General features: G+C 56.5%; 96 protein-coding genes, 1 tRNA gene, 3 pseudogenes and 1 CRISPR repeat array (2 of these 101 running past the window's edge). Of the genes and pseudogenes, 47 read left to right on the top strand and 53 right to left on the bottom strand.

Features of this window, described 5'->3' with window-relative positions:
- Together METAL_RS13815 and METAL_RS13810 are read left to right on the top strand one after the other, a co-directional pair.
- Positions 1-383, top strand: partial view of an ABC transporter substrate-binding protein gene (locus tag METAL_RS13815; RefSeq protein ID WP_005373199.1) — the 3' portion only. The gene continues 235 nt to the left of window position 1, outside the view; 383 of the gene's 618 nt are visible here — the last part of the coding sequence; its start codon lies off the left edge, out of view; the stop codon is at positions 381-383.
- Positions 384-387: 4 nt separating this feature from the next.
- Positions 388-1,470 carry an MlaA family lipoprotein gene (locus tag METAL_RS13810; protein ID WP_005373197.1) on the top strand — a complete coding sequence of 361 codons (1,083 nt, stop codon included), beginning with the start codon at positions 388-390 and terminating at the stop codon, positions 1,468-1,470.
- A gap of 57 nt (positions 1,471-1,527) precedes the next feature.
- Here the strand turns inward: METAL_RS13810 and METAL_RS13805 are convergent, their stop codons facing one another.
- The 4 genes from METAL_RS13805 to METAL_RS13790 form a co-directional block, all read right to left on the bottom strand.
- On the bottom strand, positions 1,528-2,043 hold the full coding sequence (locus METAL_RS13805) for an adenine phosphoribosyltransferase (protein WP_005373195.1): 516 nt from the start codon (positions 2,041-2,043) through the stop codon (positions 1,528-1,530).
- Positions 2,044-2,115: 72 nt separating this feature from the next.
- Positions 2,116-4,011 carry a 1-deoxy-D-xylulose-5-phosphate synthase gene (gene dxs / locus METAL_RS13800; RefSeq protein WP_005373194.1) on the bottom strand — a complete coding sequence of 632 codons (1,896 nt, stop codon included), beginning with the start codon at positions 4,009-4,011 and terminating at the stop codon, positions 2,116-2,118.
- A 130-nt stretch (positions 4,012-4,141) separates the two neighbouring features.
- A complete protein-coding gene (gene ispA, locus METAL_RS13795; RefSeq protein ID WP_005373193.1) occupies positions 4,142-5,038 on the bottom strand; it encodes a (2E,6E)-farnesyl diphosphate synthase in 897 nt (298 codons plus the stop codon).
- Entirely contained in the window at positions 5,031-5,264 is a 234-nt protein-coding gene (locus METAL_RS13790) for an exodeoxyribonuclease VII small subunit (protein WP_005373192.1), read from the bottom strand. Before METAL_RS13790 ends, ispA begins: the two co-directional genes overlap by 8 nt.
- Positions 5,265-5,467: 203 nt before the next feature.
- Here METAL_RS13790 and METAL_RS20060 point away from each other — a divergent pair, with 203 nt between their 5' ends.
- From METAL_RS20060 to METAL_RS20050, 3 genes are read left to right on the top strand one after another with little or no spacing between them, the layout of a single operon-like run.
- Entirely contained in the window at positions 5,468-5,743 is a 276-nt protein-coding gene (locus METAL_RS20060) for an inner membrane CreD family protein (RefSeq protein WP_051040397.1), read from the top strand.
- Positions 5,744-5,781: 38 nt separating this feature from the next.
- Positions 5,782-6,276 (top strand): histidine kinase dimerization/phospho-acceptor domain-containing protein, encoded by a 495-nt coding sequence (locus METAL_RS20055; RefSeq protein WP_051040395.1) that lies wholly within the window; start codon positions 5,782-5,784, stop codon positions 6,274-6,276.
- Positions 6,273-6,572: an ATP-binding protein gene (locus tag METAL_RS20050; protein ID WP_169740938.1), complete on the top strand. Its 300-nt coding sequence runs from the start codon at positions 6,273-6,275 to the stop codon at positions 6,570-6,572. Before METAL_RS20055 ends, METAL_RS20050 begins: the two co-directional genes overlap by 4 nt.
- Before the next feature lie 79 nt (positions 6,573-6,651).
- Here the strand turns inward: METAL_RS20050 and METAL_RS13780 are convergent, their stop codons facing one another.
- From METAL_RS13780 to msrA, 7 genes are all read right to left on the bottom strand, one after another.
- On the bottom strand, positions 6,652-7,320 hold the full coding sequence (locus METAL_RS13780; RefSeq protein WP_005373191.1) for a peroxiredoxin family protein: 669 nt from the start codon (positions 7,318-7,320) through the stop codon (positions 6,652-6,654).
- Positions 7,310-8,314 (bottom strand): oxygen-dependent tRNA uridine(34) hydroxylase TrhO, encoded by a 1,005-nt coding sequence (trhO, locus tag METAL_RS13775; protein ID WP_005373190.1) that lies wholly within the window; start codon positions 8,312-8,314, stop codon positions 7,310-7,312. The genes METAL_RS13780 and trhO overlap by 11 nt, the downstream gene beginning before the upstream one ends.
- A 150-nt stretch (positions 8,315-8,464) precedes the next feature.
- A complete protein-coding gene (bfr, locus tag METAL_RS13770; protein ID WP_005373189.1) occupies positions 8,465-8,929 on the bottom strand; it encodes a bacterioferritin in 465 nt (154 codons plus the stop codon).
- Between the two features lie 15 nt (positions 8,930-8,944).
- Positions 8,945-9,208: a (2Fe-2S)-binding protein gene (locus METAL_RS13765; protein ID WP_245549377.1), complete on the bottom strand. Its 264-nt coding sequence runs from the start codon at positions 9,206-9,208 to the stop codon at positions 8,945-8,947.
- 45 nt (positions 9,209-9,253) lie between these two features.
- Positions 9,254-9,787 carry a response regulator transcription factor gene (locus METAL_RS13760; protein ID WP_005373187.1) on the bottom strand — a complete coding sequence of 178 codons (534 nt, stop codon included), beginning with the start codon at positions 9,785-9,787 and terminating at the stop codon, positions 9,254-9,256.
- The gene (locus METAL_RS13755) at positions 9,780-11,171 is read right to left on the bottom strand and encodes an ATP-binding protein (protein ID WP_005373186.1); all 1,392 of its coding nucleotides are present in this window, start codon (positions 11,169-11,171) and stop codon (positions 9,780-9,782) included. Before METAL_RS13755 ends, METAL_RS13760 begins: the two co-directional genes overlap by 8 nt.
- 657 nt (positions 11,172-11,828) lie before the next feature.
- Positions 11,829-12,467 (bottom strand): peptide-methionine (S)-S-oxide reductase MsrA, encoded by a 639-nt coding sequence (msrA, locus tag METAL_RS13750; protein WP_005373185.1) that lies wholly within the window; start codon positions 12,465-12,467, stop codon positions 11,829-11,831.
- An 85-nt stretch (positions 12,468-12,552) separates the two neighbouring features.
- Between msrA and hslO the strand changes: the two genes are divergently transcribed.
- Entirely contained in the window at positions 12,553-13,425 is an 873-nt protein-coding gene (gene hslO / locus METAL_RS13745) for an Hsp33 family molecular chaperone HslO (RefSeq protein ID WP_005373184.1), read from the top strand.
- Between the two features lie 7 nt (positions 13,426-13,432).
- Here the strand turns inward: hslO and METAL_RS13740 are convergent, their stop codons facing one another.
- Both METAL_RS13740 and METAL_RS13735 read right to left on the bottom strand, forming a co-directional pair.
- The gene (locus METAL_RS13740; protein WP_005373183.1) at positions 13,433-14,308 is read right to left on the bottom strand and encodes a TraB/GumN family protein; all 876 of its coding nucleotides are present in this window, start codon (positions 14,306-14,308) and stop codon (positions 13,433-13,435) included.
- A gap of 1 nt (position 14,309) precedes the next feature.
- The gene (locus tag METAL_RS13735; protein WP_005373181.1) at positions 14,310-14,699 is read right to left on the bottom strand and encodes a cupin domain-containing protein; all 390 of its coding nucleotides are present in this window, start codon (positions 14,697-14,699) and stop codon (positions 14,310-14,312) included.
- A 312-nt stretch (positions 14,700-15,011) separates the two neighbouring features.
- Between METAL_RS13735 and METAL_RS13730 the strand changes: the two genes are divergently transcribed.
- The 3 genes from METAL_RS13730 to cmoB all read left to right on the top strand — a co-directional run bounded on the left by METAL_RS13730 (position 15,012) and on the right by cmoB (position 17,431).
- Positions 15,012-15,656 (top strand): response regulator, encoded by a 645-nt coding sequence (locus METAL_RS13730; RefSeq protein ID WP_005373179.1) that lies wholly within the window; start codon positions 15,012-15,014, stop codon positions 15,654-15,656.
- Between the two features lie 72 nt (positions 15,657-15,728).
- On the top strand, positions 15,729-16,460 hold the full coding sequence (gene cmoA / locus METAL_RS13725) for a carboxy-S-adenosyl-L-methionine synthase CmoA (protein ID WP_005373177.1): 732 nt from the start codon (positions 15,729-15,731) through the stop codon (positions 16,458-16,460).
- Positions 16,457-17,431 (top strand): tRNA 5-methoxyuridine(34)/uridine 5-oxyacetic acid(34) synthase CmoB, encoded by a 975-nt coding sequence (cmoB, locus tag METAL_RS13720; RefSeq protein ID WP_005373175.1) that lies wholly within the window; start codon positions 16,457-16,459, stop codon positions 17,429-17,431. The genes cmoA and cmoB overlap by 4 nt, the downstream gene beginning before the upstream one ends.
- A gap of 250 nt (positions 17,432-17,681) precedes the next feature.
- On the opposite strand, the gene METAL_RS13715 is transcribed toward cmoB, so the two are convergent.
- Positions 17,682-17,894, bottom strand: a complete 213-nt coding sequence (locus tag METAL_RS13715) for a type II toxin-antitoxin system HicB family antitoxin (protein WP_005373173.1) — start codon at positions 17,892-17,894, stop codon at positions 17,682-17,684.
- Between the two features lie 635 nt (positions 17,895-18,529).
- Positions 18,530-21,181, bottom strand: coding sequence for an aminopeptidase N (gene pepN / locus METAL_RS13710; RefSeq protein WP_005373171.1), 2,652 nt, complete (start codon positions 21,179-21,181; stop codon positions 18,530-18,532).
- A gap of 937 nt (positions 21,182-22,118) precedes the next feature.
- On the opposite strand from pepN, the pseudogene METAL_RS22190 reads away from it, so the two are divergent.
- From METAL_RS22190 to METAL_RS13660, 9 genes and pseudogenes are all read left to right on the top strand, one after another.
- A pseudogene (locus tag METAL_RS22190) lies at positions 22,119-22,376 on the top strand (transposase); the annotation flags it as partial.
- 324 nt (positions 22,377-22,700) lie between these two features.
- Positions 22,701-26,294, top strand: a complete 3,594-nt coding sequence (locus tag METAL_RS13695; RefSeq protein WP_005373169.1) for a site-specific DNA-methyltransferase — start codon at positions 22,701-22,703, stop codon at positions 26,292-26,294.
- Positions 26,295-26,471: 177 nt separating this feature from the next.
- Positions 26,472-26,993: an REP-associated tyrosine transposase gene (locus METAL_RS13690; RefSeq protein WP_005373168.1), complete on the top strand. Its 522-nt coding sequence runs from the start codon at positions 26,472-26,474 to the stop codon at positions 26,991-26,993.
- 93 nt (positions 26,994-27,086) lie between these two features.
- A complete protein-coding gene (locus tag METAL_RS13685; protein ID WP_245549376.1) occupies positions 27,087-30,419 on the top strand; it encodes a DEAD/DEAH box helicase family protein in 3,333 nt (1,110 codons plus the stop codon).
- A 153-nt stretch (positions 30,420-30,572) separates the two neighbouring features.
- Positions 30,573-31,982 carry a C13 family peptidase gene (locus METAL_RS20045; protein ID WP_005373164.1) on the top strand — a complete coding sequence of 470 codons (1,410 nt, stop codon included), beginning with the start codon at positions 30,573-30,575 and terminating at the stop codon, positions 31,980-31,982.
- Between the two features lie 360 nt (positions 31,983-32,342).
- Entirely contained in the window at positions 32,343-33,722 is a 1,380-nt protein-coding gene (gene pabB / locus METAL_RS13675) for an aminodeoxychorismate synthase component I (protein WP_005373162.1), read from the top strand.
- On the top strand, positions 33,719-34,276 hold the full coding sequence (locus tag METAL_RS13670) for an amino acid kinase family protein (protein WP_005373160.1): 558 nt from the start codon (positions 33,719-33,721) through the stop codon (positions 34,274-34,276). The genes pabB and METAL_RS13670 overlap by 4 nt, the downstream gene beginning before the upstream one ends.
- Positions 34,260-34,964: a DUF2959 domain-containing protein gene (locus tag METAL_RS13665; RefSeq protein WP_157203342.1), complete on the top strand. Its 705-nt coding sequence runs from the start codon at positions 34,260-34,262 to the stop codon at positions 34,962-34,964. The genes METAL_RS13670 and METAL_RS13665 overlap by 17 nt, the downstream gene beginning before the upstream one ends.
- Positions 34,965-35,265: 301 nt before the next feature.
- Positions 35,266-36,645, top strand: coding sequence for an L-serine ammonia-lyase (locus tag METAL_RS13660; RefSeq protein WP_005373157.1), 1,380 nt, complete (start codon positions 35,266-35,268; stop codon positions 36,643-36,645).
- A gap of 508 nt (positions 36,646-37,153) precedes the next feature.
- Here METAL_RS13660 and METAL_RS13655 read toward each other — a convergent pair.
- The 18 genes from METAL_RS13655 to serA form a co-directional block, all read right to left on the bottom strand.
- Positions 37,154-38,176: an ornithine cyclodeaminase gene (locus tag METAL_RS13655; RefSeq protein ID WP_005373155.1), complete on the bottom strand. Its 1,023-nt coding sequence runs from the start codon at positions 38,174-38,176 to the stop codon at positions 37,154-37,156.
- A 316-nt stretch (positions 38,177-38,492) separates the two neighbouring features.
- A complete protein-coding gene (queC, locus tag METAL_RS13650; protein WP_005373153.1) occupies positions 38,493-39,173 on the bottom strand; it encodes a 7-cyano-7-deazaguanine synthase QueC in 681 nt (226 codons plus the stop codon).
- 6 nt (positions 39,174-39,179) lie between these two features.
- Positions 39,180-39,821: a 7-carboxy-7-deazaguanine synthase QueE gene (gene queE, locus METAL_RS13645; protein WP_005373151.1), complete on the bottom strand. Its 642-nt coding sequence runs from the start codon at positions 39,819-39,821 to the stop codon at positions 39,180-39,182.
- Positions 39,818-40,663 (bottom strand): tol-pal system protein YbgF, encoded by an 846-nt coding sequence (ybgF, locus tag METAL_RS13640; RefSeq protein ID WP_213069394.1) that lies wholly within the window; start codon positions 40,661-40,663, stop codon positions 39,818-39,820. Before ybgF ends, queE begins: the two co-directional genes overlap by 4 nt.
- A gap of 6 nt (positions 40,664-40,669) precedes the next feature.
- Complete coding sequence (pal, locus tag METAL_RS13635; RefSeq protein ID WP_005373146.1) at positions 40,670-41,251, bottom strand: peptidoglycan-associated lipoprotein Pal; 582 nt, start codon at positions 41,249-41,251, stop codon at positions 40,670-40,672.
- A gap of 222 nt (positions 41,252-41,473) precedes the next feature.
- Complete coding sequence (tolB, locus tag METAL_RS13630) at positions 41,474-42,682, bottom strand: Tol-Pal system beta propeller repeat protein TolB (RefSeq protein ID WP_245549534.1); 1,209 nt, start codon at positions 42,680-42,682, stop codon at positions 41,474-41,476.
- Between the two features lie 330 nt (positions 42,683-43,012).
- Positions 43,013-44,734 carry a cell envelope integrity protein TolA gene (gene tolA / locus METAL_RS13625; RefSeq protein ID WP_005373142.1) on the bottom strand — a complete coding sequence of 574 codons (1,722 nt, stop codon included), beginning with the start codon at positions 44,732-44,734 and terminating at the stop codon, positions 43,013-43,015.
- Between the two features lie 5 nt (positions 44,735-44,739).
- Positions 44,740-45,180 (bottom strand): protein TolR, encoded by a 441-nt coding sequence (gene tolR, locus METAL_RS13620; RefSeq protein WP_005373141.1) that lies wholly within the window; start codon positions 45,178-45,180, stop codon positions 44,740-44,742.
- A complete protein-coding gene (gene tolQ, locus METAL_RS13615) occupies positions 45,177-45,854 on the bottom strand; it encodes a protein TolQ (RefSeq protein ID WP_005373139.1) in 678 nt (225 codons plus the stop codon). Before tolQ ends, tolR begins: the two co-directional genes overlap by 4 nt.
- Positions 45,851-46,270, bottom strand: coding sequence for a tol-pal system-associated acyl-CoA thioesterase (ybgC, locus tag METAL_RS13610; RefSeq protein ID WP_005373137.1), 420 nt, complete (start codon positions 46,268-46,270; stop codon positions 45,851-45,853). The genes tolQ and ybgC overlap by 4 nt, the downstream gene beginning before the upstream one ends.
- Positions 46,271-46,377: 107 nt before the next feature.
- A complete protein-coding gene (gene ruvB / locus METAL_RS13605; protein ID WP_213069535.1) occupies positions 46,378-47,409 on the bottom strand; it encodes a Holliday junction branch migration DNA helicase RuvB in 1,032 nt (343 codons plus the stop codon).
- A complete protein-coding gene (ruvA, locus tag METAL_RS13600) occupies positions 47,409-48,008 on the bottom strand; it encodes a Holliday junction branch migration protein RuvA (protein ID WP_005373133.1) in 600 nt (199 codons plus the stop codon). The genes ruvB and ruvA overlap by 1 nt, the downstream gene beginning before the upstream one ends.
- The gene (ruvC, locus tag METAL_RS13595) at positions 48,005-48,532 is read right to left on the bottom strand and encodes a crossover junction endodeoxyribonuclease RuvC (RefSeq protein ID WP_005373132.1); all 528 of its coding nucleotides are present in this window, start codon (positions 48,530-48,532) and stop codon (positions 48,005-48,007) included. The genes ruvA and ruvC overlap by 4 nt, the downstream gene beginning before the upstream one ends.
- 6 nt (positions 48,533-48,538) lie before the next feature.
- Positions 48,539-49,288, bottom strand: a complete 750-nt coding sequence (locus METAL_RS13590; protein WP_005373130.1) for a YebC/PmpR family DNA-binding transcriptional regulator — start codon at positions 49,286-49,288, stop codon at positions 48,539-48,541.
- Positions 49,289-49,424: 136 nt separating this feature from the next.
- On the bottom strand, positions 49,425-49,787 hold the full coding sequence (locus METAL_RS13585; protein WP_005373129.1) for a type II toxin-antitoxin system HicB family antitoxin: 363 nt from the start codon (positions 49,785-49,787) through the stop codon (positions 49,425-49,427).
- Positions 49,784-50,023, bottom strand: coding sequence for a type II toxin-antitoxin system HicA family toxin (locus METAL_RS13580; RefSeq protein WP_005373128.1), 240 nt, complete (start codon positions 50,021-50,023; stop codon positions 49,784-49,786). The genes METAL_RS13585 and METAL_RS13580 overlap by 4 nt, the downstream gene beginning before the upstream one ends.
- Positions 50,024-50,039: 16 nt before the next feature.
- Positions 50,040-50,681, bottom strand: a complete 642-nt coding sequence (locus tag METAL_RS13575) for an HAD-IB family phosphatase (RefSeq protein ID WP_005373127.1) — start codon at positions 50,679-50,681, stop codon at positions 50,040-50,042.
- The gene (gene serA / locus METAL_RS13570) at positions 50,678-52,261 is read right to left on the bottom strand and encodes a phosphoglycerate dehydrogenase (RefSeq protein ID WP_005373125.1); all 1,584 of its coding nucleotides are present in this window, start codon (positions 52,259-52,261) and stop codon (positions 50,678-50,680) included. The genes METAL_RS13575 and serA overlap by 4 nt, the downstream gene beginning before the upstream one ends.
- A gap of 346 nt (positions 52,262-52,607) precedes the next feature.
- Here serA and METAL_RS13565 point away from each other — a divergent pair, with 346 nt between their 5' ends.
- From METAL_RS13565 to METAL_RS13555, 3 genes are read left to right on the top strand one after another with little or no spacing between them, the layout of a single operon-like run.
- A complete protein-coding gene (locus METAL_RS13565) occupies positions 52,608-53,117 on the top strand; it encodes a TlpA family protein disulfide reductase (protein WP_245549375.1) in 510 nt (169 codons plus the stop codon).
- Positions 53,118-53,120: 3 nt separating this feature from the next.
- Positions 53,121-53,546: a protoporphyrinogen oxidase HemJ gene (gene hemJ, locus METAL_RS13560; RefSeq protein WP_005373123.1), complete on the top strand. Its 426-nt coding sequence runs from the start codon at positions 53,121-53,123 to the stop codon at positions 53,544-53,546.
- Between the two features lie 17 nt (positions 53,547-53,563).
- Entirely contained in the window at positions 53,564-54,427 is an 864-nt protein-coding gene (locus METAL_RS13555) for an AAA family ATPase (protein ID WP_005373122.1), read from the top strand.
- Between the two features lie 101 nt (positions 54,428-54,528).
- Here METAL_RS13555 and METAL_RS13550 read toward each other — a convergent pair whose 3' ends face one another.
- Positions 54,529-54,972 (bottom strand): ferritin-like domain-containing protein, encoded by a 444-nt coding sequence (locus tag METAL_RS13550; protein WP_005373121.1) that lies wholly within the window; start codon positions 54,970-54,972, stop codon positions 54,529-54,531.
- Positions 54,973-55,162: 190 nt separating this feature from the next.
- On the opposite strand from METAL_RS13550, the gene METAL_RS13545 reads away from it, so the two are divergent.
- The 3 genes from METAL_RS13545 (at position 55,163) to METAL_RS13535 (ending at position 57,671) form a co-directional block, all read left to right on the top strand.
- Positions 55,163-56,329, top strand: coding sequence for an EAL domain-containing protein (locus tag METAL_RS13545; protein ID WP_005373120.1), 1,167 nt, complete (start codon positions 55,163-55,165; stop codon positions 56,327-56,329).
- Between the two features lie 117 nt (positions 56,330-56,446).
- A complete protein-coding gene (locus METAL_RS13540; RefSeq protein ID WP_084675274.1) occupies positions 56,447-56,665 on the top strand; it encodes a LemA family protein in 219 nt (72 codons plus the stop codon).
- A 31-nt stretch (positions 56,666-56,696) separates the two neighbouring features.
- Positions 56,697-57,671 carry a DUF3137 domain-containing protein gene (locus METAL_RS13535; RefSeq protein ID WP_245549374.1) on the top strand — a complete coding sequence of 325 codons (975 nt, stop codon included), beginning with the start codon at positions 56,697-56,699 and terminating at the stop codon, positions 57,669-57,671.
- Positions 57,672-58,225: 554 nt separating this feature from the next.
- Here the strand turns inward: METAL_RS13535 and METAL_RS13530 are convergent.
- Positions 58,226-59,407, bottom strand: coding sequence for a pyridoxal phosphate-dependent aminotransferase (locus METAL_RS13530; RefSeq protein WP_005373118.1), 1,182 nt, complete (start codon positions 59,405-59,407; stop codon positions 58,226-58,228).
- 105 nt (positions 59,408-59,512) lie between these two features.
- On the opposite strand from METAL_RS13530, the gene mntA reads away from it, so the two are divergent.
- Positions 59,513-59,935 carry a type VII toxin-antitoxin system MntA family adenylyltransferase antitoxin gene (gene mntA / locus METAL_RS13525; protein ID WP_005373117.1) on the top strand — a complete coding sequence of 141 codons (423 nt, stop codon included), beginning with the start codon at positions 59,513-59,515 and terminating at the stop codon, positions 59,933-59,935.
- Between the two features lie 4 nt (positions 59,936-59,939).
- Complete coding sequence (gene uvrB / locus METAL_RS13520; protein WP_005373116.1) at positions 59,940-61,946, top strand: excinuclease ABC subunit UvrB; 2,007 nt, start codon at positions 59,940-59,942, stop codon at positions 61,944-61,946.
- 113 nt (positions 61,947-62,059) lie between these two features.
- Here the strand turns inward: uvrB and METAL_RS13515 are convergent, their stop codons facing one another.
- Genes METAL_RS13515 through METAL_RS13495 form a run of 5 tightly spaced genes read right to left on the bottom strand, consistent with a single transcriptional unit; the run spans position 62,060 to position 66,017 of the window.
- Positions 62,060-63,676 (bottom strand): PP2C family protein-serine/threonine phosphatase, encoded by a 1,617-nt coding sequence (locus METAL_RS13515; RefSeq protein ID WP_005373115.1) that lies wholly within the window; start codon positions 63,674-63,676, stop codon positions 62,060-62,062.
- Complete coding sequence (locus tag METAL_RS13510; RefSeq protein WP_005373114.1) at positions 63,673-64,290, bottom strand: SpoIIE family protein phosphatase; 618 nt, start codon at positions 64,288-64,290, stop codon at positions 63,673-63,675. Before METAL_RS13510 ends, METAL_RS13515 begins: the two co-directional genes overlap by 4 nt.
- The gene (locus tag METAL_RS13505; RefSeq protein ID WP_005373113.1) at positions 64,278-64,679 is read right to left on the bottom strand and encodes an anti-sigma regulatory factor; all 402 of its coding nucleotides are present in this window, start codon (positions 64,677-64,679) and stop codon (positions 64,278-64,280) included. The genes METAL_RS13510 and METAL_RS13505 overlap by 13 nt, the downstream gene beginning before the upstream one ends.
- Positions 64,672-65,049 carry an STAS domain-containing protein gene (locus tag METAL_RS13500; protein WP_005373112.1) on the bottom strand — a complete coding sequence of 126 codons (378 nt, stop codon included), beginning with the start codon at positions 65,047-65,049 and terminating at the stop codon, positions 64,672-64,674. Before METAL_RS13500 ends, METAL_RS13505 begins: the two co-directional genes overlap by 8 nt.
- Positions 65,046-66,017 carry a protoglobin domain-containing protein gene (locus METAL_RS13495; protein ID WP_005373111.1) on the bottom strand — a complete coding sequence of 324 codons (972 nt, stop codon included), beginning with the start codon at positions 66,015-66,017 and terminating at the stop codon, positions 65,046-65,048. The genes METAL_RS13500 and METAL_RS13495 overlap by 4 nt, the downstream gene beginning before the upstream one ends.
- Before the next feature lie 335 nt (positions 66,018-66,352).
- Between METAL_RS13495 and arcC the strand changes: the two genes are divergently transcribed.
- Positions 66,353-67,282, top strand: a complete 930-nt coding sequence (gene arcC, locus METAL_RS13490) for a carbamate kinase (protein WP_005373110.1) — start codon at positions 66,353-66,355, stop codon at positions 67,280-67,282.
- 132 nt (positions 67,283-67,414) lie between these two features.
- On the opposite strand, the gene METAL_RS13485 is transcribed toward arcC, so the two are convergent.
- Positions 67,415-67,822, bottom strand: coding sequence for a phosphate-starvation-inducible PsiE family protein (locus tag METAL_RS13485; protein ID WP_005373109.1), 408 nt, complete (start codon positions 67,820-67,822; stop codon positions 67,415-67,417).
- 229 nt (positions 67,823-68,051) lie between these two features.
- On the opposite strand from METAL_RS13485, the gene trhA reads away from it, so the two are divergent.
- Positions 68,052-68,708: a PAQR family membrane homeostasis protein TrhA gene (gene trhA, locus METAL_RS13480; protein WP_005373108.1), complete on the top strand. Its 657-nt coding sequence runs from the start codon at positions 68,052-68,054 to the stop codon at positions 68,706-68,708.
- Positions 68,709-68,727: 19 nt separating this feature from the next.
- On the opposite strand, the gene METAL_RS13475 is transcribed toward trhA, so the two are convergent.
- Together METAL_RS13475 and METAL_RS13470 are read right to left on the bottom strand one after the other, a co-directional pair.
- Positions 68,728-68,958 carry a hypothetical protein gene (locus tag METAL_RS13475; protein ID WP_005373107.1) on the bottom strand — a complete coding sequence of 77 codons (231 nt, stop codon included), beginning with the start codon at positions 68,956-68,958 and terminating at the stop codon, positions 68,728-68,730.
- Positions 68,959-69,419: 461 nt separating this feature from the next.
- Complete coding sequence (locus METAL_RS13470) at positions 69,420-70,769, bottom strand: cyclic 2,3-diphosphoglycerate synthase (protein ID WP_005373106.1); 1,350 nt, start codon at positions 70,767-70,769, stop codon at positions 69,420-69,422.
- 328 nt (positions 70,770-71,097) lie between these two features.
- On the opposite strand from METAL_RS13470, the gene METAL_RS13465 reads away from it, so the two are divergent.
- Complete coding sequence (locus METAL_RS13465; RefSeq protein ID WP_051040389.1) at positions 71,098-71,412, top strand: DUF29 domain-containing protein; 315 nt, start codon at positions 71,098-71,100, stop codon at positions 71,410-71,412.
- A gap of 77 nt (positions 71,413-71,489) precedes the next feature.
- Complete coding sequence (locus METAL_RS13460) at positions 71,490-71,909, top strand: cupin domain-containing protein (protein WP_005373104.1); 420 nt, start codon at positions 71,490-71,492, stop codon at positions 71,907-71,909.
- Between the two features lie 78 nt (positions 71,910-71,987).
- On the opposite strand, the gene METAL_RS13455 is transcribed toward METAL_RS13460, so the two are convergent.
- From METAL_RS13455 to METAL_RS13435, 4 genes are all read right to left on the bottom strand, one after another.
- Entirely contained in the window at positions 71,988-72,788 is an 801-nt protein-coding gene (locus tag METAL_RS13455) for a hypothetical protein (protein ID WP_005373103.1), read from the bottom strand.
- 524 nt (positions 72,789-73,312) lie between these two features.
- Positions 73,313-74,773, bottom strand: coding sequence for an efflux transporter outer membrane subunit (locus METAL_RS13445; protein WP_005373099.1), 1,461 nt, complete (start codon positions 74,771-74,773; stop codon positions 73,313-73,315).
- Positions 74,770-77,967: an efflux RND transporter permease subunit gene (locus tag METAL_RS13440; RefSeq protein WP_005373097.1), complete on the bottom strand. Its 3,198-nt coding sequence runs from the start codon at positions 77,965-77,967 to the stop codon at positions 74,770-74,772. The genes METAL_RS13445 and METAL_RS13440 overlap by 4 nt, the downstream gene beginning before the upstream one ends.
- 3 nt (positions 77,968-77,970) lie before the next feature.
- Positions 77,971-79,227 (bottom strand): efflux RND transporter periplasmic adaptor subunit, encoded by a 1,257-nt coding sequence (locus tag METAL_RS13435; protein ID WP_005373096.1) that lies wholly within the window; start codon positions 79,225-79,227, stop codon positions 77,971-77,973.
- A 117-nt stretch (positions 79,228-79,344) separates the two neighbouring features.
- Between METAL_RS13435 and METAL_RS13430 the strand changes: the two genes are divergently transcribed.
- The 12 genes from METAL_RS13430 (at position 79,345) to METAL_RS20030 (ending at position 104,653) form a co-directional block, all read left to right on the top strand.
- Positions 79,345-79,965, top strand: coding sequence for a TetR/AcrR family transcriptional regulator (locus METAL_RS13430; protein ID WP_005373095.1), 621 nt, complete (start codon positions 79,345-79,347; stop codon positions 79,963-79,965).
- Positions 79,966-80,062: 97 nt separating this feature from the next.
- Positions 80,063-80,829, top strand: a protein-coding gene (locus METAL_RS22185) for an IS5 family transposase (protein ID WP_157203341.1) whose coding sequence is annotated in 2 segments (ribosomal slippage) — positions 80,063-80,438 and positions 80,438-80,829 — 768 coding nt in all. Because the reading frame shifts where the segments join, the coding sequence is not laid out codon by codon here.
- A 659-nt stretch (positions 80,830-81,488) separates the two neighbouring features.
- On the top strand, positions 81,489-81,875 hold the full coding sequence (locus tag METAL_RS13415; protein WP_005373094.1) for an HTH domain-containing protein: 387 nt from the start codon (positions 81,489-81,491) through the stop codon (positions 81,873-81,875).
- A gap of 800 nt (positions 81,876-82,675) precedes the next feature.
- Positions 82,676-85,042 carry a CRISPR-associated helicase/endonuclease Cas3 gene (locus METAL_RS13410; protein WP_031429482.1) on the top strand — a complete coding sequence of 789 codons (2,367 nt, stop codon included), beginning with the start codon at positions 82,676-82,678 and terminating at the stop codon, positions 85,040-85,042.
- Positions 85,032-87,239: a type I-G CRISPR-associated protein Cas8g1/Csx17 gene (gene cas8g1, locus METAL_RS13405; protein WP_051040388.1), complete on the top strand. Its 2,208-nt coding sequence runs from the start codon at positions 85,032-85,034 to the stop codon at positions 87,237-87,239. Before METAL_RS13410 ends, cas8g1 begins: the two co-directional genes overlap by 11 nt.
- A 122-nt stretch (positions 87,240-87,361) precedes the next feature.
- Positions 87,362-88,363, top strand: a complete 1,002-nt coding sequence (gene cas7g / locus METAL_RS13400; RefSeq protein WP_005373091.1) for a type I-G CRISPR-associated RAMP protein Csb1/Cas7g — start codon at positions 87,362-87,364, stop codon at positions 88,361-88,363.
- Between the two features lie 3 nt (positions 88,364-88,366).
- Positions 88,367-89,875, top strand: coding sequence for a type I-G CRISPR-associated protein Csb2 (csb2, locus tag METAL_RS13395; protein WP_005373090.1), 1,509 nt, complete (start codon positions 88,367-88,369; stop codon positions 89,873-89,875).
- Positions 89,876-90,216: 341 nt separating this feature from the next.
- The gene (locus tag METAL_RS13390) at positions 90,217-90,840 is read left to right on the top strand and encodes a hypothetical protein (protein ID WP_169740937.1); all 624 of its coding nucleotides are present in this window, start codon (positions 90,217-90,219) and stop codon (positions 90,838-90,840) included.
- 202 nt (positions 90,841-91,042) lie between these two features.
- The gene (locus METAL_RS13385; RefSeq protein ID WP_005373084.1) at positions 91,043-92,764 is read left to right on the top strand and encodes a CRISPR-associated endonuclease Cas4/Cas1; all 1,722 of its coding nucleotides are present in this window, start codon (positions 91,043-91,045) and stop codon (positions 92,762-92,764) included.
- Positions 92,764-93,060 (top strand): CRISPR-associated endonuclease Cas2, encoded by a 297-nt coding sequence (cas2, locus tag METAL_RS13380; RefSeq protein ID WP_005373083.1) that lies wholly within the window; start codon positions 92,764-92,766, stop codon positions 93,058-93,060. Before METAL_RS13385 ends, cas2 begins: the two co-directional genes overlap by 1 nt.
- A 209-nt stretch (positions 93,061-93,269) precedes the next feature.
- Positions 93,270-103,870: a CRISPR direct-repeat array (repeat unit 36 nt; unit sequence GTTTTCCCTGGCCTCGTGCCGGGGCCTCATTGAAGC).
- A 93-nt stretch (positions 103,871-103,963) separates the two neighbouring features.
- Entirely contained in the window at positions 103,964-104,254 is a 291-nt protein-coding gene (locus tag METAL_RS20035; RefSeq protein WP_051040387.1) for a helix-turn-helix domain-containing protein, read from the top strand.
- 45 nt (positions 104,255-104,299) lie between these two features.
- The gene (locus METAL_RS20030; RefSeq protein WP_051040386.1) at positions 104,300-104,653 is read left to right on the top strand and encodes a DDE-type integrase/transposase/recombinase; all 354 of its coding nucleotides are present in this window, start codon (positions 104,300-104,302) and stop codon (positions 104,651-104,653) included.
- A 161-nt stretch (positions 104,654-104,814) separates the two neighbouring features.
- On the opposite strand, the pseudogene METAL_RS13370 reads toward METAL_RS20030, so the two are convergent.
- Positions 104,815-105,954, bottom strand: a pseudogene (locus METAL_RS13370) (IS630 family transposase).
- A 188-nt stretch (positions 105,955-106,142) separates the two neighbouring features.
- Here METAL_RS13370 and METAL_RS21055 point away from each other — a divergent pair.
- The 4 genes and pseudogenes from METAL_RS21055 to METAL_RS21045 all read left to right on the top strand — a co-directional run bounded on the left by METAL_RS21055 (position 106,143) and on the right by METAL_RS21045 (position 108,676).
- Positions 106,143-106,896 (top strand): IS1 family transposase gene (locus METAL_RS21055; RefSeq protein ID WP_425357658.1). Its coding sequence is split into 2 segments (ribosomal slippage): positions 106,143-106,405 and positions 106,404-106,896, totalling 756 coding nucleotides; the frame shifts between segments, so codons are not numbered across the junction.
- Between the two features lie 139 nt (positions 106,897-107,035).
- Positions 107,036-107,215: pseudogene (locus METAL_RS21050) on the top strand (IS3 family transposase); the annotation flags it as partial.
- 174 nt (positions 107,216-107,389) lie between these two features.
- Positions 107,390-108,358, top strand: coding sequence for a transposase (locus METAL_RS13350; RefSeq protein ID WP_245549373.1), 969 nt, complete (start codon positions 107,390-107,392; stop codon positions 108,356-108,358).
- A 111-nt stretch (positions 108,359-108,469) separates the two neighbouring features.
- The gene (locus tag METAL_RS21045; protein WP_005373079.1) at positions 108,470-108,676 is read left to right on the top strand and encodes a DUF3565 domain-containing protein; all 207 of its coding nucleotides are present in this window, start codon (positions 108,470-108,472) and stop codon (positions 108,674-108,676) included.
- A 420-nt stretch (positions 108,677-109,096) separates the two neighbouring features.
- On the opposite strand, the gene METAL_RS13345 is transcribed toward METAL_RS21045, so the two are convergent.
- The 5 genes from METAL_RS13345 to METAL_RS13330 all read right to left on the bottom strand — a co-directional run bounded on the left by METAL_RS13345 (position 109,097) and on the right by METAL_RS13330 (position 114,251).
- Complete coding sequence (locus METAL_RS13345) at positions 109,097-111,391, bottom strand: nitric-oxide reductase large subunit (RefSeq protein WP_005373078.1); 2,295 nt, start codon at positions 111,389-111,391, stop codon at positions 109,097-109,099.
- Positions 111,392-111,424: 33 nt separating this feature from the next.
- Positions 111,425-112,147, bottom strand: coding sequence for an FAD-dependent oxidoreductase (locus METAL_RS13340; RefSeq protein ID WP_005373077.1), 723 nt, complete (start codon positions 112,145-112,147; stop codon positions 111,425-111,427).
- 19 nt (positions 112,148-112,166) lie between these two features.
- Positions 112,167-112,508, bottom strand: coding sequence for a hypothetical protein (locus METAL_RS21040; RefSeq protein ID WP_157203340.1), 342 nt, complete (start codon positions 112,506-112,508; stop codon positions 112,167-112,169).
- A 109-nt stretch (positions 112,509-112,617) separates the two neighbouring features.
- On the bottom strand, positions 112,618-113,433 hold the full coding sequence (locus tag METAL_RS13335; RefSeq protein WP_005373076.1) for a DODA-type extradiol aromatic ring-opening family dioxygenase: 816 nt from the start codon (positions 113,431-113,433) through the stop codon (positions 112,618-112,620).
- Positions 113,434-114,164: 731 nt separating this feature from the next.
- Positions 114,165-114,251: transfer RNA gene (locus METAL_RS13330), tRNA-Leu, on the bottom strand.
- Positions 114,252-114,520: 269 nt separating this feature from the next.
- Here METAL_RS13330 and rnr point away from each other — a divergent pair.
- Positions 114,521-115,343: the 5' end (the start) of a ribonuclease R gene (rnr, locus tag METAL_RS13325; protein WP_005373075.1), read on the top strand. Its footprint extends 1,448 nt past the window's final position; only the first 823 of its 2,271 coding nucleotides appear in the window; it begins with the start codon at positions 114,521-114,523; its stop codon lies beyond the right edge, outside the window.

The following is a 115,343-nucleotide window of genomic DNA, read 5'->3' as shown; positions in this document are numbered from 1 at the left end:
TGGTTGGCAAGGAATGGGAAAAGCTGACCACCGAGCAGCAGGACAAGCTGGTCGATGTGTTCAGCAGATTGAGCATCGCATCTTATGCGCATAATTTCAAGGAGTATGGCGGCGAGTCGTTCGCTTTCGAATCCGAAGAGCAAACGGCGCGCGGCGGCGTTGTTGTGCATTACCTCTTCAAGGTGCCGGGCGAAAAGTCGCATAAATTCGACTACTGGCTGAAAGAAAAAGGCGATAGCTGGCGCATCATCAATATCATTGCCGATGGCGTTAGTGATCTGGCATTGAGAAGATCGGAATACACTACGATCTTGCAGCGTGAAGGTTTCGACGCTTTAATCGCGAAAATCAACGAAAAGATAGATAATTATTCAAAATTGTAATTCCATGGTCATCGATAAAGTAATTGGCGGCTTTTACTCCCGCAGACTTTTACCTGTTTTTTCCGCATTGTGTGTTTTGGGTGTCGCGCTGGCGTTGACCGGCTGCGCTTCGACCGGCGAAAAGACTCCGCCCACAGCCAGTGCTACGCCTTCCAATCCTGTCGACCCTTACGAGAATCTCAACCGCAAGGTTTTCGCCTTTAACGACAAGGTGGATAATTATGTGGCCGGACCGATTGCAAATGCTTACAAATGGGCGACTCCACAATTCATGCAGACCGGAGTGTCGAATTTTTTCACCAACCTGAAAAACATCAATGTGGTGTTGAATGACCTGATGCAGGCCAAGTTTCAACAAAGCGCGGAAGATACGGGGCGATTCCTGATCAATACGACCGCCGGCGTCGGCGGTCTGCTTGATGTTGCCCAATATGCGGGGCTCGAGCAAAACGATGAGGATTTCGAGCAAACTCTGGCTGTTTGGGGCGTGCCTCAAGGTTCCTATCTGGTGATCCCTTTTCTCGGACCGTCGACCGCGCGCGGTATTCCGGGCTCGGTATTCGATACCGCCGCGAACCCGGCTACTTATGTCGGCATGCCTGTACAACTGGTACAGATGCTGAACGCACGAGCGAATGCGGAAGGCGCATTGAAATTCATCGATGAAGCCGCGCTCGATCCTTACGTGTTCACCCGTGAGTCGTTCCTGCAATGGCGGCAGAATCTGGCGACCGACGGCAAATCCGAAATAAAGAACGATCTGGCGGATTTCGAAGACGATTTGCTTGATGATGCGGCAAAACCTGCCGATGGCGAACAGCCGCAGGCGAATGCCGCAGATGCCGAACCGGCGGTGGCTCAAGAGCCTTTTAAACCTGAGGAAAGCAGAGCCGCTGCGCCGTCAGCTGCGGCAACGGTTTCTTCACCCGTCGCGGCGGCTTCCGTCTCGGTAAATCGGGCTGCCGGCGAACAGGGTGCCGCCTATCTCGATGCGAAAAGCAAATACGAGCAGGCCCGCCTCGAGTATCAATTGGCAAAAGCCGAAGTAGCGAAGAAAAAATCGCGGAAAGCGCTTAAATCGAAGTAATCGTATACCTTTTGCTTAATCCAATGGAGGATTGAGCATCGTCCCCTACGGAACGATTCAGAAATGCAGCAGGCTATGGACCCGATAGTTTTCAAGTTTTTCCCTGCCGTTTAAAAAATCCAGCTCCACCACGAAAGCGCACGCGACGATTTCGGCGCCGAGCTTCTCGATCAGTTCGCAACTGGCTCTGGCGGTCCCGCCGGTCGCCAATAAATCGTCGATCAACAGCACCTTGTCGTCCGCTTCGAATGCGTCGATATGCGCTTCAAGCGCCGCCGATCCGTACTCCAGATCGTACGAGACGCTTTGTACGTCATAAGGCAGTTTGCCGGGTTTTCTGAGTGGAATGAAGGGCAATCCCATTTCCCAGGCCACCAGGGAGCCGAAAATAAAACCTCTTGCCTCCATGCCTGCAATCGCGGTGATCCGGCTGCCCAGAAAAGGTTCCATCAGCTGGTGGACCGCCAGTTTCAAGGTTGCCGGGTCTTTAACCAGCGGCGTGATATCCTTGAACAGGATGCCGGGTTTCGGAAAATCGGGAATATCTCGGATTTTGTTAATCAAACGGTTCATGGGTCGGGAAACTGCAGAGGTTAAAGAAAAAGTCGGGTTGCCGAGACGGCAACCTTCATCTTAGGAGTGCTTTTAGACCGCAACGTCAAGTTCTTTTCGGAACAATTCGGGGCAGAACGCTTCGATGCGGTCGGCGATGCCCTGGGCATCGAGGCCGCAGAGGGCAAGCAGTTCTTCGCGGGTACCCTGCTCGACGAAAGCATCGGGGAGGCCCAGGTTCAAGACCGGCATCAGGATGCGCTGGGCCTGCAGGCACTGGTTCACCGCACTGCCGGCCCCGCCCGCGAGCACATTCTCCTCGACCGTGACCAGGATTTCATGGCTGTCGGCGAGCTCGCGGATCAAGGCGGCATCGAGCGGCTTCACGAAGCGCATGTTGGCGACCGTGGCGCCGAAGCGTTCGGCCGCCTGCAGCGCCGGGGCGACCAGACTGCCCCAGGCCAGGATCGCGATCTTGCTGCCCTGGCGGCGGATCTCGCCCTGGCCGATCGGCAGGGCGGTCATCGTCTGCTCGACCGCCACTCCCGGCCCTTTGCCGCGCGGGTAGCGGACCGCCGCCGGGCCGTCATGGCGAAAGCCGGTATAGAGCATCTGCCGGCACTCGTTCTCGTCGGCCGGGGCCATCACCACCAGGTTCGGCACGCAGCTCAGGTAACTGAAATCGAAGCTGCCGGCATGGGTCGGGCCGTCGGGGCCGACCAGCCCGGCCCGGTCCAGCGCAAACAGCACATCCAGGTTCTGGATCGCGACATCATGAATCAGTTGGTCGTAGGCCCGCTGCAGGAAGGTCGAATAGATCGCCACCACCGGCTTGGCGCCCTGGCAGGCCTGGCCCGCGGCCAGGGTCACCGCATGCTGCTCGGCGATGGCGACATCGAAATAACGGTCCGGGAAGCGTTCGGAGAACTTGACCAGGCCCGAGCCCTCGCGCATGGCCGGGGTGATGCCCAAGAGGCGCTCGTCCTGTTCGGCCATGTCGCAGAGCCAGCGGCCGAACACTTCGGTGTAGGTGGGGTGCGGGGAGGGGGCCGACTTCGGCAACGAGTCCTGGCGGGGATCGAAGGCGGGCACGCCGTGGTAGGCCAGCGGATCCTTCTCGGCCGGGGCATAGCCCTTGCCCTTCTTGGTGACGATGTGCAAGAGGCGGGGGCCGGGCATCGCCTTCAGGTTTTCCAGGGTCGGGACCAGCACGTCCAGGTCATGGCCGTCGATCGGGCCGATGTAGTTGAAGCCGAGTTCCTCGAACAGCGTCCCCGGCACCACCATGCCTTTGAGATGTTCTTCGGTTCTCCGTGCCAACTCCCAGGCGCTGGGAATATTGCTGAGCACCTTCTTGCTTTCCTCACGAACGGAGGCATACAGGCGGCTCGACAGCATTTTGCTCAGGTAATTGCTCATCGCGCCGACGTTCGGCGAGATCGACATCTCGTTGTCGTTCAGAATCACCAACACATTCGCATCCAGGGCCCCGGCATGGTTCATCGCCTCGTAGGCCATCCCGCCGGTGATGCTGCCGTCGCCGATGATCGCCACCATCTGCTTGTGCTCGCCTTTCAGGGCGGCCGCGATCGCCATGCCCAGGGCGGCGCTGATCGAGGTGCTGGAATGGCCGACCCCGAAGGCGTCGTACTCGCTCTCGCTGCGGGACGGGAACGCGGCGATGCCGCCGAAGGTGCGGATCGTGGTCATGCGGCCTTTGCGGCCGGTCAGGATCTTGTGCGGGTAGGCCTGGTGGCCGACGTCCCAGACCAGTTGGTCCTCGGGGGTGTTGAACACGTAGTGCAGCGCCACGGTCAGCTCGACCGTGCCGAGCCCGGCCGCGAAGTGGCCGCCGGAGACGCTGACCGTGTGGGTCAGGTAGTCGCGCAGTTCCTTGGCGAGCGGCTTGAGCTGACTTTTTTTCAGTTTACGCAGATCGGCGGGAAGATCAATGGTGTCTAAAATGGGGTAGTGGCCTGAATAATTCATCTTTAACTCGATTCCTTGCGGGGTCAAAGCGCGGGCCTTATGGCAGCGCGCTGATCCGCGTGTTCCCGGAAGGAACACGAAGATGGCCTTGCGATTATCCGATTTAATTTCTTAGCGATCAAGTTGGGAATCAGTGATTCCGCTCAATGATATAAAGGGATAAATCGCGGAGTAAATCGGCTTCGCTGCCGAAAATGCTCAGATTGTCGAGCGCTTTTTCGTGCAGTTCCCGGGCTTTTTGTTTGGCGCCGGCCAGTCCCAGCAAGGCCGGATAGGTCGGTTTGCCGTTGTCCTTGTCCTTGCCCTGGGTCTTGCCGAGCGTGGCGGTATCGCTCTCTTCGTCGAGGATGTCGTCCTTGACCTGGAACGAGAGGCCGATGCATTTAGCGTACTGATCGAGCTTGGCGGCGACGGAAGGATCGATATCGGGTTTGGCCAGCGTTGCCAGATTCACGCTCGCCCGGATCAGCGCGCCGGTCTTGTGGATGTGCATGTTTTCGAGTTCGGGCAGATTCAGCCGGGTGCCGACCGAGGCGAGATCGATCGCCTGGCCGCCGACCATTCCCAGCGAGCCGCTGGCCCGAGCCAATGTGGTGATCATTTTGATCCGGTTTTCGGGGCTGGCCTGGATCGCCGGGTCGTGCGCCAGAACTTCAAACGCGAGCGCCTGCAGCGCGTCGCCGGTCAGAATCGCGGTCGCTTCGTCGAAAGCGACATGACAGGTCGGTTTGCCGCGCCGCAAGTCGTCGTCGTCCATCGCCGGCAAGTCGTCGTGGATCAGCGAATATACATGGATGAATTCGACTGCGCAAGCCGGGCCGTCGAGCACTTCAGGGGCGATTCCCAGCGTTTTGCCGGTACAATAGGCCAGCAGCGGGCGCATCCGTTTGCCGCCGTCCAATACGCAATAACGCATTGCCTGGTGCAGCTTCTGCGGCAGGATGTTTTCGCCCGGCAGGCGTGCTTCGAGCGCCCGTTCGACGCGGTTTTGGCATAAGCTAAGGTATTCTTTTAACGCATTACTCATCAGTAAAAGGCTCCAGGGTTTGCGTGCCGTTCTTTTCCAATAAAATCTGAACCTTCCGTTCGGCTTCCTGCAGAGCCTGCTGACAGGTGCGGGTTAGAAAAACGCCGCGTTCAAACGACTTCAGCGACTCTTCCAGCGAAATATCGCCCTGTTCGAGCTGGTTGACCAACGCTTCGAGCTCGGCGAGAGAATCTTCGAACAGCGTAGGACTTTTCTTTTTGGACATCGGATAAAGTGGGCAAAAATAAGTCGGTAGATAAACCTGCCATTATATACGAAAGCGGCGCCGATTCGCTTCGAACTTGCCCGTTTTTACGGTTCTGCACAAAACCTGCACAAAAAGTTGCCGAAAATGCGAATTCCTTTCACGCAATTTGCAATGCATCCCGATAAAGTTTTCGGTACGATCAACTACGGGAGCGATAGGCTATGAAAAACCATTTTTATCTGAAACTGGGCGCTATTTTCGGCTTGATTATATTGTTGCTGATTCCGCGCGCCTATATCGGCGGCATCGTCTACGAGCGGCAGGGCTGTCGGCAAAAGGCCTACGACAGCATCGGGCAAAGCTGGCCCGGCGCGCAGGCGCTGGCGGGGCCTGTGCTGGCGCTGCCTTATACGCTGATCTCTCATACCCGGGAAAAAATTCTCGACGGCAATCGGCAGGCGGGTACCGGTCTGCTGGCGATCGTGGTCATGACGTAACGCTGGCTTCCTCGGCGATCGCGCGGCCGATTCGGGAGTTGATTCTGCAGACCGAAAAAGTCAAAAGCGGAGAACAAAAAGTCATCGATCCCTTGCAGAATCCGGCCACGATCGAAATCGCCAGGCTCTCCGAGAGTTTTGCGGGCATGTCCCGCGCACTTTCGGAAAGGACCGACTATATCCGCCGCTTCGCGACCTATGTCTCGCACGAGTTCAAAACACACCTGACTTCGATTCAGGGCGCGCTGGAACTGCTGCAGGACCATGCCGACACGATGCCCGAAGAGCGCAGGCAGCGCTTTATCGCGAATCTTCTGGCCGATACGCATCGGCTCAGGCAACTGGTGAATCGCCTGCTCGAACTTGCCCATGCGGATGCGATGCGGTCGAGCCGGCAGGCGTGCGGTTTGCTGGAAGTAATCGAGCCGCTCAAGCACCGCTCTATGCCGAACGCGGCCTGCAAATCGAGCTGGATACGGCTCCGGCGCAATCCCTGGCCGTTGCGCCGGAAGTGCTCGAGGCGGTGTTCGTGAATCTGTTCGAAAACAGCCTGCAGCACGGCGCTATGCAGCTTCGGATTCGTTCGGAACGGCGGGCGGAGGCGTTGCGAATCGGCTTGCAGGACAACGACACGGGCATTTCACGGGAGAACCGCGGCAAGATTTTCACGCCTTTTTTCACGACACGCCGAAATGCCGGCGGCACCGGTTTGGGCCTGAAGATCGTGGCTTCCCTGTTGAAAACTTACGGGGCGGAGATCGAGCTTGGAGAGTGCCTGGAAGGCGCACTGTTCTGGGTGCGTCTGCCCATCAATCTACCCATTAAATAGAAAGGCAATTTTTTACCGGATGGAGGGGATTCGTCCTGTCATACGGCGGTAATGGAACGAGCTGTGCCGGTCCGACAATTTATTCCCGCAGCAGTTCGAGCAGGCGGTTTTCCAAATCGGGGAAGGCCCCGAATTCGCAGGCGCGCAGTATGCCTTGCCTGTCGACCAGTATCTGCGACGGAGTGCCTTTCAATCGAAAACGTTCGAAAGTCTCCGCGCGGTAGTGCTGCGGTTCCAGATAGCTTCGTACCTGGTCGACAACCTGCTGCCGGTAGTGATCCGGCTGGCGGTCGAAATCGGGCAGCCGGCCGTGAATGAAATCCAGAATCTCGGTTTCGGAAATTTCGCCCTGACGTTCGGTCAGCCGGTCCATCGCCAGCGGGAAGGGAATGCGGTAGGGCAAGCGGCCTTGGTCAAGCGCGCCATGCCGGCTCAATGCTTTAAACGTTTCGCCGATGACCTCGTTGCGCTCGGCTAATGCGCGCAGGTTTTCCAGCGTATTTTTATCGAAATCCTCGAACGCGGTCGCGATGCCGAGCACGGTCAAGCCGTTACCGGCGTATTTCCGGTGCAGTTCGACCGCTTCCGGCAAGGCGTACAAAAAACAGCCGGGGCAATTGACCTGGAATACTTCGACCAGCACCACGCGGTCCCGGAGTTGGTCGAAATTGACGGGCTCACCCTGTATCCACTCCGAAACGGCCAATAACGGCGCTTTTTTGCCGATCATCGCAAAATTATCGGTCATCGTGAACCTCGATGGGTTTCGGGCCGCCTTGCCGCTGGCGGCGCTGTTGTTTTGCTGTTCGCTTTGCGGCCAAGCTTTTGGCGGCGTCAGAGCCGATATGGGCTTCGCCGCGTTGCTTGGCGAGCCGGATCTGTTTTTCGCGTTCGCTGAAGCGTTTTTTCTGCTCCTCGGTCAGTTTATCGTAGCAATGCGGGCAGCTAACGCCAGCCCGATAGCGGGGATCGGCCTTGTCCGATTCAGTGATCGGCAATCGGCAGCCGTGGCATTGATCGTATTGCCCTTTCTGCAAGGCATGATCGACCGTAATCCGCTCGTCGAAAACGAAACATTCGCCCTGCCAGAGTGTGTTTTCGGCTGGCACTGCTTCCAGATATTTCAGGATGCCGCCCTGCAGATGGTAGACTTCTTCGAAGCCTTGCTCTTTCAAATAAGCGGTCGATTTTTCGCAGCGGATCCCGCCGGTGCAGAACATCGCGACTTTTTTATGCCTAGCGGGGTCGAGATGGTCCTTGACGAATTGCGGAAACTCGCGGAAGCTTTCGGTTTTCGGGTTGACCGCGTTTTTGAACGTGCCGACCCGGTATTCGTAGTCGTTGCGGGTGTCGATCAGGATCACTTCCGGATCAGAGATCAGCCGGTTCCAATCGGCGGGTTTCACGTAAGTGCCGACAACGCGCCGGGGATCGATGCCTTCGACTCCCATCGTGACGATTTCTTTTTTCAGTTTGATTTTGGTCCGATTGAAAGGTGGGCGATCGGCATGGGATTCTTTGTACTCGATATTCGCGAGTCTGGGATCGGTGCGGAGCCAGGCCAGCACCTTGTCGATCCCTTCGCGCGATCCGGCGATCGTGCCGTTGATCCCTTCCGAAGCCAGAAGCAGGGTTCCCCTGACGCCATGCTCTTCCATGATCCGGAGCAAAGGCTGCCTGAGCTGGCGATAGTTTTCCAGCGCCACGAATTTGTACAGGGCGCAAACCACGATTTGAGACATTTTTTCCTCGCTGTAAGCCGGATCGTAAATCCGGGACAAAAACGAATCATTATAGCCCGGCAGCGACCGTTCGGGCTAGGCTGTCATTTTCGAAGCGGGGAATAAGCGGTTGATCCGCAGAAAGAAAGGGGCGGAGAGAAGGCTGGAAAATCAGATTTGAGATTGCAGATAATTCTGAATGCCGATTTTCCCGATCAGCTCAAGTTGGGTTTCGAGCCAGTCGAGATGTTCTTCCTCGCTTTCGAGAATATCTTCGAAAAGGTCGCGCGAAACATAATCCTGAGTCGATTCGCAATAGGCGATCGCTTCTCTCAGGAGCGGAATCGCAGCCTGTTCGAGCTTTAGATCGCATTCGAGCATTTCTTTCGGGTTTTCGCCGATCAGCAGTTTGTCCAGGTTCTGCAGATTGGGCAGGCCTTCCAGAAACAGAATCCGCTCGATCAGCGCATCGGCATGCTTCATCTCGTCGATCGATTCGCGGTATTCTTTTTCGTTCAGCTTATGGAAGCCCCAGTTTTTGAACATCCGGGCGTGCAAAAAGTATTGATTGATCGCAGTCAGCTCGTTCGTCAATGCTTTATTCAGCAATTCAATGACCTTTTTATCGCCCTTCATAGATGCTCCCGGCCTTCAACAGGCATTATAAACAGGTTGATTCGATACCGGGTGCATTATAAATTGATTTTGCTTGTTTGCGTCAAGCAATTCCTTGACCTGTTTACTGCATTTTCCGCACTCGCCGCCGACGCCGAGGCAGTCGAAAAGCTGCCGGCGCGTACACAGGCCGCTATCGATGGCTTTCTGGATTTGCGTATCGGTGACTGCCTTGCAGACACATACGTACATGAAACGATCTCCTGTCTGGAAACGATAATTAATGATAACAATTCTCATTTAAAAATTCCAGTCAGGCGGAAATAAATTTTTGCCGATGTGCGCTCACTCCCTGACCGGCCGCTTTTCCAGCTTGCGTTGCAACGTACGCCGATGCATGTTCAAGGCTCTGGCCGCAGCGGAGATATTGCCCTCATGCTGCATCAGAATTTTTTGCAGATGTTCCCATTCCAGGCGCTTGACCGACAAAGGGTTTTCGCTGATCGAAACGGTTGTGTCGCCTTCGTTCTTGTGCAGGGCGGCCAGAATTTCGTCGGCGTTGGCGGGTTTGGTCAGATAATGGACCGCGCCGAGTTTGATTGCTTCGACCGCGGTGGCGATGCTCGCAAAACCGGTCAGCATCACGCAGGCGGTATTGGCATCGAGCGAAATCAGTTTTTTGACCAGTTCCAGGCCGGATTCATGGCCGATCCGTAAATCGATCACCGCGTATTCGGGCAGGTTTTGTTCCGCGAGCGCCATGCCGCTCTGCACGTCGTTGGCGACCAGCACTTCATAGTTCCTTTTTTCGAGCGCGGACTTCAAAACCCGGCAGTAGGTTTCATCGTCGTCAACCAGCAATAATCTCGGTTTATCCATTGTCGGTAGCCTTCTCTTCGTTGGGTTCGGCATGCAGGAGCGGCAGCGCGATGTCGACGCAGGCGCCGTGTGGCTGCGTGTTATAAAGATGGATGGTGCCGCCGAGCCGGTGGATGGCCGAATAGGTCAGGAACAGCCCGACTCCCAATCCGTGCTTTTTACTGATCAGCGGTTGTCTGCCTGCGGTCCCGACCATTTCCGGCGGGAAGCCGGGGCCATAATCGCGAATCTTGATATGCATCAGTCCGAGGTCCCAGGCCGCATGGAATTCGATGCCTTTGCGATTGTCTCCGGAAGCTTCGGCTGCGTTGTTCAGGATGTTGATCAGGGCATGGGTGAGCGTTCGTTCCGCGATGATCTCGGCTTCGTCCACATTGTCCGGATCGATGAAAAGATTCAGTTTCGCGGTCGACTTCTGGGTACGCCAAAGATTGATCACGCTATCGAGGTAGGCGGTGACCCGCATCACGCTGCCCGATTCGGCGCGGATCTCGCCGGCCGATGCGGACATCACCGACAGTGCCTTTTTACAGCGGTCCACCTGCTGCTGCACGATATCGATCTTTTCATGCAGATCGGGAAAACGGTGCAGAGGATATTCCTGCCTAAGTTCATGCGCGACGATCGCGATCGTGCCCAATGGGGTGCCCATATCGTGCGCCGCGCTGGCCGCCAGCGTGCCGAGGGCGATCACGCGTTCGTCCCGCAGCGCGTTTTCGCGCGCGATCGCCAGACTGCGTTCTTGAGTCTTCAAGGTTTTCGCGAGCTCGACTACGAAAAACGCGACCAGTCCCGCGCTGAATACGAATCCGAACCACATCCCGAACATGTGCAGGTCGTAATAATACCTGTCGCTGGCCGCGTACGCGTTCAGCAGCATCGAATAATGCGCCATGTCGTCCGGTTGCAGCCGCGCGGGGTCCGGCATGTGCGGTTCGATCGAGGGCAGGGGAATATTGTGTGCGATCAGAATCGTGTACATCGTGGTGGTTAGCGCGACCATGTACCAGGCATAGGACTGGGGCAGCATGATCGCGGTCACGATCAACGGCAACAGGAACACCCAGATGATCGGATTCGAGGCGCCCCCGGTCAGGTACATGAATGCCGCGATCGCGAGCACGTCGATCGCCAACTGCGAGAAGATTTCGAGTTCCGACACCGGATCGTCGGTCTGCAGGCGCATCGAGGTGTATACGTTGACCGAGATGATCGACACGATTACCATCCAGAGTTGTCCCTCGGGCAGCTTGATGTTCAAGCCGTAGACCGAGATGATCAGCAGCAGCGATGCGGCGACGATCAGCATGTTTCTGAGAATGAACAGCCATTTCAGGTTTTGTCTGGCGTTGAATTCCGATTTGGGCGTAACGTGAGTAAGCATTTTTAATAATCGAAAAAAAGAACTATCCGGCTTGCGGAGTTATTGTCGCTAATTTACCGGGCATCACGCACTGCGGCAATATGTCGCACGAGGCGCTTTTTCATTCTGTTGCTATGATGATCGAACCCGATTCCGAAGCTCATTTTGAGCAAAAAGGTTCCAAATTTTTACCGAATCTTTTCAATGAAAGACCCTGTTGAATCTTTTTGCATTTTATGCAGCCTTATGGTAAGACAGAAAGGAGGCAGGGTCTGTTTTTGTCGCTTTTTTGGTAATCGTTGTGATGGTGTGACAATTTGCCACATTTTAAATTGTTTTTTCTATTGCTATGATTAACCTAACTTTTGAGGCTCTTCCGAGTTCTTGAGCTGAAAGTTGCGTTGAAATCTTCCTAATAGTCTTGAGGCGGTTGAAATACCGCCTTTTTTTTACCCCGCTGCGGGTCCTATCCGCAAAAGCGAACAGGAAATGCAACAGATTGTCTCTTTTTTGCACTCTTTGTTGCCCTGCGACAATTTGCCACATTTTTATTTGCCCAAGCTGTTGCTATCATCAATCTAACTTTTCAGGCTCCTCAGAGCCCTTGAGCTGAAAGTTGCGTTAAAATCTTCCTAAATAGTTTTGAGGCGGTTTCCAAACCGCCTTTTTTTTGCCCGCTCATCCGCTTTCGTAACACACCCCCAAGCCGCCGAGTCCGCAATAGCCGCCCGGATTTTTGGCAAGATACTGCTGGTGGTAATCCTCCGCATAGTAAAATTCACCGGCCGGCAGAATCTCGGTGGTGATTTTTCCGAATCCCGATCCGGTCAATCGTTTCTGAAAAGCCTCTCGGGATGCAACGGCTTCTTCAAATTGTGCCTGATCGTAGGTATAGATCCCCGACCGGTACTGCGTGCCGAGATCATTGCCCTGGCGCATTCCTTGTGTCGGATTGTGTGATTCCCAGAACACCTTTAATAGTTCGCGGTAAGGCGTCAATTCCGGATCGTAAACCACACGAACCACCTCACTGTGTCCGGTCATGCCGGTGCAGACCTGCTCGTAGGTCGGGTTTACCGTATAACCGCCGCTATAGCCGACTGCCGTGCTGAAAATAGGCGGAAGGGTCCAGAAACGGCGTTCGGCTCCCCAAAAACAGCCGAGACCGAATAACGCCAGCTTGAGACGATCCGGAAACGGCGGCAGAATCGGATGGCCGTTCACGAAGTGCCGATTGGTCACGCGCATCGGTTCGGGATTGCCGGGCAGCGCCTCGGAAGGGGCTGGAATAGTCAATTTTTTCGAGGAGAAAAGCATGATCGGTACCTCCGGTAACGATTGGAAAGTCGGATGCTATCGGTTGCCGGTTATAATTAGGGCGTTCACTTATCCGGAAAGACCAATGGAAGAAGACATTTTACGCCGATTCATTTTCGAAGAGTGCGGAGTGCGCGGCGAATGGGTCCGATTATCGGACAGCTGGCAAAACGCAAAACTCAATCAGCACGGCAATGCGGTCGTGCAGGAAACGCTGGGTCAGGCGCTGGCGGCGGCGGTGCTGCTGTCGGCCACGATCAAGTTCGAAGGCTCCGTGATCATGCAGGCGCAGGGCGACGGCGCGTTCAGGACCTTGGTTGCGCAAGCGACGCACGATCGCAAGATCAGAGGACTGGTCCGGCATGCCGGCGAAGTGCAAAGTGGGCACCTCGAATCGATGTTCGGGGAGGGCCGGCTGGTGTTGACGATCCGGCCGGACAACGCCGACCCTTATCAGGGCATCGTGCCGCTGAAAGGCGCCAATCTGGCTGCTGCCTTGCAGACTTATTTCGTTCAGTCCGAACAGCTCGACACCCGGCTCTGGCTGTTCGCGAACGAACAGGTCGCGGCGGGCTTGCTGCTACAGGAATTGCCCGAACACAAGGATTTCAAAACCGATTGGGAGCGTATCGTGATGCTGGCCGATACGCTGACTGCTCCGGAGATGCTGAGTCTCGACTGCGAATCTCTGCTGCGCCGCCTGTTTCATGAAGAAAAAGTCCGGCTCTTCGATGCGGAACCGGTACGGTTCGAATGCACCTGTTCGAAGCAAAAAATCGAATACGCGCTACGTACGCTCGGGCAGCAGGAACTTGCGCATCTCCTCGCAGAGAAAGGCGCGGTCGAAGTCGGCTGTGAATTCTGCAACAAACAATACCATTTCGACCGGATCGACGTGCAAAAATTGCTGGCCGACAAGTTATCGATTTATCGCGCCGATACCGGCACGCAGCATTGATCCTCTTTTACTGCACCTGGACCGTGCGGAATCCCTGCCGCCTCAACAATTCGATCAGCCCCTCGGCGCCCAGTAAATGCAGGCTGCCGACCACGACCAAAGCGCTGCCTTCCCGGTTCTCCTTCAGGAAGGCGGCAATTTGCGGCAGCCAGGCGCGGTTTCTTTCGCTGTTCAGGCGGCGGTAAAATTCGGGGATTTCATTCACCGTATCCTGGCGCAGCAACTGCAGCAGGCCGTCCGCATCCCCGTTGCGCCAGTGCCGATGCAGTTCGTGCAATTGCCGCGGGTCCCGCATATCTTTTAGCGTCTGGTTCAAGAACAATTCCTGTTCCTTGGCTTCCATACGATCGAAAACACTGAATTGCTGGCTCAGGCTTTCCAGTCCGGCCGTTTCCTTGTGGGCGATCGCGGCCATTTCCATGTAATGCCTGTCCAATCCAAGATCGGGCAGATAGCCGGCTTTCACGGTTTCCAGGCTTGCTATCGTCAAGGCGGCCAGCCAGGGCTTCATCGTCCGGAACGTGTCGAGCGGCAAACCGTTCGCTTCGCAGTAGCTTTGCAGCCGTTGCCAGGTTTCAGGATGCAGGCTCTGTTCGAGCGTTCCGTCCCCGGCGATCATGCCGGTCTTCATCAGCGATTGAACCCGTGCAACGTCGTTTAGTTCGTCCGGGGACACTTCGAAGTAGACCTTGCCGGCTTCGTCGAATGCTTTATTGACCGGATCGGCCAGCGGATAATCTTCCGCCTTCAGCATGTGGAACGAGCCGAGCAAATAAATGCTATTGTCTTCGTCGCTGACCTCCCAGAGCAGGGGCGTCGGCGGCTTTGCCGAAGCCTGGGCCCAATACAACAATAACAGCAGCAGGCTCAGCCGGCGGCCCATCTCAATGACCTTTTCCCATTTCGAAAATGATCAATTCGGCCGGTTCGCCGCCGATGTTTTCCACGGTCATCGATTGGCCGGTTTCCCAGAAGACTTCACCGGCCGAATAAATGCCTGTTTTGTCGCCTTCCACTACTTGCAGCGTGCCTTTGACCACGTATCGCGGTCCCTGTCCCTCGTGCGTGTGGCGCGGCGTTTTGAACCCTACCGGAAAATTGACCCGAATCACTCTCCCGTTCACGTTGGGGCTGGGCAATGTCACCTGTTGCTGCAATAAAACCGTTCTCTGGATATCCGCATTTTCTTTCGCCAACGCCGGCCCGCCCGCTCCGATCAGCAAAAAGGCCGGAATCAGGGACGCCGCTATTCTGGATGCGATTTCGGTTGTCATCATTTTCTCCTTTTTAGTTTAGTAACACGGTTAAATGAAAAGTTCGAGAGGGATGGGGTATTCCGACTCGAAAATCTACCTCAATGAAGGCTATGATGAATGAGCGGGCTTCGATATACAAGCACTGTAAAAATCGGCCGCTGTGCCGCCGGTAAAATCATTTTGATTGTCTTAGGGTTATTTAGCCATTCCTTAAGATACAGACAAACATGGCCGTAGCCGTTATAATGGCGGCCTCATGGAATGTATTGCCGGCTTTACCGGTCCACGACAATGCTGATTGACTGATTATAAGATTAAAAATAATTGATTATGATTAGTGTGCTCCTCGTTGATGATCATCAATTGGTAAGAACAGGCATTCAGGCACTGCTGAATTCGGATAATGAAATTCAAGTCGTGGCGGTTGCCGACTCCGGCGAGCAGGCTGTGGCCATGGTAGGCGAAATGGCTCCCGACGTGATACTGATGGACGTCAGCATGCCGGGCATCGGCGGCGTGGAAGCGAGCCGGCGCATTCTGCGGCAGAATCCGGCCATCAAAATCATCGGCCTGTCGGCATATAACGACGGCCCGATCCCGCAACAGTTATTGAAGCTGGGCGTATTGGGCTTCATTTCCAAATCTTCTTCGGCGGAAGAGATGATCTGCGCAATCCGTAAGGCGATCGAGGGCAAGCGCTATCTGTGCAGCGATGTGGCGAATAATCTGGCTTTTCAAAATCTGCTCGACAACCACCAGTCGCCGTTCGGCAAATTGTCCCAGCGAGAGGCCGAAATCGTGACGCTGATCCTGCAGGGCAAAACGATACAGGAAATGGCCGAAATGCTGTCGATCAGCAGCAAGACGGTAAATACCTACCGCTACCGGGTTTATGAAAAGCTCAAGATCAAAAACGACGTGGAGTTGACCCGTCTTGCCGTCAAATTCGGCCATCTCGACACGACATTGATGTGATTCCGGATCGGTCGATCCCTTGCTGCCGAAGACATTGCCTCTATCGGCGGCCCGCATTGACTCTTTTTTCCAGTGACTCAGTCCAAAGATTCTATTTATGCCCGTCCTATAGGGGCGATCGAAGCGTTTAAATTCGACGACAAAGTCGCCGAGGTTTTCCTCGACATGATAGGGCGCTCCGTGCCGGGCTATCAGGCGATCATCGCGGCGATCGGGCTGCTGGCCGGCCGTTTCGCCCGCCCGGACAGCGTTTGTTACGATCTGGGCTGTTCGCTGGGGGCCGCGACTTTCAGCATGCTGCAACAGATCGAAGCGCCTCATTGCCGGATCGTGGCGGTCGATAATTCGGCAGCGATGGTTTCGCGTTTTCGCGAACGCCTACAAAAAGAGGTGCCCCATGCGAACGTCGAAATCCGCTGCGCGGACATTCGCGACATTGCGATCGAAAATGCGTCGGTCGTGGTGCTGAATTTTACGCTGCAATTCATTCCGCCCGAAGACCGCCGGCCTTTCCTTCGAAAAATCCAGGAGGGACTTCTGCCGGGCGGATTGTTGATTCTTTCCGAAAAACTGTGCTTCGACGATCCACGGCAGCAGGAGCTCCAGACCGAAATGCATCATGCTTTCAAACGGGCGCAGGGTTACAGCGAACTCGAGATCAGCCAGAAACGCAGCGCGCTGGAGAACGTGCTGATTCCGGAGACGTTCAAGACGCATCAAAGCCGTCTGCTCGAAGCCGGATTCGCCAGCGCGGAAGTCTGGTTCCAATATTTCAATTTCGCTTCGATCCTCGCTTTGAAATGAACGGCCATCAGGATTTATACGCCGCGCTCAGGGAAGCCGGGGCGGGGGAGTGGGCGGACAGCCTGCCTGCGCAAATCGCTGCCGCGTTGGATCCTGCCCGGCACGGCTCACTGCCGCATTGGCTGGCGCTGCTGGACCGTTTGCCCGTGTTGCCGCCTTCGCAGCGCTGCCTGACCGAAGATACCGTGCGGATCGGCTGCGCCGAAGATATCGCCGAAACGGATAGGGAGCTACTGTTGGGAATACTGCGCGAACTGATCCCCTGGCGCAAAGGGCCTTACGAGCTTTACGGCATCCGGATCGATACCGAATGGCGGTCGGACTGGAAATGGAACCGGCTCAAGGACCATATTGCCCCCCTCGCGCACCGGCTGGTGCTGGATGTCGGCTGCGGCAGCGGCTATCACTGCTGGCGGATGCTCGGGGCAGGCGCAAAAGCGGTCGTCGGAATCGATCCTCTGCTGCTGAATGTGATCCAGTTCCGGCTGGTCAAATCGCTCTACGGGCCTGCGCCGGTGGATGTGCTGCCTTTCGGGCTCGAAGCGTTGCCGGCGGGGCTGAAAGCCTTCGATACGGTATTTTCGATGGGTGTGCTGTATCATCGGCGGTCACCGATCGATCATTTGCTCGAACTGCGGGATTGCTTGAGGCCCGGAGGCGAGCTGGTGCTCGAAACGTTGATTATCGACGGCCGGCTGGGAGAGACGCTGATGCCGGAAGACCGTTATGCGAACATGCGCAACGTCTGGTTCATCCCCAGCCTTGCGACGCTGGAGAGTTGGCTCAGGCGCTGCCGCTTCGGCAATATCCGCACGGTTGACGTGACGCCTACCGGCGTTGAAGAACAGCGCAGCACCGAATGGATGCCGTTTCACTCGCTGCCGGACTTTCTCGATCCGAACGCGCCCGAATTGACGGTAGAAGGTTTGCCGGCCCCGAAACGTGCCATCTTACTGGCCAATTGCCTGTAGGAGTGACTGAATACCGTTGCGGATCGCTCTGGGGAGAGTAAAAAACAATTCGCATCGGTAAGTCAGCGGCACGCCCCTGTAACTCCTTTCATCGTTTGCTTGCCTTGTGAGACGAACTTTCGAACCAGGGCGGCAATGGCTTTAAGCGTCAGCCACCGTTTGACTCTATGCCGCAGTGCGAATCGCTACGCCTCTTCCTTGCCGATTTCCGGAAAGTTGCCGGGGAGTTTGTCGTGGCCGGCAAAAAGGGTCAGGTGGCAATATCAATGGTTTCCGCCCTGCAATAGCTTCTGGGAATATCGAGGCCTACTTCCCTCAGTTTCTCGATATGGTAGGAGATGGCTTCTTTCAGAGCGTCTTTGGCGCTTTCTTCCGTGACGCCTTTTGCGATGTATCCGGGGATATCCGGGCTATAAGCTGAAAAGCCTTTATTGGTGGGTTCTATGATGGCTACATATTTCATCGAAAACTTCCTTAGTTACGTTGATTTTCGGGAGCATCAGCATTTTGTGCGAAAGCCGAAACCAGGTCCGTCCGGTTTCAGCCGCAAAAAAATAAGCTGGCGGTCGCGTTATTGGCAGCCTGTAGTCCTATGTCCGCCGCGATCTACCCCTTTTTTCGGATACCGCCGTGCGCTGAGGGTTTCCACCATGACTTGGTCACCCTGTCAGATGATCCTATATTCTGGACTGCTTTTTTGCCTGAGATCCGTCTCGGTCAGAATAATCGGTCTTGCGGCGCCGGGGGGAGGGATATATCGCTCCGTCGCGTTACGTTTTCCGAACTTCTTCCTTATTGGTATATGAGCTTGCTTGCTCGAAGTCATCAACGCAGAATTTTCCTTTAATTTTCGCCAGCGGGGTTAGTTTATTGGGCTGGCAGAACCTTGTAAACGACTCAAAAAGGGTAATAAAAGGGTACTCAATGGATAGCTTGAATATCTATCGTCCGGAGTGAGGTAATTGATTTTCAAAGGATAACTGCGGGGTTTCTTATCGAAAAACGCGTATCTCCCGCCGTGGATGCAGGATATGGCTGGCGCGATAGAAAAGGCGGGGAGCTCCCGCCTTTTCTTGACCGGTTTCGGGAGGAGGGCGGTCAGGCCAGACTCTTTGCCGCCAATTCATAAACATCTTTCGAAATCACCTCAGTCGAGACGATTCGTTCCAGCTCCGCTTTCATCCGGTTCTGGCGGTTTTCGTCATAGCGCCGCCATGAAGTCAGGGCGCCGACCATCCTTGAGGCGACTTGCGGATTCAAGCCGTTCAATTCGATAATCCGGTCGGCCAGAAAGCGGTAACCCTGGCCGTCGGCGGCATGGAAATGCAGCGGATTCGACTGCGAAAACGCTCCGATCAATGAGCGGACCCGATTCGGATTCCTGATGTCGAAGGCCGGATGGCCGAGCAGGCCGAGCACCCTTTCGTAAGTGCCCGGCATCGGGCTCATCGCCTGGGCCGCAAACCATTTGTCGATGACCAGCGCTTCGTGCCGCCATTGACGGTAAAAGCCGTCCAGGCATTGCTGCCGGGCCGGATGCGGATGATTCACGATCACGGTCAGTGCGGCGAGCTGGTCGGTCATGTTCTTGGCGGTGTTGAACTGCTGCAGTGACCAGTGCCGAGCCCAGTCCGCGTCGAGCTGCGCGAGATAGCTGAGGCAGGTATTCTTGATGCGGCGGCGGCCGATCGCGCCGGCATCGAAGCGGCCGGACTCGTCGCGGTGGTAGCGCAGATAGAGCGTTTCGAGCGGTTCGCGCAGCTGTTCCGCCAGCGCCCTGGCGACCGCCTCCCGGGCATGATGAATCGCCTCGACGTCGACCACGCGCATCTGCTCGGTCAGGTACAGCTCCGAAGGCAGCGTCATCAGCAGCGAAAAATAGGACAAATCGTCCCACGATTGTTCCAGCACTTTGCGGTAGGCGTCGATCAACAGCGGATTAACGGCCAATTTCGCGCCGTTCCGATAATCGGCGATCAATCCCGACATCACCTGCACCGCCAACTGCTGGCCGGCATCCCAGCGGTTGAAGGTGTCCGGGTCGTGGCTCAGCAGGAACGCCAGTTCCTCGGGCGGCCGGTTCAAAGCCGGTTTGACCGGCGCGGAAAAACCGCGCAGCAGCGAAACGACCGGTTCTTCCTCCAGCCCTGAAAATACGAAGGCCTGCTTCGCCTGGGTCAATTCCAGGACGACCTGCTCGGCTGCTGCCTCGTTTTCTCCGAGACGGCAAAGCGCCGGGGAGCCGTCTCGGTTGATCAGTCCGGTGACGACCGGAATATGCAGCGGTTCCTTGGCGGTTTGCCCCGGCGTCGGCGGGCAATGCTGGGAAAGCGTCAGCGAAAGCGTCTTTTGCGCGGCATCGAAATGCTGCGCGACGCCGACCACCGGCGTGCCCGCCTGCGCATACCAGCGGCGGAACTGGCTGAGATCGACCCCGTTCGCGGTTTCCATCGCGCTGACGAAATCGTCGCAGGTGACCGCCTGGCCGTCGTGGCGTTCGAAATACAGGTCGCTGCCTTTCCGGAAGCCTGCCGCGCCGAGCAGCGTGTGCAGCATCCGCACGACTTCGGCGCCTTTTTCATAGACGGTCAGCGTGTAAAAGTTGTTGATCTCGATGTAGGCGTCGGGCCGGATCGGATGCGCCAGGGGACCCGCGTCTTCGGCGAACTGACGGGTGCGCAGCATGTTCACGTCCTCGATGCGTTTGACCGCTCGGGATGTGCGGTCGCCGGTGAATTCCTGGTCGCGGAACACCGTGAAGCCTTCCTTCAGGCTGAGCTGGAACCAGTCGCGGCAGGTGATCCGGTTGCCGGTCCAGTTATGGAAATATTCATGCCCGATTACCCCTTCGATATTTTCATAGTCCGCGTCGGTCGCGGTATCGGGGCGGGCCAGCACGAACTTGGTATTGAAAATGTTCAGCCCCTTGTTTTCCATCGCGCCCATGTTGAAATGGCCGACCGCGACGATCATGTACAGGTCCAGATCGTATTCGCGGCCATAGACCTGCTCGTCCCAGGCCATCGCATGCTTCAGCGACTGCATCGCATGATCGCATTTGTCCAGGTCGTGTTTCTCGACGAAGATCTGCAGCGCGATGTCGCGGCCGGACATCGTCGTGAAACGGTCCTCGACGCATTCGAGCCGGCCCGCGACCAGCGCGAACAGGTAGCAGGGCTTCTTGAACGGGTCCTTCCAGGAAACCCAGTGCCGGTTGTCCGGCAGGTCGCCACCGCCGACCCTGTTGCCGTTCGACAGCAGCACCGGAAAGCGGTCCTTGTCGCCGACGATCGTGGTCGTGAACGTGGCCATCACATCCGGGCGGTCCAGAAAATAGGTGATTTTGCGGAACCCTTCCGCCTCGCACTGCGTGCACAGCATTCCGTTGGACAGATACAGGCCTTCGAGCGCGGTATTGGCTTTCGGGTCGATCGTGTTTTCGATCGTCAGCACGAAACTGCGCTGCTGCGGCACTTCGTGGATGATCAGCGAATCCGGCGTTTGCAGATAGTCCTTGTCGCCCAGTTCGCTGTCTTCGTTCAACACCACCCGGACCAATTTCAGATTTTCGCCGGTCAGAGTCAGCGAGGTATCGCTCGACCGGCTGGCCGGATTCCGGCACATCGTCAGCCTCGATACGACGCGGGTGTTTTTCTCGTCCAGCGTGAAGCTCAGATCGACGTTATGAATCAGATATTCCGGTACGGTGTAGTCTTTGAGGTAAACGGTTCTGGGATTGGAATCGCGCATAATCAAACGTTCGGGAAAGAGTGGTAAATGGAGTGAGTGTATCGGAATTGCCGGTAAACGCAACTGTTGCTGTTTGCAGGGCAATCGCGCTATGTCTTATTTTCCGAAGATTCGCGTTGTGGCGCAGCGGTCCAAACGCCGGACCGGGCCGGACGGGCTATATCCCGTCCGTAACGTTTAAAGCGGGATGGACAGGAAAGATGATTTGGTGTTTGCGGAGAATTTTCAAACAGACGAACGGGGCGATAAATCCCATCCCGCTCGGTCCGGCGGAAGTTTCAACATGGCGCGATTGCCCTGTTGCCGTTTGCAAAAAGTTGACTTCTCAATATGAATTGCCTATTGTTCGCTTCAAATTTTCGTTAGGCCGGGCGCTGCAGGAAAAACCGTTTATCTTCGCGCCTAGCGGGTTAAAGAGACAGTCAGGTTACCGATGCGCGTCAGGAGGATCAAAGAAAGCCTGGCTGAGTAGCGTTTTTTAGACCGTACCGGCAAGCAATTAGAATACATTGCCTTTCAGCCTATTGTTTCGCCTTTGCCTACGGGATTCGTTACTCCGCCATCGTAAAATTTTCCTGAAACATTTAGACACTATCAAACGGCGAGTTTTGCCGCTGTGCGTGTTCAAAGCATATTTCCTGAAAGGGTTGCGATGAAATGTTCCGAGATAGTTAATTCTTGCAAGTGATCACATCATTCCATGCGAAATATTTCGCGCATGAGCTTACACGGCAGCATGCGCCCAACGGGATAGGCCGGCTATCACAATCCCTATTCGATGCCAGCGTTGATCTGAATCCGCATCAGATTGAAGCCGCTTTGTTCGCCTTAAAATCGCCGTTGTCCAAAGGCGTATTGCTTGCAGTGGAGTAAAAGCGGTGTTTGGGAAGCAGCGCTGGATCAATTGAACAGGATGCATCGAAAAAAACAGCGTCAACCCGGCCCCAGTTACGGGATTATCGACTCTCAAAGCGCGAAAACCCAGTATGACAGCGAGGAACACGGCATCGACGGCGGCAAAAAGGTGAAGGGACGCAAACGCCATATCGTGGTCGATACCCTGGGTAATCTGCTACATGTTCATCTACAGATGACGCTGCATATTTCCGTGAAAATCAAAGATGGCTTTGCCGTGTTGCCTAAACGTTGGGTGGTGGAGCGGACTTTTGCCTGGCTTGGACTGTTTCGGCGCTTAGGATTTAGCTCCAAATCACTTCCCGGCCAAAGACCTGCCAGGTTTTTAAAACCTGGCAGGTTTACCACCCATGCCAGGAAGTTAATATCGGCCAAATCCTTAGCCAAGAATTTTGAAGTCCTCACCGCCACCGCTGAAAACGGGGTACGGATTGCCAGGATCGAATTAACCCTTGCAAAATGCTTGTGATGTTTTGCAGGACAGCTTCTAAGGATGGCATTAATAAAACAAACTAACAACGCAGCAAAGTAAGCTTGTCGATTGAGCGGAAAGCTCAAGACAGGCTTGAATAGGGCTAAAACTTCAATTTTCTAAAAAATTCTAATGAGCAACACCGAAAAATACCGTATCCGCCTGATCAATCTGCTGAAAGAGTTGTTCCAACTCGACCAGCCGGAACTGGATTTTGGCTTTTACAAAATCATGCACGCCAAGAGCGTGCAGGTTACGCACTTTCTGGAAAACGACTTGCTCAAAGTCATTCAGGATGCTTTCGGCGAAGCCGATGAAAACCGGATTGCGGAAGCCAGGGCAAACTATGAAGCGGCGCTTGAACAAGCCAACAGATTCGGCGCGCCCAACCCGGAAGAAACAGACGGCGTCAAAGAAGCCAAAGCGCTTTATGAACAGGCCAAGGACGGCGGCAATGCCGAAAGCGAAGTCTACGACCATCTCTACCGTTTTTTCGAGCGCTATTACGACAACGGCGACTTCATGTCGCGCCGTTATTACGCCCGCGAAAGCGACAGCCGCGCCGCGCCTTATGCCGTGCCTTATGACGGGCGCGAGGTTTACCTGCACTGGGCGAACAAGGACCAGTATTACATCAAGAGCAGCGAATACCTGACCAACTACAGTTTCGACCTTAACGAAGCGATCCGCCTAGAAGCGCAAAAAGCCAAAGGCCAGGGCTTGGAAGCCTTTGCCGACCACGGCGGTCAGCTACCGCTGAAGGTCCACTTCCGCATCGTCGAGGCGAGCGAAGGCGAGCACGGCAACATCAAAGCCGCCAGCGAGCAGAAACGCTTTTTCTTGATCCACGCCGCGAGGCCGGTTGAATTCATCGACGGCGAACGTAGGGTGGACCAGTGTAGCGCATCCATCGATACCGACGCGCCCATGGCGGATGCGCCTAACGGCTTATCCACCCTACAAATCAACTTCGAATACCGTCCCGACGCCGAAAAAACCGGCCAGGACAATAAATGGCAGGAAACCCGGCTGCGAGAAGCGGAAGCCGCCATCGTCAAGGCATTGCAAAACCAACCGGCAGCGGCGGATTTTCTCAAAGGACTGACGTTGCCCGCGCCGACCGACAGCAAGGACAAACGCACCCTGTTGGGCAAATACCTGCAAAAATACGCCGCGCGCAACACCATGGATTACTTCATCCATAAAAACCTCGGCGGATTCCTGCGCCGCGAGCTGGATTTTTACATCAAGAATGAAATCATGCGCCTCGACGACATCGAGAACGCCGACGTGCCGCAAGTCGAACACTACCTGTCCAAAATACGCGTGTTGCGCCGGATTGCCCAGCAACTGATTGCGTTCCTGGCGCAACTCGAAGAATTCCAAAAGAAGCTTTGGCTGAAGAAAAAATTCGTCACCGAAAGCCATTATTGCATCACCCTGGACCGCATACCGGAAAGCTTTTATGCCGAAATTGCCGCCAGCGGCCGGCAGCGCGAGGAATGGGTAAAGTTGTTTGCTATCGACGAAATTGCCGCGGATCCAGCGCGCCCCGGCTACAGCAATCCGCTCACGCTGGAGTTTCTCAAAGCCAATCCATTTCTGCTGGTCGATACCGCGTTATTCGACGAAGGTTTCAAACAGCGGTTGCTGGCCAAAATTCCCGATTTGGACGCGCAATGCGACGGCGTGCTGATCCATTCCGAGAATTTTCAGGCGTTGGGGTTGATGCAGGAGAAATATCGGAAGCAGGTGAAATGTATTTACATTGATCCGCCGTATAATACCGATGGCGATGGTTTTTGTTACAAGGACAGCTATCAAAGTTCGAGTTGGTGTTCAATGATGTTTGGCCGGCTCGGTTTGAGTAAACAACTCATCCGAGAGGATGGAACCATTACTTCGGCGATTGGACGGGAAGAATTGTTGCATTTACTGGAGTTAAAAGACGAGGTTTTTGGCCTCAACAATCGCATCGCGGATTTGGTATGGGAAAAAGGCCGAAAGAACGATGCGAAATATTTTTCTCTTGGGCATGATTATATGCTGGTCTACGGAAAAAACACCGCCTTGCTCAAAGCGCAAGATACTACGTGGCGAGAGGAAAAACCTGGTTCGGATGAAATTCTCGCCGAGTATGCCCGATTAAAAAAAATACATGGTGGTGATTATGCGGCTATTCAGGCAGGAATTAGAGCGTTTTATCAAAGTCTCGATAAAGACCATCCGGCATTAAAACATCGTCGTTACAACCGAGTGGATAGAAATGGCATATGGCGTGATGGTGATATTAGCTGGCCGGGAGGCAATGGTCCAAGATACGACGTGATTCATCCTGAAACGGGAAAGCCCTGCAAAGTGCCTGATAGTGGGTGGCGCTTTTCAACTCCGGAAAAATTTCAGCTGTATCTGAATCACGATTTTATCGAGTTTCGCGCCGACCATAATGATCCGCCAGTGCTCAAACGCTACTTGAACTATGTAGCGATGGATTTTGATCCCGATGTCAAACGCCGCTCGACTGATGCGAACGAAGAGGGATCAAATGTTCAAGTGATGCCGAGCGTGTTTTACAAAGGCCAACAACCCACAGTGGTGGAGTTGCGTAACTTGATGGGAGCTGACGCATTTCGTAATCCGAAAGAACCATCCGTCATTGCCAGATTGTTCGATTACATGGGAGACATGCAAGCTATTTTTCTTGATTTCTTTGCCGGTTCGGGTACAACGGCGCATTCGGTCATCAGTCTTAACCGCAAAGATTCAGGATTACGAAAGTACGTTTTGATCGAACAGGGCGATCATTTCAATACTGTCCTAAAACCCCGCATCCAAAAAGTCGTCTATTCCAAAGACTGGAAAGACGGCAAACCTGTTTCCCGACAAGGCATCAGCCACTGCTTCAAGTACCTGCGCCTGGAAAGCTACGAAGACGTGTTGAACAACCTGGTTTTCAAAGAGGATGCCGCCCGCGATACGGCCTTGGCGAACAATCCCGAGTTGCGCCGCGATTATTTGCTCAATTATTTCTTGGACGTGGAAACTCAAGGCAGCCAAAGCCTGTTGAACATCGCCGATTTTCGCGACCCGACCGCTTACCGAATGCGGATCAAGAAGCCGGGCAGCGGCGAGCAAAACTTGCAAACCATTGATCTGGTCGAAACCTTTAACTGGCTGATCGGCTTGTGGGTGCGGCACATGGCAGCGCCGCAAACGTTTTCGGCGGAATTCGCGCGAGAAACCGATCCCGACTTGCCGCAAGATCAAAACACCCGCTTGCGCTGTACGCGGCTGAAGCCGGTGGCCTTGGATGCCGGAGAATCCGGTGGATGCGGCTCGCGCCTTATCCACCCTACGTCCACGATGGATGACAATAGTAGGGTGGATAAGGCGCGAGCCGCATCCACCAAGCATCACGACCACGATGAACCGCGTTATTGGTTTCGCCTGATCGAAGGCTATACGTTGAAAGTGCCGGGCGACAATTCGTCGAAAATCCCGACCTTGATCGTCTGGCGCAAGCTGACCGATAACCCGGAAAAAGACAATGCGGTGTTGCAAAAATACCTGCTGGATAAGCTGCAAATCTCCCCGCGCGAACACACCTATGGCGCGATTTACATCAACGGCAGCCATACCTTGCCCAATCCGGTGATCGAAGGCGAACAAATCAAAGTGCGTCTGATCGAGGAAGCATTTCATACCGCGATGTGGTCCGGGGAATAAGGCATGACTGCAAACCAAAGACGAAGATGCCCGCAGGTCGAGATCGCGTTACGCCGGCGCGGCACAAAAAGCCTGTCAGAGCATGCGGTGGATACGCCTGACGGCTTATCCACCCTACAGGCCGCAGCTTCAGGTAGGGCGGATAAACGCTAGCGCATCCACCATTGGGCAGAATCGATGAGCGAATACCGCCGCTTATTTGTCCGCGGAGGCCACTACTTTTTTACTGTGGTTACCTATCAACGCCGGCCGGTGTTTTCCGAACCGACCCATGTCGATATTTTGCGGGCCGCATTTAAACAGGTGATGGCAGTACGGCCTTTGGAGATCGAGGCGATCGTGATCTTACCCGACCATCTGCATTGCCTTTGGCGCTTACCCAGCGGAGACGCGGATTTTTCAGGGCGTTGGCGGGAAATCAAAAAATATGTTTCCAAACGTATCGGTGATTCGGGAAGACGATCGGGCGAACGCGATGTTTGGCAGCGACGGTTTTGGGAGCATGCTATTCGCGATGAGAACGACTGGCGGCGGCATGTGGATTATATTCATTTCAATCCTGTTAAACATGGCTTGGTCAGCTCTCCTGGTGAATGGCCTTATTCATCATTTAGAAAATTTGTTTCAGCCGGTTGGTATGACGTTGGCTGGGGTGCCGGCGGATTGCCGGATAACATAAAAAACATCGATTGCGAGTGATTAAGGTAGGGTGGATAAGCGAAGCGCATCCACCATGGAAGGCAAATTTGGTGGATGCGCTTCGCTTATCCACCCTACATCGAGACGATTCAAATGGCAGTAAAACCCAAAGCCGTTAAAACCGGCGGCAAGAAGACCGGACAAACATTACCGTTTGCCGACAAGCTGATACTGAACCAATGGATCATGTCTTTGCTGGGCATCGATACTTTTGCCGAACATCAAGACGGCAACCGCCGGGTGCGTCCCATGCAGTTGCTGGCGAAACAACTGCGCGATTGCCGGGAAGGATTGGATAGCGATAACCTGCATTATTTTTATCAGCAATTGAAAAACCACTGGCAACCGGGCGCCACCTTGAGCCCGGCGGCACTGCTCAACTACGAGCAAAACATCGTCGACCATACGCTATGGCTCAACGAAGGCCGGGACCGGCCGATCGAATGGAAATATTACCAATGGCTGTCGTTGTTGTTTGCGGAAATTTATCTGCACCACTACTTTGCCGACCGCGATAAACTCTTGGAGCAATTGAACGATTATGTGCGGCGCTTTAATGACCATTGGCAAGCCAAGCAGTACAGCACCGGTATCAGCGAATACAGCGCGGACGAATTAAACAAACTGTGTCTGCAAAATGCGACCGGCTCCGGCAAGACCCTGCTGATGCACATCAACTATCGCCAGTTCGCGCATTACGCCAAGGAAGCAGGCAAGCATGACGCCGTGACACGCACCTTGTTGATTACTCCGAACGAAGGCTTGAGCAACCAGCATGAACAGGAGTTGAAACAGAGCGGTATAGAAGTATCGAGATTGGTGTTGGATAACAATGACATCGGTAGCACCGCCAATATCTTTGCCAGCGGTTACGGCCATTTGAGCCGGATCGATTTTATCGAGATCACCAAGCTGGGCGATAAGGACGGCCCGAATACCATCGCTACCCGCAACCTCGGCGATCAGAACCTGATTTTGGTTGACGAAGGCCATCGCGGCATGGGCAAGGCGGAAGAGGAAGGCTGGATGAAGCAGCGCGAACGGCTGGTAGAAAAAGGCTTTGCGTTCGAATATTCGGCGACGTTCAAAGAGGCGGTCAAAGCCGCGGGCAATGCCAAAATCGAAGAGAGTTATGCCAAAGCGGTATTGTTCGATTATTCCTACCGTTATTTTTATGAAGACGGTTACGGCAAGGACTATCGCATCTTCAATATTCCCAAAGCGCAAACCGATCACGAGTTTTTATACCTATCGGCCTGTTTGCTGAGTTTTTACCAGCAGTTGCGCTTGTACCGCGAACGCAAGCCTCAGTATGCGGCTTATAACATCGAGAAGCCGCTCTGGGTGTTTGTGGGTTCGAGCGTTTCCAAAGCAACCGAAAAAAATAAGAAAGGCGAGACGGTCGTTGATGACACAGTCTCCGATATTGTGCAGGTGTTGCGTTTCATTAACCGATTTCTGGCCGAGCCGCAGCAAGCCGTCAAAACGATCGAAACCTTGTTGCATGACAACGGCACATCGACCGGTTTGGTCGATAGGAACGGCCACGATATTTTCCACGGCGCTTTTTTGTTTTTGCGCAAGCAACTGCAAAAAGGCGAGAAGGCTGCCGAGATGCACGCCGACATCCTCGGCGCGTTATTCAACAACCGCGCCGGCGGTCAATTGCATGTTCTGCGTTTGAAAGGGGATAGCGGCGAGTTGGTTTTGAAAGCCGGTCATGGGGATAAGCATTTCGGCTTGATCAATGTCGGCGATGCGTTGGGACTGGCTAAACACGTACAAGAGTCCTGCCCGAATATTGTGTTGGATGACAGCGATTTTGTAGCCGCGCAATTCGCCGGCATCAAGGAATCGTCCTCGCCGATCAATCTGCTGATCGGCGCGAAAAAGTTTGTGGAAGGCTGGGATTGCTGGCGGGTTTCTACCTTGGGTTTGATGCGTGTCGGCCGCAGCGAGGGTTCGCAAATCATTCAGCTTTTTGGCCGGGGCGTGCGTTTGAAAGGCTATGAGTGGTCGTTGAAACGTTCGTGGGCGGTGACTCCCGTTAAACAACCGGAATATATTCATTATCTGGAAACCTTGAATGTATTCGGGGTGCAGGCCGATTTTATGGAGAAATTCCGCGACTTTTTGAAAGAAGAAGGCTTGCCGGCCAATGACCGCAAGGAAGTGTTCCAGATTCCGATGAACGTCACTTACGATTTTGGCCATAAATTGAAAGTGATCCGGCCCAAGCTGAAAAAAAGCGACGGCCGCGAATACAGTTTTACCCGCGACGGAGCGATGCCCTTACTCGGCGGGGTGCCGGAGGCGATGCGCAAAAACCGCATCGAAGCGGACTGGTATCCCAAGATTCAGGCAATCGTTGCGCAAGGTGTAAAATCGGGTACCGCTGCCGTCAATGCGAATGAAGCCGTTTTCAGCGAAGAGCATATTGCCTTTCTCGACATCAACAAGCTTTATTTCGACTTGGAGCAGTACAAGGCCAGGGAAAATCTGTACAGCCTGATCATTGTGCCGCAAGCCATCCATAGCCTGTTGAAACGTCATGATTGGTATGTACTTTACGTGCCGAAAAATCTGATGGCGATGAATAACTATGCCCATGTGCGCGTCTGGAATCAAATTGCCTTGGAGTTGCTGAAAAAATACTGTAAACGGTATTACTTGTATTCCATGGACGAGTTTATTCGGCCCCGGCTTGAAGTTCGGGAGTTGGATGCAAGTGACGGCAATTTGCCAAAGCCGGATGAGTCCTATCAATTGATCGTCGATGCCAGCGAAAAACAGTTGATAGGCGACATCGAAAAATTAAAAACAGAAATCGAACAGGCCGTACACTCGAAAAAGCCCAAACTGATCGAAGCTGGACAATTAAAAGCCTGCTTATTGGCTAATCATTTATATCAGCCGTTATTGTATGCCGAGAAAGGCTGTCCGATTTCGATTGCCCCGGTTTCGCTAAACGACAGCGAGAAGAATTTCGTCGTGGATTTGATGGGGTGGCTGGGAGCCAATGAATCCAGACTGCTCGAAAACAAAACATCCATTTTTCTGTTGCGCAATAAATCGCGCGGCAGTGGCATAGGTTTTTTCGAGGCGGGCAATTTCTATCCCGATTTTATCTTATGGTCGGTTAAGGGCGAACAACAGGTCATCGCCTTTATCGAACCGCATGGCATTACCCATGAAGGGCCGGAGCATGACAAGGTGCGTTTCCATAAAACTATTAAGGAAATCGAACAGCGCCTATCCGATAAGCATATTCGGCTGGAGAGTTTTATCGTTACACCGACCCCTTATCAACTGGTCGAGGCAATGGGATATGATCGCCAGCATTGGGAAGAGCGACATGTATTGTTTATGAATACGCCGGCTTATATGGAAATCCTGATGAAAAATATCACCCTCAACGGGTTTTAGTTAAGTGCGGCGGGATAAATATCCCGTCCGGCTAGTGGCTAGAGTCCGATATACTGCCGGCCGTTTTGTAGCGATCAAAAAGCGGCCGGCAAGGGCTCGAACGGGTAAAATATCGGATACTTCCCATTTTTTCAGCGCCTGTTTCGCCTCCGAATGAATCCAATATCCAATTTATCGACGAATCTGCACAACGGCTTGCGCCTGGCGTTTTTCCGCAAGCGCGGTCCGGAAAACTTCGTTGTCGGTCTCGACCCGTTTTTGCTGCTTCTGCTTGTCGATCTGCTGCTGGAAATCGGCTCCGGTTATCTACTGTATTGGCCCGATCCGGAGTTCCAGCTTTACGCGCTGCCGGTTTATACCTTCGAGCTGGCCTGTTTCCTGATGGCGGCTTGGTTGACTTCGAAGCTTGTCCGGCGCGAAAACGCGGCGCTGCAGATCGGGGTTGTGGTTTACAGCTTGTCGCCTGCGTTGATTTTGCTGCAGACGGTGTCGCGTTATCTGAACGGACGGGAGTTCGAAAGCTGGCCCGATCTCGGCCTGTGGTTCGAGCGGCTGGCGGCGGTGTATCTGTTGATTCTGCTCGGGCGTGCCCTGTTTCTGGTTTGCGGGCGCTGGCGTTCCACGACCGCCGGCATGGCGCTGGTGCTGTTGTCGGCCGGTCCTGCCGGCGAGTGGTTCGCGGATTACCGCGATTTCTGGTATTCGCCCGAAGAACAGGAAGTACAGGACGGCGATCCGTATGCAAGGTACAAGGCGCTGGATGCCGAAAGGCTGATGTACCGGCAGCCGGTTCTGCTCGAAGAAACGTTGAGCCGGCTGCGCCCGGCGCGTAAAGGCCGCGTCGATCTGTTCTATCTCGGTTTCGCCAGCTATGCGACCGAAGACGTGTTTTCGATCGAGGCGGACTATATCAAACGGCTGTTCGACGAACGGTTCGGTACGGTCGGCCATTCGCTGAACCTGGTCAATCATCTCGACACGCTCGAAGACACGCCGCTTGCGACCGCGACCAATCTCGCCCAGGCCTTGAAACGCATCGGCCGGATTATGAACCCCGACGAAGACGTGCTGTTCCTGTACCTGACCAGCCACGGCGGCAGCGATCACAAACTGGCGGTCGAGTTTTGGCCGCTGCCGTTGAACGACCTCTCTCCTGAACAGCTGAAGGCGATGCTCGATCAGGCCGGCATCAAGTGGCGGGTGGTGGTGGTTTCCGCCTGTTATTCGGGCACGTTCGTCGATGCGTTGAAAGGTCCGCATACCCTGGTGGCGACGGCCGCGGCGCACGATCGGACCTCTTTCGGCTGCGGTTCGGAATCGGATTTCACCTATTTTGGCGAGGCGGTGTTCAAGCAACAATTGCAGAGCCGGTTTTCGTTGATCCCGGCATTCAAGGCGGCCGCGGCCTCGATTGCGGAGCGCGAGCGGTGGGAAAAACTGGAAGCCTCCCGGCCGCAATTATGGGTCGGTAAACCGATGGAGGCCCATCTTGCCGACCTGGAAAAATCGCTGACCCGTTTTCAATGCGAAGCTGGACGGAGGCAGGCGCAATGCGCCGAATGAGAGCCGGGATGGCGGTTCCGGCAAGATTCGGCGCACCGCCGGCTGAACGTTCCGAAAGCGGAGCGCCGGGATCGATGAAATGTGGGAACGGCGTCGAGCATTAAGGCAAACAATGTTACAATAGCGGCCTTCTCAATACGCCATCGTCCGCATTCATCCGTAACGGTTGCACTTTTCCGTCATTCAAGCCTCATTGCCGCCGATTTTTCTCTTTTACGACTTGCGGCAGCGTTGCAGGAAGCGCTGAACTATCGATGACTTCAAATCAGACCTCATTATTTTCAGGCCGGGCGCCATGCCGTATCATGCGCCCGCTGCCGGCTGCCTTTCGCCTTGGCTTTAACCGCGTCCGTCGCCTCGATGCTTTTTTCTGACTTGCGCAAGGATTCGCTGCCTTATTTTGAAAATACCGCCGCGTTGTTTTCATCGATGGCGGGCGAACCCTGGGCGGTTTTCCTGGACAGCGGCTATCCTGGCAATACGCGCGGACGCTACGACATCATCGCCGCCGAGCCGGTCTGCACCCTGGTCACGCACGGCGAGAAGACCCGGGTCGAGCGGGACGGGCGCTGCGAGGAATCGGGCGGCGATCCGTTCGATCTGGTCAAACGGGAACTCGGCAGCGTCGCGCGGCAGGATGGCGATTTGCCTTTCAAGGGCGGCGCGATCGGTTATTTTGCCTACGATCTGGCCCGGCGGCTGGAGCATCTGCAGGCGCTCGCGGCCGATCGGGAGCATATTCCGGAAATGGCGGTCGGGATCTACGAATGGGCGGTCGTGGTCGACCACCACGAGAAGAAAAGCTATCTGGCCGGCATCGCGCGCGATCCGGCCCGCTGGCAGCGCCTGATCGAACGCTTCGGCTGCCTGCCCGAAGCACATCCGGCAGCGCCGTTCCGGGTGCGCGGCGAGATCAGGACCAACATGGACAAGGCCGGCTATTTCCGGGCTTTCGACCGGATCAAGCATTATCTGACCGAGGGCGACTGTTACCAAGTCAATTTGTCGCAGCGTTTTTCGGCCGATTGCGAAGGCGATCCGTGGACCGCCTACCGGAAGCTGCGCGAGTTGAATGCGGCGCCGTTCAGCGCCTACCTGAACTTTCCCGAAGTACAAATCCTGAGCTCCTCGCCCGAGTGTTTTCTGAAGCTGACCGACGGCGTGGTCGAAACCAAGCCGATCAAGGGCACTCGCCCCCGCAGAGCGGACGAGCGCCAGGACCGCCGACAGATGCGGATTTTGCGGCACAGCCCGAAAGACCGCGCCGAGAATTTGATGATCGTCGACCTGCTCCGCAACGACATCGGCAAGACCTGCAAGCCGGGCACGGTCAGGGTGCCGAAAATCTTCGCGATCGAAACCTATGCGACCGTGCACCATCTGGTCAGCACGGTCACCGGCGTGCTGGCCGACGGCAAGCATGCGCTCGATTTGTTGAAACATTGTTTCCCGGGCGGTTCGATCACCGGCGCGCCGAAAATCCGCGCGATGGAAATCATCGAAGAACTCGAACCGAACCGGCGCGGCGTCTATTGCGGCTCGATCGGCTACATCGGCTTCGACGGCAACATGGACAGCAATATCGCAATCCGCACGCTGGTGCATTCGCACGGCGAGATCCGCTTCTGGGCCGGGGGCGGGATCGTGAACGATTCGGTCGCCGAAGAGGAATACCAGGAATGCTTCGATAAGGCGGCGGCCTTGCTCGATCTGCTCAGGCAGTTTGCGGATAAGCCATGATCGTGATCAAGCTCGGCGGCAGTCTCGAAGCGGCCGGTACGCTGGCCGATTGCCTCGCGGCCATCGAGCGAAAATTCGCAGACGGGGCGGTGGTGGTGCCGGGCGGGGGCCTGTTCGCGGACCGGGTCAGGGATGCGCAGCAACGCTGGCGGTTCGGTGATCCGGCCGCGCACCGGATGGCGATTTTGGCCATGCAGCAGATGGCGCTGCTGTTCAACGGCTTGAAACCGGATTGGCGGATCATTTCGCAAGTCGCCGATTTTGACCGCTTCACGGGCATGTCGATCTGGTCCCCGGATCCGGACGAGCTCGATCGGGCGGGCATTCCCGCCAATTGGAACATCACTTCCGACAGCCTCGCGGCCTGGCTGGCGGGACGGCTCTCGGCCGGGGAATTGATCCTGGTAAAATCCGTTGCGATCGACGCCGGCACAAGCCTTGCGGAACTGGCCGAGCGGCAGATTGTCGATAAGGCGTTTTGCGCGTATGCCCAAGACGCGCGTTTTAAAATAACTCTCATCAATCAAAGTACGTTGAATGGCTGCATCCAATAAACCGACGGACGGCGACTTAATGGCTTATGCCGTGTCGTTCATCCGGCGCTTATTCCTGAAACAAATCAAATCGGTCTATTACAACGCCCGGGAAACGATCGGCGGCGACCACAAGCGCGCGATCGTGGTGCATCAGGTCGAGCAGGCGTGCGTAAGCCTCAGGGAAACCCGCAACGAATTCGAGGACGCCCTGCAGCGCTTCAAGATGCTGGTGAACGTGAACGATGCGCTGCTCGAACACCGTTATCATCAGCTGAACCGGAAATACCAGTTCTGCCGAGCGAAATCCGAGGCGGTCAGCACGCGGATCCGGGCGATCGAAGAAGTCAGCGAGGCGCTGTTCGCCGAGTGGGAAAAGGAACTCGACGAATACAATAGCCGCACTCTCAGGAACCACAGCAAGCAACAACTCCGGCTGGCCCGGCAGAATTACGCCCGCCTGCTCAAGTCCCTGCGCACGGCCGAAGCGAAGATCCATCCGGTCCTGTCCGCGTTCAAGGATCAAGTCCTGTACCTGAAGCATAATCTGAACGCGCAGGCGATCGCCGCGCTGCAAAACGAATTCGTCGTGATCGGGGTCGACATCGCCCAGTTGATCCAGGCGATGGAGCAGACGATCGCCGAAGCCAGCAGTTTCGTGGCGATGCTGTCCGACCGGAAGGAAGCGCTGCCGGGTCCGCATCGTTAAGGATCGGGTCGATAATCATTTTTCGGTTACTTTGAACTCCGAGGCTTGTGTTTTGCAGGGCGGGGCATAATGGCGGCTGTGGAAACGACCAGGAAATTCTGGCTGGTCTTCAAACGTATTCTTTGGGCGATAACGCCTCCGACACTTTGATCCAGAGGCTTTCGAGCCGAGAACGGGAACGGACGCAGCCCGGTCTAATATATTAGATATTCCTTCTATTGGCATAGTCATTGCTTCTGTCTTCGTAAAGGCATAACTTCCCTTTACTGAATCTTTTCTTCGACATTTTTCGCAGGCAATCATGGCAATCAGCGTTTTCGACATTTTCAAGATCGGCATCGGCCCCTCCAGTTCGCATACGGTCGGACCGATGCGGGCGGCGATGGCGTTTGCGAACAAGTTGGAAGCGCAGGGCCTGGCGGCGAGAATCGCTAGGCTTCAGGTCGAGCTGTTCGGCTCGCTGGGCGCGACGGGCAAGGGGCACGGCACCGACAAGGCGGTGCTGCTCGGGCTGGAAGGCGAGGCGCCGGATCTGATCGATCCGTCGGTGATTCCGGGACGGCTGGCAGCAATTCGCGAAGCCGGCGCCATCCGCTTGTTAAAGCGCTATCCGGTGCGTTTTGATCAGCAGGCCGACTTGCTGTTTCACCGCAAGAGCCTGCCTTTTCATTCGAACGGGATGCGATTTGCCGTTTTCGACGAAAAGGGCGCAGAGCTTTTGCAGGCCGATTATTACTCGATCGGCGGCGGTTTCGTGGTAACCGGCAGGGAAGCGGCGGCCGACAAGCTGACCCGTCACGACGAACGTCTGCCGTATCCGTTTAAAACCGGTGCCGACTTGCTGAAGCTGTGCGCGGCGAGTCACAAGCCGATCAGCGCATTGATGATGCATAACGAACAAGCCTGGCAGGGCGAAAATCAGGTTCGGCAACAATTGCTGAACATCTGGCGGGTGATGCAGGCCTGTGTCGAACGGGGCATGCGCGAAGAAGGCATCCTGCCGGGCGGGATGAAAGTAAAGCGACGCGCGGCGAATCTTTACAAGCAGTTGATTGGCGAGATTCCGAGGCAGACGCCCGGCCTGCCGGTCGGAACGCTGGAGTGGGTGAACCTGTTCGCGCTTTCGGTCAGCGAGGAAAACGCGGCCGGGGGCCGGGTGGTGACCGCGCCGACCAACGGCGCCGCCGGCATCATTCCGGCCGTTCTGCATTATTACTGGCGGTTCTGCGAGGGCGCCGGCGAGGAAGGCGTAATCCGCTTTCTCCTGACCGCGGCCGCGATCGCGATTCTGTACAAGGAAAATGCGTCGCTGTCCGGGGCCGAAGTCGGCTGCCAGGGCGAAGTCGGCGTGGCCTGTTCGATGGCGGCCGGCGCGTTGGCGGAAGTCTTGGGCGGCACCCCGGAACAGGTCGAAAACGCGGCCGAAATCGGGATGGAGCATAATCTGGGCCTGACCTGCGATCCGGTCGGCGGTCTGGTGCAGGTGCCTTGCATCGAGCGCAATGCGATGGGCGCGGTCAAGGCGATCAATGCGGCGCGGATCGCTTTGCGCGGCGACGGCAGCCATTTCGTCTCGCTGGACAAGGTGATCAAGACGATGCGCGAAACCGGCGCCGACATGAAAACCAAATACAAGGAAACTTCACGCGGCGGGCTGGCGGTGAATCTGATCGAATGTTGACAGGTCGTTCGCGTCTTATGGATGGGATGGCTTGCGGTCGGTAATGTCCCGCTGTCCTGCGGGGTGGGTTGCCGCTGTTGTTCTTGCAATAATGGCGTCCTTAGCGCATTCTCGCTTTGGGAATATGGCCTTCGTAAGGAAAACACGTCATTCCGGCAGAGCCTGCCCCGGTCAGGGATTGCCGAAATCCGGAAATCCAGGAGGGGTAGCTCTCATACTTCCCTCTCATCTGGATCTCGGCAATCCCCCTGCGCGGGACGAGGTTGATGACCCCGTTCCCCTCATTTGAAGACCTACCGCCAGCATAAAATCATCTTCTATGTTCGCGCGATGCTAAACGTTACGGAGGGGATAAATATCCTGTTCGGCACCGGTATCTTACGGGTTTAGCCCGTAGGGTACGCTGTGCGTACCATCCATGTCGAAAGGTACGCGGCGTACCCTACGGGGCAACGGCAGGGCACCCTTCAGAAGGTGAGGCATTCCCTGCACGCGGTATGAAAATGCTCTAGCCGACGGGACTGGGGTTGAACAGCCCGGACAAATCTTTCGGATCGGCTGGTTCCGGCAGTATTTCCAGCTCCTCGCCTGCAGAATATTCGGAAGCCAGTTCGTAAACCAGACGCAGGGCCGAATAATCTTCCAGCGCGAAACCGACCGAATCGAAAAGGGTAATCTCTTCGCGGGACTCGCGGCCCGGCTTGATGCCGGCCGCGAGTTCCCACAGCTCGGCATGGACGCGATCCGCCGCGCATTGCTGCACTTCGCCTTCGGCAAGCGATTGCGGCAGGTATTCGACCACGATCTTCACGGCTTCGAGCAGTTCCGTAGGCAGTTCGGTCTTGCCGGGGCAATCGCCGCCGATTGCGTTCAGATGGGTGCCCGGTGCGAGATCCTGCAAGCCGAATAACCGCTGCCGGCCGTGCGCGGCGGTGGCGGTGATCACGATATCGGCCTGTCGGACCGCCGCCCGGACCGAGTCGGCGGGAGTCAGGAGGAAACCCGAGTTTTCAAGATTGCGCGCGAATTTGGCCATCGCCTGAGGGGCTTTGTCGTAATACCGGATTTCCTTGAGCGGGAACAGCCGTTTGAAGCCCAGAATCTGAAATTCGGCCTGTGCCCCGGTGCCGATGATCGCGAGCGTTTCGGCATCGGAGCGGGCTAGGTACTTTGCCGCTAAGGCGCTGGCGGCGGCGGTCCTGAATGCGGTCAGCAGCGTCATGTCGGCAAGCAGCAGGGGATAGCCGGTGAGGGCGTCGCTGAGCTGGCCGATGGCGATCACGCTGAGTTTGCCGAGCGCGGTATTGCCGGGGTGGCCGTTCACGTATTTGAATGCATAGTAACGGTCGTCCGCGCACGGCATCAGTTCGATCACGCCCTGGTCATAGCGGGTGGCATGGCGGGACGATTTTCGAAAGTCATGCCAGCGCCGAAAATCCTGTTCGAGCGCGGCGATCAGCCGGTTGAAAAAGCTTTCGATGCCGATCGCGGCGATCAGTTTTTGCATGTTGCGGGCGGTGATGATTTTCATGTGGAGCCTTTGGCGTGTCGAGTCCGTTAGGACGGAAGCCAGTGGGGAGCCTTTATGGAAGTGATTTTACGACAACGGTCTTTGCGGGCGGGTTCAAACCGGACAGATTCGGGGAAGTTCTCGTGGAGCTTTGAGCGAGGGCGTTCGACATTTCGGCAGGACTCGCCGGGGTCATTGCCAGGATGGCCGATTTGCATTGGCCCGAGAAGAGGGGTGCATCAGGATCGGTCTTGTAGACCCCGATCTGTTGGGCTTCCTGGCGTCAGCCCAACCTACGCGGCTGAACCGAAAGCCGGAGAGAATTGCATCGACCGGGCTAAAGGGGTGGCCGGTAACGAGTGGGATCTTCGATGCCGGCGGCGTCGAAGCCGTTTTTGCGCAAACGGCAGGCATCGCACAAACCGCAGGCACGGCCGTTCGCGTCGGCGGCATAACAGGATACGGTTTGGCTGTAATCGACGCCTAAAGCCAGCCCGGTTTTGATGATGTCGGCCTTGCTCAATGAAATCAGCGGGGTATGGATCGTAAAATGGTCGCCTTCGACGCCGGCCTTGGTCGCCAGATCGGCCAGTTTCCGGAATGCCGCGATGAACTCGGGCCGGCAGTCCGGATAACCGGAGTAATCCACCGCATTTACGCCGATGAAAATGTCGCGGGCGTTGAGTACTTCCGCCCAGCCCAGCGCGAACGCCAGAAAGATCGTATTGCGCGCCGGCACATAAGTGGCCGGAATGCCGGTTTGCGGCGTGGTCGGCACCGGGATGTGGTCGTCTGTCAACGCCGAACCGCCGATCGCGCCGAGCCCCAGCGGAATGATTTTATGTTCGGCGACCCGATAGTGTTCGGCGATGCGCCTGGCTGCCTCCAGTTCCGCATTATGTCGCTGCCCGTAGTCGAAGCTGAGCGCGTGGCAATGGTAGCCCTGGCTTTGGGCCAGCGCCAGCACGGTAATCGAATCGAGCCCGCCCGAAAGCAGAATGATCGCTTTTTTTTGCATAGGGAATCATTTGCCGCGGGCGTCGGCCCACAGCAGTTTGTGCAGTTGAATCTGGAAGCGGACCGGCAGACGGTCGGCGAGGATTTTTTCGGCCAGGTCGGTCGGGTCTTGCCGGCCCATCACCGGCGAAAACAGAATCTGGCAGCGTTCCGGCAGTTGGTATTCGTTTAGAGCGGCCTTCGACCAGGCGTAATCTTCTTCGTTGCCGATCACGAATTTGATCTGGTCTTTGCGGTCCAGAAACTGGAGGTTTTGATAAAGGTTTCGATCCAGTTCGCCCGAGCTGGGTGTTTTGAGATCCATCACCTTGACCACGCGCGGATCGACCTTCGAAATATCGAGCGCGCCGCTGGTTTCGAGCGAAACGGTGTAGCCTTTGTCGAGCAGGCGCGTCATCAGGTCGAGGCAGCCCGGCTGCGCCAGCGGCTCGCCGCCGGTAACGGTGACATACGGCGTGTCGTAAGCTTCGACCTGAGCGAGGATGTCGTCGATCGGAATCTTTTTTCCGCCGCTGAAGGCGTATTCGGTATCGCAGTAAACGCAACGGAGCGGGCAGCCGGTCAGCCGGATGAATACGGTCGGCAGTCCGACCGTATTCGACTCACCTTGCAGCGAATAGAAGATTTCGGTAATGCGGAGAGAACTCACTGGCCGGAGATCGATTGCAGTTTTTCAGTCGCCAGGCGCGCGGCTTTCGTGTTTGGGAACTCGTTTACGACCCGGTTCAAATATTCGCCGGCTTTCGGCTTGTCGTTCAGGTCGATTTCAATGTAGCCGAGCTTCAACAGCGCGTCAGGCACCTTCGGATTGTCGGGATAGCTTTCCAGTACCTTCAGCAAGGCGGCGCGGGACGAACTGAAATCCTGATTGACCCGGTAGGCTTCGCCGAGCCAGTATTGCGCATTGCCGGACAACGGTCCTGCAGGATTCTTGTCCAGGTAGGCCTTGAATTCCTCGATCGACTGCGCGGTACGGCCGTTTCTGAGGTCGTCGTAGGCCTGCTTGTATTCCAGGTCTCCCGATGCGGCGGCAGCGGATTCGCTCGGAGCGGCAGGAGCGGCCGACGGGATTTGAGCGATCCCGGCAGGCGCTTGGCCGGAAGGCGGCATGGCGTCCAAGTCGGCCGGCTGCTCGGCATCGTCGGCGTTTTCGCCGGCCGGCGCGTTGCTCGTGGCCGGCGTGCTGCCCGACGCCTTGCTTTCGAGATTTTGCATTCTTTCGTCAAAATCCGAATACATCGTGCTCAGCCGTTTTTTCAGCTCGGCGTTCTGATAAGACTGTTCCTCGACCTTGCCGGTCAGTTCGCGTACTTCGTTTTGCAGTTGATCGATGCGGCTCATCAGTTCGTACAGAGTCTTGCTCGATGCAGTCGCCTGGGGGACGGTTTGCGGTATTGGCGGCGGAACGCTTGGATCGTTGACCACAGGGGCCAACGCACAAGCATTCATCGATATGCCGCCGATAAGAGTCGCCAACAGCAGAGGACGCATGTTCATTTATTTGTAAACCAGTTCGACGCGGCGGTTGAGTTCCCAGGCCGATTCGTCGCTGCCGAACGCGGCCGGTTTTTCTTCGCCATAGCTGATCAAATCGAGCTGGCCGTCGGAGACGCCTTGCGCCCGCATCAGGTTTGCGACCGATTTGGAGCGGTTTTCGCCCAAAGCGATGTTATATTCGCGCGATCCGCGCTCGTCGGCATGGCCTTCCAGAGCCAGCCGCTGGTTCGGATGGTTGACCAGGTAGCGGGCGTGCGCCGCGATGACCGGCTCGAAATCCGGCTGGATCTGGCTGCTATCCAGCATGAAATAAATCGTCGATTTGGACAGCGGATTGTTCGGGTCGGAAAATTCGGGGCCCAAGCGGCTGTTGCCGTAGCCTCCGGCGCTTGCCGTTCCCGAACCGAATTGCGAGCCGCCAAGACCGGCTCCGCTGTTAAGGCCGCCGGTCGACGCATCGTTAATGCCGCTGGCGCCCATTTGCGAGCCGTCGGTCAGGGCTTGATCGGCTTCGTCATCGCTGCACGCGCTCAAAAACAGGGCGCTTATTGCTAAAGCTAAGAGTGTTTTATTTAATTTCATCGTTAAGATCCCGAAAAATAAGGCAATAATTGTACAAGAAAAAGGAGGGAGCGCCAATTGGTCAATTCGGCCGGACCATGTACCGGGCGGATGGAGGGGCTCACATTTATCATCGGAAAAATCACCTTGTCCGGGCATTCTTCCGGATCGTAATGAAATGACCTTTATACCCTTTAAGGCAGGCTAAGTTCCCACGCCGGAGCGTGGGAACGGCGGCAAAATCTACGGGGACCAGGCCGGCTCTCTGACCGCGTTGCTGTCGAAGACGAGTTTTTGCTGCATCTTGCCGTCGAGCGATACGGCTGCCAGATAGCCGCCGCTGCCGCGTTGCGAAGCGTATAAAATCAAGTCTCCGTTCGGCGCGAAGCTGGGCGATTCGTCGGTCGGGCCGCCGGTCAGCACGTTGATCGTGCCGCTCGCGACATCCAGCACCGCAATCCGGTAGTCGTTGCCGTTACCGTGTACCATCGCGATGTTTTTTCCATCCGGCGAGAAACTGGCGCGCGCATTGTAACTGCCGGAGAAGGTGATCCGTTTTTCGGAACCGCCTTGACTCGAAACCCGGTAAAGCTGCGGTTTGCCGCCGCGGTCCGAGGTGAAGACGATGGTGCTGCCGTCGGGCGACCACGCCGGCTCGGTATCGATGGCGGTGCTGTTGGTGATTTTGGTCAACGAATTGTTGATCAGATTCAGCACGTAAATGTCCGGGCTGCCGTCCTTCGACAGGGTCAGCGCGAGCTTGCCGCCGTCCGGCGACCAGGAAGGCGCCCCGTTGATGCCGGGGAATTCGGCGACTTTCACCCGCTGCCCGGTCGCGAGCGTTTGGACATAAATTGCCGCGGTTTTTCTTTCGAATGAGACGTAAGCCATTTTGCGGCCGTCCGGCGACCAAGATGGCGACATCAAGGGTTCGGATGAAGTCGCGATCGTTTGCGGATTGAAGCCGTCCGCGTCGGCGACCTGCAGCCGGTGCGTCGCGGATGCGCCCTGGCCGCTGCTGGTGATATAGGCGATACGGCCGCTGAACACGCCTTTTTTGCCGATCAGTTTTTCGAAGATCAGGTCGCTGATGTGATGCGCGGTCCGGCGCAAATCCTGGGCGGAAGAAGTCATCCGGTAGCCGAGCAGCTGGCTGCCGTTATTCACGTCGAACAACTGGAACTGCACATTGTATTGGTTTCCGGCCGGGATCGCCTGGCCGATCACGATGTAGTTCTGGCCGACCGATTTCCATTGTTCGAACTGGATGGCTTCGGGTGACGTCGGACGCGCCGGCATGTATTGTTCGCTCATCGGCTTGAAATAGCCGCTGTGCCCCAGGTCGTTGCTGACGACGCTGCTGATGCTGATCGGCGCGGGGCCTTGCTGCGCGAACGGTACGATGGCGATCGGCAGCGCGCTTTCGATGCCTTCGGTGATTTCGATGTCCATTTCCGCGCGCAGCAGCGGCGCGAACAGACCTAACAAGCCGATGATGACGATTTTCTTTATTCTCTTCACGCGCAGACCTCTCAAAACACTTTCAAAATATTATCATATGCAGGGTACGCTCTGCGTATCCTGCATCGACTTTCGAACTCGATTGGGCTCCAAAAAGGTACGCACAGCGTACCCTACCTGTGAGCTTTTCATCGTTCCCACGCTTCGGCGTGGGAACGCATTTGTAGGTTGGGTTAGCGATAGCGTAACCCAACATTGCCGTCTGCGATTTCGTTGGGTTACGGCTAACGCCTAACCCAACCTACGCAGAGCAGTGTTATATTAATAAGCGCCCCGGTCGGGATCGAAAGTGAACGTAAACGACCGGAAACTTTTCGCGAACACGTCCTTATCCTGAGGCACAGGCAGCGGAGACGCCTTGTTGACCGCATTCTCGGCCGAGCGGTCGAAAATTTCGTCGCCGCTGGAGGCGATGACTTCCGCATCAATCACGGTGCCGTCGGACATCAACCTGACCCGGATTTTGCATTTCAGGCCCGGCTTCATCGACATCGGCCGGATCCAACTGCGGTTGACCTTCAGCCGAATGGCCTGGATCGCCTTGGTGATCGCCTCCTGCGAGGCGGCAGCTTTAGCTTTCGCCTCCTGAGCGGCTTTCTCGGCGGCGGCCCTTTCCGCTTCGGCCTTGGCTTGGGCTTCGGCTTTCGCTTTGGCCTCGGCTGCAGCACGTTCGGCTTCCACCTTTGCTTTGGCCTCGGCCTCCGCTTTGGCCTTGGCCGCTGCCGCTCTTTCCGCTTCCGCCTTGGCTTTCGCTTCGGCTTCCACTTTGGCCTTCGCGGCGGCGGCTTTTTCGGCTGCCGCTTTTTCAGCCGCTAATTTTTTCGCTTTCTCGGCTTCAGCTTTGGCTTTCGCTTCCGCTTCGGCTTTTGCCTTGGCTGCGGCTTCCGCTTTTGCCTTGGCCGCTTTCTCGGCGGCCAGTTTTTTCGCTTTTTCGGCCGCCGCCTTCTCGGCCTCGGCTTTCGCTTTGGCGGCTTTTTCCGCCTCGGCTTTGGCCTTTGCCGCCGTCTCGGCTTTTTCCGCAGCCAGTTTTTTGGCTTTTTCCTCGGCGGCTTTTTCCGCAGCCAGTTTTTTGGCTTTTTCCTCGGCAGCTTTTTCCGTGGCCAGCTTTTTAGCTTTTTCCTCGGCGGCTTTTTCCGCGGCCAGCTTTTTAGCTTTTTCCTCGACCGCTTTTTCGGCGGCGAGCTTTCTGGCTTTCTCCGCTTCGGCCTTGGCTTTGGCGGCTTTTTCCTGTTCGGCTTTCTCGGCTGCGAGCCTTTGCGCTTTCAGGTCGGCCAGTCTTTCGGCTTCCATCTTGGCTTTCGCTTCGGCTTCCGTTTTGGCCTTCGCAGCGGCGGCCTTTTCGGCAGCCAGTTTTTGTGCTTTTTCGGCGGCGGTCTTTTCCGCCTCCGCCTTGGCGGTGGCTTCCGCTTTTTCCGCTGCGAGTTTTCTCGCTTTGGCCTCGGCCTCCGTTTTTTCGGCTGCAAGTCTCTGCGCTTTCGCTTCGGCCGCCTTTTCCGCCTCGGCTTTTTCGGCGGCCAGTCTTTTCGCTTTTTCGGCAGCGGTCTTTTCGGCCTCGGCTTTCGCTTTGGCGGCTTTTTCCGCTTCGGCCCTGGCCGCCGCCTCGGCTTTTTCCTCGGCCAGTTTCTGTGCTTTCAGCGCGGCCGCTTTTTCCTGCGCTTTTCTTTCCTCGGCGGCTTTTTCAGCCGCTTCTCTGGCCTTCGCCGCCTGAGCCTCCGCTATTGCGGCGGCTTTTTTCTGCATTTCGGCGGCCTGATCGACCTCGGGCGCCGGAGCCGGCTGTTGCTCCGGCGCGGGTTCGGGTTTTGCCTTGGCAGACGCCGGCTCGGGCGGTTGTTCGACGATCGTCGCCTGGATGATTTCCGGTTGCGGCGGCTCCGAGTTATCCGACAGCTTGAACAGCGTACTGAGGATGAACAGCAGCATGATCGAGATATGCAGCATCAGGGCCAGTACGAACGGCCAGGAGTATTTTCTCGTGTTCATCCCGCTCAGTTTTCTTCGGGCCGGGTCAGCAGGCCGACATTCGGTACACCGCTATTCTTCATGCCGGCCATCATCGTGACGACCGTACCGTAATCGACGTCTCTGTCGGCTTCGATCAGCACTTGCGTTTCGGGTTTTTCGGCGAGGACCGCCGATACTCTACCGTCGACTTCTTCGGGTTCGATAGGTTCCTGCTCTTTGTCGCAGCACATAATGAAATATTTGTAATCCCCGGCCGGCTCTTTGTGGATCGTGAGCACTAACGGCGGATCGTTCTTCGGTTCGACCACCGCCGATTCGGCTTCAGGAAGATCGACCTTGACGCCGGTCTGCAGCAGCGGCGTGGTAATCATGAAAATAATCAGTAAGACGAGGGTGACGTCGATATAAGGGACGACGTTGATTTCGCTCATCGGCTTTCTGCGCCGGCCGTTTTTTCTGTTCATTTCTGGTGCGCCTGTCTTTGCAGTAATACGACGAACTCTTCGACGAACAATTCGTAGCGCCCGATCAGGCGGTCCAGATTGGTCGAAAAGCGGTTATAGGCGATCACGGCGGGAATTGCCGCGAACAGGCCGATCGCGGTCGCGATCAGCGCTTCCGCGATGCCGGGCGCGACCTGCGCCAGCGTCGCCTGCTTGACGTTGCTCAATGAGCGGAATGAATTCATGATCCCCCAGACCGTGCCGAACAGGCCGACATAAGGGCTGGTCGACCCGACCGTGGCCAGAAAAGGCAGATGTTCGTCGAGCCGGTCGAGTTCGCGGGACAATTCGATGCGCATGGCGCGTTGCGCGCTTTCGACCTGAACGATCGGTTCGACGTTGCCTGCCTGCCGCATACGGGAGAATTCCTTGTATCCGGCCAGAAAGATTTTTTCGATCCCTTCGGGTTCGAAGCCTTTGGCGGTCAGTTTGCGGTAAAGTTCGGCGAGGGCGACACCCGACCAGAATTCGGCCTCGAATTCGTCTGTGATCGTGATCGCGCGTTTGAGTTCCTTCCGTTTGGAAAAGATGAACGTCCAGGAGGCGAGAGAGGCCGAAACCAGCAGCGCCATCACGAATTGGACGACAACGCTGGCTTCCTTGATGAGGTGGAGGATCGATAAGTCAGTGTTCATTCTTCAATGGTTTTAAACAAATGTTGAGGAATCGCTTTCGGAGTCATCGCATTCGCATCGAGGCAGGCGATGCGGAAGATGCCCTTACATAAAATATCGTCGCCGCGCGTGATCTTCTGCTCGAAGACCAGGCTGGCTTTTTTGGCTTCAGTAAGCCGGGCGCCGACGAGCAGCAGGTCGTTGAAGCGGGCCGGTTTCAGATAATCGACCTGCAACGAACGTACGACGAAAATGATGCCGTAATCGGCCCTCAGCGCGTCCTGCTCATGGCCGAACGCGCGCAACATTTCGGTTCGGGCGCGCTCGAAAAAATTCAGATAATTCGAATGAAACACGACGCCGCCGGCGTCGGTGTCTTCGTAATAGACGCGAATCGGCCAATTGAATTTTTTTATAGGTTTATCGCCTTGTATCATGATAAGGTTAAATTTTTTTGATTCAAGCGCAATTTATTCAACGAACGGTACGGCCGTTTCGAGGCAGCTGAACGGAACCGAGAGGCCCGGATTCCGGAACGGTAGAATTATTCGAATAAGTCCAGCGAAGTCCCGAGCCGATTGGGTGGCTTCAAGCCGAAATGCAGATAGGCGTTCTGGGTGACGATCCGCCCTCTCGGCGTGCGCATGATGAAGCCCTGCTGCAGCAGGTACGGCTCCAGCACGTCTTCGATCGTGCCGCGTTCCTCGCTGATTGCGGCGGACAGCGTATCCAGCCCGACCGGTCCGCCGCCGAAGTTCTCTATCATCGTCAAAAGCAATTTCCGGTCCAGCGCGTCGAAGCCGTTATGATCCACTTTCAACATGTCCAGCGCCTGAACGGAAATCTGCTCGGAGACGATGCCCGAGCCTTTGACCTCGGCGAAATCGCGCACCCGGCGCAGCAGCCGGTTGGCGATCCGCGGCGTGCCGCGTGCGCGTTTGGCGATTTCCAGCGCGCCGTTCGGTTCGATGGCGATGTTCAGAAGGGCGGCCGAACGGGTGATGATCTTGGCGAGTTCGTCGATCGTATAGAATTCGAGCCGCTGTACGATTCCGAAGCGGTCGCGCAGCGGCGAGGTCAGCAGTCCGGCCCGGGTCGTCGCGCCGACCAGGGTGAACGGCGGCAGATCCAGTTTGATCGAGCGGGCGGCCGGGCCTTCGCCGATCATGATATCGAGCTGGTAGTCTTCCATCGCCGGATAGAGAATTTCTTCGACCGCCGGGCTGAGCCGGTGGATTTCGTCGATGAACAGCACGTCGTGCGCTTCGAGATTGGTCAGCAGGGCGGCCAGATCGCCGGCCTTTTCGAGCACCGGTCCCGAGGTCTGGCGGATATTGACCGACATTTCGGCCGCGATGATGTTCGCGAGCGTGGTTTTGCCGAGGCCGGGCGGGCCGAAAATCAATACGTGGTCGAGCGCTTCCTGGCGCGCGGTGGCGGCCTTGATGAAGATTTCCATCTGAGTGCGCAGTTCTTCCTGGCCGATGTAGTCGGCCAGCTTTTTTGGGCGGATCGCGCGGTCCTGCCGCTCTTCGTCGAGCCTGCTGTGCGGCGTGATCAGGCGGTCTTTTTCGATCATCGCGCCGCACCCTGCAATGCCAGCCGGATGATGTCTTCGCAGCGTTTGTCGTCAGTCGCGACGTTCTGCACCATTTTGGCCGCATCCTGCGGCTTGTAGCCCAATGCGCACAGGGCGCTGATCGCTTCCTGTTTGGGCGAGTTACCGGCCGGACCGACCTGGATGCCGATATCGAGCGGGGCGCCCCCGCCGAATTCGGGCAGCCGGTCGCGCATTTCGATGATCAGGCGTTCGGCGGTTTTTTTGCCGACGCCGGGCAGGCGGACTAAAGCCTGCGTATCATTTTCGTGAACTGCGCGCTGGAACTGATCCGCGGTCAGCCCGGATAAGAGTGTCAACGCCAGCTTCGGGCCGACGCCGCTGATCTTGATCAAGCTTCGGAACAAGGTCCGATCGGCTTCGCTGGAAAAACCGAATAAACTATGCGCGTCTTCGCGCACGACCAGATGCGTATGCAGTTTGACTTCGCTGCCGACCGCCGGCAGATTGTAAAACGTGGTCATCGGCGCTTCGATTTCGTAGCCGACCCCGTGTACGTCGAGCAGCAGCAGGGGAGGGGCCTTGTGAGCCAGAATGCCGCGCAAGAAGCCGATCATCGCGTCGTGCTCCGGCGAATCCGCAACGCGGTCTGGCGGTGGTGCGAATGGCACAGGCACAGTCCCAGCGCGTCGCTGGCGTCGATTTGCAGTTCGCCCTGGATGCCGAGCAGAATTTTGACCATATGCTGCACCTGCGTTTTCTCCGCGTTGCCCTTGCCGACCAGCGCCTGCTTGACCTGGCGGGCCGCATATTCGAAGACCGGCAGATCGGCGGTCTGCACCGCGCAAATCGCCGCCCCGCGCGCCTGGCCGAGCTTCAGCGCCGAATCGGCGTTTTTGTGCATGAATACCTGTTCAATGGCCATTTGTTCGGGCCGGTAAACTTCAATGATTTCGAGTACCGAATCGAAAATCTGTTTCAACCGGTCCGGAAAATAATCGGCCTGAACCCGGATGCAGCCGCTGGCTATGTAGCGGCAGTCGTTCAGTCCCTGTTCGATGATGCCGTAGCCGGTGATGCGCGAGCCGGGGTCGATGCCGAGAATCCGGACGGTCTGGCTCTCTGTGTCATTGGAATTCAAGAGGGGTCAGCCTGCGAACTGGGCCATGATTTCTTCGCTGATGTCCGCGTTCGAATAGACGTTCTGCACGTCGTCGAGATCTTCCAGGCGGTCGATCAGGCGCAGCATTTTTTCCGCGTCTTCGGGACCCAGTTCGGTCTGGGTCGAGGCCTGCATGGTGACTTCCGCGTTGTCGGGGGTGAAGCCGGCCGCGATCAGCGTCTCCTTGACGGCCAGATAGTCTTCGGGCGAGGTCATCACGTCGATCGAGCCGTCGTCGTTGGTGACCACGTCATTTGCGCCGGCTTCCAGCGCGGCTTCCATTAGCGCGTCTTCATCGGCGTCTTCCGCATAACTCAGCATGCCGGTCTTGGTGAACAGATAGGCGACCGAGCCGTCGGTGCCGAGGTTGCCGCCCGCCTTCGTGAATGCATGGCGGACATCGCTGACGGTGCGGTTGCGGTTGTCGGTCAGGCACTCGACCATCACCGCGGTGCCGCCGGGGCCGTAGCCTTCGTAGCGCACTTCCTCGTAATTCACGCCTTCCTGTGCGCCTGATGCCTTTTTGATCGCATTATCGATCGTGTCGCGGCGCATGTTCGAGCCGAGCGCCTTGTCGATTGCGGTGCGCAAGGTCGGATTGCTGCCGGCGTCGGGACCGCCGGATTTGACCGCGACGGTGATTTCGCGCAGCAGCTTGGTGAAGATCTTACCGCGTTTGGCGTCCTGTCCGGCCTTGCGGTGCCGGATGTTAGCCCATTTACTGTGTCCTGCCATTGTTTTCTCTAATCATTAATCTTTAAAACTAACAAAAACTGTAGGGTACATACCGCATACCATTTTGGGTGTTTTCCGTCGCGGGGAGAGTGATTTAAGGTACGCGGTGGGTATCTTGATAAAATCTCATTGTGCATTAGGCGTGCGAATTACGTTGTCCCAAACCTTCCGCAATGAAAGTAAGTACCAGCGTATTCAGGCTAACGCCTTCCTGCTTTGCGCGGGCGGATAATTTCGCATGCAGTGACTTCGGCAATCGCTGCACGAATTTTCCGGACTCGCCGCCGCTGTTCGGCAGCGGAACAGGCCGGCCGCCTTCGGCGTGTGCCAACATCCAACACCGGAATGCATCTCTTCCTTCCAGAATCGCCTCTTCCGGGGTTTCTCCATCCGCCATGCAGCCCGGCAAATCCGGAAACGTGATCAAAAATCCGCCGCCATCTTCCGGAGATAAAGGGCGGACTTCAAAAGGATAATCGTCGAAATCGGGAATATTCATTGTTCATCTCCTGCATCGATTAATTCGATCAAACGCCGCACATAAATCGGTTTAATGGGCTTATGCGCAGGAACGCTAACTGCAAAGTCAATCCCTTGTTTTTGAAAAATCACGTGGCTGCCGCCCGGTTTGCGTATTATCAGTTGATGCTGTTTCGCCACGGACTCCAGATCTTCAATCCGCCAGTCGCGGGGATTGGCTCGCATCTTGTCGAGGGTTTTGCCGGCTTTGCTCATTTATAGACATTTTTAACTACAGAATATGTCTCAACACCGCCGCCAAACTCGGTCCGTTCACGAAATGGTCGGCCAGTTCGCGGACGATGGGCCGCGCGGCAACACCGCCGAAACCGATCACGCTGACGCCGTCCTGCTTGGCCTCCATGTCGGTCTTGCCGTCGCCGATCAGTACCAGCGGCGTTTCCGTCCGTTTGAGGTCCCGGCAGATTTGCGCCTTGCCGCCGGTCCGGGCCAAAGGCGAGGTTTGGTCGAAATCGCGGTAGCCGCCGTCGGCGTTGAAATAGATGTCGACCGCATGTACATGGCTTTCCGGCACGCCGAGAAACCCGGCCAGCGGCAGGATCGCCTGGCGCAGGCCGCCGCTGATGATGTGGAGTTCCTTGCCGTGCGCGGCGAGCGCCGAAAAAACGTCCGCCACGCCTTCGACCATTTCGGCGATGTACAGCCCGGCCAGCCAGTCGATGCTGTCCGCATCCGGCCGGATCAGCGACAGCCGCTTTTCGTAGACCGCTTCGAGCGGCACTTCGCCGTTCATCGCCGCGTCGGTCAGCCGGGCCATCGCTTCGCCGATGCCGGCGCGTCCGGCCAGCTCGTCGATGCCTTCGATCCGGCTTAATGTACTGTCGCAGTCGAAACAGACGATGCCGAAACTCATAAGTTGATCTGGGTGACCTGCTGCACCGGCGGCACGTCGTGCAGTTGTTTCAGCAGGGACTCGGGAACCGGTTCGCTGACGCTGATCACCGCCATCGCCTGCTGCTGGCTGTCGGCGGTGCCGACCTGCATTCGGGTGATGTTGATGTTCGCATTGCCGAGCACCGCGCTGATCGCGGAAATCACGCCCGGCCGGTCGTCATGCCGGGTGATCAGCAGCGTGCCTTCCGGCACCACTTCGATGTCGAAATGATTGATGCTGATCAACCGGGGATGATGCCCGCCGAGCAACACGCCCGCCGCGCTGATGTCCTGGTTCGCGCTGTGGCCGGTGACCCGGATCAGTGACACGTAGTCTTCGGTTTCTGTTGTTTTCGACTCGATCAGCGAAATGCCCTGGCGTTTGGCGATGTTTTCGGCATTGACCCGGTTGACGGGCGTCGAGAATTGATCGGCCAGCACGCCGACCAAGGCAGCGACCGAGATTGGGTGCGTTTCGACTTCGGCTGCGCGGCCGAACAGCGCGACTTCGAGTTTTTCGATCGGCTGGGTGGCCAGTCCGACCACGACCTTGCCCAGTTTGGTCGCCAGATTCATGTAGTCCTGGGATTTTTGCAGTTCTTCGGCGGACAGCCGCGGCAGGTTGATCGCATTGATCGCTTCGCCGGTCTGCAGGAAGGTGACCGCCTGGCGCGCGATTTCGACGCTGACCGCGACCTGCGCTTCGGAGGTAGAGGCGCCCAGATGCGGCGTGAAGACGATATTGTCGAGTTCGAGCAGGGGAGATCCGGCCGGCGGTTCGTTTTCGAACACGTCGAGCGCGGCGCCGGCGATTCGGCCGTTCTTCAGCGCCTCGTACAGCGCACCTTCGTCGATCAGGCCGCCGCGCGCGCAGTTGATGATCCGGGCGCTCTTTTTCATCATACCGAGCTGCTGGGCGCCGATGATGTTCTTGGTCTTTTCGATCAGCGGACAGTGCAGGGTCAGGTAATCGGCGCGGCTGACCAGCTCGTCCAGGCCGACCGGTTCGACGCCGAGATCGGCGAAGATTTCGGGCGCGACGAACGGATCGTACGCGATCACTTTCATGCGGAGCCCGTGGCCGCGCTGGGCGACGATCCGACCGATCGTGCCGAAGCCGAGGATCGCCAGGGTTTTATGCGCGACTTCCGCGCCCATCAGCTTGGAGCGTTCCCATTTGCCGGCCCGTACCGAGCTGTCGGCGGTGGGCAGCTTGCGGCTCAGCGACATCATGTGCGCGATCGCCAGTTCGGCGGTCGTGGTCGCGTTCGCATCGGGCGTATTCATCACGATCACGCCCATTTCGGTCGCGGCCGGAATGTCGACGTTGTCGACGCCGATGCCGGCGCGGCCGATCAGTTTCAGGCGCTTGGCGGCCTGCAGAACTTTTGGGGTGACCTTGGTATCGCTGCGGATCAACAGCGCATCGAAATCTCCGATAATGTTGCACAAGCCGTCTTCGTCGAGCCCGGTTTCGATGTGAACCTGGATGCCGGATTGTTCGGTCAGGTAATTGATGCCGGCTTCGGATAATTTGTCGGAGATGAGGATTCTTTTCATGTCGATGGTAGTGGCCGCAGGGATACGTACTTAAAAAGGCGCCATTCTAGCAGATTTGCCTGGCTCCCGGTATGGGCTTTGAAACAGGGGCGAAAATTGCGTCACTGGTATGTAGCGGGCGCACCAATGCCGTTAAGTTAAGAGCGTCGAGCGGGTCTCGCGTGGAGTCAAAAGCTTGCTTTGGTTGATTTAGCGATTTTTCCAAAGCAAGCTTTGGACTCCATGTTTTCTTAACTTAACGGCATTGGCGGGCGCACCCCTTCCGTATTGCTTGGGTGACTATTCGTCCGGCTTCGGGCGGGATTTGGTATAATCGGAAATTTCGAAAGGCAGGCGGGAAAGGGGTTTGCGATTGTTCAGGGCGAGAGGGTTGTTCGGTTTGCCGGTGCTGGTTCTCGCCGCATGGCTTATCGGGTTGGCGCTGTCCAGGATGGGCGGCACGGCGCCGGACGTGGTGTTCACCACGATTACCGGCAAGCAGGCCGCTTCGCATGCGTGGCGCGGCAAGCCGGCGATCGTGACCTTCTGGGCGACCGATTGTCCTTCCTGCATGCTCGAGATTCCGCATTTGATCGATCTGTACCGGCGGTTCCATCCTCAGGGGCTGGAAATCATGGCGGTGGCGATGGCTTACGATCCGCCCAGCCATGTCGTCGCAATGACACGGGATAGGCAACTGCCCTATGATGTGGCGCTGGATCTTAACTCGGCGCATGCGTTGGCGTTCGGCAATGTGCAATTCACCCCGACGACTTTTCTGATCAGTCCCGAGGGCAAGATCGCCGAAAAATCGGTCGGCGTTTTCGACTATTCCGCGTGGCAAAGCCGAATTGCCGCCATGTTGAACAAAGGATGAGCCATGCTTTGGTTGAAAGCGTTTCATTTGATATTCATGGTCACCTGGTTCGCCGGGCTGTTTTATCTGCCGCGCCTGTTCGTTTACCATGCGCTGAGTTCGGACAGCGTCAGCCGCGAGCGCTTCAAGATCATGGAACGCAAGCTGTATTACGGCATCATGACGCCGGGTATGCTGTTGACCCTGCTATTCGGCGTCTGGATGCTGGCCGATTACGCCTGGGCGCTTTACCGGAGCAGCGGCTGGCTGCATGCGAAACTGGCCTTGCTGACGCTGTTGGTCGGCTATCACGGTTTATGCGGCAAATGGCTCGCCGACTTCAAACACGGTCGTAACTCTCATAGCCACGTCTATTTCCGCTGGATGAACGAAGTGCCGGTGTTGTTCCTGTTCGGCATCGTGATTCTGGCCGTGGTCAAACCTTTTTAACCGCTATTTTTTTATCCATGAAACACATTATTACCCTGTCCGGCGACATCGGCAGCGGCAAGTCTTCGGTCGCGGCAGAACTGCAAAAACTGACCGAATTCGATATCATCGGCACCGGCAAAATTCAGCGCGCGATTGCGGAACGGCGCGGCCTGACCACGCTCGAACTGAACAAGATTTCGGAAACCGACCGCAGCGTCGACGACGAGATCGACAACTACGTGATCGAAACCGGCAAGACCCAGGACCGTTTGATCATCGACTCGCGGCTGGCCTGGCATTTCATTCCGGCGGCGTTCAAGGTGTATTTGTCAGTCGATCCCTTGATAGGCGCGGAACGGGTGTTCGGCGCGGGGCGCAGCGACGAGCACAATCCGTCGCTGGAGGCGACGTTGCAGAACAACCTGAAGCGCCAAAGCTACGAAGACCAGCGCTTCTACAAGCTGTACAACGTGCATTTCAGGCTTTACCGGAATTACGACCTGGTCGTCGATACGTCTTATACCGCGCCGGAAACGATTGCTCGAAAGATCTATGCATGCTTCGAGCAGCGGAATCAAGGGGGAAATTTTCCGGCGCTCTGGCTCGATCCGCGCAGACTGTCGCCGACGCATGCCCCGGCACCGGAGGCGGCTGGGCAGGCGAATCCGGATTTCGACTTCAGCCGGCCGATTTCGGTATTCGTCCACGATGGCCTGATCTATATCGCTAAAGGCCATAAAAAAGCGCTGGCCGCGCGCCGGGCCGGTATCGATCTTTTGCCTGCGCGCATTCTGACCGAAGAGATGGCGGATCCGAAACGCCGATTCAGTGAACTTGCCGTCGCGGTGCCGCCGTCGGTCCGGCAAGCCTGGGAAGCGGAGATGGGGATCGGCGTTTAACGCCATGCGGCTTTAACCGCAGCCGGAGCCGGCAAACGGACGTTGATGCCGTTTGCCCGCTCCGGCAACCGGAAAGGCGTTTTCATTGAACGCCTTTTCTTTTATCCGCCGGGCTTCTTCAGCATTTTCCTGACTTCGCCCAGATGCATTTCTTCCTGCGCGATCAGCCTGCGGGCATATTCCTCAAGCAGGACATGGTGGCCTGCGACCAGGTCGAGCAAGGTATTGTAGGCCGACAGCGCCAGCATCTCATGGTCGAGCGACTCGCGCAGGATGTCGCCGACGTCATGCCTGTGGGTTTCGAGCAGCGGTCCGATGCCGAGCGAGGGGTGCGCGTCCAGCAGGGTGATCAGTTCGCCCGCTTCGTTTGCATGCCGCAGCGATTCGGCCGCCTGATCCCGCATCCAGCCGACGATCGGTATGCGCCCGAAGCCGACCACCATCAATGCATAGTGGGTATAGCGTACCACGCCGGCCAGTTCGGTTTCCAGAATCTTGTTCAGCACCGTGACGACTTCGTCTTTATCGAATCCGTTATGAGTCATGTTTGCCTCCAAAAGCCATATGAGGGAAGCTTAACTATATCGGTTTTGGCGGAATTTTGCGACTTCGGCGCGTCAGCTACGGCCGGCAATCGCCGATCCGAGTTGCCGAACCGGTAAGTGGGGTTCCGCCGGCGTTGACTTGCGCGCCGGTCGTGTTATAAAACCGGAATTTTGTACGACAGGACGCCCGATGACCGACTCACGCTGTTATGTGCTCGCTGTGCAATTGAACGATCCGGCTCACTTTCTCGCGGTGTTCGGGGCGGCGGTCGTAGAAGTCGCGCATGCCGATTTGACTCGCGGCGTCGAGGAATTCTGCGGACGGTTGTTGAGCCGTTATCGGCGCTGCGGCGAGGTTGCCTCTCCCGAGTTCGGCCGCTGGTACTGTCTATTCGCCGAGAAAGCGTCGCTGATGCGGACGGACATGGAGGAGCAGCGGCCGGTATTGCGGGAAATCGGCGCGGTGATGATGCACGAACTGCTGATCGGCTGTTTCGGCCAGGCCACCGGCAGCCGCCAGGGATTCAATCTGGTCATTGCCGAGACCGATGCGGTGGATCCCGAATCGATCGAAAGCGCCGTGAATCAGGCATTGAGCGAGGAAACCGGCGCCAGCCTGATGCGGGCCGACGTCTCCGAAGATTATTTACGGCAACTGGTCAACGGCGGCGGACTGCTGAGTTATTTCCAGCCGATCGTCGAACTGCAGAACGGAACCACGGTCGGCTACGAGGCGCTCACGCGCGGGCCGGTCGATTCGGCCGTGCATCTGGCCGACGGCTTGTTCGGCGCGGCCCGGTATCACCGGTTGACCGACGTGCTGGAGCTGGCCTGCCTGCGACGGGCGATAGAGTGGCTGAAGGCGATCCCCGAACCGTTATGGATCTCGGTAAACCTGGGACCGGCGCTGCTGATATCGCCTGAATTCGGCCAGTTCGTCCGCGACCCCAAGATCGCGCCTTTGCTGCCGCGCGTGGTGTTCGAGCTCACCGAGCATGTGCCGGTCGCTTCGGTGGCGGGGCTTCATGATGCGGTCAGCGGCTTGCTGCCCTCGGGTCTGCGCCTCTCGCTCTACGATACCGGCTGCGGTTTCTTCGATTTGACTACGGTCGAGACGATGCGCCCGGAAATCGTGAAGCTCTGCATCACGGTGGTCAGCCGCATCGGCTGCAGCGCCGAAGTGGATAGCGGGATGCAGAGAACCATTCATGCCGTCAAACGACTGGGTGCCTTGATCCTGGGCGAGGGCGTGGAGAACGTCCATCAGGCCGAAGTCCTGAAACGCAGCGGCGCGGCGTATGCGCAAGGCCATTACTTCGGGCGTCCGAAGCCTGCGATCGAACTTTTTCCTTTGTAGCCTCAAACCTTGATGATTGCATGATTCCTCCTTCTGATGCGATGCCCTTCCTGTACCCTTTTTCCCTGTTGAATTATCTTCCCATGATCGCGATATTTCAAAGCCAATCAGAACTTCATCCAACTGCAGGCCGCCTGGAATGAAACCGAGGAACACGAGGAACAGGTTTCTGCGGCGCGCCGAACATACAACGCCTCGGTGATGAGCTATAACAATGCCTGCGAACAGTTTCCGACGAATCTTCCGGCCGGCATGATGAATGATTCCCTGAAGGCCTATATCGAGATTCCCGAAGAAAGGCAAAATATCGACGCCAGGGAATTGTTCGCAAGCTGAGCCCGATCCGCCTTTCCCGTAAAAATGCCCGATGCCTATGAATTCGGCCGAAGATTTTATCAAGCGTTACCGCGATAACCTGGCGCCGGTATTGCGCGATCTGGAGCCGGGACGTAAAGCGCTGCTGGCGCTGTTCTGGACCGGCGTCGTGTTTTTGCTGGCGAGTGCGCCCGGCTTCGTGTTGCTGTTCAGGACCGGCCAACCCGTTTATTTAGTGGCGGCGGCGCCGTTTGCGGTTGCCGCGCTTTATCAGTTTTATCGTTTCAGCGAAAAGAAAAAAGACTATACGGCCGAATTCAAGAATGGCGTGATTCGCGAACTGGTTGCATTGATCGACCCGCATCTCGATTATTATCCGCACCGCCATATCGGCGAAGACGATTACCGGGAATCCGATATTTTCAGAAGCCGGATCGATCGTTTCGAAGGAGACGATCTGGTCGAAGGGGGGCTCGGCGCGACCCGCCTGCGTTTCTCCGAACTTTGGCATCAGGAAAAACATGAAACGACCGATTCGAAAGGACGGCGGCAGACGCGCTGGGAGACCGTTTTTAAAGGCATTTTCTTCATTGCCGATTTCAACAAGCACTTTCTGGGCAAAACTTATGTGGTGCCCGATGCCAGAGAAAACATTTTAGGGATCGGCAGACTCTTCGAAAAATGGAGTTTCGGGCACGGCGAGCTCGTCGCACTGGAAAATCCGGAATTCGAAAAGCTGTTTACCGTGTACGGCACCGATCAGGTCGAGGCCCGCTACATTCTGTCGCCGTCGCTGATGGAACGGCTGGTCAACTTCAGGAACAAGGCCGGCACTCGGGTCCATATTGCCTTCATCCATTCGAAATTGTTCCTGGCGCTGTCGATCAATAAAAACCTGTTCGAGCCGAAGATTTTTTCGAGCGGCGCGCAGTCGGGGTATTTGCGGGAATATTTCCGCTATCTAGCGCTGGTCGCGGGGATCGTGGACGACCTGAACCTGAATCTGAGGATTTGGGGGAAGGTTTAGGAGTTGTTTGTTGTAGAGCGGATTAGACGCGCATTTTATTCGGACTCTCAGCTCTGAAGGCTTTTACCGCGCGTCGTAATCCGCCGTATGAAATCGCGCTTGGACATGGCGGATTACGACGCGCGTAGAGCTCTCCACATACCGGAGAGTTTACCGAATGGCGCGTCTAATCCGCCCTACAGCTATTACATTCCCAGGCCGGAGTATGGGAACGATTTCTAGAGCATTTTCATATCGCGTATAAGGGCGCACTACCGTTAAGTCAAGCCGTCATCTCGGCAGGGATTCATGCCAGGCTTTCCTGCCTGGCCCCCTTCGGGTCAATGCAAATCTGTTCCAGACAGATTTGTGCCGAGATCCAGACTGCAGGGATGCATTAAAGCTTGCCATCCCTGGCTTCTGGATTCGGCAACCGCTCCCTGCGTTGCTCTATCTCCTGCATCCATGCAGTCGTCCGGTAATCCCTGCCGGAATGACGAGTTTCCCCCTCACTTTGCGGCATGGCTTATGACCGTACACCCAAAACGAAAATGCTCTAGTGGGTGGAGGAGCGATCAAACCGCGTTGCGGATCCGCTCCATCGCTTTTTCCAGATTCGCCATGCTGGTCGCGATCGAAATCCGGATGTGGCCAGGCGTGCCGAAGGCGGAACCCGGCACCAGCGCGACGCCGGCCTTCTCGATCAGGTATTCCGAAAACGCCAAGTCGTCGTCGATGCCGTCCAGGCGAGCCAACAGTTTCTCGATGTTCGGAAACACGTAGAAAGTCCCGTCGGTTTCGATGCAGTCGATGCCGTCGATCTTGTTGAATTCGGCCACCACATAATCGTGGCGTTTCTTGAATTCGACGCACATGTCGTTGATGAAGCTTTGGTCGCCGGTCAGCGCCGCTTCGGCGGCGACCTGCGAAATCGAGGTCGGGTTCGAGGTGCTTTGCGACTGCACAGTGGTCATTGCCTCGATCAGGTCGGCGGGGCCCGCCGCATAGCCGATGCGCCAGCCGGTCATCGAGTAGGCCTTCGAGACGCCGTTCATCACCACGGTACGGTCGTACAGATCCGGATGCGCGTTCAGGATGTTCACGAACGTGCCTTGCTTCCAGAGGATATGTTCGTACATGTCGTCGGTTGCGATGATGATGTTCGGATAGTCTTTCAGCACGTCGCCGAGCGCTTTCAGTTCGTCGAGCGTATAGGCGATCCCGGACGGATTCGACGGGCTGTTGATGAAGATCAACCGGGTTTTCGGGGTAATCGCCTTGCGCAATTGTTCGGGAGTAATCTTGAAGCGCTGCGCCTGGGTCGTTTCGATGATCACCGGCACGCCGTCCGCGAGCAGCACCATGTCCGGATACGACACCCAGAACGGGGCAGGGATGATCACTTCGTCGCCCGGGTTCAACAGCGCCTGCGTCAGGTTGAACGAACTCTGTTTGCCGCCGCAGGACACCAGAACCTGCTTCGGCTGATAGTCGAGCCCGTTGTCCTTTTTGAACTTTTCGATGATCGCTTTCTTCAAACTCGCGATGCCGTCCACAGCGGTGTATTTGGTGAAACCTTTCGCCAGGGCTTCTACCGCGGCCGCCTTGATGTGTTCGGGCGTATCGAAATCGGGTTCGCCCGCGCCGAGGCCGACGATGTCCTTGCCGGCTGCACGCATTTGCGCGGCCCGGGCGGTAATCGCCAGGGTGGGGGAAGGTTTGACTGCCTGCACTCTATGGGATAGTTTGATGCTCATGTTCCGCCGTGTAAAATCAATGTCAATAATTGCCGCAAATTATACTCTATTGGTCTGGTAAAATGCAGATACCGATTGCAAACGCGATAGTCTCGTCGAAATCCCATGAATACTGAGCCGTTCTCCCACGCGCCCGATTCGAACCTCGAGTCGGCCGTTCTCTCCGTTCTGACCGGTCGAAAAGAGATGCAGTTGGTCATTTTATTCGGTTCGCTGGCATCCGGTAAGGCGCGCGCGGACAGCGATCTCGATTTGGCGCTGGACGCGGGGCGTCCCTTGGATGCGGAAACAAAAATGCAGCTGATCGGGGATCTGTCCGCGGCCATCGGTCGGCCTGTCGACCTGATCGACCTTCGGATGGTGGGCGAACCTTTGTTGGGGCAGATTCTCCGGCATGGCAAACGGCTCTTCGGAAGCAACACTTGTTACGCCGATTTGATCCGCAAGCATCTTTTCGAACAGGCGGATTTTTTGCCTTACCGCAACCGGATACTCGCCGAGAGAAGAAAGGCTTGGATCGGGAAATAATCAAGTGAAAAAAGAATTTAAAATCCACAGTCGCTTCCAGCCGGCCGGCGACCAGCCGAGCGCGATCACGCAACTGACCGAAGGTTTGAACGACGGCGAACTGCATCAGACCCTGCTCGGCGTGACCGGTTCGGGGAAGACCTTCACGATCGCGAATGTAATCCAGCAAGCCCAGCGCCCGGCCATGGTGATGGCGCCGAACAAAACGCTGGCCGCACAGCTCTACGGCGAGTTCAAGGAGTTCTTCCCGGAAAACAGCGTCGAATATTTCGTTTCGTATTACGACTATTACCAGCCGGAAGCCTATGTGCCGGCGTCCGATACCTATATCGACAAGGATGCTTCGCTGAACGAGCACATCGAACAGATGCGGCTGTCCGCGACGAAAGCTTTAATCGAGCGCGAGGATACGATCGTCGTTGCGACCGTGTCGGCGATCTACGGGTTGGGCGAGCCGGAGTCGTATTTCAAGATGGTATTGCACCTGGTCAAGGGCGACATGATCGACCAGCGCGCGCTCATCCGCCGCTTGACCGAGATGCAGTACACCCGCAACGATGTCGACCTCCGGCGCGCAACCTACCGGGTGCGCGGCGACGTGATCGACATCTATCCGGCCGAATCGGACTCGGAAGCGCTCCGGGTCGAACTGTTCGACGACGAAGTCGAGCGCCTGTCGCTGTTCGATCCGTTGACCGGCGAAATTCTGCGCCAGGTCGCGCGTTATACGGTGTATCCGAAGAATCACTACGTGACCCCGCGCGAACAGTTGCTGGAGGCGGTCGAGAAAATCAAGGTCGAATTGAAACAGCGTCTGGAACAACTGCGCGCGCTGAACAAGCTGGTCGAGGCGCAGCGTCTGGAGCAGCGCACGCTGTTCGATATCGAGATGATCATGGAGATGGGCTATTGCTCCGGGATCGAAAACTATTCCCGCCATCTGTCCGGCCGCGGCCCCGGCGAACCGCCGCCGACAATGTTCGATTACCTGCCCGCAAACGGGATCATCGTGATCGACGAAAGCCACGTGACGATTCCGCAGATCGGTGCGATGTACAAGGGCGACCGCTCGCGTAAGGAAACGCTGGTCGAATACGGCTTCCGGCTACCGTCCGCGCTCGACAACCGGCCGCTGACCTTCGACGAGTTCGAGCAGAAATCGCCGCAGCGTATTTATGTCTCGGCGACGCCGGGCCCATACGAAAAGGCGCATTCGGGCGTATTCGTCGATCAGGTGGTCCGGCCGACCGGCCTGCTCGATCCCGAGGTCGAGGTACGGCCGGCGACGACGCAGGTGGACGACCTGTTGTCCGAAATCAACAAGCGGATCGATCTCCAGGAACGAGTGCTGGTCACCACCTTGACGAAACGGATGGCGGAAGACCTGACCGAATACCTGACCGACCATGGCATCCGCGTGCGTTATCTGCACTCCGATGTCGAAACGGTTGAGCGCGTCGAAATCATCCGCGACTTACGCCTCGGCCAGTTCGACGTGCTGGTCGGCATCAACCTGCTGCGCGAAGGGCTGGATATTCCGGAAGTGTCGCTGGTCGCGATTCTCGACGCGGACAAGGAAGGTTTTCTGCGTTCGACCGTATCGCTGGTGCAGACGATCGGCCGCGTCGCCCGCAATGTGCACGGCAGGGCGATTCTGTATGCCGACCGGATCACCAAATCGATGCAGCAGGCGATGGAGGAAACCGAGCGCCGGCGCGAAAAGCAGCACCGCTTCAACGAGGTGCACAACATTACACCGGCGACCGTGTACAAGTCGGTCACCGATATTCTGCAGACCGCGATTCCCGGTGCGGGGCTTGCGATCCCCGGCAATCAGAAACGTGTTGCCGAACCGGCCGCGCCTTATAAACCGCTGACCCAAAAACAGCTGGCGAAGAAGATCAAACAGCTTGAGGAAGCGATGTACCAGCATGCGAAGGATCTGGAGTTCGAACAGGCGGCGAAAATCCGGGACGAGCTCAAGCTGTTGCAGGAGCAGGTGCTGGTCTAGCAGGCTGCGGCCTTTTATCCGGCAGTTTGCCCGTGCCGCGTTTATGCCGTGTGTGCTGCGTCGCTACCGAAGCAGCGTAGGATGTGTTGAACGAAGTGAAGCGCATCAAATGCCTACAGAACCTTGAGAACGACCATCGAAACATCGTCAGCAAAGGAACTGCTCTCGGCAAAGGTTTGCAACTCTTTTGCGATCGTATTGATGATCTCCTGCGGCTTTTTGGCTCCCTGGGTCGAGAAAATCCGGGTCAGGCGTTCGGTGCCGAAAAACTCCCCCTTCGGATTTTGCGCTTCGGTAATGCCATCGGTATAGAGCAGCACCAAGTCTCCCGGATTCAATAGGGTGCTTTTTTCTTCGAACTGGATTTCCTTGGTGACTCCGAAGATGATCCCATCCGCATCCAGCTCACAACAGACCGTTTTGCCGGCCGGCAACAGCAGCGGCCGGTTATGGCCGGCGTTCGCGTAGCTCAGCTTCCGGGTGGCCGGATTGTATTTCATGTAGAACATCGTGATGAAAAGCTCGGCCTTGCTGAGATCTTCGTAAAGAAGCGCGTTCAGGATGCGCAGGATGTCGCCGGTTCCGGCGTCTTTTTCGAGCATCCCCGATTCGGGATGCACATGCAGGGTACGCAGGGCTTCCGCTTTTAAGGTGCTGCGCGTTTCGGCCATGATCAGCGCGGCGCCCATCGAATGTCCCGAGACGTCCGCGATCACGATGTCGATCGCATCCTGGCCGTAAAAATAGTCGAAATAGTCGCCGCCCACATGCGTTGCGGGCAGGCAATAGCCCGCGATCACCACGCCTTCGACATGCAGCGGCGAATGGGGTAGCAGCGATAACTGAATCTGTTTGGCGAGTTCCAGTTCATGGCGTTCTTCTTCCGCCCGCCGCAGTTGCGTGACGTCGGTCTGAACGCCGATCCAGTGCGTCAGATTGCCCCGGCTGTCGTACACCGGCGAGATGAACAGCTCGTTCCAGAAAATCGTGCCGTTTTTGCGGTGGTTCTTTAAGGTGGTCAGGCAGGGCTTGCCTTCCCGTATCGCCTGGCGTATCGTCTCGATCGCTTCCGGATCGGTTTCCGGGCCCTGCAAAATGCGCGGATTCAGCCCGATCAGTTCTTCCCGGCTGTAGCCGGTCATCTGCGAGAATGCGGGATTCGCGTAGATGATCGGATGATTTTTACGCTTTGCATCGGTGATGATGATGCCCGCGCTGGAGGCTTCGATCGCGCGGTCGCGCAGCAGCAGCCGCTCTTCATAGCGTTTGCGCTCGTCGATTTCCGCCTGCAGGTTGATGTTGACTTCTGCCAGTTCGGCGGTGCGCTGTTGAACCCGCTGTTCCAGTTCGTCATGCGCTTTCTGCAGCGCCGCTTCGGCGCGCTTGCGTTCGCCGATTTCGTTTGTCAGCCTTTGGTTGAGCTGGCGCAGTTCATGATTGGCCTCCCGGTAGCCGCGATGCGTCATCTCGAACGGCGCGAGGCTTTCCGCCCAGAATTCCGACGCTATTTCGACCGTGCGCAGGATTTCGGCAGGGCTCGACAAACGCTGCAGGACCGATTCGAGCGCTTCGCGAAAAATCATTTCCATGTCCAGCACGCCCAGGCCGGATTCGACGGCCCGGCGGCCGATCTCATAGGCGCGCTCGAGGCGGGCCTCGCCGCCTTCGGCCAGATAGGCACGCAATTCTTCCGTGTAAATTTGGATGATTTCGTTAACCCTGTCTATCATGGCATTGAGTCCCGGTATCGAATGACGAGGACCACCGCATCGTCGGTCGTTTTACCGAAACGGGTCAGGATGCGATCGGCGATGTCTTGCACCGGCTGGTGGCGCAACAGCGGGTCGGCGGCGGGAAAATACTTCCCGTAGCCGCTGTTGATGCCGTCCGTCGTGAAAATCAGCAGATCGCCGGCAGTCAAGGAAAGCTGATAGGCGCGCAGCGGCGGCAGTTGATAACCGACCACGCCGCCGCGGGTCGACAGCGTTTCCCGGCTGGGCGGCGTGCCGAAAATGCGCAGCAGCCGAGCGTCGACATTGCCCACGCCCAGCCAGGTCATCACCCCGTGCGCCCTGATCGATGCCAGGCTCATCGCCGCGCCTCGCGTGCCCTTGAGGGCCGCGTGGCAGCGCCCTACCAGCGCAACCGGCTCTTCCCCGGCATGCCGTTCCAGGGTGTCCGCCGCAAGCCCTGCGGCGGCCTGCGCGGCTTCGCCGTGGCCCAGGCCGTCGATCGCGGCGGCCAGTACGCCGTCCGCAAAAGGCTTGACCAACGCCTGATCGCCGGATACGCGTTCTCCCGGCAGAGTCCGTGCGGCAATGCCGTGTTCGATCAACGTACCCATTTGGTCGCCTTTATAGTTGTGCCTTGCCCTTCGGCGGAGGTGATCTCGAACTCGTCCATCAGGCGTTTGGCTCCCGGCAGTCCCAACCCCAGTCCTTTTCCGGTCGAGTAGCCGTCTTGCATCGCCCGTTCGATGTCGGCGATGCCGGGCCCATGGTCGCGGGCGACGATCGTAATGCCAAGTTGTCTGCCTTGCCGGATCTGGCTCAACACGATTTCTCCCTGCCGGGCATATTCGACGATGTTGCGCGCGAGTTCGGACAGCGCGGTCGCGATCAAGGTCAGGTCCGAGCCCGAAAATCCCAGCTCCCTGGCCAGCAGGCGCGCCTGCTGGCGTACCAGCACGATATCGGCATCGCAGCGGATTGCGATCCGGATTACGTCAGTCACGGCACATCCCTTCCTGGCAACGGCGGTTCAGGATAGCGAGCGCTTCTTCCAGATCCAGGGCGGTTCGCACGCCGGACAGGCGCGCGTCCAGTCCCAGCTGCACCATCGCAAACGCGATTTCGGGCCGAATGCCGACGATGACCGTTTCGGCGCCGCGCAGGCTGACGGCCTGGGCGATGTTGCGCAGGGTGCGCGTGGCGAAGGAATCCATCACGTCGAGCAGGGTGACGTCCAGAATCAAGCCGCGCGAGCGGAACCGGCCCACCTGTTCCACCAGGATGTCCTGCAACTGCAGCAAGTCCGTATCGGACTGTTCGGGCTGCAGGGAGGCGATCAGGTAATGGCCTTGCTTCAGGATCGGCGTACTCATGGATGCGCTTGATCGGAACGGGGCTTATCGCTTGCGGGAACCAGCCGGTAACCCAGCAAACGTTCGGCCTCTTCCAGGCCGCTCTGCAGGTCAACCGTGGTTTTGACCTGGCTCAGGTCCACCCCGATCGCGACCAGCGCCTGCGCGATTTGCGGAGACAGGCCGGTCAGGATCACGGCCGCTCCCATCAGCCGGGCCGCGCTGACCGTCTGCAGGAGATGGTTGGCGACCCTGGAATCCACGAGCGGCACGCCGGTAATATCGACGATCGCGACCTTGGCGCGGGTCGCGCCGATGCTTTCGAGCAATTGCTCGGTCAACTGGTGGGCGCGATACGATTCGAGCACCCCGACGACCGGCAGTATCAGCAGCCGTTCGCGGACCCGCAGCACCGGCGTCGGCAGCTCGCGCATCGCTTCCTGCTGTTTGCCGATCAGTTGTTCGCGGCGGTTGATGTAGGTATCGATCGCCAGTCCCATATCCAGGAAAACCACCTTCAACAGCGAGAGAAAGGCACGAAGCGCTTTTCCCTGCTCGTCTTCATGAGCTTCGAAAAGGCGGTGCGCGACATTCCTCAAGTAAAAGCTGTACATGCCCAGATACGCTTTCATGGGCAGGCCGATGCGTTCGTGCACCGCGCCGATTTTGAGGCGGTCTTCGATATAGTCCTTGTCGTAACCCCCCTGTGTGAGCCTTGCGAAATACCGCTTCTGAGCGCGCTTGACCCGTTCCAGCACTTGCGGGTCTTGAAAGAAGACCCGGGTTTCCTCGAAAGCGAGGAGATGCTTGTAAAAATCTTCGATGACCGGGTCCGCATACGCCTGGGCAGCCGGGTCGATGCTCAGCAGTTCTTTTTCGTCTGCCTCGCCTAATTCCAGGAATGCCCGGCGATTGGCGATTTCCCGGTCGGTAATGCCTATTTCCTCCATGAGCGACTTTTCTGAATCCTGATTCGTATATTCAGCCATCGGGTATTCCTCCTGCTCTGGATGCCGGCCGTCGCCGGCATGAGGTCATGGTGGGACAGGTCGTCAATAGTGGATCCTCTTCTCGATTTTTACCGCCTTATTCCCTGTTCGTCGAGCAAAGACTCGGGCGCGGGGCCGCCGCATTTCAGAAGCTTATTTAAATATAGATCACGGCCCTTCGGAATTGTTCGATTTGTCCGTTGACGCTCCGGTTCAGTTGTTCTGCGGCAGAGGGAGCCGCTACAATGGGTACGGAAGCTCCGGCAGGCTTCCTCGTTGGTATTCCGTTGCCTTTGTTTTGGAAAATACGGTGAGTTTCCGCATCCAAATAAACTATGAGATTGATCATCGCATTGGGCGGCAATGCGCTTTTGCGCCGCCACGAAAGACTAACACCCGAAAACCAGCGCCGCAACATTAAAATGGCGGCGGAGGCGCTGGCGCCGCTGGCGCATGGGCATGAGCTGGTGGTCACGCACGGCAACGGCCCGCAGGTCGGCCTGCTGGCGCTGCAAAGCGCCGCCTATGCGCCGGATGAAAGCTACCCGTTGGATATTCTCGATGCCGAGACGGAAGGCATGATCGGCTATCTGATCGAGCAGGAATTGATCAACGTATTGCCGACGGGCCGCCTTTGCGCCACGCTGCTGACCCAGATCGAGGTCGATCCGGACGACCCGGCCTTTCAGGCGCCTTCCAAGCCGATCGGCCCGGTTTACACGGAGGCCGCGGCCGAACGGCTCGCGCAGGAGCGAGGCTGGCGCATTGCGCCGGACGGCACGCATTACCGGCGCGTCGTGGCCTCGCCCTTGCCGCGGAAAATTCTGCAGATCGACGTGATCAGGCTGCTGCTCGGCCGCGGCGTCGTCGTGATCTGCGCCGGCGGCGGAGGCATTCCGGTCGTGCGCGGCGGGCAGGGTCGGTTGGAAGGCATCGAAGCGGTAATCGATAAGGACCGGGCCAGCGCGCTGCTCGCCCGCGAGCTTGGCGCCGACGCGCTGATGATGCTGACCGACGTCGATGCGGTATACCGGGATTGGGGAAAGCCTAAGGCGCGGGCGCTGCGCGCCGTCTCGCCCGATGCGGTCCGCCAGATGGCGTTCGCGCCCGGTTCGATGGCGCCGAAGATCGCGGCGGCCTGCGAATTTGCGGAAACCGGCGGCACGGCCTTTATCGGGAGGTTGCAGGATGCGGCCGCGATTCTGGCCGGCACCGCCGGCACGCGCATTTCCTTGGAGATCGAAGGTATCGGCGAGTGGGATTGAAATTTCGCGGCAATAAAGCCTTGAATTTTCGGGTTAGGATTTCATTCGCAGGATATGAAATGGCAAATAAGCTGTCATTCAACATGTAGGCGCGATGAGCTTGCGTAATCGCACATTTCGAAGCCGAAGTCTTTAGTCCCGGTTATTAAATTTTTTTAAAACGAAATAGATCGCGGCCAGTCCGAACAATATTACCGCCATTCCCAAGAGCAGCTCTGTGTGAGCCTCCTTAAAATCCAGCGTGATCAGTTTGTTGCCCAGAGCGATGATGGCGACTTCAATCACGAAGGACGGATTTATCGAGCCTTGCACCAAATAGCTTTTTATGGATTTCAAAAGCTCCAGCCCGACCACGATGACCAGAAAAAGAGCAAAGGATTCAAAGAGGGTGTTCACATCGACTAGAAACCGAGGCGCTGTGATAATTTTGGTGATAAGCACCCTTCCTAACTCAACAGTACCCAGGATGACGGAGAGGAGCAGCAGAATAACCAGGATGAAGACCACACCCCTTTCGATTCTCTCGATTAAACTCAACATACGATCACTCCGGAAATCTCTTACCTTCCACAGCCTCTTAGGTTTCACCGTCTCCTCGTTGAATTAAAGGCTATCGAATCAAGAAACAAGCCGAAACCCTAGATCCTTTTTAGAGAGCGTTTGAACTCCAGCGAAAGCGGCCACATCCAATTTTCCAAACTCAATAAATTTACAGTAAGGCCATCCAGCACAACAAGAATTTTACCAATAGACAGCAAGGGCAACGGGTATGCGTAAATTATTTTCAGCGCCGACGCGTGAACAGTCGCGGCTGGAAGAAATCGCCAACAGTATAAGTCATGGGCTAGGTCTGGTCGGGGCCCTGTTGGGAACGCCGTTGCTGATCCTGCAGGCGGCACGGCATGGAAACTCGAAGCTTATCATCGGGGCGAGCCTCTTCTCGGCTTCGATGGTGCTGCTGTATTTTCTTTCCACGCTTTACCATGCTTTACCTACAGGAAAAGCCAAGCATCTGTTTCGGGCCAGCGAACAAGCGGCGATTTTTATCTTCATCGCGAGTACCTACACGCCTTTCACATTAGGGGTGCTTCATGGGGCTTGGGGCTGGACCCTGCTCGGCCTGATTTGGGGACTTGCCACGATCGGAGCGGCGATGGTGATCTTTAATAAAATGCTCCATCTGATGATTCCTACGAGCCTTTATCTGCTGATGGGCTGGCTCATCGTGATTGCCTTCGATCCCTTATTTGCCGTAGTGCCTGAGTCCGGCGTGCGCCTCTTGATTGCCGGAGGTGTGGCTTATACGGTGGGCGTGGCTTTTCTGGTCACCGACTCTTACCTGAAGTACGGGCATTTGATCTGGCATTTGTGTGTCATTGCGGGGACTTCGTGCCACTATTTTGCGGTGCTTTGGTACGCGGTCTAGCCTTCCAGGCAACCTAATGCTAATTGGCCCACTCGCCGCCTGCCCAGACTCTGTCAAAGTCGTCATCTTCCGGGCGGTAAATACAGGTTCCGGAACCGTCGGAAACGAAGTAATCGCCGCGCTTATACAGATAACCGGGCAGTCTTATCTGGTCATGGATCCTGGCTAACCGATGAACGACCACGCCCAGTACATTGATGTCTTCGAAAGGCGACACAATGTCGGCTCTGATTCTCTGGTTGATATTCATAAATCTCTCTTACGTCCTTGGGCAGATAGATGTCAGGGCGGGGGCGACAAGCAATTGAGAGTGAATAATTCCTCTTTCAATTTCCTGCGTGGATTAGGGGACAGTAAGCGCTTAATTCCTAGGAATGTCAATTTTTTAATCGTTCTGGCAATGATGGGGTTAATTAAATGAAAACAATAACTTAATGTTAAATATGAAGTATCCGGAGATAGCCGGGCTCGTAAATGGATTTTTCAGAAACGGAAAAAGACAATATGGCCCCGTCCTCGATGCGGCGAATCGAACGTCTTCGCGGGGCGGGGGGAACCGCGTAAGGCGGAACCGGTTTACCGGGTTCCGCCATTCTGAACGGCTATGACGCCGACCGGTTTCTGTGGCTTTGAAGCGGTGCGCGCAAGCTGCGCTCTATATGTCGGCTTCGGATTGGCGGATCGCCTTCGGTATTCGCCCCATGCTTGCTTTCACGCCGAAATCAGGTTTTTGTCTCTCAAAAACCGGTCTATCAATCCGCTTAGCGAGGGCTTGCCCATTTCCGCGAATTCATAGCCGGCGCGGAACACCGGCTTATCGATCGCGATCAGCGCCGCCAGATCGCACGGGGTGGCGGTGATCACCGCGTCGGCCGGCGCGGCATTGATGGTCTCCCGCAGGGCTTTGAGCTGCCGCGGATGGTAGCCTACGGCCGGCAGCACCTTTCCTATGTGCGGATAACGGCGGTAGAGGCCGGCGATCTCTTCGGCCGCGAAAGCGCGCGGGTCGACGATCTCTCCGGCCCCGGCTTCCATGGCCGCGACGTATCCCGCGCCGTAGGCCATGCCGCCGTGCGTGAGGGTGGGACCGTCTTCGACCACGAGCACCCGTTTGCCGGCCACCTTTTCCGGTTGATCCAGCTGCACGACCGATGCGCCGCGCAGGATCGGCGCGCGAGGGTTCAATCGCCGCGCCGAATCGGCGACCCGCCGCACGTCCGCCTCCGCCGCCGAATTGGTCTTTCCGATCAGCACGATGTCGGCCATCCGCAATACCGCTTCTCCGGGATGATAGGCGGTTTCGTGTCCGGGCCGCAGGGGATCGGCCAGCACGATCAGCAGATCCGGACGCACGAACGGAAAATCGTTATTGCCGCCGTCCCACAGGATGATGTCGGCTTCCCGTTCGGCGCGCGGAACGATCTCGGCGTAATCGATCCCCGCGAACACCGTATTGCCCAGGGCCAGATGCGGCTCGTATTCCTCGCGTTCCTCGACCGTGCAATCGGCCGCATCGAGGTCGGCGCGGCTGGCGAACCGCTGCACCGCCTGTTTTTCCAGGTCTCCGTAAGGCATCGGATGCCTGATTACCGCGGCTTTCAGCCCGTGCGCTTTCAGCCGTTCGGACAGCCAGCGCGTCGTTTGCGATTTGCCGCAACCGGTGCGCACCGCGCAGCAGGCTATCACCGGCACCGCCGCTTTCAGCATCGTCCGCTTCGGGCCCAGCAGGATGAAATCGGCGCCTTGCGCTAGCACGATCGAGGCCGCGTGCATTACCTCGCTGTGCGGCACGTCGCTGTACGAGAAAACGACCCGGTCGATCCGGCTCGTTTGGCAGAGGGATTCGAGCTCCGCTTCCTCGACGATCGGAATGCCTTCGGGATACAGGGGGCCGGCCAGGGCGGCCGGGTAGTGGCGGCCGGCGATGTCCGGAATCTGCGCCGCGGTGAACGCGACGACTTCGCTGGCCGGATCGTCGCGGTAGACGCGATTGAAGTTGTGAAAATCGCGCCCGGCCGCGCCCATGATCAGCAGCCGGGTGCGCCGTTCTGAAATGCTCATAGAATTCTCGGCGGTTTGTCGATAAGACGTTCCCATTATAAAGCCGGAAGGCGCTGATGGGGATGCTCGCCAACTGATTCAGGCATTTTCGATCCGGCGATGACCGCCGTATCCGAATCCCCTTTCTGTCGGGAAAGGGCTTTGCCGGACAGCGGTTGCAAGCGAAATTTCGTTCGGATCATTAAACGAATAAGAGAGAGATCGATCGAAAATTTGTCGGGTGCGGAATTTCCGCAGGGCATCCGGCTGCCGGAGTTTTTACAGCTCGATGCGGAAGCCAGGGAAATTTTATCGAGAGGCGCTTTGCCGCTGGGCGGGAGTAAAGTGGATGGGAAGTAGTGACAAGCGGGCGCTTGAAGAACGGTTGACCTTGTTGCTGGCGCATCTGCTCAAATGGCAATACCGGCCGGCACGCCGGGGCCGCAGTTGGCAGACGGTTCTGGAAAGCCAGCGTAAGCATGCGGCTTTCATGCTGAAGGACAATCCGGTCCTGAAATCGCAGCTCGGCCAGATACTTCGGCATGCTTACGCCAAAGCCTGCATGAATGCGGCCAGGGAGGTGGGGCTCGATCAGGAGGTTTTTCCCCGGAAATGTCCTTGGGAAGCGGCTAAAATTCTGGATGAAGGATTTTATCCGGATTAGCGTTGAACTTGCGTCCGGACCGATTTACCGTTTCATTTTACCGTTCAGGCTGCCGGCCGGCTTAAGGAATACCGTGTATGAAAGAGACCGTCAAGTGCTTCGATCCCGATCTGGAGTTCTATACGGATGAAAGATGCTTTATTGTCGAACTGTCGAATACGCCGGATGATCCGGCGGTATCGATCGCGCGGGCGCGCGTAGCGCCCGGCGTGACGACGCGCTGGCATCGGGTCAGGGAAACGGCGGAACGCTATGTGATTCTCGAGGGAAGGGGACGGGTCGAAATCGGCAGTCTGCCGCCGCAGGATGTCGGTCCCGGCGATGTCGTGTTGATTCCGCCGTCCTGCCCCCAGAGGATTGCCAATATCGGCGCAGGCGATTTGATCTTCCTTGCCGTTTGCACGCCGCGTTTTACGAATGAAGCGTACGAAGACATCGACGGCGACCGGGATTCGCTCCGGGCGGTTGCCGTATCGCCGACGGTTCCGTCTAGATAAGCCTGCCGATGCGCCGAACGCTTTTCGGCAAGCCTAAGAACGCCGGAGGACGGCGGCGGGACGACGAAAGACGCCGGACTAATCCTCCTCGCGCAGCAGCGCGTTTCTGGTATCTTCCTGATGCAGAACCGGTCCCACAATCCACATCTGGTACATCGATACGCACCACATATAGGCGAACGACATCGCCATGCCCGTGCCGGCCAGTACGATGAAGATCGCGAAGTGCGGCGAAAGTTTGGTCAGCCACCAGGATGCGATGTCGACCAATAGAAACACATACGGCATGCTGATCGCGGCGTATTTGTATTGTTTCGGCACGCCGGTGCTGAAGCTGAAGATCAGGCCGACGAACATGAAGATGAAGCTGATCCCGAAGATGTGGATGTGCGAAACCCGGACCAGCGCTTCGAAGGTCGCGCCGGTGTTGGTGCTGGCGTATTTTGCCAGGTTTGCGTAATTGCTGAAGTCGGGCAGGGATCCGGCGTTCGCGTTATGGCACATTACGCAGTGATCGTCGATGATCGGCTTGATGTAGATGGTATATTCCTTCTCGTCCGCTCCGTCCCGAACCCATTGGATGATCCGGAAACGGTCTTCGTCGGGCGCTTTGTCGCGCATCGATCCGTTCAGCTTGCCTTCCAGAGAAGAACTGGTGCGGTCGCCGTAATAGCTGTACACGATGTCGTCGAACGAGAGGCCGAACTTGCCGTCGGCCATCCCGTGCGTAAACAGGATCTGGGTCAGCGCGATCAGATAGCCGACCCCGACGGTCGTCAGGTAGCCGCTGAACAACAGCTTTATCGAAGTCGAAAAACTGACCAGGTTGAGTCCCTTGAGTGGATGGTCATGGGGTTGGGGTGTTGCATTGGTTTCCATAGATCAGATCCCTACGGTAGTTGAAAAGCCGGTCAAGATTTCGCCGGTCAAAAAGACAAGCGGAACGCGTATTCTGGTAGGAAATTTCCGAGATGGAAAGGGAGGGCGATTATCATAATTCTTATGCCTCTTCCTGCCTGTTCGACAGCCGTAGCGTAGGCGGCGTGCGGAGGAAAGCCGGAATTTTCCAAGGACGTCCACGCAAAGCCACCGTCTTGGTACGGGCGAAACAAATTAGCGGTTCGCGATTCGAACGACGGATTTTAGTCCTTCGGAAAGCCGTTTTTTATCCCGGCTATGGGGCCGGAATCCGGGAAGTAAACCGCGAACAAGGCTGAATTACTGGCTTTTATCATACACAATGAATTCTCGCGAGCAAACAAAAACCTGCAAGCGCGGCGCACCGGGGAAGTCCGGGGAGGCCGTACGGGCCGCTGTAAAGCGAGCCGGATGCGATGCGTCGAGCTTATCGATAAGGCATCGGCCGACTCAGGCTTTAAATCGGCCGCCTCCATGAGGCCGGGTCATTTTTTTACCGGCAGCGTTTCCCAACCGCCGCCCAGGGCCTTATAAATCGCGACCAGGGCGGTTGCCACGGCGGTTTCGCTTTGGGCCAGCTGGCTTTGGTCCTGCAGTAGCCGCGACTCGCTGTCCAGCACGGTCAGAAAATCGGCGATGCCTTCTTCGAAGCGCAAGTGGGCCAGTTGGTGCGCTTTTTCGCTGGCTTCCGCCGCCGCCAGCAGGTGTGTTCGCCGGCTGCGCTCCCGGTCATAGGTGACCAGCGTGTTTTCGGTTTCCTCCAGCGCATTCAGCACGGTTTGCCGGTATTGGGCCAGATTGGCGTCGGCGTTCGCATCGGCAGCCTTGATCCGGGCATAGACGCGGCCCAGGTCCAGCGCGGGCCAACTGATGCGCGGCCCCGCGGAGTAAGTTTCGGAGCCGACCGCGCCCAGCCCCGACAAGGTGCTCGCTTCCAGCGACAGGGTGCCGACGAAAGTCACGCGCGGAAACAGGTCGGCGGTCGCGACGCCGATTCGGGCGGTCGATGCCGCCAGCGTCCGTTCCGCGATCCGGATGTCGGGCCGGCGGCGCAGCAGATCGGACGGGCTGCCGATCGCGATGTTCCCGGGCAGTTTCGGGATCGGCGCAGGCGGCGCCAGTTTCGCGTCGAGTGCGCCGGGCGCCTGGCCGGTCAGCACGCCGAGCCGATGGATGGCCTGTTTGACCGCGGCTTCCAGCGGCGGAACGGTGGCGAGGGTCGAATCGAGCTGGGCCGAGGCGCGGGAGGTATCTAGCTCGGTGCCGCGGCCGATTTCGAGGCGGGCTTGGGTGATCTCCAGCGTCTCGGCCTGGTTCGCGGCGTTTTTTCGGGCGACGGCGAGCTGATTCTGCAGCCCGCGCAATTCGGAATAGTTCCGGGCGACTTCGGCGATCACGCTGACTTGCAGATCACGCAGACTGGCTTCCTGCGCCTCGACCTCGCCGCGGCTGGCTTCGATGTCGCGGCGCACGCGGCCGAAGAAATCGACCTCCCAGAACGCGTCGAAGCCGGCGCTGTAGAGCTTCAGGCCGCGCGGAACGAAATTCCGGTTGTTCAACGAGCCGACGCTGCGCTTCTGGTCGGTGTAGTTCGCATGCGAAGTGACGATCGGCGCCAGATTCAGTCCGGACTCCAGGTACAGCGCCCGGGCTTCCCGAAGATTGGCGAGCGCGCCTTGCAGATCGTAATTATGCTGCAGGGCCCGGTCGACCAGGGCGTTCAGTTCGGCGTCCCCGAACAGTTTCCACCAATCTTTTTGCGTTTCTTGATCCGAATAACTCTCAAGCTCGGCATTCGAAAAAGCGGCCGGCGCCGGTGCGGCCGGTGTTTCGTAGTCGGGTCCGACGGCGCAGCCGGCCAGTAAGGCGGCGCCCGATAACGCGAACGGGAAAAATCTTCTCCCGAAAAACACTCTCATGTACGGGGTAACGGTCGACGCACTCATGATTTCGATCCGGAGGAAAGTTGATCGGCCGCCTGGCCGGTTTTAGATTTTGACGCGGCCATACGTTGCGCCAGGCCCTGCGCCGTGACATAAAAGACCGGCGTCAGCAGCAGGCCGAACAAGGTGACGCCGGTCATCCCGCTGAACACCGCCGTGCCCAGCAGCCGGCGCGATTCGGCCCCGGCGCCTTCGGCGACCACCAGCGGAAATACGCCCATGATGAACGCGAACGAAGTCATCAGGATCGGACGCAGCCGGATTCGGGAGGCTTCGACGGCGGCTGTGAAGTGATCGAGGCCCTCTTCGTGCCGGCGCTTGGCGAACTCGACGATCAGGATCGCGTTTTTGCTGGCCAGGCCGACCAGTACGATGAAGCCGACCTGGGTGAAGATGTTGTTGTCCATCCCGCTCATCCAGACGCCCGCCATCGAGGACAGGATGCACATCGGCACGATCAGGATCACCGCGAACGGCAGCGACCAGCTTTCGTACTGGGCGGCGAGCGCCAGGAACACGAAGACCACGCTGAGCGGAAACACCAGCAGCGCGACGTTGCCGGCCAGTATCTGCTGCAGGCTGAGCTCGGTCCATTCGTAGCCGAATCCCCGCGGCAGTTCCGCGTTCAGAACCTTGTCCATCAGCTCGATCGCCTGGCCCGAGCTGACGCCGGGCAGGGTGCTGCCGTTGATCTCGGCGGCGGGATACATGTTGTAGCGGGTGATCTTGTCCGGCCCTTTGATGTCCTCGACCTCGACCAGAGAGCGCAGCGGCACCATGCCGCCTTTCACGTTCCGGGTCTTCAGTTCGGCGATATCCTCGGGGCGCAGGCGAAATTCGGAATCGGCCTGGGCGATTACCTGATAGGTCCGTCCGAAGGCGTTGAAATCGTTCACGTACGCAGAGCCCAGATAAATCTGCAAGGTATCGAAGACCTCCTGCAGCGGCACGTTCATCGCCTTGACGCGGGTACGGTCCACATCCACGAACAACTGCGGCACGTCGGCGCGAAAGGTCGTGAACAGACCGGTCAAGCCGGGCTGCCGGTTACCTTGGGCGATCATTTCCGCATTCACCCGCTGCAGTTCGGCGATTCCCGCATTGGTGCGGTCCTGGATTTGCAGCTTGAAGCCGCCGATCGTACTGATGCCGCGGACCGGGGGCGGCGGAAACACCGCAATATGCGCATCCTGCACGGCCGCAAGGCTTTGGTTGAGTTTTTTGATCACCGAGTCGGCGTACAGATCGGGCCGTCCGGCGCGTTCTTCGAAAGGCTTCAGGCGCGCGAACAGGGTGGCGACGTTGGACTGGTTGGCGCCCGAGATCACCGACCAGCCCGCGTAAGCGATCACATGGTTCACGCCCGGCGTATCCAGTACGATTTTCGTCGTCTGCTGTACCACGGCCTGCGTACGGCTCAGCGAAGCCGCATCAGGCAACTGCGCATACAGTATCAGATAGCCCTGGTCCTGTTGCGGGATGAAGCTGGTCGGTACTTTTTCGAACGCCAGGATGTTCAGGCCGTTGAGTCCGACGTAAAGGACCAGCACGACCGCGGTCATCCGGATCAGCCGGCCGACCAGGCGCGAGTAGCCTTCGCTGAAGCGGTCGAAAAACCGGTTGAAAACATGGAAGAAACGGCCGAATAGGCGGTCGAACAGGCGCGTAAACCAGTCCTTGTCGCCGTGCGCGCGGTCCAGCAATAGCGCGCAGAGCGCCGGGCTCAGGGTCAGCGAGTTGAACGCGGAGATCAGGGTCGACACCGCGATGGTCAACGCGAACTGTTTGTAGAATGCACCCGACACGCCGGTGATGAACGCGGTCGGCACGAACACCGCGACCAGCACCAGCGCGGTCGCGATGATCGGGCCGACGACTTCGGACATCGCCTTGCGCGCCGCTTCCCGGGCTCTCAGACCCAGCGCGATGTGGCGCTCGACGTTTTCGACCACGACGATCGCGTCATCGACGACGATCCCGATCGCGAGCACCAGCCCGAACAGCGACAGCGTATTCAGCGACAGGCCGAGGGCGGCCATCACCGCGAACGTGCCGATCAGCGACACCGGCACCGCGAGCAGCGGAATGACGGTCGCGCGCCAGTTCTGCAAAAAGATCACGACCACCAGCACGACCAGCAGGATGGCTTCGAACAAGGTCTTCACCACCGCTTCGATCGACTTCTGGACGAACACGACCGTATCGTAGACCAGCACGTAGTCCATGCCTTTGGGGAAGTTTTTCTTCAACTTGGCCATCGCATCCATGACCGCTTCCTTGGTTTCGAGCGCGTTGGAGCCGGGCAGTTGGAAAATTGCGAGGCCGACCGAAGGTTCGCCGTCCAGGAACAGGCCGGAATTGTAGTCCTTCGCGCCCAACTCGATGCGGGCGACGTCTTTCAGCCGCGTGATTTGGCCTTCGGGACCCTGCTTGATCACGATGTCGGCGAATTGCTCGGGCTCGCTCAGCCGGCCGAGCGTGCTGATCGTATACTGGAAGTCGGTTTTTTCGGTGGCAGGCGGCTGGCCGACCACGCCGGCCGCCACCTGGATGTTCTGTTCGCGGATCGCGTTCACCACGTCGCTCGCGGTCAGATCGCGCGCGGCGATCTTTTCCGGATTCAGCCACAGGCGCATGCTGTAGTCGCGCGCGCCGAAGATCGCGAGATCGCCGACGCCCGGCAGCCGCGCCAGCGTGTCTTTCAACTGCAGCAGTGCGTAATTGCTCAGATAAACGCTGTCGTAGCGCTTGTCCGGCGAAATCAGATTGACCACCAGGCTCAGGTCCGGACTGCGTTTTTTCACGCTGATGCCCTGACGGCGCACTTCTTCGGGCAGCTTCGGCTCGGCCAGTGCGACCCGGTTCTGTACCAGCACCTGCGCCTTGTCCATATTGGTACCCGGCTTGAAGGTGACCGTCAGCGCCATGTTGCCGCTGTTGGTCGATTGCGAGGACAAGTACAGCATATCCTCGACCCCGTTGACTTCCTGTTCGAGCGGCGTGGCGACCGTTTCGGCGACGACCTGCGCGTTCGCGCCGGGATAGACCGTGCTGATCTGGATGGTGGGAGGCGCGATTTCGGGATATTGCGCGATCGGCAGCTGGATCAGGGAGATGCCGCCGACCAGCACGATCAGAATTGATAAAACCGAGGCGAAGATCGGCCGGCCAATGAAAAAATCGGTGAATCGGCCCATGGTCTATTGTCCGGGTTGGGTTTCGGCGAGGTTAATGCGTTCGGGGTTGACCGTGATGCCGGGGCGGATTTTTTGCAATCCTTCGATCACGATCCACTCGTCCGGTTTCAGCCCTTTCCGGATCACATACGACTGCCCGATATGCGCGCCCAGCTCGACCGTGCGGTATTCCACCTCGTTATTGGGCTTGACGGCCCAGACGAAACGGTTGGCCTGGTCGGTGCCGATCGCCTGATCCGGAATCAGCAGGGCGGGATAGGGTTCGCCGAGGCGCACCCGCAACCTTGCGAAAAAGCCGGGTCTCAGAAAGTCGTCATCGTTGGGAAAGACGCCGCGCAGCGTAATCGTGCCGGTGGCCGTATCTTCGCGGGGCGCGATGTAATCGAGCACGCCCCGGTGCGGAAAGTCGTTTTCATCGGCCAGCGCCAATTCCACCGGGGTGCCGTCGATGGCGGCCGCCGTACCTCCGTTTTTTTGCCGGCGGTATTTCAGTACCGCGCGTTCGTCCGCATCGACATAGACATAGACCGGGTTGGTCGATACGATCGTGGTCAGCAGCGTGTCATCCGTCTTGACCAGGTTGCCGACCGTGATCAGTTCTCTGCTGATGCGGCCGTCGATCGGTGCGCGGATCTGGGTGTATTCGAGATTCAGGCGCGCGGTTTCGACATTGGCGGCGGCGGAGGCGACCACTGCCGATGCCTCGCGCAAGCCTTTCTGGCGGGCGTCGTATTCTTCCTTGGAGATCGCCTTGACCTTGAACAGCCGTTCGGCCCGGTCCAGATCGTTTTGCGCCAGCTCCTTCCGGGACTTGACCCGCTCCAGTTCCGCTTTCGCATAGTCGAGCTGGGCCTTGAAGGGACGGGGATCGATCACGAACAGCAGGTCGCCTTTCCGGACTTTCTCGCCGTCCTTGAAGTTGACCTTGTCCAGATAGCCGCTGACCCGGGCGCGTACTTCGACCGCTTCCACCGCTTCGAGCCGGCCGGTGTATTCGTCCCATTCGGTCACGGCGCGGCTCACGGGTTGGGCGATTTTTACGTTGGGCGGAGGGCCTTGGGGCGGCTGGGCGCCGGGCGCCTCGGCATCTTTGCAGCCGCCGGCCGCAACGAGGGCGGCCATTGCGGCCAATCCGGCCAGATGCCCCAGACGGATGCGAAAGCGGTCCAAGAAAAGAGTGCCTTCGGGTAGGACAGTGGACAATTCCCAGGAAAGGCTGTTGCGCTGGATAACGATTGGCCTGCGAGTATTCTTTATCATCCTTTTTTGCCCGTGATGAAATGGATTTAAAAACGGTAATATATATTACCATTTATTTCGAATTACGATTATTTCTTTATAATCTCTCGTCAAAGATGATTTTATGGGCGACACTTCATGATCAAATGCGGACGTCCTGCCAAAGGCAGCGAACTTTTAAGCCGCGACCGGGTGCTGGATACGGCGTTGACGCTATTTCTGGAACACGGCTACGGAAATCTCAGCATGGAAGCGATCGCCAAAGACGCGCGGGTGTCTTTGCGGACGATCTACAGCCAGTTCGGCAGCAAAGCCGGCCTGTTCGGCGCGCTGATCAGGCGTTGCAGCGACCAGTTCGTCGGCACGCTGTCCCTGCAGGGACAGCCGGAAATCGCGCTTGCCGCTTTTGCCAAAGAATTTCTGTTCCGTATCACCCGGCCCGATGTCGTGCGCATGCGCTCGATCCTGATCGGCGAATCGCCGCGTTTTCCGGATCTTGCCACGCAGTTTTACGAGCAGGGGCCAAAGCGCACGCTCGAACATTTGGCGCAATATTTTGCCCGGCAGCGGGCCGCGGGACGGATTATTCCCGTCGATCCCCATGTTTTGGCGGACCAATTCCTGAGTTGCCTGCGTAGCGAACGTTTCCAGAAACTGCAGCTTGGACTGGAAAACACGCCGACGGAAGCGGAAATCGAAGCCTGGGCGCAACAGGCCGTCCGCTTATTTCTTTACGGCTGCGCGGCGGAGAAAAAATGAGAAGCAAGGCGGCCCAGGCCCTAGATAGTGTCGTCACAAGATAAGTCTTTGTCAGGTATAATACGGAGATTGTCGTTGCTGATGAGATTAAAGAGCCATGTCCCAACCTGCCCACCGCCGCCATGACATTTCCGATACGGTTTGGAGCTTACTGGAACCCCATCTGCCCGGCCGTGCCGGGGCCTGGGGCGGAAAAGCGCGAGACAACCGCTTGTTTATCAATGCGGTCTTCTGGATTTTGCGTACCGGTGCGCCATGGCGCGACCTGCCACCTGACTATGGCGATTGGAAGAACACCCATCGCCGGTTTTGCCGTTGGCGAGATCACGGCGTCTGGGAAGCCCTGTTGGAACAGTTGGTCACCGAACCCGACTATGAATGGTTGATGATTGATGCCAGCCACATCAAAGTCCATCCGCATGCGACCGGCGCGCAAGGCGGCAATCAGGGCATGGCGGTCACAAAAGGGGGCTCAACAGTAAGATACATCTGGCCGTGGATGCGCATGGTATGCCGGTCAGAATCCTTATTACAGCAGGTACCACAGCAGATTGTTCGCAGGCTTCAGCCTTGATCGAAGGCGTGGATGCTCAGTACTTATTGGCGGACAAAGGCTACGATAGCGATGCTATCGTAGCCCAAGCCGAAGCAAATCAGATGACGGTGGTCATTCCGCCACGCCGCAATCGAAAACAACCCCGCGACTACGATCGCGACCTGTACAAACTGCGGCATTTAGTAGAAAACGCGTTCTTGCACCTCAAGCGCTGGCGAGGTATTGCCACACGCTATGCCAAGAACACCGCATCGTTCCTGGCCGCTGTGCAGATCCGGTGCATCGCCCTGTGGACAGCTATCTTATGACGACACTATCTAGGCATCAAACCAAGGCAATCGCGCTATCGTTTGAAGGCCTGAAGCCTACAGCTATCTTTATCTCTTACTTTATCTCTTAAACTTAGGATTTGGTTCCAAATAACTTCCTGGTCCAAGACCCCATGCCGTTAAGTTAAGCCGTCATCTCGGCAGGGATTGCCGAGATCCAGAATATAGGGATGTATTTTAGAGCTGCCATCCTTGGCTTCTGGATTCGGCAACTGCTCCCTGCGTTGCCCTCGATCGCGTGTTCCTGACGCGATCTACCTCGCCCTTCCTTGGGCTCGTGCCTCCTGCATCCCTGCAGTCGTCCGGCAATCACTGCCGGAATGACGTTGTGGCCTTAACTTAACGGTATTGGTCCAAGACCTGCCAGGTTTTTAAAACCTGGCAGGTCTACCACCCATACCAGCAAGTTAATATCGACCCAATCCTTTACGGCATTGCCCAACCTCCGGAATCCCTGAACTACTTGTTTGCGCTCTAGCTTGTTTCATCTTCCGCAGTTAATATACGCAGAGGACCGATTCTAGTAAACTGTCTTTGCTTCAAAGTCTCAAGCTGCCGCGGCGCACGATGCCGTTGCGGGTTTTCTTACTTTCGCCATGAAGAACGCGCCATGACCATCGAGTTCAAAGGGTAAAAATATGGATCGCTTCGACCGGATCTTCAAATTGCACAATCTTTTCGCGAGCCGCCGCACGCCGATTTCGATGAAAGCGTTGAAGCAGGAACTGCAATGCTCCCGCGCCACGGTGGCAAGGGCGCTGGAAGAAATGGAAGACTATCTCGGCGCGCCGGTCGAATACGACAAAAAACGCAACGGTTATTTTTATAACCGCCGCGACGGCGAGCATCCCTACGAACTGCCCGGACTGTGGTTCAGCGCCGACGAACTGCACGGCCTGTTGATCTGCCAGCATCTTTTGACCCGGAAATATGGGGCGGATGTGGAGGTGAAGGAACCGGATTTTCTGGTTGAAGCGGTGATGAGACAGGTGGAGAAGATGCGGGAAATATATCCGAGAACTTAAAACTTTATTGGTATAATAGTTTTAAAATAAAATTGCACGATAGCCGTATAGCCGTATAGCCGTATAGCCGTATAGCCGTATAGCCGTATAGCCGTATAGCCGTATAGCCGTATAGCCGTATAGCCGTATAGCCGTATAGCCGTATAGCCGTATAGCCGTATAGCCGTATAGACTTATCTCGGCTTATGCAAATGAGACAAGCAAGTGATAAACAATCTAAGTGACATTTTTCGTGAGTTTCGTTTAGTTTCTGGCTGTTTGACGCTATGGAGGCAAATAATAGGAGGATACAACGCCTTGGAAACAGCTAAAAAAGCCCAAGAAGTGGGTTATCCCCTTTGCCTCTGCACGTATCCGCCAAAAATCATGTTACAAGGCAAAAATGAATCAGAGTTTCATTGTCCCCATTGTGCACGGATAAAAATCTGTAAATAGACACTTTTTATATGATTGGCAAAATTCCAATGGTTATTAAGCCCTATGCCCGTTGGCCTCATTGAAGAATTGGCATAATAGTTTTTATTACAATGCCTTAATGCAAATTTCCGTGGCATTTACCAATGCCACGGCCTCTTCATCAAATTTTTTGTTTAGATACAGCCAAACGCTCATGGATTGAGACACTAGGTGTGATAAAAAATAAAACCCATAGTTAGGACGGTATGCGTAGGGTGGATAAGCGCAGCGCATCCACCATTTGAGGCATCCGATGGTGGATGCGCTACGCTTATCCACCCTACAAGAAAGCTACAAGAAAGCGGCAAAATTGACGAAAGACAAAGAGACTTTGGGCAATAATGATGGACTATAGTGATTTTTTCAAAAAAGCGACAGAACTCGAAGCAGCGTATCCTTACCAGCGACGCTTGGCAAGCCAGACTTGGCCGGAATTTCTCGAAATTCCGACCGGCCTGGGCAAAACGGCGGCAGTCGTGCTCGCCTGGCTTTATAAACGAATCATAACGCATGACCCGGAAACGCCCCGGCGTTTGGTTTATTGTTTACCGATGCGGGTTTTGGCGGAACAAACCGAAGCCAACATTCATCATTGGCTGCATAGACTGGGCGGAGAAGCCGCGGAAATCCCGGTTCATCTGTTGATGGGAGGCGAGGAGGACTTGCAATCCTGGACCTTGCAACCCGACCGGAACGCCGTTTTGATCGGCACCCAGGACATGCTGTTATCTCGCGCATTGATGCGTGGCTATGGCATGAGCCGATACCAATGGCCGGTGCATTTTGCGCTGTTGCATAACGATGCGCTATGGGTTTTCGACGAAGTGCAATTGATGGGTGCCGGCCTTCGCACCTCCGCGCAATTGGAAGCGTTCCGCCGCGAATTCAACGTCCACGGCGGTGCCCGCAGTCTGTGGTTGTCCGCCACGTTGAACACCGACTGGTTCAAAACCGTCGATTTTGCGCCGCATCTCGAAAACGCCACCGCGCTTCGGCTTGACGAAGACGATCTGCGTTTGGCCGGAAGACGCCTTTCGGCTTCAAAAACGCTGCAAGCCGGAAATGCCCTGCTGAATGCGGAAAGTAAAAAAGGCAATGGTGAAAAATACCTGTCTGATTTGGCGGCGCAAATCTTGTCCGTGCATGAGCCGGGTACCAACACGCTGGTGATTCTCAACCGCGTCGAACGTACGCAGGAGTTATTAAGGCTGCTGAAAAAACGCAAACCGGATGCGGAGTTGTTACTGGTGCATGCCCGCTTTCGTGCCAATGAACGCAAAGCGCTGAATCAGGCGATCCAGCATACGCCTCCGCCGTTTGGCCGCATTATCGTGGCGACCCAGGCGATTGAAGCGGGCGTCGACATTTCCGCAAAAAACCTGTTTACCGAATTGGCGTCATGGTCTTCTCTGGTACAGCGGTTCGGGCGTTGCAACCGCTACGGCGAATATGCTGAAGCGAATATCTACTGGCTGAATATCGACGACGAAGCATCCGCTCCGCCTTACGACTATCCAGACATGAAGGCGGCGCGCGGAACGCTGCAAAATCTGACCAATGCTCGATTGGAGGCATTGCCGAAAACGACCGGAAAGCAGCCGGCAACGGATGTCTTGCGGCGCAAGGACTTTCTCGACCTGTTCAATACCGATGCCGACTTGACCGGTTTTGATACCGACATTTCCGGCTATATCCGCGATAGCGGCACGCCGCCGCTGTTTGTCTATTGGCGGGATTTCGACGGCATGCGCCCCGAACAGTCGCAGCCGGACCGCGCCGAGCTTTGTCCGGTATCGATCAGCCAAATCAAAAGCCATCTAAAAAACAAAGACATCGCCGCGTTCGCTTGGGATACGGTGGAAGGATCGTGGAAACGCGTCGGCCCGAACAATGTCTTTCCTGGGCAAACCCTACTGTTGCGCGCGCAGGACGGTGGCTACGACAATGAACTCGGTTTCGTCGCCGCTCATAAACCGGTAGTAGAAGTACTGCCGCATCGGGAAGCCAGCAATCAGGTCTATCAAAAAGATCCGGACAGCATCAAAACGATTCCTATTTTATTGGAAGATCATCTTTGTCATGTCGCGGCGGCCGTCAAACAGTTGTTTGCGGTGCTGCAATTGCCGCAGGACAAGGCCGAAGCGATCGTGACCGCCGCGTTTTGGCACGACGCTGGCAAGGCGCATCCCATTTTTCAGGAAACGCTGAAAAGCATTTGGAATGAAGACGATCCGCAACAACTGCGGCTTTGGGCCAAATCGGCTGCGACTGCTCGGCACAAGCGCCGCTATTTTCGCCACGAACTGGCTTCCATGTTGGCTTGGATGGTTCACGGCGAAAAATCGCCCATGCATAACCTGATCGCCTATTTGATCGCCGCTCATCACGGCAAGGTGCGCATGAGCCTGCGCGCCATGCCGGACGAGCCGGAAGCGCCGAGCGGCAAACGCTATGCGCGCGGTATTTACGAAGGCGACGTTTTACCGCCGGTGCGCATTGGCGGCAAGATGCTGCCTCAAACGGCGCTGAGGCTTGACGTGATGGAATTGGGCATCGGCGAGATGGGGCCGTCCTGGACGCACCGCACGCAAAAGTTGTTGCAGGAGCACGGACCGTTTTTATTGGCTTGGTACGAAACGCTTGTGCGCATCGCCGACTGGCACGCTTCGGAGCAAGAACAAAATGGGGGGAACGAGCACAATGGCCAATGAGATTTATTTGAACGGCTGCACGCCGGTCCCGCTGGCGCATTATCTGAAAGCGCTGGGCGTTCTGCGTCTGGTTTCGGAGCAAAAAGACCCGGATGCAGCGGGCTATTGGCACAACGAGTGTTTTGTGTTGAGAACCAAGCTAAACAAGGACGAGTTGCTCGGGTTTTTTCTTGAAGAATATCGGCCGACGCCAATCGTTGCGCCTTGGAACGGCGGCAGCGGTTTTTTCTATCAGGAAGGCAAAACCAAAGAAAAAGACCCGGCAACCGGTAAAAAATTAAAAACAGGCGTTCGCAATCAGCCAACCGAAGCGACTCGTACGATCGATGCGATGCTGAACGGTAAAGCGCAACGTTTCTCGGTTCACCGCCAAATGATAAAGCTGTGCAGGCAGGCGCTGGAATACTGCGAATTTCAGGAAGCGCCAAAAAACGAGGATAAAAATCGCTTGCTGCAAATCATTCGAAACGCGTTTCCGGATGACTTTCTCACCTGGATGGATGCGGCGTTATTAATCGGTCAGGATAAAACATTTTTTCCGCCGCTGCTGGGAACAGGCGGTAACGACGGCAATCTCGACTTTACCAATAACTTCATGCAGCGCCTTCGGCAATTGTTTGATCTCGAAAGCGGAAAAGCCGACGCAGGTGCTGGACAATGGCTTGACGGAGCGCTGTTTGCGGAAGCAACCGCGTCGTTGACGACAAACGCAGCAATCGGTCAATTCTTTCCGGGCGGTGCTGGTGGACCCAATGGTACGGCAGGTTTCGAATCCGGTTCCTTGTTTAACACCTGGGATTTTATCTTGATGGTGGAAGGCGCATTGCTGTTTGCTGCCACTATAACGCGCAGACTGCAGCAGGATCGGAGCGGCGCCTTGAGCTATCCGTTTACGGTGCACAATACCGGCGGCGGCTCCGGAGCCAGCAGTCAAACCGATGAAGCGAATGCCCGCGCCGAAATCTGGCTTCCGCTCTGGCGCAATGCCGCAACGCTGGCAGAATTGAAAATTTTGTTCCAGGAGGGCCGCGCTACGCTGGGTCGTCGTCCGGCCAGAGACGGCCTGGAGTTTGCCCGTGCAGTCGCCGGTTTGGGCGTCGATCGCGGCATCGGCGAGTTTCAGCGCTACGGCTTTGTAATGCGCTCAGGCAAAGCTTACCTTGCAACGCCGTTCGGTCGCCTCAAAACACAACGCAACCCTGCCGCCGACTTAATTCATGACCTCGATAAAAACCGCTTCCTCGAAAATCTGCGCGCTTTAGCCAGAAAAACCGAAGCGCCCGGACGCCTCGTTTCATTGACGCGGCAATTGGAAAGCGATTTGTTCGAGCTTGTTCAACATAGCGCCCCGAGAGCCGTCCAGGATGTTTTAATCCTGCTGGGGCAACTCCAGCGCGCATTGAGTCTGAGTGCAAAAGGCAGGGAGGCGGTTAAAACACCGCTTTCCGCGCTCAAATCCGATTGGGTGTTGAAAGCCGATGACGGCTCGGCGGAGTTTCGGCTGGCTTGTGCACTCGCGAACATCTACGCGAAAAACCTGCCGATGCGTCTGCACTTCTCGAAGACCGGCATGGAAAAAGGCGGCAAATGGGTTTGGGATACCGAATCTCGGTTAGCCGTGTGGGGAGAAGGCCCTTTCGAACGTAACATGGTGGTTTTGCTACGGTCCCGATTATTGGCGGCGGAACGCATGCAAAGCCAGGACAAACCGTTCGCTTTTCGTTTCGGGGCAGGCAGCGGCGATATTGCCGCGTTTCTTGCGCAAAGCACCGACGATGGACGTATCGGCGATCTGGCGCAAGGCTTGGCTTTGATCAAGGTCGACGACTTTCCTCGTCATTTGGGCGATAGAGCGGGTTATCGGGAACAATCCATACTACCTGCCGCCTATGCGGTTTTAAAACCATTTTTTGTCGAAGACGAAGTGCTGCGCAAACTCGAATTCCTACCGAACGATAAAAATATCAAATTGCCGCAGCCGCCTGAATTGCTTGCTTGGCTTGCCGCCGGACATACCGGACGCGCCGTTGCGTTGGGCTGGAACAAACTGCGGCAATCCGGTATTTCGCTGCCGGGTTTCCCCAATAAACCACCGATGCCGATCGGCATTGACGGCGAACGGCTATTGGCTGCGTTGGCAATGCCTGTCGCTTTCGGCGAACTTGACCACCTGTTTCGAAGCATTGCCAGAAAATAAAGATTTTGTAGGGTGGATAAGCGAAGCGCATCCACCACAACAAGCCATCATGGTGGATGCGCTTCGCTTATCCACCCTACGTTTAAAGACAATTAAATTTATCAACAAGAGGAATGTAAAAAATGAGCATCGATTTTTCCGCCTTACAAACCGCCCCACGTTTACTGATCGAAGCCGATTTACAACCGCTGCAAGGCGCGCGTTTTCAACCGACGGGATTCCCGGATTTGGGCGCGGCCGTTTATGACGGACCCAACGGCAAGCGCTTACTCTTGGTCGAATCCGCGCAAAGCATGGCGAACCGACTCGAAACCGTATGCTGGAATAGCGTTGCGGACGACTGGATCGATCCGTTGAAAAACCTGCCGCTGGTCAAAGTCGTCGATAAGCAGGGCAAGCCGCTGACCAATACCGTCCTGGAAGCGCATCGGCTCAATTCGCCCTACATTCTGGAAGGCAAAGATACTTCGGTATTCGACATGCTGAAAAAAGAGCTGGCCGATATGGACGAAGGTCCGGTTGATATTCGCAAACTCGCGGCGGTCGTGTTGAAGTATGACAGCAATGCCCTGCTGCACGGCATCTTTTTGGCAAAAAGCCAGTTGGCCGGCGGACGATTGCGTTTGCCGCGCGTGTTGTCGGCATTTATCGAAGCCGAAGACGTCAATTTGGCGCAAAGCGGCGGCGTAAAAAACGATCATGTCAATCCATCCGGCGATACCGCCAAAGGATTTGGCAATGTTCCTTATTCCCGCGATGATTATACCGCGCCCAAGATTACCGCTTATTTCAATATCGACTTGGCACAGATTCGCGGTTTTGGATTGGGACAGAGCGTCGAACAACTGCTGACCGGTCTTGCGCTCTACAAAATCCGCCGTTTTCTCGACGAAGGCTTACGGCTCCGGACCGCTTGCGATCTGGAAGTGCGTCAATTGACGCTGACCCGGCCGCAGTCCTGGCGATTCCCCGAGCGTGCGGAATTGGAAACCGTTTTGCCAAGCCTGATAGAAAAAGTCGCGCAAGAGAATCGTTTCGCCGAACCGCGCGTCACTGTGGTGCGCTGGGAGAAGGGCGCCGAGAAAAAGAAAAAAGCCGAAGACAGCGCGGAAGCCGAGGAATAACCCATGCTGACCCTATCGCTATCTTTTCCCGGCGGGCGTTATCATGCTACGCCCTGGGGGCGGCACGTCAACGAAGCCGATGTCGCCTGGCCCCCCGATGGCTGGCGGATTTGCCGGGCGCTGCTCGCGGTCTGGCATCGAAAAATCGATCCGCAACGTTATCCAAAAGAGCTTCTGGAACGACTTCTATCGGCACTTGCCAGCGAAGCGCCGCATTACCGTCTGACCGCAGCGGTCCATGCCCATACCCGGCACTATATGCCGGTCCGGCAAAAAAGCACGTTGATTTTCGATGCTTTCGCAAGAATCGACGCCGATCAGGAAGTGATCGTTCGCTGGCCGAATCTGGAACTGGATGATGAGCAAACCGAATTGCTCGATTCCCTGCTCGAAGCGTTGGGTTATTTGGGGCGAGCGGAATCTTGGGTCGAAGCCAAGCGTCTTGCTGATTGGAACGGAGAGCTGAATTGCCGTCCGGGTGAATCGTCCGTCGATACCGAAACCGGGGAAATTTTGGGCGAGCCGGTATTGCTCTATTGTCCCCTGTCTCAAGACGGCTATGCGGCCTTTCGTGCGCACTTTTTGCAAGGGCTTGCGGCGCGAACCCTCAAAGCCAAGGAGCGCAAGCCGATCGAAAGTACCTTGCCGGAAAATTGGCTGGACGCGTTGGGACTTGATACGGCTGACCTGCAAGCTGCCGGTTGGAGCGCGCCACCCGCCGCGCAAAAATTATTATATCAGCGTCCAATCGAGTCATTACGCCCGAATGCCGCAAGCCGACCGCGTGCGCGTCAGATTTTGTTTGCCGATACGGTGCGCTATGCTGTCTATGGCAAGCCTTTGCCGCGAATCGAAGACGCGGTCCGATTCGGTGAATGGCTGCGCCGTGCGGCAATGGGCCAAGCCAAGCATCTGCTGGGCGAGAATTCGATTCCCGCCTTGTTGTCCGGTCACGGCCTATCGGCGGGCAATTGCCACCAACATGCTTTTTTTATCCCTGATCCGAATCGAGAAGGGCAAATCGCTCACGCTATTGTTCATATTCCCGGTAGTTTTGATGCGGACACTCGCCGTATATTGGAAAATCTGACCAAAATAAAAAACCGCGATGGACAGGAATGGCGGCTGTTGCTGGAGCATATCGGTGAAAGGTCTATCTTCGGCGAACAAGTGCCGTTACTTAAGGACGCTGCCGTTTGGCAATCGGTTACGCCCTATCTGCATCCTTGGCATCGTAAGAAAAGCTTTGGTATCGAAGCACAAATTCGCAGGGAATGCCGGGAAAGGGGATTGCCTGAATTGGATTGGCTGCAATCGATCGATGAGGTCTCTTTGGAAGGCCGCTGCTTGCGCCCGATCGACTTCCATCGTTTTCGACGCAAGCGTGGACTGGTTCAGCCCGATACGCATGGGTCATTATGGCAACTGAGATTCAGCAAACCGGTATCCGGCGTTTTGGCATTGGGATTTGGAAATCATTTTGGTTTGGGTTTGTTTGAGCCATTGGAGTAATTATGTGTGGACAAACCGAGGTTGAACAGCTTGGGTTTCAAGAGGCTGCGCGTCGTGCCGATGAACTCGATCAAGGGGAAACCGTACGCGTACCCGCCGATGAAGTCGATCGGGAAGCCCGGTCCTTGCTGAAGTGAATGACTATTTTCACCCGCAGGCGCGAACCGAACATTTGGAGCATGTGGCGTTTTACGAATCTCGGCAACGCGGTCCGGGCGCGCGTTATCTTGCCACTTTCAGCACGGTAATGGTGCATTTAGGGATTTCATCTGGTTTGGTCCATGCAACGGCGGGGAGTTATTTTGACTTGCCGCATCAATGCCGATAACAAAACCACGGAAATGGCCAGTCTTTACCCTTTCTGGTCGGAGGGCATTCAGCACACGCTGACGTTGAATCATGTCAATGTTTGGGAGAGCGGTGTCGAAGCTCAAATTACGGCAGGCTTGGGAAAAGCGGAAATTACCTTCTTCGATGCGCATTTTCTTACCAATCGGCTGTGGTACCGGCAGGGTGGACATTACGACTTTATTCTGACCGGCTTGGCCTATTCGGCTCGATCCGCGCGATTGATGAAACTGCCTTATTCGCCGAATCCCGACGTTCTCGCTTGGAGCACGCTACTCACCGGCGATCACGACGATGGCGAGCCTGCCGAGCCGCCAACGGTTTTTTGCTTGGAAGACATGGCGTCTTTGCTGCCGATAGCGGATTGGGATAACGATGACTACAGCTTTCGTGGTTTGGTCAAAAGCGTCAAACCGTTTGCGGATTTTTTGGGGCAGGACGGTTGGCTGGTGCGGGTGACCGTATTGCGTTTATCCGATTACGAAACCGAAGACGTTAATCTTGATATCGTCATCACGCGCCGCGCCTGGCAAGGCGATGAGGCGCCGGTAGTGGGCGCCGACATGGAAGGTACGCTTTGGCTGCAGGGCTATTTATGGATGTCTCAAAATAAATGAAGGAAAGAAACCGTGTTTTACTGCTGTGAAACTTGTTATTCTTGGCCCTGGATACGCGCTTCCAGACGGGCATGACGGTTCTGAACAAGTTTGGCAAAGCAAAATATTAATGAGTTTATTATTCCTACGGGAAAAACCTTGGATTCTAAGCTATTCTTTAACTTACAGGTTCATTCGGTAATGTTTTAATCAAATCTCCACGATGCCGGAAAACGACACACCCATCCAGCTTGAACTCCCGATGCCTTTCCCGGAACTCGGCGGCGATATGCCGCTGTTGCCGGCGCGGATGGTGAACGAGTATCAGTATTGTCCGCGGCTGGCGTATCTGGAATGGGTGCAGGGCGAATGGGCGGCGTCGGCGGATACGGTGGAAGGCGATCATACGCACCGGCGCGTGGATAAGCCGACGCGAAATTTCCCCGAAGCGGGCGACATCGAGCCGCATGAGGTGCTGCACGGCCGTTCGATTACCTTATCATCGAACCGGCTGGGGCTGATCGCCAAGCTGGATTTGCTCGAAGCCGAAGACGGCAGGGTCACGCCGGTGGACTACAAGCGCGGCAAGCGCCCGCATATCGCCAAAAACGCTTACGACCCGGAACGCGTGCAGTTGTGCGTGCAGGGGCTGGTGCTGAAGGAGCACGGTTATGTCTGCGAGGAAGGCGAGCTGTATTTTGCCGAAAGCCGCGAACGGGTGCGAGTGGCGTTCGATCAGGATCTGCAGGATTTGACGCTGAACGCGGTCAACGGCCTGCGCCTGATCGCGGCGGGCGGTCATATTCCTCAGCCGCTGGTCGACAGTCCGAAATGCCCGCGCTGTTCGCTGGTCGGCATCTGTCTGCCCGACGAGGTCAACTTTCTGCAGGGCGGCGCCATCGAGCCCCGGCCGTTGGCGGTGATGCGCGACGAGGCGCTACCGGTGTATGTGCAGGCGTACAAAGGCAAGATCGCCAAGAATGCGGAGGCGCTGGAAATCAGCGTCGACGATGCGGTGGTGCAGAGCGCGCGGCTGATCGATGTTTCCCAGGTCGTGGCGATGGGCAACGTCTATATCACCACGCCTTGTTTGCAGGATCTGATGAAGCGCAATATTCCGGTCAGCTGGCATAGCTACGGCGGCTGGTTTATCGGCCATACCGTCGGCACCGGGCACAAGAACGTCGAACTGCGTACCGCGCAATACCGCGCCAGCTTCGAAGAGCATATCTGCCTGACGATTGCGCGCGGGCTGGTGCGCGCGAAGATTCAAAATTGCCGGACGCTGCTCAGGCGCAACTGGCGCGGCGATGACAAGCCCGACGCATTGCTCGACCGGTTGAAGGCGCTGGGCGAAAAATCCTTGCGCGCGACCGATCTGCAGCAATTGCTCGGCATAGAAGGGGCGGCCGCGGCCGAGTATTTCGGCGCTTTCGACAAACTGATCAAAAAATCGGACGATCCCCGGCAGATGAGTTTCGATTTTGCAACCCGCAACCGCAGACCGCCGACCGATCCGGTCAATGCCCTGCTGTCTTTCGCTTATTCGATGCTGGTCAGGACCTGGACGATGAATGCGAGTGCGGTCGGACTGGATGCGTACCGGGGATTCTACCACCAGCCGCGCTATGGCCGTCCGGCCCTGGCGCTCGATTTGATGGAGCCGTTCCGCCCCCTGATCGCCGATTCGACCGTGTTGCAGGTGATCAACAACGGCGAAGTGCGTCCGAGCGATTTTATCAGCGCGGCCGGCAGCGTGGCGTTGAACGAAGCAGGGCGCAAACGCTTCATCGCGGCTTTCGAACGCCGTCTGGCGCAGGAGGTTACGCATCCGTTGTTCGGGTATAAGACCGAATACCGGCGCTTGTTCGAAATTCAGGCGCGGCTGTTCGGCCGCTATCTGCTCGGCGAGCTGGCCGAGTATCCCAACTTTACGACACGCTGATGGCGGCTTACGAATATCTGTATCTGGTCACTTACGATATCAGCGATCCGAAGCGCTGGCGGCGCGTGTTCAAGCTGATGAAAGGCTACGGCGACTGGCTGCAACTGTCGGTTTTTCAATGCCGTCTGAGCCGCAAGCGCCATGCCGAGTTGATCGCTCTGCTGGACGGCATCATTCATCATACCGAGGATCATGTTCTGATTATCAACGTGGGTCCCGCCGAATCGGTCAAGCCGCAAGTGGTCAGTTTGGGCAAAGAATTTGAAGTGCTGGAACGTCAGCCGGTGATTGTGTGACGCTATTTTTTTGCCGCCTCCGGGCGAGCGCTGCAGTGGCGCAAAAGTCAGCGGCAGCGCTCGCGAAGGATTGTTCTTTAAAAATCAGGTTATTACAAATGGGTATGGATTTGGAGTACGGGTTGTGTATAATTGCCGAGGCGCAGGTTAGGCCAGCGCTCGCATTTGACCGCGCCAAGCCTTGGTTTTCAAGGCTTGGCGCGCGGGCTGTTTTCCCTGGCCTCGTGCCGGGGCCTCATTGAAGCATTTGCATTCATTTCGTAATTTTGACCAACACTTAACTGTTTTCCCTGGCCTCGTGCCGGGGCCTCATTGAAGCCTTTTCTGTCATAACGCTCCCGCTGCTCGGATCACTCGTTTTCCCTGGCCTCGTGCCGGGGCCTCATTGAAGCAGCTTACCGCGGCACGAAAATGGCGACCGAAAATCTGTTTTCCCTGGCCTCGTGCCGGGGCCTCATTGAAGCACAAGGAGATTTCCAATGTTTAACCCGTTTGAAAAACGTTTTCCCTGGCCTCGTGCCGGGGCCTCATTGAAGCTATTTTGTCCTTGTCTTCAACCGTTTCCACCACGCCTGTTTTCCCTGGCCTCGTGCCGGGGCCTCATTGAAGCGAGGGTAATAAAATCGGCATCGCCGTCGCTGAACGAGGTTTTCCCTGGCCTCGTGCCGGGGCCTCATTGAAGCAACTGGCACAAACAGCGCGCGACATTATTCGGCGCCGTTTTCCCTGGCCTCGTGCCGGGGCCTCATTGAAGCTTGCTCCCGATGGCGTTAACGATACTGTTAACCGGGTTTTCCCTGGCCTCGTGCCGGGGCCTCATTGAAGCAAGCTCGATGTAGTGGGCTTCAAGGAGGAAGACCAACGTTTTCCCTGGCCTCGTGCCGGGGCCTCATTGAAGCCAGCGCACCGCCACCGCGGCGCCGCCGGCGCTGCCGTTTTCCCTGGCCTCGTGCCGGGGCCTCATTGAAGCGCTTTGGTGTGTGAAAGCTTACCAAATGGAAAAAAACGTTTTCCCTGGCCTCGTGCCGGGGCCTCATTGAAGCCAGGGCATGCAAGATCACAATGCGGAGTCGATCAAATGTTTTCCCTGGCCTCGTGCCGGGGCCTCATTGAAGCATCCCCTCCTGCGGCTGTAACGATCCGTTCTTCTCCGTTTTCCCTGGCCTCGTGCCGGGGCCTCATTGAAGCAGGCTTGTCCTGAGTTGAATGTATCGCCAACGACACTGTTTTCCCTGGCCTCGTGCCGGGGCCTCATTGAAGCTGTGTCAGGCCGCCGTTGTCGCAATCAGCGCATGAAGTTTTCCCTGGCCTCGTGCCGGGGCCTCATTGAAGCTTGACGCTTTTTTCAATCTCGACCAAACCTTGAAGGGTTTTCCCTGGCCTCGTGCCGGGGCCTCATTGAAGCAAACAGGCCGACGCGGTGATGAAACTGTTCAACACCGTTTTCCCTGGCCTCGTGCCGGGGCCTCATTGAAGCCGGTATTCACCCAAAACGTTACGTAACAGCTCAATCGCGTTTTCCCTGGCCTCGTGCCGGGGCCTCATTGAAGCCACCTGCAAGTCATCCGCGCCTACGACGACCTGATGGTTTTCCCTGGCCTCGTGCCGGGGCCTCATTGAAGCAGCAGCAGTCATCCGTCGTTTAGTCCGTTGTGGGCGCAGTTTTCCCTGGCCTCGTGCCGGGGCCTCATTGAAGCTTATCAATCGATAAGGCTGAGAATCAGGTTATTCAAGTTTTCCCTGGCCTCGTGCCGGGGCCTCATTGAAGCTTGCTGTCATGGCCGACAGTGTATCGGCCTAACGTGGTTTTCCCTGGCCTCGTGCCGGGGCCTCATTGAAGCAGCGAGGCATCGCCATGATAGACGTAGAAATAGACGTTTTCCCTGGCCTCGTGCCGGGGCCTCATTGAAGCGATGTCTTCTGGGTGGAGTCCATCAGTCTCGTTATGTTTTCCCTGGCCTCGTGCCGGGGCCTCATTGAAGCATTGATCTTGAATTCACGCGCGACGCCGAAGAAGACCTGTTTTCCCTGGCCTCGTGCCGGGGCCTCATTGAAGCTGATGGTTATGTTGAGGTACATGCCCCCGATAACGCAGTTTTCCCTGGCCTCGTGCCGGGGCCTCATTGAAGCGAGCAGATTTCTAAGTTATCGTTTACAGAGTCAAACGTTTTCCCTGGCCTCGTGCCGGGGCCTCATTGAAGCTCCATAGTAAAATTGAGTTCCTATTTTAATCATTAAGTTTTCCCTGGCCTCGTGCCGGGGCCTCATTGAAGCTCGCGCCGTTCACGCCGGATATGGCCGGTGTGAAAGTTTTCCCTGGCCTCGTGCCGGGGCCTCATTGAAGCGACCCAATGGTGGTTCTCCGTGATCTCTTAAATTTCGTTTTCCCTGGCCTCGTGCCGGGGCCTCATTGAAGCTAATAATACAGAACAATCTTGGAATTCGGTATCATAAGTTTTCCCTGGCCTCGTGCCGGGGCCTCATTGAAGCGGCATCCCCGCAAAAGATGTCGATCTGGCGCAAGCGGGTTTTCCCTGGCCTCGTGCCGGGGCCTCATTGAAGCGTTGCAGTTCTTCTAAATCAAGTAGTCCGGCCATTAGTTTTCCCTGGCCTCGTGCCGGGGCCTCATTGAAGCCCGCTGCAGCTTTGCGGGGCGGCGGTTGACCTCGCGTTTTCCCTGGCCTCGTGCCGGGGCCTCATTGAAGCCCCGATAAAACGGCTAGTTCATCATCGAACCCGCGAAGTTTTCCCTGGCCTCGTGCCGGGGCCTCATTGAAGCGCAATAAACCTTGACGGCACTGCACACAAACTGCAAGTTTTCCCTGGCCTCGTGCCGGGGCCTCATTGAAGCTAAGCGTAAGCGGGGACCCCATGCGTCAAGACTGCAGTTTTCCCTGGCCTCGTGCCGGGGCCTCATTGAAGCTATTTGGTGATGGAGTTGCCCGTTTAACCTTGTTTGAGTTTTCCCTGGCCTCGTGCCGGGGCCTCATTGAAGCGTGTAAACCTTCGTAAAACTTTTCGGGCGTTGATTCGTTTTCCCTGGCCTCGTGCCGGGGCCTCATTGAAGCGACCGTTTCCAGCGCAACCGCCCGTTATGCCGCGCCTGTTTTCCCTGGCCTCGTGCCGGGGCCTCATTGAAGCTTGCTAATCTCTTGGGGCAGATTGCCCCCTATATTCCGTTTTCCCTGGCCTCGTGCCGGGGCCTCATTGAAGCCAGCGCTGACAATTGCTCCAGCGTGCCGAGGAAATGGTTTTCCCTGGCCTCGTGCCGGGGCCTCATTGAAGCCAGGGGCGTCGCGAGTAAGGTCGGATCGCCATCTTTCGTTTTCCCTGGCCTCGTGCCGGGGCCTCATTGAAGCAAGTAACCGGTCTATTTCAGCTTTACATTCTCTAATAGTTTTCCCTGGCCTCGTGCCGGGGCCTCATTGAAGCCTATCGTTCCCATTTAAATATCAAAAAAGGTTGTGTCGTTTTCCCTGGCCTCGTGCCGGGGCCTCATTGAAGCTAGTGCTCATGCTTTCACAAGCTCAGATGCGCGTCGTTTTCCCTGGCCTCGTGCCGGGGCCTCATTGAAGCGGATACACGTTGCAAGGCTTGATACGTCGTCGGCGGCGTTTTCCCTGGCCTCGTGCCGGGGCCTCATTGAAGCAAAAGAGCTGGTTGCAACAAAGCCTAATGAAATTTGGTGTTTTCCCTGGCCTCGTGCCGGGGCCTCATTGAAGCCAAAGTTAGGTACTCACGCTTCCCATTTAGCGTAAGTTTTCCCTGGCCTCGTGCCGGGGCCTCATTGAAGCGCACGAACGGCCTTGACGGCTGCGACGGTCGTAAAGTAGTTTTCCCTGGCCTCGTGCCGGGGCCTCATTGAAGCGAGGGAACGAATGTCCTATCTTTAAAGGGTGGGATAGTTTTCCCTGGCCTCGTGCCGGGGCCTCATTGAAGCTCGTGCGCCGTGATCGTGAGTTCGAGGCTCATACGTTTTCCCTGGCCTCGTGCCGGGGCCTCATTGAAGCTACAAAGAACAATTTGCCCTTTATCTTCGGAATATGCGTTTTCCCTGGCCTCGTGCCGGGGCCTCATTGAAGCGCGGCAGCAACAGTTGTAATTGCAGCGCTTATTGCAGTTTTCCCTGGCCTCGTGCCGGGGCCTCATTGAAGCCTGGATGGTTTGGGCGATTTCGGCGCGCCGATTGGCGTTTTCCCTGGCCTCGTGCCGGGGCCTCATTGAAGCCGAAGACTCGCTGGCGGGGTTTTAGCCGATGCTGACTGTTTTCCCTGGCCTCGTGCCGGGGCCTCATTGAAGCAAGCTGGTGCAGGACGGTTCGAACGATATGTTTGACGTTTTCCCTGGCCTCGTGCCGGGGCCTCATTGAAGCATCGGCCCGGCCTTGGCGCCGGCTGACAATTACAGCGTTTTCCCTGGCCTCGTGCCGGGGCCTCATTGAAGCATAGGAAGTTTGAACTCATTCGGACGTGTTTGCCAGTTTTCCCTGGCCTCGTGCCGGGGCCTCATTGAAGCGCTACAACCTGGGCGTATCGATAATCGCGAACAAATTGTTTTCCCTGGCCTCGTGCCGGGGCCTCATTGAAGCATTGGGATTAATGTCCATCCAGACCGGCGAGGCAACCGTTTTCCCTGGCCTCGTGCCGGGGCCTCATTGAAGCTAAGGGAGTCAACGCGCGTAAAGATGGTGGATATGTGTTTTCCCTGGCCTCGTGCCGGGGCCTCATTGAAGCTTGTAATGCGCGGATCGTGTTCACAGTATCCGCTTGGTTTTCCCTGGCCTCGTGCCGGGGCCTCATTGAAGCAAACAGCACTTGGACCGGGAGAAGGATCAGGAAGATAGTTTTCCCTGGCCTCGTGCCGGGGCCTCATTGAAGCGATGAACGACGTTGTTTCAGGTTCGACGACGCGCCTTGTTTTCCCTGGCCTCGTGCCGGGGCCTCATTGAAGCACACAAAACAACTCAACGTTAGTCCAGTTTTCAAAGAGTTTTCCCTGGCCTCGTGCCGGGGCCTCATTGAAGCAACGATTTCGCGGTCGAAAACGGCAAAATCCTGGAGGTTTTCCCTGGCCTCGTGCCGGGGCCTCATTGAAGCATCGTACCCTTCTACGACCTGGATTTTGCCCAGAGTCGTTTTCCCTGGCCTCGTGCCGGGGCCTCATTGAAGCATAAAGACGGGGATTATACGTTTGGAAAGGGTAATGGGTTTTCCCTGGCCTCGTGCCGGGGCCTCATTGAAGCTTGAGCTTTTCCTCAGTCAATTCCAAGTAATCTTTGGTTTTCCCTGGCCTCGTGCCGGGGCCTCATTGAAGCGAACTTGATTTCACAAAACCAACTAAAATTTGCAAAGTTTTCCCTGGCCTCGTGCCGGGGCCTCATTGAAGCAATGCGTAATGCGCAAGAGCGCCGCTGTAAAGTGGCAGTTTTCCCTGGCCTCGTGCCGGGGCCTCATTGAAGCTTTGCCGCTGCCGCAGCCAGTGGCAATACGGTCCCCGTTTTCCCTGGCCTCGTGCCGGGGCCTCATTGAAGCGAGATACTCTTTGGGAAGCTATTGACAAACTAATGAGTTTTCCCTGGCCTCGTGCCGGGGCCTCATTGAAGCAGGCTGTACCGAATAAAGAATTGACATATCATTAAGGTTTTCCCTGGCCTCGTGCCGGGGCCTCATTGAAGCTATGGCTTTCTCGTTCAGCTCGATGCGGTATTCATCGGTTTTCCCTGGCCTCGTGCCGGGGCCTCATTGAAGCTATGAGTTCTGAATGCTGTAATACCGCAAGTTCGCAGTTTTCCCTGGCCTCGTGCCGGGGCCTCATTGAAGCGTCTAGGGTAATCATACTACCTTTCTTCTATCTTATGTTTTCCCTGGCCTCGTGCCGGGGCCTCATTGAAGCTAGAGTCGAGAATGAACACGGGCGAAATGTCGGCCTGGTTTTCCCTGGCCTCGTGCCGGGGCCTCATTGAAGCGCAGCTTGTAAATCAAGAAGATAAAGGTTCACTTCCGGTTTTCCCTGGCCTCGTGCCGGGGCCTCATTGAAGCGTTGCGTTCTTCGTAGGTGCCACCTTCAGGTTTTGCGTTTTCCCTGGCCTCGTGCCGGGGCCTCATTGAAGCCGCTTGGACACGCGCATAACCGACCTCGGTCGCGGCGTTTTCCCTGGCCTCGTGCCGGGGCCTCATTGAAGCAATGTTCACGCCAGAGGCGATAAAGGTACAGCTCATGTTTTCCCTGGCCTCGTGCCGGGGCCTCATTGAAGCTGGCGGGAATGGGCAGCTAAATTTTAACTCGTCCGAGTTTTCCCTGGCCTCGTGCCGGGGCCTCATTGAAGCATAGTAACTCCAATAAGGCTGGTTGAAACAATCCATGGTTTTCCCTGGCCTCGTGCCGGGGCCTCATTGAAGCAGTATTGTTGAATATACCGGAGACCGCGTCCCACTACGTTTTCCCTGGCCTCGTGCCGGGGCCTCATTGAAGCAGCATTTTCATTTCCTCTTAAAGTTGGAATTATAGATTGTTTTCCCTGGCCTCGTGCCGGGGCCTCATTGAAGCTATGTGGCAATAATTTTCTTTCTTCGATTGTTATGGTGTTTTCCCTGGCCTCGTGCCGGGGCCTCATTGAAGCTGGCGTTGTCCTGGGCGATTCCAGCGCCTCTATTACCGTTTTCCCTGGCCTCGTGCCGGGGCCTCATTGAAGCTAGTCAAGCGATGAAGACTATGGATAACATCAACTGGTTTTCCCTGGCCTCGTGCCGGGGCCTCATTGAAGCGGTAAGCAAATCGTAAATACCCTGATCAAACCAAGCGTTTTCCCTGGCCTCGTGCCGGGGCCTCATTGAAGCCTTATTGGATGCCCGAATGGCAGCATCCCGGCCCGCGTTTTCCCTGGCCTCGTGCCGGGGCCTCATTGAAGCCTTTGTTACTCCGGTCACTATTGCCGACTACCGAAAGTTTTCCCTGGCCTCGTGCCGGGGCCTCATTGAAGCCGTATGGCTGGATGGATACGGAATCCGATTGATTGCCGGTTTTCCCTGGCCTCGTGCCGGGGCCTCATTGAAGCTAGGTGCTTTTTTTGGCTAATTTTTACCATTTATCTTGTTTTCCCTGGCCTCGTGCCGGGGCCTCATTGAAGCACATGGGCCGTCGGCGAATTCGAGTGCTATTGCTGGGTTTTCCCTGGCCTCGTGCCGGGGCCTCATTGAAGCTATCGAATCGGTATCAGTTAGCAGGCATTTTCCGCCGTTTTCCCTGGCCTCGTGCCGGGGCCTCATTGAAGCCCGATAGTTAGAGAGATCAACGGCGTTTTCGTGGAGTTTTCCCTGGCCTCGTGCCGGGGCCTCATTGAAGCAGGCGATTTGCGCGGTATGATTGCCGCGCAGTTCGTGTTTTCCCTGGCCTCGTGCCGGGGCCTCATTGAAGCAATGTAAACCATTGGATAATTTTCGTCGGTGCATCCGTTTTCCCTGGCCTCGTGCCGGGGCCTCATTGAAGCGCATCAAATTCCCCACATTTTTCTGGCGTCATAAATAGTGTTTTCCCTGGCCTCGTGCCGGGGCCTCATTGAAGCAGTTTCGCCGCCGTAAAAAAATACGTGGAAAAAATCGTTTTCCCTGGCCTCGTGCCGGGGCCTCATTGAAGCGCAAGGGCAGCCGGATGCCGTCTTCGCATTTTGCGTTTTCCCTGGCCTCGTGCCGGGGCCTCATTGAAGCCAAGGCTATGAGGCGGGCGTTATGATCGCTGACTATGTTTTCCCTGGCCTCGTGCCGGGGCCTCATTGAAGCGTCCAGCCCGAATTAACTGGGCATTTTCAGAAACTGAGTTTTCCCTGGCCTCGTGCCGGGGCCTCATTGAAGCTCGCCTGCAGCAGTAATCTGCTGCATTGATGATTATCGTTTTCCCTGGCCTCGTGCCGGGGCCTCATTGAAGCAAGGATTAATGCTGCCAGCCAACGCTTGCACGGCGTCGTTTTCCCTGGCCTCGTGCCGGGGCCTCATTGAAGCGTGCGCCGCGTCGCTGGTAAATACCAGCCCTTTCTCGTTTTCCCTGGCCTCGTGCCGGGGCCTCATTGAAGCATGCCGGCCAAGGCCGCGGCGAAGTCGCTCATCGTCGTTTTCCCTGGCCTCGTGCCGGGGCCTCATTGAAGCAACTCGGCCTCGGTCATCATCATCTGCCGCTTGCCCGTTTTCCCTGGCCTCGTGCCGGGGCCTCATTGAAGCGAGTTCGCGTTTGAGCCAAGCATCAATATCCCGCCGGTTTTCCCTGGCCTCGTGCCGGGGCCTCATTGAAGCGAGTTCGCGTTTGAGCCAAGCATCAATATCCCGCCGGTTTTCCCTGGCCTCGTGCCGGGGCCTCATTGAAGCACAAAACCGGTGATAAATTTCAGTGCCGATTTAACCGTTTTCCCTGGCCTCGTGCCGGGGCCTCATTGAAGCATAAGGCCTTGCATAACCCTCCCTGGCTGTACGGCAGTTTTCCCTGGCCTCGTGCCGGGGCCTCATTGAAGCGCATATAACTAAGCGGCCTGCCTGTTTGAGGATCAAGGTTTTCCCTGGCCTCGTGCCGGGGCCTCATTGAAGCCTCATGTGAGGCTGACCTATGCCTAGCACTCAGATTACGTTTTCCCTGGCCTCGTGCCGGGGCCTCATTGAAGCTTGTGACGCGAATCAGATTGCTACCTGGACTCGGCAGTTTTCCCTGGCCTCGTGCCGGGGCCTCATTGAAGCCGGGCGTGGTGGTCGTCGAGTTTGACGCTCCCGAGGTTTTCCCTGGCCTCGTGCCGGGGCCTCATTGAAGCTCCAGGGTGGAGTAGTCATTGACCAGTTCCAGATACGTTTTCCCTGGCCTCGTGCCGGGGCCTCATTGAAGCTAGGGGTAGATTTATGTTTAGATTTTTATTCGAGAATGTTTTCCCTGGCCTCGTGCCGGGGCCTCATTGAAGCAGTGCCAGCATCGCGCCGCCTCTTCGCTGTGTTCTCCGTTTTCCCTGGCCTCGTGCCGGGGCCTCATTGAAGCATCTTCAACCGTTGCCGACAATGCGAATAATTTGGGTTTTCCCTGGCCTCGTGCCGGGGCCTCATTGAAGCCACACACTCAGGGCTAGACTTAATGCGATAACGAAAGTTTTCCCTGGCCTCGTGCCGGGGCCTCATTGAAGCTCGGCAGCAGCCAGCTTCGAGTGGCGGAAGAAACGGTTTTCCCTGGCCTCGTGCCGGGGCCTCATTGAAGCACAACAAGAAACTACCGGAAAAAGATCGCGTTCCGTTGTTTTCCCTGGCCTCGTGCCGGGGCCTCATTGAAGCACGATGATTTTAGTGCCTTTACACTGGCCCAGCACGGTTTTCCCTGGCCTCGTGCCGGGGCCTCATTGAAGCGAGTCGATGACGAATACCGGCGAAATGTCGGCCTGCCGTTTTCCCTGGCCTCGTGCCGGGGCCTCATTGAAGCGATGCGCCAAATTGCCTACGTTATCGCTCAACGCCAGTTTTCCCTGGCCTCGTGCCGGGGCCTCATTGAAGCTATAGGTGGGTAATTTTCATCATTGCTTTAAGTCTAGGTTTTCCCTGGCCTCGTGCCGGGGCCTCATTGAAGCGCTGACTGACACGGATTCGATCAAATGTACGTTCGACGTTTTCCCTGGCCTCGTGCCGGGGCCTCATTGAAGCATTCTGGACATTCTTTTTTTTCTTCCTTCCTTGAAAAAGTTTTCCCTGGCCTCGTGCCGGGGCCTCATTGAAGCAAATGATGGTTGACCTTCAGCTTAGCCAATATCTACGTTTTCCCTGGCCTCGTGCCGGGGCCTCATTGAAGCGATCGGAAACTGGGGATCAGGCACGGCCAATACGGCGTTTTCCCTGGCCTCGTGCCGGGGCCTCATTGAAGCGATCGGAAACTGGGGATCAGGCACGGCCAATACGGCGTTTTCCCTGGCCTCGTGCCGGGGCCTCATTGAAGCGGGCGGGGGGCTTGATCTGTCAAAACTGGCACCTATGGTTTTCCCTGGCCTCGTGCCGGGGCCTCATTGAAGCGGATCGAAAGCCACCTGCCCCTCGACAGGCTCTCCATGTTTTCCCTGGCCTCGTGCCGGGGCCTCATTGAAGCGCTGGGTCCGTCAGTGGGCTTTGTCGAAGATGTGATGTTTTCCCTGGCCTCGTGCCGGGGCCTCATTGAAGCAGCCGGTGAAGTGGAAATTGCCGTGATGGTAAGCTGTTTTCCCCGGCCTCGTGCCGGGGCCTCATTGAAGCTATTTCGACTCCTCGATTTCCTCGGCGACGTCTTCTGTTTTCCCTGGCCTCGTGCCGGGGCCTCATTGAAGCCCGCGATGAAAAATCGAACCTGCTATCATGGGCAGTGTTTTCCCTGGCCTCGTGCCGGGGCCTCATTGAAGCGGATATGCAGCCGTATACATTACAGGACGGCTCGATGTTTTCCCTGGCCTCGTGCCGGGGCCTCATTGAAGCATTACGGGCCGGGCTACCGCGTTTACTTTCAACAGGTTTTCCCTGGCCTCGTGCCGGGGCCTCATTGAAGCGTCGAAGAGTACTTGGTAGACTTGAATGCCACGCAAGGTTTTCCCTGGCCTCGTGCCGGGGCCTCATTGAAGCTTGCCCCGCGCCGCGATACCGACGCTCGCCTGATCGTTTTCCCTGGCCTCGTGCCGGGGCCTCATTGAAGCAAGCAGTTGCTCCCGTTTATAGGAACTGATGCCTCAGTTTTCCCTGGCCTCGTGCCGGGGCCTCATTGAAGCAAAATGATCGGTGTAGACGGCCGGGTCCGATTGCAGGTTTTCCCTGGCCTCGTGCCGGGGCCTCATTGAAGCGGTTATGAGTTGCGGCATCATAGGATGGCTAATTAGCTGTTTAGTCCCATACATAAATGGTGTAACCTATTCCCAACTGAAAGAGGAAAAGCGATGGGACAAGTACTCCACGGAACAGCCACGACCACGCACGCGATCCGAGAAAAAATTCAAGACGCTCAAGAGAGCCTCGTCAAACTCGCCAAGCGCTACGGGATCAACCCCAAAACTGTCCAGAAGTGGCGGAAGCGGGCGTCGGTCGAAGACCTCAAGTGCAGCAGCAAGCCCGGCCAAGGCAGCGTGCTGACCGCGGTGAACGAAGCCGTCATCGTCGAAACCCGGCTAAGACCTTGTTGCCCTTGGATGACCTGTACGATCTGTTACGGCCACAGATACCGGCGCTGACCCGCTCCAACCTGCACCGTTGCCTGCAACGCCACGGTAATCAACTTGGGCAAAGACAAGAGGTACCTGTTCGTCGCCATCGACCGTGCTACCCGCTACGTCTATCTGGAACTGCACGATAACAAGCGCATGGAGACCGCTACCGCCTTTCTGGAAAACGCCTTGGCACAATATCCGTTCAAGGTCGAAAAGCTGCTCACCGACAACGGCATCGAGTTCAGCTATAACCCCTTGCCCGACGCCAAGAAGCCCAAGGACAAGGAACATCCGTTCGTTGCGCTGTGCAAGGCCCAACAGATCGAACACCGCACCACCCTGGTCAAGCACCCGTGGACGAACGGCAGGGTCGAGGCGATGAACAAAAGTCAAGGCCAACACGCCCCAACGTTTCCACTATGACAATGTGGACGCGCTAAAGACCCATCTACCACTACCTGCTAAACTAAGGCCGTAGAGCGGAAGCCCCCCCTTTGAAGCCATCTTGCAATGGTACGATAAGAAACCGGAGATTTTTGTTGTTGACCCTAACTAGTAGTGAGTTCCAGTAAAACAATTACAAATTAAGCCACCCCAAGGTCGAATTTATTCCAGCGGAATACGACAGGTGAAGCATTAAATTCGTCGATCCCTTTTAGGATTCGCGCCTTCAGTTCGTCGACCGATTTCACTCTCATGTGCCGCAAGAACGTTCTAGCCATTTTAGAGAATGCACACTCGGTCAGGTTGAGCCAAGAGCCGTGTTTTGGCGTATGCACATACTCAAAGCGCCCTGGTCGGCTTGCAAGATAGGCCAGGGTCTCTTTTGAAATGTGGGCCGAGTGATTGTCCAGAACTACCCGGATAACAGCCTCTGGCGGATAGTACTCATCGAATCGCTTGAGTAACGCAATAAACTCCCAACTACGATGCCGATCCTCTACATTAGCCATGATATGCCCCGAGTGTAGATCGATTCCAGCCAGCATTGACACGGTGCCGAGCCGACTATATTCATAGTCTCGCCCAATAGTAGGCCGCTTGCCCGGAACTGGCGGTCAATCGGGCGCCGTGAGGCCAATGGCCTGAACCCCCGGTTTTTCATCAATGCTAACCGTATAGATAGCATGGGGTTGTCCATGATGAGCGGCTCCGTCGGTGTAAATCGACACCTCCTGATAAACCAGCAGCACTTCCTGCATGTTACGATCAAATTCCGGATCCCTTTTCTCCAAGTCGTATCGTATCTTATGAGGCTTGATGTCGTTTTCGTTGAGGATACGCCATATAGTACTTTTACCCGCGTGCGCTAGACGGGAAAATCCCACCGTTTCGGCGCTTTGGGATACAAATTTTGCCAGACCGGAGAGAGTCCACAATTCTGCTGCCAAGTTATGTTCCGTAGGCTTTGTGCAAGCGATGCTTGCCACCTAAGCACGAGCTTCATCACTAATTTCCGGTTCGTGCGGACGGGGATACCTGTCCTTTAACCTCATCGGTGCGCCCGCAGCCAAGGCTTTATCGATGCATTTGTAGATCATGGGCCGACTGACGCCAAGCTGCCGATTGAGTTCGGTAATCGTGATGCCATCGGCATAACCTATCAAAACCTTGGCCCGCTCAACCTCCCTCATCGGCGCCGTTCGTGATCGGCAGAGCTCATTGAGCATTGCCTTTTGGTTTTCCGTCAATATCAGTGCTGCACGTTTCGTCTTTCCCGCCATCCTCTCCTCCGGCAATTAGGGGGATAAGTATCAGGGGTGTTTTAGACCAATCTGTAAATTTATTGATGGAACGATCTACTAGTAGCGCACCAAACTTGCTTTGATAAATAGGGTAGTGGGTCAAACGTGTCACTCCATATTAAAAATGTTCCATAATAGGCTAAATTAATTTACAACCTTTATGTCCCATGGCCTGTTACCAAGAAATCACCTGTCCCCAGTGCGGCGGCACTCATCTCACCAAATCAGGCTTGAGTGCCTGCGGCACCCAGCGGTACCGCTGCCAGAATCCTGACTGCCCGGCCAAGACCTTCATGCTCCACTACCAATACAAGGCTTATGAACCCGGAGTCAAGGAGCAGATTGTCGAGATGGCCATCAACAGCAGCGGTGTTCGGGACACGGAGCGGGTGCTCAGGATCAGCAAGGGCACCGTGATCAGTACGCTAAAAAAAAGCGTCCACCCTCGTGCAAGTGAATCCGCGGTACGCCAAGGCCACTAACGAGCCGCTGGAGGTCCGTCTGGGGGCGGCCGAATGGGACGAGCAATGGTCGTTTGTGGGGAGCAAAGCCAACCCGCGCTGGCTGTGGTACGCCGTCGACCACGCGACCCACAAGGTGCTGGCCTACGTGTTCGGCAGGCGCACGGACGAGGTCTTCAAGGAACTGAAGGCGCTGCTGGCCCCGCTCAACATCGCCAGGTATTTCACGGACGACTGGGGGGCTTACGGCCGCCACCTCGCCCCAAGCAGTCATGACGTGGGCAAGCGCAACACCCAGAAAATAGAGCGCAAGAACCTCAACTTCAGGACATGGATCAAACGCCTGGCGCGGCGGACGATTTGCTTCTCCAAGCTGGAATTGATGCACGACACGGTGATCGGGTTGCTCATCAACAAGCTCGAGTTCGGCCTCGATATTCATACGAAATCGCAGGTCTGACCCATTACCGTTATTTGCATATTGGCGCGTTTGGCGTTGAGTGGCTGAATAACAAGAGCCGTATGAATCGAGAGGTTCACGTACGGTTCCTTGAGCAGCTGAAGGGGGAGGTTCCCTTCGGCTGACTCGACCCGTCTCGGAAAGCTTCTTTCATACCTTGAAAACTGAGCTGATTCATCATCAGACTTTTCGTAATCGGGATGACGCTAGGCAGGCTGTGTTTGAATATATCGAAGTGTTTTATAACCGCGAGCGACTCCATTCCGCCAACGGCTATTTGTCGCCCGTAGACTACGAATTGCAGCAAAAAGCTGCTTAACCGTGTGTCCGGTAAGGTGTTGACACCTCATCACCTATCAGTTTCAGATAAACTATCCCCCTCTGCAACTTTTGATTCAAGGTAAGCTTGGGAACTGTAAGAAAACTGGCGAATGAAGTGGAGCACGGGCTTGCGGGGGCACTTCCGAGGCTGCGCAAGACGGTGGTAGGGAAATTGGCGCTGGCCGTGGGTGCGATGATCGAAGGCCAGACGCCGAACACCGTGGAACTGGCCAATCTGCTGCCTTTGGAGACCGAGCGGCAGGACATGCGCGAACAATGGCTGAGGCGCTTGCTGAAGAATCCCTTGCTGCTCGCCCCGAGGGTGATGGAGCCGTTCACACGGGAGGCGCTGGCTAAGGCCGCGCGGAACGGCCAGACCGTGCTGCTGGCTATGGACCAGACTGACTTGGGCGACCGGATGGCGTTGCTGGTGGTGGCCCTGAGGGTCGGCGACCGGGCGCTGCCCTTAGTTTGGCGGGCGGAGGCGGGGCCGGCCAACATCGGCTTCGAGAGTCAGCAAAGGCTGCTGGAGCAGGTGCGGGCCTGGCTGCCTGCGGGGGCGCAGGTGCTGCTCTCGGCGGACCGGTTCTACCCCTCAGCCGCGCTATTTGGCTGGATCCAGACCCACGGTTGGGGCTACCGGGTGCGGCTGAAAGGCAACGTGCTGGCAGACACCGGGCAGGGCGACGAGACTACCACCGGTCAGTTGGCGCAAGGCGTGGCGGAACGTTATTTGTCGAGGGTGAGGCTGTTCACGCAGGGGCGCATGACGAACCTGGGCATCCTCCACGAAGCCGGGCATCCAGACCCTTGGATCATCGCGATGGACTGCCCGCCGTCGCGGGCGGCGGTGCTGGACTATGCCGCGCGCTGGGCCATCGAGCCGATGTTCTCCGACTTCAAGGGCCGGGGCTTCGACCTGGGGAGCTCACAGCTTTGGCACGCGGACCGCCTGGAGCGACTGGTCCTGATCATGGCGCTGGCGATGTACTGGTGCGTCCGCGTCGGCCAGGACGACGCCCTGGCGCGTCCGACGCCGCTCGAAAAAAAACCGGGGAACAAAATGACCCCGACCATTGGAGCTTCAGGAAACTCCGCCGCAGCCTGGTCTCCTGGTTCATCCGCGGTCTGCGCCGACTGAAGCGCTGCCTGCAAAACGGCATCCCTTTGCCCGCCTTTTATGGAACGGGGTAAAGTGATAGGTGATGAGGTGTTGACACATCAGTTACCCGTTTATCTTCGAGAATAACGTATGATGGAACGTAGTATCGTCGGCTTCCATCAGGACGCCGAACAGCACTGGGTGGCTGAGCTGGAGTGCGGACACTTCCAGCATACCCGCCACGATCCGCCTTGGGTGAACCGCCCTTGGGTCATCACGCCGGAAGGCCGTGCGTCAATGATGGGCTATAAGCTTCCGTGCAAGAAGTGTGAGGCCGGGACTCCACCGGATCACTGATAGTCGTTGGGGTACGGTGCGGCTCCGCCCGATTTTTCCCAATTTGACCCTAAGCCGTCAATGAGATCAGAGGATGAAAATGTGGGTTGCAGGCTATATTCGGATATTCAAAATTTTTCGTAAGGAGAGCTTTATGTCTTCCCTCTATTACGACGATCCTGCTGTGGAAGAAGCAGGGTGCGGTGATTAGCACGTTTAGGAAATCATGCGTTGAAGCAGATTAACCGGTCGTTTATTGTCCTCTCTTTAATCGGCAAAAAATGGCCGATCTCCAGCGTTCAAAATCTGGCTGGGCTGTATCGGAAGGCCTGGCCGTTTTACTCGGAATCAGCATCAAGGAATAAAATTTTCTGGGGTTCCGGCTTACAACCCCGATAAAACCATCCGCACACTGCCGTATGGCGTTTCATGGAAGGATTGTCAATCCGTCGACTGTCGGTGGACCCCCAGCCAGCCTTTGATTGATGCGATCACCAACGGTATGGCACCGAATAGGATAAATACCAAGTCACCCGGCAGCCGTAGCCATTCGATCAGTCGCGATCGCTCGCTACCGATGTAATCAAGGCTGCGCGCGTGCCAGTACCCATGCTGGACTACATCCCAGACCTGTAACACGCCGCTGGGAAACAAGCTCATCGTTAACATCAGCATCAGGCCGACATTGGTACCCCAAAATCCGACCTTAACGTATTTTTCGATGCGGGTCCAGTGCGCATCGCTGCTGGTTTGGCGCAACACGAAGACCATTAGCGCAATCGCCAGCATGCCGAATACGCCCATCATCGCGGCATGGCCATGGTTGGGCGTCAGTTGGGTGCCGACTTCATAGTAGCTGACGATCGGCAGGTTGATTAGGAAGCCGAAGATGCCGGCGCCGACGAAGTTCCAGAAGCCCACGGACATCAAGAAGTAGAACGTCCATTTATGCGGTACGGCCACCGATTTGCCGCAGACATCGCAGTCGGCGCGCGTGGTGCGCACGAAATCCCACGCATCCAGGGTCAGCAGCGTCAACGGCACCACTTCCAGTACCGAAACCATTGCCGACAGCGCCATGTTGAAGCTGCTCTGGCCGGTAAAATACCAGTGATGGCCGGTGCCGATCAAACCACCGGCGAAATACAGGATGGCGTCGAGGTAAATCACTCGCAGCGCCACGTTGCGCCGAGTAAGGCCCAGTTGATAAAACAGCAGCGCCACCATCGTGGTTACGAAGAACTCGAAGAAACCTTCGACCCATAGATGAATGATCCAGAAGCGCCAAGTATCGACCACGGTGAAATGGGTCTTGGCGCCAAAGAAAAGGGCTGGCGTGTAGAACAGCGGGATCGCCAGGGAAGCCAGCAGGAACAGTCTGACCAAAGGTTTCGCGGCCGGTTCGCTCAAAGTCTCCGGTTGCGCCAGCTTTAATAAGATCGCAAACCATGCCAGCAGACCGGCGATCAGCAGGTATTGCCATAGGCGGCCGATCTCCAGGTATTCCCAGCCCTGATTACCAAGCCAGAACCACCATTGACCCAACATTTGCGAGATACCCGCCCATTCACCCAACAGGCTGCTGCCGATGACCACGACGAAGGCGCCGAACAGCAGATGAATCCAGATAGCGAACCCGCGTGGTTCATCATTGCGCAGCGAACGGCCGAGAAACAAGGCCGCGGCAACATAAGCGGTAGCGATCCAGAAAACCGCGGTCTGCAGATGCCAAGTGCGCATCAAATTGCTGGGAAATAGCCGTTCTAGCTGAAAGCCGTAAAAACTGTCGGGATCGGCTCGATAATGCGCCACCGCGCCACCCACCAAAGTCTGCGCAAGAAACAGCAGCGCCATTACCACGAAGAATTTCACCAGTGCCCGCTGGCCGGCGCTGGCTTGGCCCGGCAACAGATGAGGGTGTACATGGTGCCCAGCGCTGATCCAGCCAAGATAATCGAATTTGCCGAACATCAACAGCACGCTGGCGATACCGGCCAGCAGCACGATAAGACTCAATGCACTCCACAGCAGTGCGTCGGGTATCGGCGTATTGCCCACGTGGGGATCGTACGGAAAGTTGTTGGTATAGGAATAATTCTCGCCGGGACGGTTGGCCACGGATGCCCACGCCGCCCAGGTGACGAATGCGGAAAACTGCCGCAATTCAGTCGGGTCTCCGATCAGTCCCCGCTTGAGCCCGCCATTACGGGCGGGATCGAGGAAGTAATCCGTCCAGTAAGTCATCTGCCGGTGGTAAGCGGCAGTTTCCGGCAGGGTCAGGTGCAAGGTTGCGCTGGCAGCGTCGTAACGATTGGTTTTTAACTCGACCGCCGTTTGCGCATACACGGCCGCCCGTTGGCCAGGCGTCAGCGCCACCAGCGGCTGTTGGTATTGCTGCCGCGCAATGACCGTGGCGGTATCCTCGCCGATACGGTGCAATGCCTCGGCCGAGTAATCGGGCCCCAGGTAGGCGCCATGTCCCCAGATACTGCCGTTGTTCATCAATCCGTATTTGAGAAAGATAGCTTGGCCTGAGCTGATGTCATCACCGGTAAACAGGCGAACACCTTGCGCATCAAGCACCTGCGCGGGGATCGGCGGAACGTTGCGGTAGGCCAGCGAAGTGATAACGATCAGGCCTGCAAAGCCCAGCACCATCACGATCAATACGGTGCGTAACCACCAGGGAGACAGTGCGGCGTCCTCTGTAGTCAAGGGTTGTGCGGCAACACGCATGGTGTTCTCCTTGAGTAAGTGCCTAAGTCGTCATCAGTAGCCTGAAAACTCTTCTGTGCGGATGTTGTCGTCGTCAACCCCCGCTTCGCTCAGTATTTGCCGTATCGCCTTTACCATAGCGGGCGGGCCGTCGATGTAGTAGATGGGAAACGTCAAATCATCGATGAATTTCAGAAGCATGGCCTTGCTGATAACGCCGGTTTCCCCATGCCACTCGCGGCTGGACTTTTCCATCTGCGTCATCGTACCGACAAAGGTATAGTTTGGATTTGCAGTGCGAGATTCTTTCAAATCATCCAGAAACGCCGCATCTTCCGGCTTTCGGTTTGAATAAAAGACCAAGATTCGATGGGAAACCCTATCGTGAATCGCTTGAAGAACAATGCTTCTCACCGGCGTAATGCCAATGCCGCCGGTGAGAAAAACAGCAGGAACGCTCTCATTGTTGTGCAGCGTGAACGAGCCATACGGCGCATTCAGTGTCATTTCCATACCCAGTTCCATGGTTTTTAATACCCGTTTGAACGCAGTGTCACGCATTCGTGTCGCCACCATAAGATCGTCTTCGTAAGGAGCGCTTGCCAATGAAAATGCTCGTGTGTTCCCCTCGGTGTCTGTTTCATCAGGGTTGATCAGGGTACAGTCAGCGAATTGCCCGGCTTTGTAGATAAAACCTTCAGGCTTTTCAAAATGGAACGCCATCGTTTCCTCTGCGATTTCTCGTTTGCATTTCAGTTTGACTTTGTAGCTGGGCATGGCGTAATTCTCCTTATTTTTATTGAAAATATTGCGTACGCAACGTTTGACCGTACACAGTACGGAAGGCTGAAAGGGGAGCCCGATGTGTTTGAATCCGTTTTTCAGAAAGCCGTAATCGAAGCAGGTATTGTGCGCGATAAACAAACGGCCCTAAAAATCTCTCGACTTCGGCTGCGATTGCGGCAAACGGCAGCGCGTCGGCAACCCTGGCATTGGTAATGTCGGTCATCTGTTCGATAAATCCCGGAATACGCGCTTGAGGATGAACCCATTGGCTCCATTCGCACAGGCCGTGTTCGTCGACCAGGACGATGCCGATCTCGGGTGGCTGAAGCGCCGGTGGTTTCCATATCCACAAAGGCCAGAGGCTGCGGGTAAAACATCACGCGCTAACCATTTCTCAATGATTCAAATGTAAAACTTTAATATGGGAGAGACATTGATCAGGTCGATTGGTTCTTCCAACTTTACCAGAGAAAAGCACAGGTCTTTTTCCCGAGCACTTCGCCGGCAAAAACTAGCCGAGCCGCCGCACCGTTCGATGCTCCAAAACACACTTGCAAGGGCAATAAATGTTCCGCTCTCGGATGGCAATAGAGGGCATACGGGGCTTCTTTCCAGTGGGTTAATCGAGTTTCCCGCTCATTGGCCGAGAGATGTTCATTCGTACAGGTATCGATGAGCCAATCCTGGAAGGCCTGGTTTTTAGCATCGGATTGGTTGTCATCGGCTGTAAAAAAGGCGCTCAAATTATGAAATGAAAAGCCGGAGCCGATAATCAGCACATTCTCTTGGCGCAACGCCGCCAGGGCTTTGCCGAGCTGGATATGCCTGCCGGCGTCCAGGCTATGGAGCAGCGACAACTGCACGCAAGGCAGATGCGCATCAGGATAGAGGATTTTCAAAGGCACGAATAACCCATGGTCAAACCCTCTCTGGGCATCCTGATGGACCTCGATCCCGCTACGCTTCAATAGTTCCTCTATCCTTGCCGCAAGTTTAGGCGAACCTTTGGCCGGATAGTGAATACGGTAAGCCTCGTCGGGAAAGCCATAATAGTCATAGATCAGGGCAGGCGATTCACCACTGGTAAGGGTAGCCACGGCTTCTTCCCAATGCGCGCTGATCAGGCAGAGCGCGGACGGCTTGCCCAAGGAAGGGGCGACAGTTTTGAGAAAAGCGATTAGGTTCGAATGACCTTCATCGCCAAGCAACGGTAAGGGGCCGCCGCCATGAGGGATAAACAGCATCCGGCTGAGATGGGGATTAAGTTCTGATGGCATAGACGGCACCTAGGTTTAAATGGGGGGCGGCGCCCCGGTTGCTGGTTCTATAATATTCACTCCACATTTGCCTTGAAACTATGGTTTTGATGCAACTTTTTTTACTCAGAAGGTATGGCAGGTAGGGCGCACACCATCTATCAAAGCTATCAGAAGGCAGAATTGGCGCGGGCATTCCATACCTGCCATACCATCCCCTATGCGCCAACTTAAGCTATAGGTTATTGATTAAACGCGGCTCAGACCCATTGCGCGGCATTGCTGGATCAACCGTAAAGGAAGATAGACTTAGGCAGACACTGCAGCTGACGTTTCCGGACGTTCGCTCATGCTCTTGATACACCCTGTCGATAGCAGGGAACCAGCGGAAAACAAATGCAAGCGTTCTTTTAACAGCGTCTGGTCACGGCTGATCGAAAGAGGAGAAGATAGTGTCCACTTCGTAATGGCGGTAACCGCATTGATTTTATGATTTCCTTGGCAAGTAGATTATTAAAGTAATAATCATACTGTTCAGCCCTGTTTTTTGCATCACTTAAATTTCTGGTTTTAAGTGGGATAAAAATTCTTTCTGCTGGAACAGAGGCTTGAGTAAGTTAGGATATGACGCCTATGGTAATAGGTCTTGTGGCGGAGCGTAAGGTAACTTTGCTGTGTAGCAGATTGTGTTACGCAGATAAATTTTGCTCTCTTGACTCTTAAGAAGAGTAAGATTTACAGTAGGATATGTATGGTGCCGAGGAGAGGACTTGAACCTCCACGGAGTTTCCCCCACTAGCACCTGAAGCTAGCGTGTCTACCAATTTCACCACCTCGGCTAGGCGATGTTTCATCTCAGTTGATTCGGCGTATTATAAGGATCGATTTTGGCCTTGTCAAACATTTTGCGAATTTTTTACCGTCCATTGCCGAATGGGTTTTCGGATGCCAATGGCCCGGAGAGAGTTTTTATTCCCGATGATTGACATTTTCAAATTCCGCGCCTGGAAACGTGTATTATAATCGTATTAAACCCGGGATTCTGCGATGCAGTAGAATCCTGCGGATAAACATCTAAATATCGTTCCCATCTATCTAGCCATCCTCAATGCCGCCCAAGTCAAAAAAAGTCGTTGACTTCAATTTATCCGCAGACCCTTACGCCGCGCGCGAAGCCGAGAAATATACGCGCCCGATTCCCAGCCGCGAGCTCATTCTTGAATACATCGAACATGTCGGTAAGCCGCTCAAGCGTACGGAAATTGCCGAAGCCTTCGCGTTGGAGGACGAGGAACAATTGGAGGCTCTGCGGCGGCGCCTTCGGGCTATGGAACGAGACGGGCAGTTATTGTTCAACCGCGAGCAGAAATACTGCTTGGTCAATAACAAGGATTTGATTGTCGGCCGGATTCTCGGCCATCCCGACGGCTATGGCTTTCTGCGCCCGGACGACGGTTCGGACGACCTCTACTTGTCGCCGCGCGAAATGAACGCGCTCTTGCACAACGACCGCGCGATGGTGCGCGTTTCCAGTATCGACAAGAAGGGACGCAGGGAAGGTGCGGTCGTCGAGATTCTGGAGCGGAACACGCATCAGGTCGTCGGGCGCTTCATGAAGGACAGTTTTAATTACGTGGTGCCCGACAATAAAAATATCGCGCAAAACGTGCTGATTGCGCCGGGCGAAACGGGCAAGGCGAAGCAGGGCCAGATCGTGGTCGTCGAGATCGTCGAGCAGCCGACCAAACTGCGGCAGCCGATCGGGCGCGTAGTCGAGGTGCTCGGCGATCATCTCGCGCCCGGCATGGAAATCGAGATGGCGATCCGTTCGTATGAGTTGCCTTTCCAATGGCCGGAGATGTTGCTCGAAGAAATCAAATCGTTCAGCGAGGAAGTGCCGGAAGAGGCGAAGGCGAATCGCGTCGATTTGC

The organism is Methylomicrobium album BG8 (genome assembly GCF_000214275.2).
Classification (GTDB): domain Bacteria; phylum Pseudomonadota; class Gammaproteobacteria; order Methylococcales; family Methylomonadaceae; genus Methylomicrobium; species Methylomicrobium agile.
Note: the sequence above shows the minus strand (reverse complement) of the source record. Positions and strands in the feature narration are given on the sequence as shown.

What these genes read in the sequence shown, in the direction of transcription:
- METAL_RS13810 (WP_005373197.1), top strand. Translation starts at nt 388, where the DNA reads ATGGTCATCGATAAAGTAATTGGCGGCTTTTACTCCCGCAGACTTTTA.
- METAL_RS13790 (WP_005373192.1), bottom strand. Translation starts at nt 5,264, where the DNA reads ATGTCCAAAAAGAAAAGTCCTACGCTGTTCGAAGATTCTCTCGCCGAG.
- METAL_RS13385 (WP_005373084.1), top strand. Translation starts at nt 91,043, where the DNA reads ATGCCGGAAAACGACACACCCATCCAGCTTGAACTCCCGATGCCTTTC.
- METAL_RS13500 (WP_005373112.1), bottom strand. Translation starts at nt 65,049, where the DNA reads ATGAGTACGCCGATCCTGAAGCAAGGCCATTACCTGATCGCCTCCCTG.
- pepN (WP_005373171.1), bottom strand. Translation starts at nt 21,181, where the DNA reads ATGCGCGATTCCAATCCCAGAACCGTTTACCTCAAAGACTACACCGTA.
- METAL_RS13510 (WP_005373114.1), bottom strand. Translation starts at nt 64,290, where the DNA reads ATGGGTACGTTGATCGAACACGGCATTGCCGCACGGACTCTGCCGGGA.
- METAL_RS20035 (WP_051040387.1), top strand. Translation starts at nt 103,964, where the DNA reads ATGGGACAAGTACTCCACGGAACAGCCACGACCACGCACGCGATCCGA.
- METAL_RS13545 (WP_005373120.1), top strand. Translation starts at nt 55,163, where the DNA reads ATGACCGACTCACGCTGTTATGTGCTCGCTGTGCAATTGAACGATCCG.
- METAL_RS13555 (WP_005373122.1), top strand. Translation starts at nt 53,564, where the DNA reads ATGAAACACATTATTACCCTGTCCGGCGACATCGGCAGCGGCAAGTCT.
- arcC (WP_005373110.1), top strand. Translation starts at nt 66,353, where the DNA reads ATGAGATTGATCATCGCATTGGGCGGCAATGCGCTTTTGCGCCGCCAC.
- METAL_RS13465 (WP_051040389.1), top strand. Translation starts at nt 71,098, where the DNA reads ATGGGAAGTAGTGACAAGCGGGCGCTTGAAGAACGGTTGACCTTGTTG.
- METAL_RS13535 (WP_245549374.1), top strand. Translation starts at nt 56,697, where the DNA reads ATGCCTATGAATTCGGCCGAAGATTTTATCAAGCGTTACCGCGATAAC.
- hemJ (WP_005373123.1), top strand. Translation starts at nt 53,121, where the DNA reads ATGCTTTGGTTGAAAGCGTTTCATTTGATATTCATGGTCACCTGGTTC.
- trhA (WP_005373108.1), top strand. Translation starts at nt 68,052, where the DNA reads ATGCGTAAATTATTTTCAGCGCCGACGCGTGAACAGTCGCGGCTGGAA.
- pal (WP_005373146.1), bottom strand. Translation starts at nt 41,251, where the DNA reads ATGAAATTAAATAAAACACTCTTAGCTTTAGCAATAAGCGCCCTGTTT.
- METAL_RS13440 (WP_005373097.1), bottom strand. Translation starts at nt 77,967, where the DNA reads ATGGGCCGATTCACCGATTTTTTCATTGGCCGGCCGATCTTCGCCTCG.
- ruvA (WP_005373133.1), bottom strand. Translation starts at nt 48,008, where the DNA reads ATGATCGGCTTCTTGCGCGGCATTCTGGCTCACAAGGCCCCTCCCCTG.
- METAL_RS13515 (WP_005373115.1), bottom strand. Translation starts at nt 63,676, where the DNA reads ATGATAGACAGGGTTAACGAAATCATCCAAATTTACACGGAAGAATTG.
- serA (WP_005373125.1), bottom strand. Translation starts at nt 52,261, where the DNA reads ATGAAAAGAATCCTCATCTCCGACAAATTATCCGAAGCCGGCATCAAT.
- tolQ (WP_005373139.1), bottom strand. Translation starts at nt 45,854, where the DNA reads ATGAACACTGACTTATCGATCCTCCACCTCATCAAGGAAGCCAGCGTT.
- METAL_RS13485 (WP_005373109.1), bottom strand. Translation starts at nt 67,822, where the DNA reads ATGTTGAGTTTAATCGAGAGAATCGAAAGGGGTGTGGTCTTCATCCTG.
- METAL_RS13430 (WP_005373095.1), top strand. Translation starts at nt 79,345, where the DNA reads ATGATCAAATGCGGACGTCCTGCCAAAGGCAGCGAACTTTTAAGCCGC.
- hslO (WP_005373184.1), top strand. Translation starts at nt 12,553, where the DNA reads ATGGAAGAAGACATTTTACGCCGATTCATTTTCGAAGAGTGCGGAGTG.
- METAL_RS13445 (WP_005373099.1), bottom strand. Translation starts at nt 74,773, where the DNA reads ATGAGTGCGTCGACCGTTACCCCGTACATGAGAGTGTTTTTCGGGAGA.
- cmoB (WP_005373175.1), top strand. Translation starts at nt 16,457, where the DNA reads ATGAACGGCCATCAGGATTTATACGCCGCGCTCAGGGAAGCCGGGGCG.
- ispA (WP_005373193.1), bottom strand. Translation starts at nt 5,038, where the DNA reads ATGAGTAATGCGTTAAAAGAATACCTTAGCTTATGCCAAAACCGCGTC.
- cas7g (WP_005373091.1), top strand. Translation starts at nt 87,362, where the DNA reads ATGAGCATCGATTTTTCCGCCTTACAAACCGCCCCACGTTTACTGATC.
- cas8g1 (WP_051040388.1), top strand. Translation starts at nt 85,032, where the DNA reads ATGGCCAATGAGATTTATTTGAACGGCTGCACGCCGGTCCCGCTGGCG.
- ybgC (WP_005373137.1), bottom strand. Translation starts at nt 46,270, where the DNA reads ATGATACAAGGCGATAAACCTATAAAAAAATTCAATTGGCCGATTCGC.
- queC (WP_005373153.1), bottom strand. Translation starts at nt 39,173, where the DNA reads ATGCAAAAAAAAGCGATCATTCTGCTTTCGGGCGGGCTCGATTCGATT.
- METAL_RS20045 (WP_005373164.1), top strand. Translation starts at nt 30,573, where the DNA reads ATGAATCCAATATCCAATTTATCGACGAATCTGCACAACGGCTTGCGC.
- tolA (WP_005373142.1), bottom strand. Translation starts at nt 44,734, where the DNA reads ATGAACACGAGAAAATACTCCTGGCCGTTCGTACTGGCCCTGATGCTG.
- METAL_RS21045 (WP_005373079.1), top strand. Translation starts at nt 108,470, where the DNA reads ATGATGGAACGTAGTATCGTCGGCTTCCATCAGGACGCCGAACAGCAC.
- cas2 (WP_005373083.1), top strand. Translation starts at nt 92,764, where the DNA reads ATGGCGGCTTACGAATATCTGTATCTGGTCACTTACGATATCAGCGAT.
- METAL_RS13575 (WP_005373127.1), bottom strand. Translation starts at nt 50,681, where the DNA reads ATGAGTTTCGGCATCGTCTGTTTCGACTGCGACAGTACATTAAGCCGG.
- METAL_RS13435 (WP_005373096.1), bottom strand. Translation starts at nt 79,227, where the DNA reads ATGATAAAGAATACTCGCAGGCCAATCGTTATCCAGCGCAACAGCCTT.
- METAL_RS13580 (WP_005373128.1), bottom strand. Translation starts at nt 50,023, where the DNA reads ATGAGCAAAGCCGGCAAAACCCTCGACAAGATGCGAGCCAATCCCCGC.
- METAL_RS13390 (WP_169740937.1), top strand. Translation starts at nt 90,217, where the DNA reads ATGGCCAGTCTTTACCCTTTCTGGTCGGAGGGCATTCAGCACACGCTG.
- METAL_RS13760 (WP_005373187.1), bottom strand. Translation starts at nt 9,787, where the DNA reads ATGGATAAACCGAGATTATTGCTGGTTGACGACGATGAAACCTACTGC.
- METAL_RS13550 (WP_005373121.1), bottom strand. Translation starts at nt 54,972, where the DNA reads ATGACTCATAACGGATTCGATAAAGACGAAGTCGTCACGGTGCTGAAC.
- METAL_RS13670 (WP_005373160.1), top strand. Translation starts at nt 33,719, where the DNA reads ATGATCGTGATCAAGCTCGGCGGCAGTCTCGAAGCGGCCGGTACGCTG.
- METAL_RS13805 (WP_005373195.1), bottom strand. Translation starts at nt 2,043, where the DNA reads ATGAACCGTTTGATTAACAAAATCCGAGATATTCCCGATTTTCCGAAA.
- METAL_RS13660 (WP_005373157.1), top strand. Translation starts at nt 35,266, where the DNA reads ATGGCAATCAGCGTTTTCGACATTTTCAAGATCGGCATCGGCCCCTCC.
- METAL_RS13335 (WP_005373076.1), bottom strand. Translation starts at nt 113,433, where the DNA reads ATGCCATCAGAACTTAATCCCCATCTCAGCCGGATGCTGTTTATCCCT.
- METAL_RS13730 (WP_005373179.1), top strand. Translation starts at nt 15,012, where the DNA reads ATGATTAGTGTGCTCCTCGTTGATGATCATCAATTGGTAAGAACAGGC.
- METAL_RS13765 (WP_245549377.1), bottom strand. Translation starts at nt 9,208, where the DNA reads ATGAGAATTGTTATCATTAATTATCGTTTCCAGACAGGAGATCGTTTC.
- METAL_RS13455 (WP_005373103.1), bottom strand. Translation starts at nt 72,788, where the DNA reads ATGGAAACCAATGCAACACCCCAACCCCATGACCATCCACTCAAGGGA.
- bfr (WP_005373189.1), bottom strand. Translation starts at nt 8,929, where the DNA reads ATGAAGGGCGATAAAAAGGTCATTGAATTGCTGAATAAAGCATTGACG.
- METAL_RS13740 (WP_005373183.1), bottom strand. Translation starts at nt 14,308, where the DNA reads ATGGGCCGCCGGCTGAGCCTGCTGCTGTTATTGTTGTATTGGGCCCAG.
- METAL_RS20060 (WP_051040397.1), top strand. Translation starts at nt 5,468, where the DNA reads ATGAAAAACCATTTTTATCTGAAACTGGGCGCTATTTTCGGCTTGATT.
- METAL_RS13585 (WP_005373129.1), bottom strand. Translation starts at nt 49,787, where the DNA reads ATGAATATTCCCGATTTCGACGATTATCCTTTTGAAGTCCGCCCTTTA.
- METAL_RS13690 (WP_005373168.1), top strand. Translation starts at nt 26,472, where the DNA reads ATGAGCGAATACCGCCGCTTATTTGTCCGCGGAGGCCACTACTTTTTT.
- METAL_RS13475 (WP_005373107.1), bottom strand. Translation starts at nt 68,958, where the DNA reads ATGAATATCAACCAGAGAATCAGAGCCGACATTGTGTCGCCTTTCGAA.
- METAL_RS13715 (WP_005373173.1), bottom strand. Translation starts at nt 17,894, where the DNA reads ATGAAATATGTAGCCATCATAGAACCCACCAATAAAGGCTTTTCAGCT.
- METAL_RS13495 (WP_005373111.1), bottom strand. Translation starts at nt 66,017, where the DNA reads ATGGCTGAATATACGAATCAGGATTCAGAAAAGTCGCTCATGGAGGAA.
- tolR (WP_005373141.1), bottom strand. Translation starts at nt 45,180, where the DNA reads ATGAACAGAAAAAACGGCCGGCGCAGAAAGCCGATGAGCGAAATCAAC.
- msrA (WP_005373185.1), bottom strand. Translation starts at nt 12,467, where the DNA reads ATGCTTTTCTCCTCGAAAAAATTGACTATTCCAGCCCCTTCCGAGGCG.
- METAL_RS13735 (WP_005373181.1), bottom strand. Translation starts at nt 14,699, where the DNA reads ATGACAACCGAAATCGCATCCAGAATAGCGGCGTCCCTGATTCCGGCC.
- csb2 (WP_005373090.1), top strand. Translation starts at nt 88,367, where the DNA reads ATGCTGACCCTATCGCTATCTTTTCCCGGCGGGCGTTATCATGCTACG.
- METAL_RS13695 (WP_005373169.1), top strand. Translation starts at nt 22,701, where the DNA reads ATGAGCAACACCGAAAAATACCGTATCCGCCTGATCAATCTGCTGAAA.
- METAL_RS13415 (WP_005373094.1), top strand. Translation starts at nt 81,489, where the DNA reads ATGGATCGCTTCGACCGGATCTTCAAATTGCACAATCTTTTCGCGAGC.
- METAL_RS13530 (WP_005373118.1), bottom strand. Translation starts at nt 59,407, where the DNA reads ATGAGCATCAAACTATCCCATAGAGTGCAGGCAGTCAAACCTTCCCCC.
- METAL_RS13755 (WP_005373186.1), bottom strand. Translation starts at nt 11,171, where the DNA reads ATGCTTACTCACGTTACGCCCAAATCGGAATTCAACGCCAGACAAAAC.
- ybgF (WP_213069394.1), bottom strand. Translation starts at nt 40,663, where the DNA reads ATGCGTCCTCTGCTGTTGGCGACTCTTATCGGCGGCATATCGATGAAT.
- METAL_RS13470 (WP_005373106.1), bottom strand. Translation starts at nt 70,769, where the DNA reads ATGAGCATTTCAGAACGGCGCACCCGGCTGCTGATCATGGGCGCGGCC.
- METAL_RS13340 (WP_005373077.1), bottom strand. Translation starts at nt 112,147, where the DNA reads ATGCCCAGCTACAAAGTCAAACTGAAATGCAAACGAGAAATCGCAGAG.
- METAL_RS13655 (WP_005373155.1), bottom strand. Translation starts at nt 38,176, where the DNA reads ATGAAAATCATCACCGCCCGCAACATGCAAAAACTGATCGCCGCGATC.
- trhO (WP_005373190.1), bottom strand. Translation starts at nt 8,314, where the DNA reads ATGTCTCAAATCGTGGTTTGCGCCCTGTACAAATTCGTGGCGCTGGAA.
- METAL_RS13460 (WP_005373104.1), top strand. Translation starts at nt 71,490, where the DNA reads ATGAAAGAGACCGTCAAGTGCTTCGATCCCGATCTGGAGTTCTATACG.
- pabB (WP_005373162.1), top strand. Translation starts at nt 32,343, where the DNA reads ATGCTTTTTTCTGACTTGCGCAAGGATTCGCTGCCTTATTTTGAAAAT.
- tolB (WP_245549534.1), bottom strand. Translation starts at nt 42,682, where the DNA reads ATGGACATCGAAATCACCGAAGGCATCGAAAGCGCGCTGCCGATCGCC.
- METAL_RS13345 (WP_005373078.1), bottom strand. Translation starts at nt 111,391, where the DNA reads ATGCGTGTTGCCGCACAACCCTTGACTACAGAGGACGCCGCACTGTCT.
- METAL_RS13665 (WP_157203342.1), top strand. Translation starts at nt 34,260, where the DNA reads ATGGCTGCATCCAATAAACCGACGGACGGCGACTTAATGGCTTATGCC.
- mntA (WP_005373117.1), top strand. Translation starts at nt 59,513, where the DNA reads ATGAATACTGAGCCGTTCTCCCACGCGCCCGATTCGAACCTCGAGTCG.
- METAL_RS13685 (WP_245549376.1), top strand. Translation starts at nt 27,087, where the DNA reads ATGGCAGTAAAACCCAAAGCCGTTAAAACCGGCGGCAAGAAGACCGGA.
- METAL_RS13410 (WP_031429482.1), top strand. Translation starts at nt 82,676, where the DNA reads ATGGACTATAGTGATTTTTTCAAAAAAGCGACAGAACTCGAAGCAGCG.
- METAL_RS13590 (WP_005373130.1), bottom strand. Translation starts at nt 49,288, where the DNA reads ATGGCAGGACACAGTAAATGGGCTAACATCCGGCACCGCAAGGCCGGA.
- dxs (WP_005373194.1), bottom strand. Translation starts at nt 4,011, where the DNA reads ATGAATTATTCAGGCCACTACCCCATTTTAGACACCATTGATCTTCCC.
- METAL_RS13780 (WP_005373191.1), bottom strand. Translation starts at nt 7,320, where the DNA reads ATGACCGATAATTTTGCGATGATCGGCAAAAAAGCGCCGTTATTGGCC.